The organism is Paenibacillus beijingensis, from assembly GCF_000961095.1.
Classification (GTDB): domain Bacteria; phylum Bacillota; class Bacilli; order Paenibacillales; family Paenibacillaceae; genus Paenibacillus_O; species Paenibacillus_O beijingensis.
Window position 1 is genome coordinate 880,515 of the sequence record NZ_CP011058.1, and the last position, 115,343, is coordinate 995,857.

96 protein-coding genes, 4 pseudogenes and 2 riboswitches (2 of these 102 cut by a window edge) are annotated in these 115,343 nt (G+C 51.4%); of the genes and pseudogenes, 25 read left to right on the plus strand and 75 right to left on the minus strand.

What is annotated here, in order from left to right; all coding sequences use genetic code 11:
• The 32 genes from cls to VN24_RS04315 form a co-directional block, all read right to left on the minus strand.
• A protein-coding gene (gene cls, locus VN24_RS04160; RefSeq protein ID WP_045669389.1) for a cardiolipin synthase crosses the window boundary here: on the minus strand, positions 1 to 1,288 show its 5' portion. Its footprint begins 140 nt before the window's first position; the window shows 1,288 of its 1,428 coding nt (coding positions 1-1,288); it begins with the start codon at positions 1,286 to 1,288; its stop codon lies off the left edge, out of view.
• 660 nt (positions 1,289 to 1,948) lie between these two features.
• Positions 1,949 to 2,341 (minus strand): monovalent cation/H(+) antiporter subunit G, encoded by a 393-nt coding sequence (gene mnhG, locus VN24_RS04165; RefSeq protein ID WP_082083609.1) that lies wholly within the window; start codon positions 2,339 to 2,341, stop codon positions 1,949 to 1,951.
• The gene (locus VN24_RS04170) at positions 2,328 to 2,621 is read right to left on the minus strand and encodes a Na(+)/H(+) antiporter subunit F1 (RefSeq protein ID WP_045669391.1); all 294 of its coding nucleotides are present in this window, start codon (positions 2,619 to 2,621) and stop codon (positions 2,328 to 2,330) included. The genes mnhG and VN24_RS04170 overlap by 14 nt, the downstream gene beginning before the upstream one ends.
• A complete protein-coding gene (locus VN24_RS04175) occupies positions 2,621 to 3,097 on the minus strand; it encodes a Na+/H+ antiporter subunit E (protein WP_045669392.1) in 477 nt (158 codons plus the stop codon). Before VN24_RS04175 ends, VN24_RS04170 begins: the two co-directional genes overlap by 1 nt.
• 4 nt (positions 3,098 to 3,101) lie before the next feature.
• Positions 3,102 to 4,580 (minus strand): Na+/H+ antiporter subunit D, encoded by a 1,479-nt coding sequence (locus VN24_RS04180; RefSeq protein WP_045669393.1) that lies wholly within the window; start codon positions 4,578 to 4,580, stop codon positions 3,102 to 3,104.
• Complete coding sequence (locus tag VN24_RS04185; RefSeq protein ID WP_045669394.1) at positions 4,573 to 4,911, minus strand: Na(+)/H(+) antiporter subunit C; 339 nt, start codon at positions 4,909 to 4,911, stop codon at positions 4,573 to 4,575. The genes VN24_RS04180 and VN24_RS04185 overlap by 8 nt, the downstream gene beginning before the upstream one ends.
• A 2-nt stretch (positions 4,912 to 4,913) precedes the next feature.
• Positions 4,914 to 7,817: a Na+/H+ antiporter subunit A gene (locus VN24_RS04190; RefSeq protein WP_045669395.1), complete on the minus strand. Its 2,904-nt coding sequence runs from the start codon at positions 7,815 to 7,817 to the stop codon at positions 4,914 to 4,916.
• Positions 7,818 to 8,095: 278 nt separating this feature from the next.
• A complete protein-coding gene (locus VN24_RS04195; protein WP_045669396.1) occupies positions 8,096 to 8,899 on the minus strand; it encodes an ABC transporter permease in 804 nt (267 codons plus the stop codon).
• Positions 8,892 to 9,809, minus strand: a complete 918-nt coding sequence (locus VN24_RS04200; protein WP_045669397.1) for an ABC transporter ATP-binding protein — start codon at positions 9,807 to 9,809, stop codon at positions 8,892 to 8,894. The genes VN24_RS04195 and VN24_RS04200 overlap by 8 nt, the downstream gene beginning before the upstream one ends.
• Before the next feature lie 1,209 nt (positions 9,810 to 11,018).
• The gene (locus tag VN24_RS04205) at positions 11,019 to 12,281 is read right to left on the minus strand and encodes a PQQ-dependent sugar dehydrogenase (RefSeq protein WP_045669398.1); all 1,263 of its coding nucleotides are present in this window, start codon (positions 12,279 to 12,281) and stop codon (positions 11,019 to 11,021) included.
• A gap of 831 nt (positions 12,282 to 13,112) precedes the next feature.
• Positions 13,113 to 14,729: an ArnT family glycosyltransferase gene (locus VN24_RS04210; protein ID WP_045669399.1), complete on the minus strand. Its 1,617-nt coding sequence runs from the start codon at positions 14,727 to 14,729 to the stop codon at positions 13,113 to 13,115.
• A 1-nt stretch (position 14,730) separates the two neighbouring features.
• Positions 14,731 to 15,876 carry a glycosyltransferase gene (locus tag VN24_RS04215; RefSeq protein ID WP_045669400.1) on the minus strand — a complete coding sequence of 382 codons (1,146 nt, stop codon included), beginning with the start codon at positions 15,874 to 15,876 and terminating at the stop codon, positions 14,731 to 14,733.
• 65 nt (positions 15,877 to 15,941) lie between these two features.
• Positions 15,942 to 16,025, minus strand: a riboswitch (cyclic di-GMP riboswitch).
• Between the two features lie 87 nt (positions 16,026 to 16,112).
• Positions 16,113 to 18,341, minus strand: coding sequence for a cyclic di-GMP-binding domain-containing protein, MshE-related (locus tag VN24_RS04220; protein ID WP_238590822.1), 2,229 nt, complete (start codon positions 18,339 to 18,341; stop codon positions 16,113 to 16,115).
• Between the two features lie 93 nt (positions 18,342 to 18,434).
• Complete coding sequence (locus VN24_RS04225) at positions 18,435 to 18,665, minus strand: hypothetical protein (RefSeq protein ID WP_045669401.1); 231 nt, start codon at positions 18,663 to 18,665, stop codon at positions 18,435 to 18,437.
• A gap of 29 nt (positions 18,666 to 18,694) precedes the next feature.
• Entirely contained in the window at positions 18,695 to 19,159 is a 465-nt protein-coding gene (locus tag VN24_RS04230; protein WP_052702775.1) for a hypothetical protein, read from the minus strand.
• A gap of 54 nt (positions 19,160 to 19,213) precedes the next feature.
• Positions 19,214 to 19,777 carry a VanZ family protein gene (locus tag VN24_RS04235; protein ID WP_045669402.1) on the minus strand — a complete coding sequence of 188 codons (564 nt, stop codon included), beginning with the start codon at positions 19,775 to 19,777 and terminating at the stop codon, positions 19,214 to 19,216.
• A gap of 48 nt (positions 19,778 to 19,825) precedes the next feature.
• Entirely contained in the window at positions 19,826 to 20,875 is a 1,050-nt protein-coding gene (locus tag VN24_RS04240) for a copper amine oxidase N-terminal domain-containing protein (protein WP_045669403.1), read from the minus strand.
• Positions 20,876 to 20,922: 47 nt separating this feature from the next.
• The gene (locus tag VN24_RS26155; protein ID WP_052702776.1) at positions 20,923 to 21,582 is read right to left on the minus strand and encodes a hypothetical protein; all 660 of its coding nucleotides are present in this window, start codon (positions 21,580 to 21,582) and stop codon (positions 20,923 to 20,925) included.
• Positions 21,583 to 21,759: 177 nt separating this feature from the next.
• Complete coding sequence (locus tag VN24_RS04250) at positions 21,760 to 24,264, minus strand: S-layer homology domain-containing protein (protein WP_045669404.1); 2,505 nt, start codon at positions 24,262 to 24,264, stop codon at positions 21,760 to 21,762.
• Positions 24,265 to 24,308: 44 nt separating this feature from the next.
• The gene (locus tag VN24_RS04255; protein ID WP_045669405.1) at positions 24,309 to 25,646 is read right to left on the minus strand and encodes a UDP-glucose dehydrogenase family protein; all 1,338 of its coding nucleotides are present in this window, start codon (positions 25,644 to 25,646) and stop codon (positions 24,309 to 24,311) included.
• Between the two features lie 22 nt (positions 25,647 to 25,668).
• Positions 25,669 to 27,045 carry a sugar phosphate nucleotidyltransferase gene (locus VN24_RS04260; protein WP_045669406.1) on the minus strand — a complete coding sequence of 459 codons (1,377 nt, stop codon included), beginning with the start codon at positions 27,043 to 27,045 and terminating at the stop codon, positions 25,669 to 25,671.
• Positions 27,045 to 28,391, minus strand: coding sequence for an oligosaccharide flippase family protein (locus tag VN24_RS04265; protein WP_045669407.1), 1,347 nt, complete (start codon positions 28,389 to 28,391; stop codon positions 27,045 to 27,047). The genes VN24_RS04260 and VN24_RS04265 overlap by 1 nt, the downstream gene beginning before the upstream one ends.
• A 33-nt stretch (positions 28,392 to 28,424) precedes the next feature.
• Complete coding sequence (locus VN24_RS04270; RefSeq protein ID WP_045669408.1) at positions 28,425 to 29,684, minus strand: polysaccharide pyruvyl transferase family protein; 1,260 nt, start codon at positions 29,682 to 29,684, stop codon at positions 28,425 to 28,427.
• A 30-nt stretch (positions 29,685 to 29,714) separates the two neighbouring features.
• The gene (locus VN24_RS04275) at positions 29,715 to 30,926 is read right to left on the minus strand and encodes a glycosyltransferase (RefSeq protein WP_045669409.1); all 1,212 of its coding nucleotides are present in this window, start codon (positions 30,924 to 30,926) and stop codon (positions 29,715 to 29,717) included.
• A 54-nt stretch (positions 30,927 to 30,980) separates the two neighbouring features.
• Positions 30,981 to 32,144 carry a glycosyltransferase family 4 protein gene (locus VN24_RS04280; protein WP_045669410.1) on the minus strand — a complete coding sequence of 388 codons (1,164 nt, stop codon included), beginning with the start codon at positions 32,142 to 32,144 and terminating at the stop codon, positions 30,981 to 30,983.
• On the minus strand, positions 32,141 to 33,229 hold the full coding sequence (locus VN24_RS04285) for a glycosyltransferase family 4 protein (RefSeq protein WP_045669411.1): 1,089 nt from the start codon (positions 33,227 to 33,229) through the stop codon (positions 32,141 to 32,143). Before VN24_RS04285 ends, VN24_RS04280 begins: the two co-directional genes overlap by 4 nt.
• Before the next feature lie 157 nt (positions 33,230 to 33,386).
• A complete protein-coding gene (locus VN24_RS04290) occupies positions 33,387 to 34,613 on the minus strand; it encodes a glycosyltransferase family 4 protein (protein WP_045669412.1) in 1,227 nt (408 codons plus the stop codon).
• 33 nt (positions 34,614 to 34,646) lie between these two features.
• A complete protein-coding gene (locus VN24_RS04295) occupies positions 34,647 to 35,342 on the minus strand; it encodes a sugar transferase (RefSeq protein ID WP_082083610.1) in 696 nt (231 codons plus the stop codon).
• A 3-nt stretch (positions 35,343 to 35,345) separates the two neighbouring features.
• A complete protein-coding gene (gene galU / locus VN24_RS04300; protein ID WP_045669413.1) occupies positions 35,346 to 36,248 on the minus strand; it encodes a UTP--glucose-1-phosphate uridylyltransferase GalU in 903 nt (300 codons plus the stop codon).
• Between the two features lie 249 nt (positions 36,249 to 36,497).
• Positions 36,498 to 37,187 carry a CpsD/CapB family tyrosine-protein kinase gene (locus VN24_RS04305; protein WP_045669414.1) on the minus strand — a complete coding sequence of 230 codons (690 nt, stop codon included), beginning with the start codon at positions 37,185 to 37,187 and terminating at the stop codon, positions 36,498 to 36,500.
• Positions 37,168 to 37,923, minus strand: a complete 756-nt coding sequence (locus VN24_RS04310; protein WP_045669415.1) for a YveK family protein — start codon at positions 37,921 to 37,923, stop codon at positions 37,168 to 37,170. The genes VN24_RS04305 and VN24_RS04310 overlap by 20 nt, the downstream gene beginning before the upstream one ends.
• A gap of 21 nt (positions 37,924 to 37,944) precedes the next feature.
• Positions 37,945 to 38,427, minus strand: coding sequence for a PilZ domain-containing protein (locus VN24_RS04315; protein WP_045669416.1), 483 nt, complete (start codon positions 38,425 to 38,427; stop codon positions 37,945 to 37,947).
• A gap of 239 nt (positions 38,428 to 38,666) precedes the next feature.
• Between VN24_RS04315 and VN24_RS04320 the strand changes: the two genes are divergently transcribed.
• The gene (locus VN24_RS04320; protein ID WP_045669417.1) at positions 38,667 to 39,035 is read left to right on the plus strand and encodes a helix-turn-helix domain-containing protein; all 369 of its coding nucleotides are present in this window, start codon (positions 38,667 to 38,669) and stop codon (positions 39,033 to 39,035) included.
• 166 nt (positions 39,036 to 39,201) lie between these two features.
• On the opposite strand, the gene tnpC is transcribed toward VN24_RS04320, so the two are convergent.
• Positions 39,202 to 40,668 carry an IS66 family transposase gene (gene tnpC, locus VN24_RS04325; protein ID WP_158453641.1) on the minus strand — a complete coding sequence of 489 codons (1,467 nt, stop codon included), beginning with the start codon at positions 40,666 to 40,668 and terminating at the stop codon, positions 39,202 to 39,204.
• Positions 40,669 to 42,016: 1,348 nt separating this feature from the next.
• Here tnpC and VN24_RS04330 point away from each other — a divergent pair.
• The 5 genes from VN24_RS04330 to VN24_RS04345 all read left to right on the plus strand — a co-directional run bounded on the left by VN24_RS04330 (position 42,017) and on the right by VN24_RS04345 (position 47,194).
• Entirely contained in the window at positions 42,017 to 43,225 is a 1,209-nt protein-coding gene (locus VN24_RS04330; RefSeq protein WP_045669418.1) for an acyltransferase family protein, read from the plus strand.
• Positions 43,226 to 43,817: 592 nt separating this feature from the next.
• Entirely contained in the window at positions 43,818 to 44,948 is a 1,131-nt protein-coding gene (locus tag VN24_RS04335; protein ID WP_158453642.1) for an IS701 family transposase, read from the plus strand.
• 167 nt (positions 44,949 to 45,115) lie between these two features.
• Positions 45,116 to 45,286, plus strand: coding sequence for a hypothetical protein (locus tag VN24_RS27595; RefSeq protein WP_158453643.1), 171 nt, complete (start codon positions 45,116 to 45,118; stop codon positions 45,284 to 45,286).
• The gene (locus VN24_RS04340; RefSeq protein ID WP_045669420.1) at positions 45,283 to 46,791 is read left to right on the plus strand and encodes an O-antigen ligase family protein; all 1,509 of its coding nucleotides are present in this window, start codon (positions 45,283 to 45,285) and stop codon (positions 46,789 to 46,791) included. The genes VN24_RS27595 and VN24_RS04340 overlap by 4 nt, the downstream gene beginning before the upstream one ends.
• A gap of 127 nt (positions 46,792 to 46,918) precedes the next feature.
• Positions 46,919 to 47,194 (plus strand): DapH/DapD/GlmU-related protein, encoded by a 276-nt coding sequence (locus VN24_RS04345; protein WP_045669421.1) that lies wholly within the window; start codon positions 46,919 to 46,921, stop codon positions 47,192 to 47,194.
• 402 nt (positions 47,195 to 47,596) lie between these two features.
• Here VN24_RS04345 and gltB read toward each other — a convergent pair whose 3' ends face one another.
• Entirely contained in the window at positions 47,597 to 52,204 is a 4,608-nt protein-coding gene (gene gltB / locus VN24_RS04350) for a glutamate synthase large subunit (RefSeq protein WP_045669422.1), read from the minus strand.
• A 389-nt stretch (positions 52,205 to 52,593) separates the two neighbouring features.
• On the minus strand, positions 52,594 to 52,986 hold the full coding sequence (kapB, locus tag VN24_RS04355) for a sporulation phosphorelay system protein KapB (RefSeq protein ID WP_045669423.1): 393 nt from the start codon (positions 52,984 to 52,986) through the stop codon (positions 52,594 to 52,596).
• 141 nt (positions 52,987 to 53,127) lie between these two features.
• On the opposite strand from kapB, the gene VN24_RS04360 reads away from it, so the two are divergent.
• From VN24_RS04360 to VN24_RS04370, 3 genes are all read left to right on the plus strand, one after another.
• On the plus strand, positions 53,128 to 54,243 hold the full coding sequence (locus VN24_RS04360; RefSeq protein ID WP_045669424.1) for a UDP-N-acetylglucosamine--LPS N-acetylglucosamine transferase: 1,116 nt from the start codon (positions 53,128 to 53,130) through the stop codon (positions 54,241 to 54,243).
• A gap of 382 nt (positions 54,244 to 54,625) precedes the next feature.
• Positions 54,626 to 56,038, plus strand: a complete 1,413-nt coding sequence (locus VN24_RS04365; RefSeq protein ID WP_045672955.1) for an NAD-dependent malic enzyme — start codon at positions 54,626 to 54,628, stop codon at positions 56,036 to 56,038.
• Between the two features lie 62 nt (positions 56,039 to 56,100).
• Positions 56,101 to 57,246, plus strand: coding sequence for an ROK family protein (locus VN24_RS04370; RefSeq protein ID WP_238590823.1), 1,146 nt, complete (start codon positions 56,101 to 56,103; stop codon positions 57,244 to 57,246).
• Positions 57,247 to 57,371: 125 nt separating this feature from the next.
• On the opposite strand, the gene VN24_RS04375 is transcribed toward VN24_RS04370, so the two are convergent.
• The 4 genes and pseudogenes from VN24_RS04375 to VN24_RS26160 form a co-directional block, all read right to left on the minus strand.
• Complete coding sequence (locus VN24_RS04375; protein WP_045669425.1) at positions 57,372 to 57,752, minus strand: ACT domain-containing protein; 381 nt, start codon at positions 57,750 to 57,752, stop codon at positions 57,372 to 57,374.
• 367 nt (positions 57,753 to 58,119) lie between these two features.
• Positions 58,120 to 58,584, minus strand: a complete 465-nt coding sequence (locus VN24_RS04380; RefSeq protein ID WP_045669426.1) for a GNAT family N-acetyltransferase — start codon at positions 58,582 to 58,584, stop codon at positions 58,120 to 58,122.
• A 45-nt stretch (positions 58,585 to 58,629) separates the two neighbouring features.
• Positions 58,630 to 58,839 (minus strand): annotated as a pseudogene (locus tag VN24_RS27280) (IS1595 family transposase); the annotation flags it as partial.
• Positions 58,840 to 58,843: 4 nt separating this feature from the next.
• A complete protein-coding gene (locus VN24_RS26160; protein ID WP_052702778.1) occupies positions 58,844 to 61,150 on the minus strand; it encodes an SH3 domain-containing protein in 2,307 nt (768 codons plus the stop codon).
• A 364-nt stretch (positions 61,151 to 61,514) separates the two neighbouring features.
• Positions 61,515 to 61,598, plus strand: a riboswitch (cyclic di-GMP riboswitch).
• A 66-nt stretch (positions 61,599 to 61,664) separates the two neighbouring features.
• Here VN24_RS26160 and VN24_RS27600 point away from each other — a divergent pair.
• Positions 61,665 to 61,832: a hypothetical protein gene (locus VN24_RS27600; protein ID WP_158453644.1), complete on the plus strand. Its 168-nt coding sequence runs from the start codon at positions 61,665 to 61,667 to the stop codon at positions 61,830 to 61,832.
• Between the two features lie 205 nt (positions 61,833 to 62,037).
• On the opposite strand, the gene VN24_RS04390 is transcribed toward VN24_RS27600, so the two are convergent.
• The 12 genes and pseudogenes from VN24_RS04390 to VN24_RS27935 form a co-directional block, all read right to left on the minus strand.
• On the minus strand, positions 62,038 to 62,955 hold the full coding sequence (locus tag VN24_RS04390; RefSeq protein WP_082083612.1) for a cation diffusion facilitator family transporter: 918 nt from the start codon (positions 62,953 to 62,955) through the stop codon (positions 62,038 to 62,040).
• 716 nt (positions 62,956 to 63,671) lie between these two features.
• Positions 63,672 to 65,294 carry an ABC-F family ATP-binding cassette domain-containing protein gene (locus VN24_RS04395; RefSeq protein WP_045672959.1) on the minus strand — a complete coding sequence of 541 codons (1,623 nt, stop codon included), beginning with the start codon at positions 65,292 to 65,294 and terminating at the stop codon, positions 63,672 to 63,674.
• A gap of 519 nt (positions 65,295 to 65,813) precedes the next feature.
• Positions 65,814 to 66,494, minus strand: a complete 681-nt coding sequence (locus VN24_RS04400; protein WP_052702779.1) for a DUF2238 domain-containing protein — start codon at positions 66,492 to 66,494, stop codon at positions 65,814 to 65,816.
• 79 nt (positions 66,495 to 66,573) lie between these two features.
• Positions 66,574 to 67,383, minus strand: a complete 810-nt coding sequence (locus VN24_RS04405) for an arylamine N-acetyltransferase (protein ID WP_045669427.1) — start codon at positions 67,381 to 67,383, stop codon at positions 66,574 to 66,576.
• 17 nt (positions 67,384 to 67,400) lie between these two features.
• Positions 67,401 to 67,856: a DUF2269 family protein gene (locus VN24_RS04410; RefSeq protein WP_158453645.1), complete on the minus strand. Its 456-nt coding sequence runs from the start codon at positions 67,854 to 67,856 to the stop codon at positions 67,401 to 67,403.
• 102 nt (positions 67,857 to 67,958) lie between these two features.
• Positions 67,959 to 69,128 (minus strand): LuxR C-terminal-related transcriptional regulator, encoded by a 1,170-nt coding sequence (locus tag VN24_RS27605; RefSeq protein ID WP_052702781.1) that lies wholly within the window; start codon positions 69,126 to 69,128, stop codon positions 67,959 to 67,961.
• A 3-nt stretch (positions 69,129 to 69,131) separates the two neighbouring features.
• The gene (locus VN24_RS04420; protein WP_045669428.1) at positions 69,132 to 69,599 is read right to left on the minus strand and encodes a hypothetical protein; all 468 of its coding nucleotides are present in this window, start codon (positions 69,597 to 69,599) and stop codon (positions 69,132 to 69,134) included.
• Positions 69,600 to 69,737: 138 nt separating this feature from the next.
• Positions 69,738 to 70,484, minus strand: a complete 747-nt coding sequence (locus VN24_RS04425; RefSeq protein WP_045669429.1) for a YdcF family protein — start codon at positions 70,482 to 70,484, stop codon at positions 69,738 to 69,740.
• Positions 70,485 to 71,128: 644 nt separating this feature from the next.
• Positions 71,129 to 71,893 (minus strand): acyltransferase family protein, encoded by a 765-nt coding sequence (locus VN24_RS04435; protein ID WP_045669431.1) that lies wholly within the window; start codon positions 71,891 to 71,893, stop codon positions 71,129 to 71,131.
• Positions 71,894 to 72,065: 172 nt separating this feature from the next.
• On the minus strand, positions 72,066 to 73,133 hold the full coding sequence (locus VN24_RS04440; RefSeq protein WP_045669432.1) for a Gfo/Idh/MocA family protein: 1,068 nt from the start codon (positions 73,131 to 73,133) through the stop codon (positions 72,066 to 72,068).
• 138 nt (positions 73,134 to 73,271) lie between these two features.
• Positions 73,272 to 73,610: pseudogene (locus VN24_RS27930) on the minus strand (MBL fold metallo-hydrolase); the annotation flags it as partial.
• A gap of 561 nt (positions 73,611 to 74,171) precedes the next feature.
• A pseudogene (locus VN24_RS27935) lies at positions 74,172 to 74,681 on the minus strand (MBL fold metallo-hydrolase); the annotation flags it as partial.
• A gap of 226 nt (positions 74,682 to 74,907) precedes the next feature.
• On the opposite strand from VN24_RS27935, the gene VN24_RS04455 reads away from it, so the two are divergent.
• Positions 74,908 to 76,074 carry a virulence factor gene (locus tag VN24_RS04455; protein WP_045669433.1) on the plus strand — a complete coding sequence of 389 codons (1,167 nt, stop codon included), beginning with the start codon at positions 74,908 to 74,910 and terminating at the stop codon, positions 76,072 to 76,074.
• 531 nt (positions 76,075 to 76,605) lie between these two features.
• On the opposite strand, the gene VN24_RS04460 is transcribed toward VN24_RS04455, so the two are convergent.
• From VN24_RS04460 to VN24_RS04470, 3 genes are all read right to left on the minus strand, one after another.
• On the minus strand, positions 76,606 to 77,484 hold the full coding sequence (locus VN24_RS04460; RefSeq protein WP_052702782.1) for a transglutaminase domain-containing protein: 879 nt from the start codon (positions 77,482 to 77,484) through the stop codon (positions 76,606 to 76,608).
• 152 nt (positions 77,485 to 77,636) lie between these two features.
• Positions 77,637 to 78,746, minus strand: a complete 1,110-nt coding sequence (locus tag VN24_RS04465; protein WP_045669434.1) for a Gfo/Idh/MocA family protein — start codon at positions 78,744 to 78,746, stop codon at positions 77,637 to 77,639.
• Between the two features lie 257 nt (positions 78,747 to 79,003).
• Entirely contained in the window at positions 79,004 to 80,455 is a 1,452-nt protein-coding gene (locus VN24_RS04470; RefSeq protein WP_052702783.1) for a glycoside hydrolase family 32 protein, read from the minus strand.
• Between the two features lie 246 nt (positions 80,456 to 80,701).
• Here VN24_RS04470 and VN24_RS04475 point away from each other — a divergent pair, with 246 nt between their 5' ends.
• Entirely contained in the window at positions 80,702 to 80,917 is a 216-nt protein-coding gene (locus VN24_RS04475; RefSeq protein ID WP_045669436.1) for a substrate-binding domain-containing protein, read from the plus strand.
• A 238-nt stretch (positions 80,918 to 81,155) separates the two neighbouring features.
• Positions 81,156 to 81,356, plus strand: coding sequence for a DUF6199 family natural product biosynthesis protein (locus VN24_RS28560; RefSeq protein ID WP_045669437.1), 201 nt, complete (start codon positions 81,156 to 81,158; stop codon positions 81,354 to 81,356).
• Position 81,357: 1 nt separating this feature from the next.
• Here the strand turns inward: VN24_RS28560 and VN24_RS04485 are convergent, their stop codons facing one another.
• Positions 81,358 to 82,242: a LysR family transcriptional regulator gene (locus tag VN24_RS04485; RefSeq protein ID WP_045669438.1), complete on the minus strand. Its 885-nt coding sequence runs from the start codon at positions 82,240 to 82,242 to the stop codon at positions 81,358 to 81,360.
• A gap of 130 nt (positions 82,243 to 82,372) precedes the next feature.
• Between VN24_RS04485 and VN24_RS04490 the strand changes: the two genes are divergently transcribed.
• Positions 82,373 to 83,284 (plus strand): PhzF family phenazine biosynthesis protein, encoded by a 912-nt coding sequence (locus VN24_RS04490; protein ID WP_045669439.1) that lies wholly within the window; start codon positions 82,373 to 82,375, stop codon positions 83,282 to 83,284.
• 497 nt (positions 83,285 to 83,781) lie between these two features.
• On the opposite strand, the gene VN24_RS26170 is transcribed toward VN24_RS04490, so the two are convergent.
• From VN24_RS26170 to mutY, 3 genes are all read right to left on the minus strand, one after another.
• Positions 83,782 to 84,501, minus strand: coding sequence for an IS200/IS605 family accessory protein TnpB-related protein (locus VN24_RS26170; protein WP_052702784.1), 720 nt, complete (start codon positions 84,499 to 84,501; stop codon positions 83,782 to 83,784).
• Positions 84,502 to 84,817: 316 nt separating this feature from the next.
• Positions 84,818 to 85,492 carry a bifunctional 4-hydroxy-2-oxoglutarate aldolase/2-dehydro-3-deoxy-phosphogluconate aldolase gene (locus VN24_RS04500; protein ID WP_045669440.1) on the minus strand — a complete coding sequence of 225 codons (675 nt, stop codon included), beginning with the start codon at positions 85,490 to 85,492 and terminating at the stop codon, positions 84,818 to 84,820.
• Positions 85,479 to 87,002, minus strand: coding sequence for an A/G-specific adenine glycosylase (gene mutY, locus VN24_RS04505; protein WP_045669441.1), 1,524 nt, complete (start codon positions 87,000 to 87,002; stop codon positions 85,479 to 85,481). The genes VN24_RS04500 and mutY overlap by 14 nt, the downstream gene beginning before the upstream one ends.
• Positions 87,003 to 87,435: 433 nt before the next feature.
• On the opposite strand from mutY, the gene VN24_RS04510 reads away from it, so the two are divergent.
• The gene (locus VN24_RS04510) at positions 87,436 to 87,774 is read left to right on the plus strand and encodes a c-type cytochrome (protein ID WP_045669442.1); all 339 of its coding nucleotides are present in this window, start codon (positions 87,436 to 87,438) and stop codon (positions 87,772 to 87,774) included.
• Between the two features lie 129 nt (positions 87,775 to 87,903).
• On the opposite strand, the gene acpS is transcribed toward VN24_RS04510, so the two are convergent.
• The 6 genes from acpS to VN24_RS04535 all read right to left on the minus strand — a co-directional run bounded on the left by acpS (position 87,904) and on the right by VN24_RS04535 (position 92,716).
• Positions 87,904 to 88,314, minus strand: coding sequence for a holo-ACP synthase (acpS, locus tag VN24_RS04515; RefSeq protein WP_045669443.1), 411 nt, complete (start codon positions 88,312 to 88,314; stop codon positions 87,904 to 87,906).
• Positions 88,315 to 88,320: 6 nt separating this feature from the next.
• A complete protein-coding gene (gene nadE / locus VN24_RS04520) occupies positions 88,321 to 89,130 on the minus strand; it encodes an ammonia-dependent NAD(+) synthetase (protein WP_045669444.1) in 810 nt (269 codons plus the stop codon).
• Between the two features lie 18 nt (positions 89,131 to 89,148).
• Positions 89,149 to 89,583, minus strand: a complete 435-nt coding sequence (locus VN24_RS04525; protein WP_045669445.1) for a BrxA/BrxB family bacilliredoxin — start codon at positions 89,581 to 89,583, stop codon at positions 89,149 to 89,151.
• 211 nt (positions 89,584 to 89,794) lie between these two features.
• Positions 89,795 to 89,935 carry a hypothetical protein gene (locus VN24_RS27610; protein WP_158453646.1) on the minus strand — a complete coding sequence of 47 codons (141 nt, stop codon included), beginning with the start codon at positions 89,933 to 89,935 and terminating at the stop codon, positions 89,795 to 89,797.
• A gap of 110 nt (positions 89,936 to 90,045) precedes the next feature.
• Positions 90,046 to 91,731 carry an ATP-binding protein gene (locus tag VN24_RS04530; protein WP_045669446.1) on the minus strand — a complete coding sequence of 562 codons (1,686 nt, stop codon included), beginning with the start codon at positions 91,729 to 91,731 and terminating at the stop codon, positions 90,046 to 90,048.
• A 124-nt stretch (positions 91,732 to 91,855) separates the two neighbouring features.
• Positions 91,856 to 92,716, minus strand: coding sequence for an alpha/beta hydrolase (locus tag VN24_RS04535; protein WP_045669447.1), 861 nt, complete (start codon positions 92,714 to 92,716; stop codon positions 91,856 to 91,858).
• A 380-nt stretch (positions 92,717 to 93,096) separates the two neighbouring features.
• Here VN24_RS04535 and VN24_RS04540 point away from each other — a divergent pair, with 380 nt between their 5' ends.
• Positions 93,097 to 94,377 (plus strand): BaiN/RdsA family NAD(P)/FAD-dependent oxidoreductase, encoded by a 1,281-nt coding sequence (locus VN24_RS04540; RefSeq protein ID WP_045669448.1) that lies wholly within the window; start codon positions 93,097 to 93,099, stop codon positions 94,375 to 94,377.
• A 220-nt stretch (positions 94,378 to 94,597) separates the two neighbouring features.
• Here the strand turns inward: VN24_RS04540 and VN24_RS04545 are convergent, their stop codons facing one another.
• From VN24_RS04545 to VN24_RS26785, 4 genes are all read right to left on the minus strand, one after another.
• A complete protein-coding gene (locus tag VN24_RS04545; RefSeq protein WP_052702785.1) occupies positions 94,598 to 94,936 on the minus strand; it encodes a hypothetical protein in 339 nt (112 codons plus the stop codon).
• Positions 94,937 to 95,044: 108 nt separating this feature from the next.
• On the minus strand, positions 95,045 to 95,479 hold the full coding sequence (locus tag VN24_RS04550) for a GIY-YIG nuclease family protein (RefSeq protein ID WP_052702786.1): 435 nt from the start codon (positions 95,477 to 95,479) through the stop codon (positions 95,045 to 95,047).
• Between the two features lie 111 nt (positions 95,480 to 95,590).
• Entirely contained in the window at positions 95,591 to 96,349 is a 759-nt protein-coding gene (locus VN24_RS04555) for a DUF2087 domain-containing protein (RefSeq protein ID WP_045669449.1), read from the minus strand.
• A 644-nt stretch (positions 96,350 to 96,993) separates the two neighbouring features.
• Positions 96,994 to 97,395, minus strand: a complete 402-nt coding sequence (locus VN24_RS26785) for a hypothetical protein (RefSeq protein WP_082083617.1) — start codon at positions 97,393 to 97,395, stop codon at positions 96,994 to 96,996.
• 359 nt (positions 97,396 to 97,754) lie between these two features.
• Between VN24_RS26785 and VN24_RS28680 the strand changes: the two are divergent.
• A pseudogene (locus VN24_RS28680) lies at positions 97,755 to 97,997 on the plus strand (transcriptional regulator); the annotation flags it as partial.
• 165 nt (positions 97,998 to 98,162) lie between these two features.
• Here the strand turns inward: VN24_RS28680 and VN24_RS04565 are convergent.
• The gene (locus VN24_RS04565) at positions 98,163 to 99,749 is read right to left on the minus strand and encodes a sensor domain-containing diguanylate cyclase (protein ID WP_045669450.1); all 1,587 of its coding nucleotides are present in this window, start codon (positions 99,747 to 99,749) and stop codon (positions 98,163 to 98,165) included.
• 452 nt (positions 99,750 to 100,201) lie between these two features.
• On the opposite strand from VN24_RS04565, the gene VN24_RS04570 reads away from it, so the two are divergent.
• Genes VN24_RS04570 through VN24_RS04590 form a run of 5 tightly spaced genes read left to right on the plus strand, consistent with a single transcriptional unit; the run spans position 100,202 to position 105,498 of the window.
• Positions 100,202 to 101,524 (plus strand): ABC transporter substrate-binding protein, encoded by a 1,323-nt coding sequence (locus tag VN24_RS04570; protein ID WP_052702788.1) that lies wholly within the window; start codon positions 100,202 to 100,204, stop codon positions 101,522 to 101,524.
• 23 nt (positions 101,525 to 101,547) lie between these two features.
• On the plus strand, positions 101,548 to 102,504 hold the full coding sequence (locus VN24_RS04575) for a carbohydrate ABC transporter permease (RefSeq protein WP_238590826.1): 957 nt from the start codon (positions 101,548 to 101,550) through the stop codon (positions 102,502 to 102,504).
• A 14-nt stretch (positions 102,505 to 102,518) separates the two neighbouring features.
• The gene (locus tag VN24_RS04580) at positions 102,519 to 103,355 is read left to right on the plus strand and encodes a carbohydrate ABC transporter permease (protein ID WP_045669451.1); all 837 of its coding nucleotides are present in this window, start codon (positions 102,519 to 102,521) and stop codon (positions 103,353 to 103,355) included.
• 49 nt (positions 103,356 to 103,404) lie between these two features.
• Positions 103,405 to 104,613 (plus strand): GntR family transcriptional regulator, encoded by a 1,209-nt coding sequence (locus VN24_RS04585; protein WP_045669452.1) that lies wholly within the window; start codon positions 103,405 to 103,407, stop codon positions 104,611 to 104,613.
• 60 nt (positions 104,614 to 104,673) lie between these two features.
• Entirely contained in the window at positions 104,674 to 105,498 is an 825-nt protein-coding gene (locus tag VN24_RS04590) for an MBL fold metallo-hydrolase (RefSeq protein ID WP_045669453.1), read from the plus strand.
• A gap of 564 nt (positions 105,499 to 106,062) precedes the next feature.
• Here VN24_RS04590 and VN24_RS04595 read toward each other — a convergent pair.
• The 5 genes from VN24_RS04595 to VN24_RS04615 all read right to left on the minus strand — a co-directional run bounded on the left by VN24_RS04595 (position 106,063) and on the right by VN24_RS04615 (position 112,261).
• The gene (locus VN24_RS04595; RefSeq protein ID WP_045669454.1) at positions 106,063 to 107,460 is read right to left on the minus strand and encodes an ABC transporter substrate-binding protein; all 1,398 of its coding nucleotides are present in this window, start codon (positions 107,458 to 107,460) and stop codon (positions 106,063 to 106,065) included.
• 7 nt (positions 107,461 to 107,467) lie between these two features.
• Positions 107,468 to 108,898 carry an ABC transporter substrate-binding protein gene (locus VN24_RS04600; protein ID WP_420798624.1) on the minus strand — a complete coding sequence of 477 codons (1,431 nt, stop codon included), beginning with the start codon at positions 108,896 to 108,898 and terminating at the stop codon, positions 107,468 to 107,470.
• A 122-nt stretch (positions 108,899 to 109,020) separates the two neighbouring features.
• A complete protein-coding gene (locus VN24_RS04605; RefSeq protein WP_082083618.1) occupies positions 109,021 to 109,575 on the minus strand; it encodes an RNA polymerase sigma factor in 555 nt (184 codons plus the stop codon).
• A gap of 243 nt (positions 109,576 to 109,818) precedes the next feature.
• Positions 109,819 to 111,045, minus strand: a complete 1,227-nt coding sequence (locus tag VN24_RS04610) for an MFS transporter (RefSeq protein WP_045669456.1) — start codon at positions 111,043 to 111,045, stop codon at positions 109,819 to 109,821.
• A 91-nt stretch (positions 111,046 to 111,136) separates the two neighbouring features.
• Complete coding sequence (locus tag VN24_RS04615; protein WP_052702789.1) at positions 111,137 to 112,261, minus strand: lactonase family protein; 1,125 nt, start codon at positions 112,259 to 112,261, stop codon at positions 111,137 to 111,139.
• Positions 112,262 to 112,558: 297 nt separating this feature from the next.
• On the opposite strand from VN24_RS04615, the gene VN24_RS26175 reads away from it, so the two are divergent.
• Positions 112,559 to 113,065 (plus strand): Atg14 domain-containing protein, encoded by a 507-nt coding sequence (locus VN24_RS26175; RefSeq protein WP_052702790.1) that lies wholly within the window; start codon positions 112,559 to 112,561, stop codon positions 113,063 to 113,065.
• Positions 113,062 to 113,751 (plus strand): AIM24 family protein, encoded by a 690-nt coding sequence (locus VN24_RS04625; RefSeq protein ID WP_045669457.1) that lies wholly within the window; start codon positions 113,062 to 113,064, stop codon positions 113,749 to 113,751. Before VN24_RS26175 ends, VN24_RS04625 begins: the two co-directional genes overlap by 4 nt.
• Before the next feature lie 68 nt (positions 113,752 to 113,819).
• Here the strand turns inward: VN24_RS04625 and VN24_RS04630 are convergent, their stop codons facing one another.
• Positions 113,820 to 114,731, minus strand: a complete 912-nt coding sequence (locus tag VN24_RS04630; protein WP_274520418.1) for an MsnO8 family LLM class oxidoreductase — start codon at positions 114,729 to 114,731, stop codon at positions 113,820 to 113,822.
• A 295-nt stretch (positions 114,732 to 115,026) separates the two neighbouring features.
• Between VN24_RS04630 and VN24_RS04635 the strand changes: the two genes are divergently transcribed.
• On the plus strand, positions 115,027 to 115,343 hold the 5' portion of the coding sequence (locus tag VN24_RS04635) for a hypothetical protein (RefSeq protein ID WP_045672975.1). 25 nt of this gene lie beyond the right edge of the window; the window shows 317 of its 342 coding nt (coding positions 1-317); the start codon lies at positions 115,027 to 115,029; the stop codon falls past the right edge of the window.

Consider the following 115,343-nt stretch of genomic DNA (forward strand, 5'->3'; position numbering starts at 1 on the left):
CCTTATCGTACAGCATTGCGTTAATTTCGAAGTTGCTGAAGAAGCTGCGCAGGTCCATATTCGCCGTGCCGACCGCCGCGACCAGTTCATCGACGATAAGCACTTTGGCGTGCAAGAACCCTTTCCGGTAACGGAAGATGCGTACGCCGGCCTCGAGCAGTTCCTGTACGTAGGACAGGGAAGCATACATGACGAGCTTGGAATCGGACACATGCGGCAGGATAAGCCGCACATCGACGCCGCTCAGCGCCGCCGTCCGCAGCCCCATCAGCACGCTGTGATCGGGAATGAAATAAGGCGTCGCTATATAGATACGTTTAGTCGCTGCGGCAATCGCCGAGAACATGCTTTCCAGAACGGAATCGGCATTGCTGTCCGGTCCGCTGGCGACAATCTGCACCTGTTCCGTGCCGCGGCAGCGGTGCTCCGGCATGTAGACGGCATCGTCCAGCTTCTCGCGGGCGGTAAACCACCAGTCGCGCATAAAGATCAGCTGCAAATAATAGACCGCATCCCCTTCAAGCCGCAGGTGGGTATCCCGCCAGAACCCGAGCTTTTTGTCCATTCCCAAATATTCGTCCCCGATATTGATGCCGCCCACAAAACCGGCCGTGCCGTCGATGACGGTGATTTTGCGGTGATCGCGGTAATTGATCCGTTTATCGAAGAATGCGATGCGCGGCGCGAGAAAACATTGGACCTGGACGCCGGCATCCCGGAGCTCATTGACAAAGGATGAGCGGATATCGATGCTGCCGACCCCATCGTAAATAAGGCGCACCTCCACCCCTTCGCTCGCCTTGCGGACGAGCACCTCCTTGAACCGTTCGCCCGTTGCGTCGCTGCGGAACGTGTAGAAATCGAGATGTATATGATGACGCGCGCCTTCCATCGCCGACAGCATCGAGCTGTACGTTTTGTCCCCGTTCGTCAGCACCTCGCTCACGTTGCAGCCCGTAATCGGAAGCATCGAGAAACTGCTCAGCAGGTTGAACAGCCGCTCCTGGTGATGAAAGGCGGGATTGTCCATATCGGTCGGCCGGTTAACGAGCACGCTGCGGCGCAGCGCCTGCAGCTGCACTTCGCGGGCAATGACGCCCTGCTTCCGCACCCGGCGGCGATGCCGGTATTCCTGCGCAAGAAAGTAATACATGACAAAGCCGATTATCGGAAGCACAAACAGAATGAGCAGCCACGCCACCGTTTTTGCCGGTTTGCGGTATTCGAGAATTAGTATGGTTGCGATTTGAAAAATAAACACGAGCAGCGCGGCGACCAGCCAGACCATAAGTGCACCTCTTTCGAACGTATTGGTTGTACCTATTAGAACGATCCTGAAAAACCGTTACCATTACAGGTTGTTCTTGGATGCTAACGGAAGCAGTGAGCTTGTCGATTAACTGTTCATAACTTCGGAAATCTGCGGAAGACCACAAAATGTATGCGAAAAATCATACATAATGAGCGGCACACACACCGAATCAGTCGATTCTAATCGAAAATTCATATACAAAACGTGATTTGAGCCCTGATTCTGTATATGTATTCGAAAAATCATATACATTCTCTGCATGTGTCCGTTCAACATTAAAACTTTCCACAATGAATCGACAGCCTCGCAGTGGACGTTATTCAGCTCATGTTGTTCGATTTGAAAATCTAACGGAAGTATCGGACCTTATTTCTGTTTTTCTGTCTGAAAATAGACCATTTTGAATCGAATAAGAGCTGTCAGTTCCGTTAAATATCCAAATGGGCTCATAAATGCAAAATAAGAGCACGGAGTTCCGTTAGATCATCTTGACTGCTGCCACACCGCCCTCCGGATCCTACCGTGTTTCGCACTCTGACAGCTCCGACCGTTCCTCACTCACGCTCCCGCTCCTACCGCTCCTACCATTCCTACCACTCCGACCGTTCCCTCACGCTCCTACCACTCCGACCGCTCCTACCATTCCTCCCGCTCCTCGCGTACTTCCCGCTTCTCCCGTTCCTCCCGCGCGCGCTTCAACTCGCCCTTCAGATCGTCCCGCACGCTGTGCCGCCACAAGGAAACGCCCGTCCGGTAAGCCGCCCGCCCGTTCAAGTGGCCCGCCACCGGCCCGGTCATAAAGACAAACACGATGCCTAGTAACAGCTTTGCACTCACATGGCCGAGGTAAAACATAAAATAAAGAAATGCGCCGGTTAATACGGCAAGCACGCCGAGCGTCGCGCTTTTGGTCGCGGCATGCGACCTCAAGTAGACGTCCGGAAGCCGGATCAGTCCAAACGCGCTGAGCGCGCTGACCAAAGCGCCGAACAGCACCAGCAGGCCGATCAGCAGCTCACCGGCTCCCATTATCGTCTCCGCGTTCAATGACATCACCTCTTTCAATATATCTGGCAAATGCCGTTGTGCCGATAAACGTCAAAATCCCGATGACCAAAATAATATCGAAGTAGGCCCGCGTTTGAAACAGCATGCATATGACCGCGATCATCGACAGCAGAATGACGCCGATCGTGTCGAGCGCCGCAATCCGGTCCGCCATCGACGGCCCTTTGATGAGCCGATACAAACAGCCGAGCACAGCCAGCGACAGCAGGATAAGCGATGCAAGCAGCAGATTCGACAGCATTAGCGGGTCACCTCCATTATCGCTTTTTCAAATGTTCCTTTAATCTGCTTCGACAGCAGCTCCGTGTCTTCAATGTCCATCGCGTGAATGTATAAGGTGCGTCCGTCCCGCGACACGTCCAGCGTCAGCGTCCCCGGCGTCAGGCAGATGAGACAGGAGAGCAACGTGACTTCCCAATCCGATTTCAGCTCGGTAGCATACGCGAATATTCCGGGGCGGATATTCAGCTTCGGCCGGACGATCTGGCCCATGACAGTGAAGCTGGAGACGACCAGCTCTTTCAGAAACAGCAGCAGCAGCTTGACGACGGCCCACACCCGTTTCATATAAAACCCCTCCGGCCAGAAACGATGCAGCAGACCGATCAGCGCCATGCCGAGCAAATAGCCGACCGCAAACCGCGGATAGGACCATTCACCCGATAGAAACATCCAAACGACAGCAACGACGAGATTCAACAAAATTTGCAGCGCCATCCCACTACTCCTTTAGTACCGCATCAATATACACAGACGGGTGGACAAGCGCGTCCGACGCCTGGGAAACGAACGAATAGACCCACTCGGAGCCGATACCGAGCAGCACGATAAGCACGCACAGCCCCACCGCCGAGTAAACCGTCCCTTTGCCGGGCGGCAACTGAGGCTGAGGGTCCGATTTTTCTTCACCAAAAAAAGCCTGGATAAAAATCCGCATCATGGAATACAGCACGAGGAAGCTCGAAGCCAAGCCGATGGCGGTCAATGCGTATTCATGATCGGCCAGGCCGCCCCGGACCATCAGCAGTTTGCCGGGAAAGCCGCTGAGCGGCGGGATGCCGACGAGTGCCAGCGCGACAATGAAAAACATCCATCCCAGTAGCGGGTACCGCTTGATCATGCCGCCCATCTCCTGCAGCCGGCTCGTCCCGGCCGCCTGGATGATCATGCCGCCCAGCATGAACATAAGCGCTTTGGCGACCATATCGTGCAGCAAATAAAACACCGCGCCATCCAGCGCATCCCGGGAAGCGACCGCGATGCCAAAGGCGATGAAGCCGACGCTGATCACCACGTTATAATTCAAGATCCGGTAAATATCCGAGAAAGCAATCGCCCCGATCCCTCCCAGTATCATCGTGGACGCCGCCATCCAGCCGATCAAATCATGTGCGACTCCCGCATCGTGGTAGAAAATAAGCGTAAAAACGCGAATGATGGCGTACAGCCCCACCTTGGTGAGCAATGCGCCGAACAGCGCCGACACCGCAGCCGGCGGCGCGCTGTAGGAACCGGGCAGCCAGAAGAAGAGGAACAGCCCCGCCTTCAGGGCGAACACAATGAGAAACAGCACGGCGATAACGTTCAGCATTCCGCCCTGCCCCGCTTCCGCCACGCGGACGGACAAGTGCGCCATGTTGAGCGTGCCGACCACTCCGTACAAATAAGCGACCGCCGCGACGAACAAGGTCGAGGATACGATATTGATCAATATATATTTCAGCGTCTCGCGCAGCTGCCGCTTTGTGCCGCCGAGCACGATCAGCGCGTAAGAGGCGATGAGCAGCACCTCGAAGCAGACGAACAGGTTGAACAAATCGCCGGTCAAGAACGAACCGGATACGCCCGCCAGCAAAAAGTGGAAAAAAGGATAAAAATAATGCCGCTCCCGCTGCTCCCCGATCGTGCGGAACGCATACAGCAGACAGGCAGCCGCGACAACCGACGTCGTCAGCACGAGCAGAGCCGCCAGCATGTCGGCCACGAACACGATGCCGTACGGCGCCATCCATCCGCCCATTTGCAGCGTCTGGATTCCTCGATGCCCCACCTGGTACACCATCACCGCGGCAGAAGCGGCGCACAGCAGCACGCCGAACATGCTGATCCACCGCTGCAGCGCGAGCCGGCCGTTCAGGAAGATCAGCAGCACCGCCGTGCACAGCGGAATGAGGAGCGGGAAGACGATCAGGTTATTCATCTTGGTCTCCCTTCAGCTGCTCCATATCGTCGGTGCCGAGCTTTTGATACGCTTTATAGGCCAGCACGAAGAAGAACGAGGTGACCCCGAAGCTGATCACAATCGACGTCAAAATAAGAGCCTGCGGAAGCGGATCGACATATGACTTCGCATGCTCGCCGAGCAGCGGCGGCGCTCCTTTTTTGGGCCGGGACATCGTCAGCAGCAGCAAGTGGACGCCGTGGGTAAGCAGCGAGGTGCCGAGAATGATGCGCAGCAAGCTTTTGGACAAAATGAGATAGACGCCGACCGCAAACAGCACGCCGATCGCCAAAGACATGTACAGCTCCATGACTATATGTCCCTCCCTATCGTAAAAATGATGGTCATCGTGACGCCTACGACGGACAAATAGACGCCCAGATCAAACAGCACGGCCGTCGCCAGCTCCGTCCTGCCGAGCAGCGGCAAATCGAAATAACCGAACGCATGGCTGAGGAACGGCGCGTCGAACAGGAACGAGCCGATCCCCGTCAGCAGGGCGATCATCAGTCCGGCTGCCGTCAAGCTGCGGAAGTCGACCGGGATGACCTGCTCCATCGTGTTCATGCCGAAGGCCATGGATAGCAGCACGAGCGCCGATGAGGTCAACAGCGCCGCGATAAAACCTCCGCCCGGCTCATGGTGACCGGAGAAAAACAGGTACAAGGCGAACGTCAGGATGAGAAAAATGACCGCTTTCGATACCGTCCTCAGGATGACATCGTTGCTTGCGGGCAGATGAATGTCCGGCCGCCTCTTGCCCTTCATGCGCACCGCGTGCGGCTCCCGGCGGCCGGTGCGCAACCGCGAGCCGCCGGCGGCATCGTCCGGATCCAGGCTGAGCTTGATGAGCGCGTAGATGCCGAGCGACGCAATGCCGAGCACCGTAATTTCCAGCAGCGTATCGAATCCTCTGAAATCGACGAGAATGACGTTCACCACATTTTTCCCGCCCGCCGAATGATAGCTTTCCTGCAGAAAGAACTCGGAGATCGAGCCGAACGTCGGGCTGCCGCTTGCTCCCAGCGCGATTAACGTGACGACAGCGCCAACGCCGGTCGCGATCAAGAAATTGGTCAGCTTGAACCTCAGCGCGGACACTTCCCTTTTTAATTTGGGCAGGTGGTAAAAGCAGAGCAGGAACAACGTGACGGATACCGTTTCGACGATCATTTGCGTCAGCGCCAAGTCCGGCGCCCGGAACAGCACGAAGAACAGCGTCACCATATAACCCGCCGCACCGGTCCAAATTATGGCCATCAGCCGCGAGCGGGCAAACGGCACGGCCGCGGCCGAGACAATCAGCACGGCGATAATGACCGCTTCATATAGGGAAAGCGGCGCATACTGCGACATGTCGATCCGGAGCGAGCCCGACAGGAACATCGTAATCCCGAGCGCCGCGATGAAGAAGACGAAGATGTAGCTCAAGTAATCGCGTACCGAGCCGGTCATATAGGCGCCCGTCAGGCGGGCTGCCCCCCGCTCGGCTGTACTTAGGCTCCAGTCGTAAGCGCGGTTCAGCGAGATGCGGGTGAACAGCGGCTCGCGCAGCGGCTTAAACCACCTGTGCAGCTTATAAAGAACGATGCCGGCCGCAATAATGCCCGCCGTCATGAACACTTCCGGAGTCCAGCCGTGCCAGAAGGCGATATGAACGGCGAGGTGCTCATCCGCCGGCAGCGTGCGCGGTACAATCGCGGCTATCGCCGGCTCGATAAGCGAGTGAGAGAGCAGGTTCGGGAACAGCCCGAACACGAGCGCCAGCAGCCCGAGCACAGCGGGCGGAATAAGCATGCCGAGCGGCGCTTCATGGGGCTTGCGCTCCAGCTTGTCCGGCTGCAGCGGACCGGTAAACGTCCGAAACAGCAGAATCATGCTGTAGACGAAGGTGAACACGCTCGCCATCCAGGCGACGGCCGGAATGAGCACGCTCCACGTCTGCGCGTTCCAGACGTCCATATGAAGCGTGTCCAGCACCGCCATCAGGAACATCTCTTTGCTCAAATATCCGCCAAACGGCGGCAGGCCCGCCATCGAAAACGTGCCGAACAGCGCAATCGTGAACGTGACAGGCATAAGCGGCAGCAGGCCGCCCAGCTTGCGGATGTCGCGCGTCCCCGTTTCATGGTCGACGATGTCGGCCACCATGAACAGCGCGCCTTTGAAGGCGGCGTGATTCACAATGTGGAAGACGGCGGCCGTAACCGCCCCGGTATAAAGCAGCGCTTCCGCCCCCGCAGCGGAAGCGGCGGCGGAGCCTAATCCGAGCAGGCTCATGATGAGGCCCAATTGACTGACGGTTGAAAATGCGAGCATCGCCTTCAAATCCGTCTGCTTTAGCGCCCGGAACGAGCCGTAAATGAGCGTCATCAGCCCGAATCCCGAGACGAGCCAGAACCACTCCGCCGCTCCCGCAAAGAACGGATTGAACCGGGCAACGAGATAGAGCCCCGCCTTCACCATCGTCGCCGAATGCAAATACGCGCTGACCGGCGTCGGGGCCTCCATCGCATCCGGCAGCCAGATGTGAAACGGAAATTGCGCGGACTTCGTAAACGCACCAAGCAGGATCAGCAGCATGGCCGGAATAAATAATTCGTGAGCGGCCAGCGTGCCCGCCTGATCGATGATGCCGCGAATGCTGAACGTGCCGCTCATCACATACAGGAGAATGAATCCCGCCAGCATCGCGAGTCCGCCGAATACGGTGATCAGCATCGATTTGAGCGCGCCGTAGCGGGACCGTTCCCGATGATGCCAGAAGGCGATCAGCAGAAATGACGAGATGCTCGTCAGCTCCCAGAAACCGTACAGGACCATCATGTTATCCGAGAGCACGACGCCGAGCATCGCACCCATGAACAGCAGCAGATAGACGTAGAAGGTTCGAACCTGCTCCTTGTTTTTATCCAAATAAAAGATGGAATAAAGAACGACAAGCGAGCCGATGCCGGAAATCAACAGGGCGAACAATAAGCTGAGCCCATCCAGCTGAACGGTAAAATCGATGCCGAGCGACGGCATCCAAGGCAGTGACGCGAATTCCCCTCCTTGCCGGACGAACGGAATGCGGCTTACAAAATAACCGAACAATACGGCCGGTCCCGGAAGGACGAGCCATCCGGCATGAACGCGGCGCAGCAGCCTGCCGAGCAGCGGCACAGCGGATGCAAGCAAAAAAGGTACGATGATCGCAACGTGCAGCAAAGACAACTTTTTCTCTCCCCTCATCTTCATCTCTTCGTTAGTTTTTCCAACTGCAGGAAATCTAGAAGTGTGGTGAAAAACATGCAGCCTACGGTCGGTATGGGTTTCCACTCGCTACACAGCACCCGATTTTGCACGGCACCCGGAAAAAAGCAAAAAGAGCCCGCTTTTGGCAGGCTCCTCCAGTTTCATGCATATGCGGTTTTGTAACTTAGCTACGGTTAAGTATACTGTGATTGCCGTGTGCTGTCAAAACGAAATAACGAACATCATTACGTTAGTAATTACGCCGCCACATCGCGTTTGCGGAACAGCGTCCACGTAACCGCGAGGAACAGAACGTAATAGACGGCAAGCACGCCGAGCGAAAATCCGAACGTCATTCCGTTGTCGCCCGGGGCGCCGCTCAAATAGCCGGTCAGATTCAAATGGACGAGGAAAATGTATTCGATCCATTCATATCTTTCCATCATCGCCCGCAGCAGTGTCGCAATCGTCGAGCCCATCAGCACGATGAACAGCGACAGGCCGATCGCAAGTCCGTTGCTGCGGAAGACGGTGGACAGCATAAATGCAAGCGTAATGACAACGACCATGGAAATCCACTGCAGCGCGTAATAAGAAAGCATATAATTCCAGACGCCGACGTTTAGATTCGTGCCCAGATCCGCAATCGCGGACGCTTGCCCTCCGCTGTAGCCGAATACGATCATGTTGATCACAACTGCGGCCGCAAACAGAATGACCGTACTAAGCAGCGAAAAGAGCAGCAGCGAAACATATTTGGACAATAAAATTTTGGAACGGGACCACGGCCGAATGAGCAGCAGCTTGATCGTTCCCGCCGAAAATTCCCCGGCGACGCTGTCCGCCGCCACGACAACGGTGAAGATCGTCACGAGTTGGAGCATAACAAGCGACTCGTACAGCATCATCGTCCACATGGAAGGCTGCCCGCTGCTGACGGAGTTGGCAATGAGGGAGACGGCAAGCACGCCGATCACCGGAAACGCGAGCATGATCCACGTGCGGATGCGCCGGTACAGCTTCATATTTTCGTTTCGAACCAGCTGCCAAAAATCAAACAATTTGTTCACCCCCCGTAATTTCCAGGAATTGATCTTCAAGCGACTTGCTGACGGTGCGGATGCCGTAGACGCGCAGACCCGCCTCGACCAGCTGTTTGTTAATATCGGCAACACTTTCGCGGTCCGCTTCAACGGCAAGCTGTCCATCCTCCACGCGCGCGTTGAACGCGCCGAGCAGCCGGGCCGCTTCTTCGGGGCGGTCCACTTCAAGGCGTACAACCGCAACCGCAACGGCTGCGGCGTTTACTTCGCGGATCGGACGGACATCGATCAGCTTGCCCGTCTGGATAATGGCGACGCGGTCGCACATCAGCTCCATCTCGGACAGCAAATGGCTGGAGACGAATACTGCCGTATTCTCTGCCTGCGCCAGCCGGCGCAAATAATCCCGCAGCTCGCGGATGCCGGCCGGGTCGAGACCGTTCGTCGGCTCGTCCAGAATGAGCAGCGAAGGCTTGTGCAGAATCGCCTGCGCCACGCCCAGACGCTGCCGCATGCCGAGCGAATAGCCGCGCACCTTCTCGTTGATTCTCTCTTTCAGGCCGACAAGCTCCGCAACCTCATCAATTCTCTCTTTCGTAATGCCGGGAATCATCCGGGCGTAATGCAGCAAATTTTGATAACCGGTCAAATATTTGTACATCTCCGGATTTTCGACAATCGCGCCGACATGGCGGATCGCCTTCTCGAATTCGGTGCGGATGCTGGAGCCGCCGATGACGATCTCCCCATCCGTGAGGGACATAAGTCCTACCATCATGCGAATCGTCGTCGTTTTGCCCGATCCGTTCGGTCCCAGAAATCCGAACACTTCCCCCCGCGGCACATCAAGCGTCAGTTTGTCAATAATGGTGCGGTTTCCAATCCGCTTTGTCACATCGCGCAGTTGAACAATCGGTTCAGCCGACATTTCCATCCTCCTTCAGGTTTTGCCTTCGGCAAAACCGCTTCGTAAGCATCATCTTTTGTTTTGCCTGCGGCAAAACCGCATCGTAAGCATTCCCTTTGTTTTTGCAACGGCACATGCTCATCGTATGTATTCCCCACATTTTATACCGGCAAATCGCACTCCAAATGCCTCTTCTTAGGTGTGGCCTGCGGCAAAACCACGTCGTAAGTATGAGTCCTTTTCTCCCAGCCGGATACAAACAGCCCCTATTATACCAAATTCTGAGTGACAATCAAGAAGATAGAGCCGGAATATTCAGGAAGAAATATTAATGTATAGACGAGCGGCTGCGATATAAAGTTTCCGGGGAAATCTGCTAGAAGCTGTAAGCGTTCCGGTAAGAAACAAATAAATAATGGCTCAAACCAGGAATTAGTGTTCTTAAAAGTGCCCCGTTGCATGGAATAGACGCGAGCGGACACAGAATCCGCTATGTCCCTCTAATCGGTCGTTTTTTGCATGTAAGCGGACAGACGATCCGCTTATGGACTTGAATCTTCACCAATTGGCTGGTCAACGAACGAATAACGGATTTTCTGTCCGCGAATGTTACAAGAAAGCGGTCACAGAAGGAAATAACGGACTTAGGGTCCATCCAAGAGCCTCACACCACTGTCTGGCACGACTGTTCTTCGTCTCTAATTTCACCACTATCTCGCACGACTGTTCTTCGTCTCTAAGTTCACTCGCATGTTCTCGTCAAGTACTGTTTCAGTATTGAGCTAAAAAATAATAGCGGCAAAAAGCCCGCCAGGGACGGTCTAACCGTCGACAGCGGGCGAGCAAAAAGCAGCGAAAACGAACGTCATGCCGCCACGTGCTAGAAGCCGCGGCTGATGTGATGGAAGATGGACCATACCCGACAAAATTCCAAGGTTTATAACGATTGCATCGTCGGTCTAATCACAATCTCGTTAACTCCGGCATCGTCGGGTTCATTAATTGTAAATGCAATAGCTCTGGCGACACTGTAGGGAGAAATGCTTGGATAATCCTCGTATTCAGAAAGAACACCTGTCGCTGTCATTCCCGGGGAGATGATGATAGACCGGATATGAGAGGTCGGTGATTCTTCCTGGCGCAGCCCTTCCGATATCGCGCTGACGCCGTTAGGAACTTCTATCAAGCGGGCGAACCAAAGAATGGCTTATATCGATTTGAATACACGCCCTAAAACAACGGCCTCAGCCGGATGATGCGGTCATCGTCCTTTCCGGGATCTCCCCGGCCGTCTCGGTTGCTGGTCAAAATGTAAATCGAGCCGTCCGCCGTTTCCGTCACGTTGCGGATGCGGCCCAGCTCGTCTTGGAACAGCTTGTCGACGGAACGTACCGAAGAGCCGTCCTCCGACAGATCAAGCCGGAGAATTTGCGTGCCGCGAAGATTCGCGACGAGCAAATTTCCCGCCCAAGGCCCTTTCGTTACGAACGTGATGCCGGAAGGGGCCCACGTATCCTCGGCGCTATGCAGGATCGGGGTTTTCAACGGGCCGACGCCTCTGCCGCTTTCATCCTCCGGTTTTACCCGCGTTTCGTCGCCTTGAATAAGCGGCCATCCATAGTTGGCGCCAGCGGCGATCAGGTTCACTTCATCGTGAGCCGACTGTCCATGCTCGGAGCTGTACAGCTGTCCCGTTTCCGGATGCCAAGCCAATCCTTGCGGATTGCGGTGGCCGAGGCTGTATACCGGGGATCCCGGGAAAGGGTTGTCGCCCGGAATCGAGCCGTCGGGAGAAATGCGGAGTATTTTTCCTCCTAGATGGTTCAAATCCTGCGCGTTCATAGGTTCTCCCGCATCGCCGCTCGTGATATAAAGCATACGGTCGGGTCCGAACTTGATCCGTCCGCCGTCATGGTAAGGGTAACCGGGCAATCCGTCCAGAATCACCTTGTCGATTCGCGCTTTGTTGCCGGACTCGACGAGACGGATGACGCGGTTTTTCGGCGGCCCGCCATCGATATAACTCTGGTATACATAGATATAATGATTCTCGGCAAAATCCGGATCCAGCTCCAGCCCCAATAATCCCGCTTCCGATTGACGATAAAGCCCTTCATCCAATTGCAGAACGGGCTCGTCCACGAGCTTGCCGTTCTCGATCACGCGCAAATTACCGGTTCTTTCGGTAAAAAACAGACGTCCATCCGGCGCAGCTTTAAGCTCCCACGGCACCTCGAAGCCGCTTGCCGCAACTTCCGGGGCATACGGCAATTCCGCTGTCGAAGCGTTGTCTTCGCTGCCGGAGGAAGGGGGCGCCGCTTCTTTATCCGGCGGTGTTTGATTCGGGGGATCCATCGTTTCTTGCGGTGGAGCTTGTTCCGTTCCAGTTTGTCCCGTTCGAGATTGTTCAGAAGAACCATCGCCAATCCGGCAACCGCTCAAGACAAGGCAGCAGAGCAAAGCGGCAGCCGTCCAACGTCGCACGTCTTTCATCCCATCTCCTCGCTTCTCATGAGGCCGCAGCAAACGCCTCCGCTGCGACTGTCATTTTACTGACTAATGTATATGGAAATTCAACTCTTGTAAATGGAGCGTTGGACGATGGCGTTAGGCCGTTGGACCCAATTTTCTTTGGAGCTTCTTCCCAAATGTCGAACGTTACGATACGATCATTAGCAATAGGAAAAAACGCCCGCTGCGGACGATCGAATCGTCGACAGCGGGCGAATAATGACAAGGATTATGGGAGTCCGGGCAGACTTGCCGAAAGGAAAAGACAGGCGTCATTAAGCAGAGCGGTATGTGTCACAACTGCGGACATATCCTTCGATCGTCCACTCCTGAGCGGGTTCGGATTGAGGCTCCATCTGCTTCGAAGCGGACGCCTGCTGCTCGACTTTGCTGCAGCTCACACATGCTCCGAGCGGATGAATAATCCGAAAGAAGCCCGTTCGAAACAGGGAATCAGCCTGACCGTGTTCCAACAATCGACCACAACATACACAATAAAATTGCTCGCTCATTGCCACTTGCCATCGCTCCTCGCGTACTGGTCTGATTTCAAAGAAATCTCTATCAAGTCTATGCAGCGAATGCGAAAGTTATGTTACGTTTCGTATCAATTAATTTTAATTTATGACAATAATCGATGGAAGTCAAGGAAAAGAAGTGCATTATTCTGTCGAAAGAGAATGGTTGTTTGGGAAGAAAGAAGAACTTGTATCCGCTTTCATTATTATACAATAAAATGACAAAAATAAAAAGCAGAAATCCAAAAAATCGGACTTTCTGCTTATATGGGGAATAACTCGAGGAGAGTCCATTTTACTGTTGAACCGGTTGATTGCCTTTGTCTTTTTGAATGACCCGGAACAATCTCCACTTGTCACCATATTCTGTATCTAGAACTGCAAAATCTGTCCCTTTAAAATAAAAGTCGCCGTATTTCTGATTTACTGCTTCCAGCGCTGCAATTGCCTCCGGTTTGGGCACCAAAATATAATCAATATCGCTGCCAACAGGGTCGAGTAATGACTCTGCAAAATCCCTGTCGCTTGTTATGACAAGATGATCAGGATGTTTAGAATATAGAATCGTCCAGAATGAAACGAAAGAATCCATCAACACTGTTACTTTTTTTTCCTCAATTCTTTGGTCCAAATCGCTGGCAATTTGTTTAGCCATTAGGATTTGTTGATGTGTCGAACTTTCAGAGAAATGGATTGCTTCATATTCTTCTTGTGCCAGAGTGGCATTTTGCATGATCCGTCCTGTCCAAATTGAGCTGGATACCAGTAACATGAAGGTTAGCAGACAACTGAGAATATAGATCAGCTTTCTTTGAGATTTTTGCTTCTGTAACTCATAGGGCAGCCATGCCGCTATCATAGGAAGCGGATAAACAAAGAAGCGAAACCATCCGTATGAGGAGCCTTTGTAAAGCATATATACCTGCATGATTGGAATAGCCGTTATCATTAACAGGAGCAGGAAGAATTCAACTCGAAACAACTCTTTTCTAGTTAATCTCATTCCGATGATTGCAATTAATGGAAGCAAAAAACAAACACTTTTTTCCCATGAAAATCGCAATGCAGCCGTTAAATTCCCAATTACCGGTCCAATCGTTAGATTGCTGGACAATCCCGCCGACTGTCCTATATTCGAATAATTCGAACGCAGAAAATATAGTGGATCGCCCATAATCGTGTAATTCAGCAAAATCCACAAAAGGCCGGTATATATTACGGGAAGCATGAAAATCAGTTCGGTCGCTTCGAATCTATGATAGGTTACCCGGAAAGACTGCTTTTCATCTGCAACAATCCTCCGCCTCAAAATAATGAGAGCGACGCCCAGCGCCATAAAGGCTCCGAAAGCGACCGTTTCATAACGGGTTAAAAACGCAAAGGCAAGCGCAAATCCGGAAAAAATGACAGAAACGACTTTTTGGCTGTCCATCCAATCCAACAAAGAAGTAACTGCCCAAACCAGAAAAAAGATAAAGAGGATTTCGCTCATTCCATTTGAGCCATACAAAAAAATAAACGGATTAAAGGAGAACAACGCGACAAAAGTCAAGGCGATCCATATCGAATGCCCTCTAGCTCTGTAATGGCGGAATAACAAAACTGCAGTGGCAGCCGCAAAACTGCTCGTCAGCAGTACACCTACAAGCCCTTCCGTAGCAAGCTCCGGCAACAATGGTTTGAATAATAAAATAGGGATTTCCAGCAAGCTTGGCAGCGGATTCCAAATAAAGCCGATCGCCCCCAGATGCGGATCACGGCTGTACAATACATAATATGCGTTTGCAACACGACTGAGCGCATCACCCGGGAGAAATAAATTTACATGCGCCATCCATATTCCTACAACAAGCTCAAGGGTGAAGACGACCAGCCCAACCAGGATGGCCGGCCATTTGCTCGTTTTGATCATGCTACAACTCCATACGTCTTGGTTCCGCTTTCGCAGATTCGACCAGGGCAGGTCTGGCGGCGCGTTTCCGGGAAAACGTCCACTTATCGTTCAGCACAAAGTTCCATACGATACCAAAGGCAATGCCGATCCAGCCGGAAAAAAGCGAATGAGCGTGGAAGAAGTGAACAAGAGCAGACACCAGGCCGCTTGAAAGCAGGATGCTTCCGGATGTGACGACCGAATATTTGAGCAGCCGGCCGGCCCAATTCAAGATCGAAGATCCGGAGCCGTGACGGCTCTGCCAAGTATACCGGTTATTCAGCACAAAATTAAATAACATGCTGATAAATGAAGCCGCCAGGAAAGCCCAAAATACAGCTAATCCGGATTTCAGCAGCGTCCAATAAAGGGTCGTGTTCACCACAACGCCGCATAATCCGATCAGACCGAATTTCACAAACCGCGAATCTTCATCGCTTGCGGCAACGAGCTTACCGACATGAACCAAATAGCGCAAATGCTCGCCCATGTTCATTTTGGAGCTGCCCAAATCGCGGGCTTGAAACCGGTACGGGATTTCAGCGATCGAACGAATGTCGGCCCTGACAATGAACTCCAGCATAATTTTCCAGCCGAGCGGTTCAAATCGTATCCCTTCAATCGCCGCTTTGCGAACCGCAAAAAATCCGCTGGTCGGGTCGCTAATTTGCCGGATTCGGCGCAGCGCCGCGCGCGCAATCATCCGGGCTCCCCAGGAAACGACTTTGCGGTAAGGATTGAGCCCCCCGTCATTTCCGCCGGGGATGAAGCGGGATGGAATGACCATCTGGCAGCCTTGTTCAATCGTGCGGATCATGTCGGGAATCACTTCCGGAGGATGCTGAAGATCCGCATCCATGACGACGACAATCTCGCCGACGGCCGCATCGACCCCATCCAGTACGGCAGTCGCAAGACCTCTCCGCTCCGTCCGGTGGATATAACGGACAGACGGGTTTCCTGCAGTCAGCTTTTGCAAATAATTCGGTGTGTCATCCATGCTGTCGTCGACAAAAATAATCTCAAACATCCGCCCAAGCGGCGATAATACAGACGTCAGCCTCTCAGCCAGAATGTTCACATTCCGGCCTTCGTTAAATGTCGGGATGACAACACTAATTTCCATCCGCAGTCCACCGAATAGTTAAGTTTTTCACTTGTCGGAACAAGAGTAAAAACCCCTTTCAAAAAGTTGAAAGTGGTCGGTTGCACTAGTCGCTCCGCCGGATCCAAGTGCCCATATACAGATCCGGTTTCTCCGCGCCCAAATTATAGCTTCATTATACCTTGAAACTGGTAATTAACAACATAAATTTTCCAACGGTTACTTGCACCGATAGAGTGCAAATTTCCTCTCGCACGTTAAGCATTTAGCGACCGGTTTTGCTGCTCCGGAGTCGTTAATCCGTGCGTCGTTTTTTCCCAATAAAAAGGTTTCGTGATGAGCTGCCACAGTGCTTTTACAGCGGCAATGCTCATCATCACCCAGTATACCGGAGTCAGAAGCGCATATTTGATGAGACCGAACGACAGCCATCTTTCCCGGTTCATATGTAAATCGTGCACGATCCAATACGCGCCGGCCATGTTCATATAAACGAACAGGAAGTTGCCCAGCAATAGCTGCGCCGCGGCCAGATAGTAGATGTACCCGGGGAAAAACGACGGAATCCAGCCCGCGTGTGTGACATACCAGAGGATAATGAGCGACCAGAAAATCGGGTTGAGCATCGGCAGCATCGGCGACGACAGCAGCATCAGCTGTACGCCCCAGAAGCCGCGCGCTCCGACTTCGCGGTACAGCTTCAGCGGATTGCGCATATGGACAAGCCATGTCTGCATGTAGCCTTTAATCCACCGCGAGCGCTGGCGAATCCAGTTGCCGTAACGGCTGTTCGCCTCCTCAAGCGTGCGCGAATTGACGATACCGGTCGTATATCCTTTTTTGTACAACCGAATGCCCAGATCGGCATCCTCGGTTACATTGTACGGATCCCAAGCATCCATCTCCTGCAGGATCGACGTTTTGAAGTGGTTGGATGTCCCGCCGAGCGGTACCGGGATTTTAAGCTGCATGACGCCGGGGAGAAGCAGTTCAAACCAGTTGCTGTATTCCTGGGTAAAAAAACGGGTTAACAAATTTTGGTTGCTGTTAAAGTAATTGAGTTTTGCCTGAATGCAAACACAGTTGTCGGGGTTTTTCTTGAACGCGGCAACGACTTTCTTCAATTGATCGGGGTCGGGACGGTCTTCGGCGTCGTAAATGACGACATATTCGCCTCTTGCCCGGGCAAGACCGTAATTACACGCTTTCGGCTTCGTCTTGGGCAGACTGTGGGGAACGATAATTGTTTTGAAGTAGAGCGGTAACGACAACGATCGGATGACTTCAAGCGACTCCACGTCATCTTCCTCGATTAACAGCCTCACGTCCAGCTTGTGCTTCGGATAGTCGAGACGGTTCAAATTTTGGGCCAGATGCGGAATGACTTCGCTCTCTTTATACATCGGAACGAGAATGGTATAGACCGGCAGTTCCCGCTCATTAAGCTGACGCAGCTCCTCCTCCGAGATCCGGATTTGAGCCTCGTGCCGGGTTCCGTAAATAATAATCATGAACTTCATGACGGTCATCGTAAAATAAAACAGCTGAATGATGACATTCAATATAAGCAGCATGGCGAACCAGTTCGCGATCAGCCCCCCAATGACAACCGCAGCTAATACGGCTGCAATGACAATTTGGAGGACCGTAAAGGTGACGCTGGCCGAGTTTTCCGGCTGCTGCTGCTTCAGCTTCTCCGTACTCTCGTGAAGCAGCTCACGGTGATAGATGTCGTTCCACAGCTTCTCCATTTCCCAAGGGGACGCGAGCACCTGCAAAATCGGCAGACCGATGTGCGCTTCCAGCCGCAGCCTCTGTTCCTCATCCAACAGCTTTTCCACCGCCAGGACGCAGCGAGTCGACTGACGGTTCACGACGATGGCGTTGTATTTGCGGGCCATCGCTTCCGGCAGCTTGTAGTCGTCGGTGCCGTCAATGCTTTCGCTCAGACGTCCGATCCGGTGCTGGCTCGCCAGCTCGCGATAGAACTGCCGGGGTGTGATCAGCTTAAGCGAGATTAATATTTCGCCAAGGCTTCCGCCGCTCTGCTGCTGCAGCTCCAGCGCGCGGTCGACATCGCTTTGCAGCAAGTATCCGTGAGCTACGAGCAGTTGGCCCAGCCGTTTCGAACTGTCCGTGCGGGCCAGCAGAAACTCCAGCTGCTCCGGCCGCACAAAGCCAAGCTCGATCAAAATTTCGCCCAATAAGCCGCCGTTTGTCCGCTGGTACTTGAGCGCTCTGTCGAGATGCCGGGCATTGATCCACCCGAGCAGCAGCATCCGTTCGCCGATTCGGGTTGATTCCAGCGGATGCGGCATTTGACCGTTCTCGCTGATCGCCTGATGCAGACGTTCCGATACCTCGGGATGCTGCGCACAGATCTTCTCGATCTGATCAAGCTGGGCCGTAATTTCATCCTCCAGCCGCTTTATCTTAAAGGCATAATCTTCCCTCAGCGCATGCAGCTGCTGTTCCAGTTGCTCCACCTGCCTGTGCCCCACTTGCAAGGCGAGTTCCATTTCCGTCAACGATCGGATCAACGTTTCATCGGATTTTTTGAACAACCGGTATTTCAAGTCTTAAGCCTTAAAGGGCGCAACATACTCTTCCAGATTCGTTTTCAACGACACCATTTGATTGAGCTCTCTCGACAGATCGGTAAGATAACTTTCCCGTTCGTCGCTGATATCGCGAATCCGATTTCGAAGCTGAAGCAGCTTCAGATCAAGCAGCTCCTGCTGCTTCTTGAAGTCCGCAAGATCCTGTCTGAATTGATTTGAATCGTAACCAGCATATTTCTCATTCTCCATCACGAGCATCCCCTATAATATTTATATTTTTATTTGGACGATTCTTCCTTACCGTATGACCAGAGCAGCTTCCACTCTTCCGCTTCCCGCGTCACATAACAGTTCTGAACGATCTCAAAGTTGCCAAAGCTGCCCGAATAGTTCATCGTTACCGGAACCAAATATACGCGCTCAAGCAGTTCGCTTTCGTTTGTCATGCGCCAATCTCCGACTTCATGGCTGTTGCCGACCTCAAACTCGAACGAATGAACGCCGAAGTCCTGCATAAATACATGCGCCCGTTTCTGAATGTAGCTATCCTTGGAAAAATGATCTTTCATCTGGGAGTGAAACAGCTCCCAGGAGCTGCCGAAATCGCCTGACTGCTCCAGCGTATAAAACTGACGCACAACCGCTTCGGCCCCGTCACCCGTGCCAGCCGTCAATCCCGTCGCTCCCCGCCATAGAATCCATCCGATCAGCACCGCCAGCATCAACAGCGCCAGCTTGGGCATCAACCGTCTTCTTCTTCTGCGAAGCAATACCCTCACCCCTGTCCCTAAACTGGTTCAGTCTATGTGACGGGATGAGGATTTATAACGGCGGCTCATGAGCCTGACGAAGAAATAAAGAAGCAAGCCCAAGCTTGCTCCGGTGAGATCAACAAATACGTCCTGGTAGGCTGGTGTTCGGCTCGGTGAATGACCTTGATTCATCTCATCCAGAACCGCAACAACACCCGCCGTCAGCAAAGGAAACGCCGCAAGGGAAGCTCCCCGGATGCGGAACCGAGCCATTAGCATCGCCGTCAGGATCGCCAACATGCCGTATACAAACAAATGAGCCCCTTTGCGGAACAGGAATTCGATCATCCCGAACGGATTCGAATCGCTCGAATACTTCCTATGGTCATAAGAAAAATCAACCTTGGGCAGCACCTTGTCCGCCCCTTGAGCCGTCAACGTCCGATGCAGCAGCGGCTGAATCGATTGCTTCTGATACGACTGGGAAGAGAAGATGAAGATGACCGCGATCCATGCAAGCCATAATATCGGGATCACAATGCGGAGCCAGCCAAGCGAGAAAAGAGCGGATCGGCTGCGGCTGCTTCGTCTCTTCCTTCGCTGCCTCATCCGCCCTCACTCCTCCTTGCTTATGGATCTGTGACTTTCAAAGTGTAACTACATCTTTTTCAAAAGTTCCATTCCTTGGTTAAGCTCCGAATTAAAGCGATCGCGGTATCGGTTGATAATATCGGTGCTGTATCCGTTCGCGCTCAGTTTCTGACTGGCTTCCGTAACGATTTGCTCGAATTGCGCCTTGCAATTATCCAGAGCCTGCTGACCGCTTGCGATTAACTGCTTTCTCTTGTTCTCATCTTTTTCACTCAGGTATTGCCCAGCAAGGCTGTACAAGCCCTCCTGGCAGCTGTTGCGAAGCGCGTACAGCTTATCCTCCGCTTCGCCCGTGATCGATTCGTAGGAAGGCTTTACAGGAGCTCCGCCTCCGCCGCCACCTGGGTTGCCCCCACCTCCGTTGGATCCACTACCGTTCTGACTGCCACTGCCCGTTTGACCGCTTCCTTGGGTTGCGGTCCCGGTAGAGCCGGTAGATCCGCCTGCATTGCCCGGTTCCGAACCTTGTCCGGAGTTGCCGCCCGGGGCAGGAGGTTCACTTGTACCGGAACTTGGCTTAACGGTGAGCGTATACGTTTTGCTGTCCCACAGAATAGCCGCCCCGACGGATTCGGACATGAAACGAACCGGCACATAAATCGAGTTGTTATAGATAAAAGGAATCTGATCTTTCGGCAGCTGCTTGACCGTTCCGTTAAAGACAAAGCTTGCCTGTATCGAAGAAGCTTTGAGCCATGCGATTGCCGCTGTAGATAGCCCGGTACTGGACAAGCTATTCAATGCCGTTTGAAGAAGGAGCAGTTCCTGTTCCGTCGGATCCGATACGGTTACCGTCTTCTTGACCGAATCCCATTTGACATTTTTCTTGAGCGTATACGAAATGAATCGCAGCGGAACGTAAGTGCGGTTTTGATACATAAATACATATTGGCCCTTCGGCAAAACGTACGTCTTGTTATCAAAGCTCAGTTTTGCTGGAATGGACTGCACTTTAACAATCGGTGTCGATGCTGATGCAGCCGAGGCAGGCACAACGCCAATAATAAAACTAACTAGCATGCACATCATCGCAATCCATGTTGGCTTCTTCTTCATGATTTTCCCCTTTCTTGTTGCCCTTTCGATTTACTGCCAGATAACCGTTACTTTCCTTTGTCCATTTCTTCCTTTGCTTCCGCATACGTTCTTCCCTTGCTGACGCCATATTTTTTGGCAAGTCCAGAGAGCTTATCATAATCACTCTCAGAAAGTTTGTTCAGCAGAATGGATTTGGCGGTACGCTTTTCCTCAACCGTCAATCCGCCTTTAGCCAGTTCCCGCAGCTCGTCGATATCGGAAGCGCTCAAACTTTTCATCAAAATCGTAGCGGCGTTTGCCTTGTCGCTAACGGTTAAGCTTTCTTTCACTTCTTTTGCTTTATCAGTCGTCACATCCCCTGCAGGATCCGGCTTAGCCGAGCCGCCATTGGAGGAAGATGGTTTGGCAGCTGCTTCACTGGAGCCCGGATTATCGGAGGATGCGGCGGGTTTTCCAGAGTTGGTTGATGCATCGGATGGAGCGGATTTGTCGGGTTTGCTTGAAGAATCAGCTGTATCAGCTGGTTTTATTGCTCCTGATTCGGGTGAAGCGGTATTACCAGAAAGAGAGCTGTCGCTGGATTCCGAATCTAATTCAAGATCGGAAACAAATGAATCCATCACACGATTAACGGCGTAATTGGCGGCGATCACTCCGCCGATTCCAATTGCAATAACGATACCGAAACACCAGAGGGCGATTCGCTTCCATTTTTTTTTGCGCATCTCACAGACCTGTCCTTTCCGATTAGGTTCTTAATCCATCTCCCCCCGCTACCGAAATCAATAACCATACAGCCAGACACCAAGAAGGATCACAAATTTTCTCTCCTAAAAAAATAAAGTCATCCTCCTTTCCGCAAACGGAAAGGAGGATGAGACAAAGGGTATGATCGTCAGTTTTTATTTCTTTAACAAATCCAGTCCTCTGTAGATCAGGACCGCTGCTTCGGCGCGTGTTGCGTTTGCATTCGGGTAGAATTTACCGCCGCTTCCCATCACGAGACCATGAGAGGATGCAAACGCGACTCCGCCTTGCAGGGCGGAACTGATCGATTTCGCGTCTTTGAAGCCTTTCAATGCGCCCGCAATATCGGTTGCGTTCTCGTATCCGCCGGCCAGCTTCAATGCACGGGTCATCATCGTCACCATTTCAGCACGGGTGATGGTCGCTTTCGGTTCAAAATGCGTGAAATCGCGTCCGTACGTAATGCCATGTTTGACAGCAGCTGCAACATAAGGCGCGAACCAATCCGTCGAATTCACATCCACAAATTTCTCTGTTGCGCCGGCAACTTCCAAGTTGAATGCGCGAACGAGCATTTTGGTGAACTCAGCACGGGTGACTATGCCTTTCGGAACGAATTTGTCCGCCGTTCTGCCCGACGCGATGCCTTTGGAAGCAATTACCGTGATCGGATTGCCGGCCCATGCTTGAACTGGCGCAAGATCGGTGAAGGTGACTTTATGCTCAACAACTGCATAAGAAGAGAGCGTGTCACGCGACTCAATCACGAATTCGCCTTTGACGAAGCCGATTTGATAATCGATGGTCGTTCCGTCAATTTTAATGACCGTGAGCAGTTCCTTGTTCAGTTTAGATGCATTGACCAAAGGAAGATTCAAAATAACCGGATCGGTGAACGTCGTTACCTTGTTGCCGCCAACCGTAATTTCAAAATCGTACACATCAGATGCCAGAGCATCGTAGGTCAGGCTCGTTACCGTCTTGTTATCCAGCTTGGTCAGCTGCAGCTTGACCGGACCGCTGAATCGGCTCAGCGGCAGCAAGAGCGACGTTCCGCTTGATTTCGCGCCAACAAAAGTGAGTCCGTTTGCCTTCGCCGTTTGAACAATCGCGGCCGGCAGCTCGACAGCCGATTTAGCGGTCGTGGCCGTTCCCACATCGAATACGATCGGCACCTTCAAATATGTACCGGTCATGAATTTGGAAGCCTTGATCTCTTCGGTAAGAACGCCCTTAATAATTTTGGACGCATTCCCGATTTTCCCTAACCGGCTTGTCAGATAGACCGTGTCCAGAACCGGCGCATATACGCTGTCCGTCACTTTGGCAAGCTTGGAAACATCATACGGAGCAATTGTGTCATAAGCCTTTTGTCCGGCTTTCACCGCATCGCGAATGAGCAGTTCTTTTTGGTCCCCCGTCGCTGTCGCAAGCTTCGGCTTGATGACGGCAATCGTTGCTCTGAATTCAGCCAGTGCAGCCGCTACCACTTTGTCAAACGGATCTTCTTCCTGGGTACCAAGACCGCTTTCACTGCTGCTGCCTCCTCCGTTATTTCCGCCGCCGTTATTTCCACCGCCAGTATTATCTGATTTAAATGTCAGCGTTACAGGACCCTGGAATACGGTTTTAACGGCATCTGTACGAGGATCCGTGAACGTTGCCTTAATTTCAGCCGTCCCGGTCGTATCCGTTGACGGAATCGTTACAATTCCATCATCCTTAACGGTTACGTTGCTGCCGCCTGAAACTTTGCTCCATTTCAAAATAACGGGAGGAACTTCCTTGCCGAAAAACTCCAGCTTTAATGTTTTCGTGCGACCGCTATCCGATTCTACAGCCTTCAACACCGATTCCGCCCGGAACAGCGCAATTGCGAGCGCGCTTCCCGCCGGCACGTCATATTTCAGTTTGATCTGGGTGTTAATAATCGAATCGTTAATATCTTTCGGTGTTACCCCTAACGTCGTGAGTACTTTGCTCAGTTCATATTGATTATCATCCAGTACCTTTTTAATACTTTCGAATATGACATCGTTAAGCTTTGAACGGTCCAGCAGCAGTCCCACAAGCTCTTCAATGGACTTCTGACTTAAAGTATCGATAATCGTGCCCTGCACACCCTTAAGCGATCCGCCGTCGCCAATCAGGAAGAAAATCACATCATCGACACTCAACGATTCGCTTCGCGCCGACTCTCTCAACACCTTGACTACGTACTTGTAGTCATCATGTGTCCTCACTTCTTCGAGATTAGCTCCCGTCGTATCGTAAGGGAGTGCCATGATCGTCCGGAACAATGATGCGGCATTTTCTCTGAACTTCAATCTGTCGGCCGTTTCCGGGACGTCATCCGTTATTTTGTCCCATACCGGGCGGAACAGTTCCAAAATCTCGGTTCCGCGCAAAGCAGCAATTTCACTTTTCAGATTTCGAACATCCTGCACGTCTACAGGATCTCCTGCCAGTAAAGCGGCACGAATTTTGTTCAATCGTTCCAGCGTCTGCGATTTCAGCGCCGGAATATCAGCCGCATTGGCCACTCCAGCATCCAATGAAGGGATTCCCAGCACGCTCAGCGGCACCCCGCCGAATGAAGATGCCGCCACGGTCAACGAAAGAGCCGATACTGCAACTTTTTTCTTTAACTTTCCTTTCACCAACAACACCACCTAATCTTAGAATAGAATGAATAGAATTACGACTAAAATTGCAGAACCGGCATTTGTTCTCTGACCCCTTGATTCATGCCCGGCCTTCCGACCGAATAATAAATCATTGGAGTACCTGCCAACTGTTCCTCACTGAACACATTTCGTCCATCAATTAATATTGGACGCTTTAACAGCTTTTGAAGCGCTTCAATCGAAAATTGTGTAAATTCCTTCCACTCTGTCAACAAACATAGCGCATCGGCTTGTTCTGCCGCTTCCACTGCGCTGCCGCAATACTTTACTTCCGGATGAACGAGCAGCTTCTTAAAGTTATCAGTGGCTATCGGGTCGTAGGCTTTGACATGCGCACCCTTGTCAATAAGCGTTTGAATAATCTCGAATGCGGGCGCATCACGTACATCGTCCGTCTCCGGCTTAAAAGCCAGCCCCCAGACAGCAATCGTCTTACCGCTCAAATCGCCGAGTATCGTTTCCAGCTTGTTGATCACATTAAAGCGTTGATCTCGATTGACCTCGACGACCGATTTGAGCAGTTTAAATTCGTAATCCACATGACCGGCGATTTGGATAAGCGCTTGTGTATCTTTAGGGAAACACGAACCACCATACCCAATACCTGCCTTGAGAAAGGAAGAGCCGATGCGCTTGTCGAATCCCATACCTTCGGATACTTTAGTCACATCGGCTCCTACTTTCTCACATATGTTAGCAATTTCATTGATGAACGAGATTTTCGTCGCCAGGAAGGCATTCGATGCATATTTGATCATTTCCGCGCTGCGAATATCCGTCAACAGGATTTGATCCGTCAGCGGACGGTGCAGCGCCGAAATACGCTCTGCCGCAGCCTGACTATCCGTTCCGATGACAATCCGGTCCGGGTTAAGCGTATCCTTGATTGCCGACCCTTCCCTTAAAAATTCAGGTACGGATACGGTATCGAAGTGATGAACCGAGTATTCGGAAATAATGGCCGCAATCTTCTCGTTTGTTCCAACCGGTACCGTGCTCTTCGTCATGACGATCTTGTAGCCGTTCATCGCCTGCGCAATCTCTTTCGCAGCATCCTTGATATAGGAAAGGTTGGCTTCTCCGTTCGGAAGCGGCGGAGTTCCTACAGCGAGAATGACGATATCCGACCGGCGAACCGCATCGGCAAGATCCGTCGTGAACGACAATCGGCCCGCATTTCGGTTGCTCTCTATCAGCTCCTTCAGCCCCGGTTCATAGATCGGAACTTCGCCTCTCTCAAGCATCTCGATTTTCTCTTGAATCTTATCGACGCAGATGACTTCATTGCCCAACTCCGAGAAACAAACGCCCGATACCAACCCGACATATCCGGTGCCGACGACTGCCAGTTTCATGCTGCTCACTCCCCTGTATGACTTAATTTTTCACGCCGATGAACGTCTGGATTTCCTTCCAATCGAGCGCCAGCCGGACGATATCCTCTTCGATCAGCTCCGTCCCGGTCTGGACTTCGATGATCTCGATTTCCGTCTGCGCATGCAGGCTGTGCAGGCTTCCCTTCGGAATCCGAAACACATTGCCCGCAGCAAGCGGGAGCAGCTTGCCATCCAGTAGCAGCTCCCCTTCGCCGGAGATGACTGTCCACACCTCGTCGCGGCGCATGTGGTACTGATAGCTCAAGTTTTTGCCCGCCTCGACGCAAATCCGCTTCGTCAGCACTTCGTTACCGTCTGGATATTTGACGAAATCAAGCACCCGGTAACGCCCCCATCGCCGTTCCTCATACATCGGACGCTGCTCGGAATGCTTCATCACCTCTTTAATTAACGGGCTTGACGCTTTGTCCGCGACGAGAATGCCGTCCGGACTGGCGGCGACGATGACGTTGGATACATTAAGCAGCGTTAGCGGAATATCCAGCTCATTGATGACGTGCGTATTAACCGAGTCGTCAGTGATAATGCCCTTGCCGATCAGCGGCGTTTCAATTTCTTCCGTCAGCGTATTCCAGGTGCCAAGGTCTTTCCAACTGCCCTCATAAGGAAGCGCGACAATATGGTTCGCTTTCTCAACAACTTCATAATCGAAACTATTTTTTGGAAGCTTGGCGTACTGCCGGGCCATCTCTTCATACTGAATCGGAAACCCTTCTGCGATCAACATATTGATAATCAAGTCCAGTCTGAAAGCAAAAACCCCGCAGTTCCAAAGCGCATGATGACGAATCATCTCTGCCGCTTCTTCTTCGCGGGGTTTTTCGCGGAAGCTCTCCACATGAAGATAAGCGGAAGAATCATCTGCAGATGCGTCAGGCACTATATATCCATACTTTTCGGAAGGATACGTCGGTTTGACGCCCATCAAGGCCAGATCGGCGCCGGAATTTTCCAATACATTGTCTAGCTCTTTCACCTTGTGAAAGAACGAATCGTCCACGTAAGGATCGACCGGCATCACGACAACGGTTTCGTCCAGGCTTGCTCCGGCAATCGAATACAGATAGACGGATGCAAGCGCAATAGCCGGGAACGTATCTCTTCGTTCCGGCTCGACGATTACTTCCAGTTCGCTTCCGAGTTGACTGTAAATCATTTCAACCTGTGCTTTGCTTGTTGCAATATAAGCATGATCTCCCATACCAGCTTTGGCAATTTGCCCCCATACCCGCTGTACCATCGATTCCAATGAACCCTCATCACTTTTCAACACCTTTAAGAATTGCTTAGACCGTGATTCATTCGACAATGGCCATAGACGTTTGCCCGAGCCTCCAGATAGTAATATCAGCCTCATTAATTCACGCTCCTTGTTTTGCGATTTAAAATAAACTGTTTCATAACATTTAAATCACTTTTATCAAATATTATTTTTTGAAACGGAACTTTAAACAAAACAATAATGCTTGATATACTAAAAATCATTCTAACAAATGAACCGATAAGTAAAGCAATTGCCACCCCAATTAACCCTAAATGAGGAACAAGCATGTAAAAAGATCCAATCGTAATACTTAAAGCTAACAGTTGTCTAATCAGTACTAAACCTGGACGTCCTATTGCATTAAATGAGGCAGATAATATCCAGGATGAACCACCAATTATACATTCAATACATAAAATGTATAATGTTGTACTCGCTTCAAGAAATGCTTCACCAAAAAAAAGACCTATCAGAAACCGTCCGATGATCATTCCCGGTATTGCTATAATAAGCATAAAAAAGAGTGATATGCGAAAAGCTGTTCCAACTTTTTGAATAATTTCTTCCTTCTTCATTCCCGTTACCTTTGGAAACACGACACTAGTAATCGCGCTCTGTACAACATTAAAAAGTCTGGAACACGTATACATTACAGTATACAGGCCCATCTCTTTGGCTGAGAGAAAAGATATTATGATTAGCTTGTCGAACTGATTATACATGGTTCCTATAAACTCGGTACCATAAACCCGAATACCATATCCAAATAATGACGTATAAGCAAACCTTTTAATCTTAACAAGCCATTTGATATTCAGATATTCTCTTAGTCTGTATAATGAACCGAAAATGACCAAAACAGTTGTCGTTAAATATACTACGGCAGCAGAGGGGATACTTAAATTCCCGAATCCCCAGAGCACTATGAGTCCAATCAAATTGAAGAGTGGGACATTGAGCCTCAAACTATTGTAAACATTGAATTTATTCAAACTTTGCGCTAATGATTGAAGCACGTTGACTACAAGCAACAAGGGCATATTAAGCACAGTGAACCACTGTGCCGTTTTGATTACATCCCCTGGATAGTTCCCCAACCAGACTGGAAGATATAACCATGTTAATACACCAACTATTATACTAATCGGTAATTGATACATGAAACACAATCTTAAATAATCAGTGACATTCTCTCCATGTTTTTTTGTATTGTAGATTAACGATGTTGGCAATCCAAAGCCTGTCAATCCAGCCAGAAAAGAAGGCCAAAACAAAACGGTTGAAAGCTCACCCTTGCCTTCAACCCCGAACATTCTTGCTGTAATTAAAGCAGTAATCGTAGCGGTTGCCATAACTAAAAAATTAGTAGCACTGGTCTTAAATATTGTCTGGACAAATCCGCTTCCGGTAAATACTCTTCTTATAGCCGTCAAACTCATATGTCACCTCATCAAATCCTCAATAAATCACTGCTATGATGAAGAAAGTGTCTTTGTATGATGCAGTGACGGTTTAGATGGTGTTTTTTTATTCAACTTTCCGATGAATTGAGCCGGCAGTGTTGCCGATGAAACTACCTCCGGAATTCGGGCATTCAAATATTGTCTCACTGTTTCTCGATTCAACCAGCAACGATCTACCATCTCGGTCAGTTTCTCTGAAGTAATTTCATTAATATCGATGATATAATCATTCAATTCCAAGAGCTCCATGATCCCTTTTGTTTTATGCTCATAATTAATGGCAACAGTTGGGACAGAGTTAGCTAATGAGAAGATATTAGAGTGCATTCTTGTTCCGATAAACATATCCATATGTGAATATAAATATTTCAGATGACGTGGATTAAAGTCCTGATCAATAAGTTCTGCACCACTAGCTTTACATTCATTTAGAATTTCTCGACTTATAATCCGATCATCATTGAATGCGTTTGGCCCCAATACTTGTGGCATTACAAGTACTTTGGCTTGATATGTTTTCTCCAAATGCTCGACAGTATACCTGAGACTCTCTACATATCTAGCACGGTGACCTTGGGGATCACTTACCTCCGGGAAATGCCAATCACGTGCGGTTAAACCTACTAAGGACCCAGAGTGCTTTCTTCTGATTGATGCAATTAGCTCATCAACTTCATCCGATTGCTGCATATGCATGCTAAAAGCTGAATCTGGAACGACTTCAACACTCTCCGTAATCCCCATTGATTTCAGCCATTTCACAGATATGTATTCCCTGACGAAAATCTTGTCTACTTTTTTTAGCACCATGGAAGCAATGAATTTGATCGTTTTGTTGTAAAATGGCCCAATTGATTGAGAATAAATTACAACTGGCTTCTTATAATCTAAAGCAACCTTTATCTGTAGGAGATGTTGTAAAGTCATAACGCTCAACCCGTGAGTTAATAGAAATCCACCTCCGCAACTGACTACTACATCCGCCCACTCATAGTCACCACTCTTATCGTCATACTTTGTACCAAGCTGGCGAAATAGCTTAGAAATTATTTTAATTTTTCCAATTTTGCCACTCTTCTTATCTTTAATATTTTCAATACACTCTGCTACGCTGACATCGTAAACAGGCGCGTCGACTTCGGGAAATCGTGTTTTGATTTTTATGTTGCATGAATCGATCGATGAGCGCAAACTATCAATCATGGAGAGCATAATACCGGCATCTCCTTTGTTCATCGAAGAGTGTGCATTAATAATGAGAACGTTCATCTTATTCTTCCTTTCTAATTTCATGCAGGATCAAGAAACGATTCTTTGAAAAAGTCCTATCAAATTATCATTTAAGGTACGAATATTGTAGTTTTCCTCAACATATTGTCTTCCCTTAATCCCCATAGTTGACCACTCTTGATGATGATTCGTTAAAAGATTGATTTTTTCAACTAATGACTCTACTTCTTTCTCGGGTACAAGATAACCCGAAACTGTATCCTGAATTAACTCAGGAATACCACTATGTAAAGTTGAGATCACAGGAATTCCCATAGACAATGATTCCATCAATACAACAGGTATCCCTTCTTGATCTCCATTTGAAGCCGTGATGCTTGGTGCTAAAAAGATGTGGGCTCCTTCAAGAATAGCGATTACTTCCTGCTGCTCTCGCCACCCAAGAAGTTTGATATGCTGTTCCATCCCTGTTTGACTAATTACTTCCTCCAGCCTTGACCTTAGAGGACCATTCCCAACAATTAGATATTCGAGTTTTAAATTTGGGTGCTTCTGAAGAACCTTAGCAACTGCACGAATACCGTATTCTACACCTTTTTTTTCAACTAATCTGGCAATTGTTACGAGGCGTACGGTTTCTCCATTAGAAAGAGATCTCAATTTCAGTGCGAATTTATCAGTATCGATCCCCATTCTATGAACGCTAATTTTCTGTTCACTGCACCCAAGTTTAACCAGCTCGCTTTTCCAATTATTGCTAATTGGCAAAAATAAGTCTCCTTTTTCAAATAGGAGTTGGAATACATCTCTACCTTTTTCCTTGACCAGAGCCGAAATATCATAACCATGAAAAGTCGTCACAAGTTTACCTGGCATAAAGCCAGCATCTTTAATAATGGCTCCAATATTCCCAATGTTACCAAAGTGGCAATAAACAATATCGTAATTTCCTCTTCTATTAAACTGATCAGCAGTGTAAAGAGTACGAAGTGAAAGTATCCCTTTACCATACTTGAATATATTAACGGTTTTAATCAACTTCCAATTGCGTAGTAACAAAGCGATGCCTTTCATTGCTCTACCAAGCTTGTTTTCCGGCAAATAATAGCATCTAGAGAGAAGATTAAAATTGGCTACATCGGGATGAACCTTAGCTTCCTTTCGGTTATGATCCGCATAGATATCAACTTCATGTCCTTGTTCAAGGAAACCTACAATTTGATTCAATATAAATGTTTCCGATAAAGCTGGAAAATTTCCGACCAAGAATGCTATCTTCATGTGATCTCCCCAATTTCCAAAAATCCTGTTTGGCTGTCATTTATAGTTAACTTTTTAGACCAACATTTTTTCATAGCTGCTCTTAAACTCAATTTCTCCGTCATCTTGATTGGCGTTATTTTCGATAAATTTGGTAATCTGCGAACGAAATCGCTCTACCGAGAAATTCAAAGAATTCTTTCTGCAATTTTCGGGAAGAATCCTGCTTCCAGCCTGTTCAAACTCTGTTACTGCTTTCTGAATAGAATCGGGCGTTTGATCATAAAAGAAAACCCCAGTAGGATTGCTTTTTTCCAATCCGACAACCGTTTCCAAAGCTCCCCCTTTTCCGAAGGCTATAACCGGTGTCCCGCAAGCCTGAGCTTCTACTGGAACGATGCCGAAATCCTCTTCCGCAGCGAACACGAATGCCTTTGCTTTTTTCATATGCTCATGAAGCACATCAAATGGTTGATAACCAAGCAGGGAAATATTACTATTAGCAATATCTTTGATCTTTTTAAAATCTGGCCCAGTACCGATAATAACCAGCTTTTTATCTGGCATGCGATTGAAAGCTTCAACGATCACATCGATTTTTTTATAGGGCACAAACCTCGAAGCTGTAAGATAGTAATCTTCTTTATCAGCACTGTATGTGAAGGAAGTTGTATCAACTGGTGGATAGATTACTGATGCTTTCCTTCGATATACTTTCCAGACTCGTCTTGCAATAAACTGTGAGTTCGCAATAAAATGATCGACTCCATTTTGCGTTCTTAAATCCCATTGCCTCATACGGTGAAGCATTTCGGTAACGATTAGACTTTTGAATCCTTTATTTAAATTTGATTCTTTTAAATATTGATGCTGCAAATCCCAAGCATAACGAATTGGAGAATGGATATAACATATATGTGTCTGATCCGGCCCAGTGATAATACCTTTCGCCACAGCATGCGAACTGGAAATTACCAGATCGTATGAAGACATATCCAATCGCTCAATAGCCAGAGGCATTAATGGAAGAAAATGTCGATAGTATTTTTTTGCCAACGGTATTTTCTGAATAAAGGTCGTATGAACGGGTTTATCCTGAATAAATGCTCGCTGTTCCGGTGGCAAAAAATCAACTATACTGTAAAGATCTGCTTCAGGAAAAAGCAATAGAAGCTGTTCTAGTACTTTTTCAGCACCAGTATAAGTAACTAACCAATCATGTATAATTGCCACCTTCATTTGAGAGCCTCCTTAAATACCAGAAGGGACTGCGATGCGCTTTGATCCCATTGAAATTTTTTTACATGGTGCATGCCTTTTTGTCTCAGTTGATTTTGTAAATCGGTATCCTGCATTACTAACGCAATTTTTTCAGCCACATCTGTCACACTGTCAGGATTACAGTACAAAGCAGCCTCTTCAAAAATTTCTGGTAGTGAACCGGCATTAGATACAATGACTGGACAACCGCATGTCATTGCCTCTAGCGGGGGAAGTCCAAAACCTTCATAGAATGAAGGATACACAAAGCAGCCTGCATTCTGATATAGTGCTTTTAACTCCTGATCGCTTACATATCCTACAAGTTTGACACGGTCAGAGACAGGAATCTTATTTTGAGCGTAAATTTTGCTACTTGATCCACCAGCAATAACAATGTCATAATCCATCGGTTCAAGCAGTGAGATAGCCTTTACAATTGCATGAAAATTTTTGTTGGGACTATTGCTGCTTACTGCCAACACATAACGGTTTTTTTTCAAGCCATACTTTTGAAGAATACTGTCTTCTTCTGAAATGTTTAGAATATGCTCTTTTCCTTCGTAGATGACTTTAAGATTTTCTGCCCTTATTTTTGAATATTTCTGCAATTCATTCTTTGAAAAATTTGAAACCGTAATGATTTTGCCATTCTTAATACCTAGCACTCTGTACAAAAACCGATACCATAACCGGAATGTCAGTGTATACTGAGATGGATTTGCGAATACCGCAGCATCATGAATTGTTACGGTTTGTATTTTTTTCAAGATTGGAGCTGTATTACATAAATTGACCAACAAACCCATCCTCGCAAAAAAAGGAAGCTCAAGTTGCTCCCAAAGGTGACCCTTTAATTTTCCAACTTTTCTAATTTTAATATGTTTTAGTTCTGGTTCATAACGAATTTCGCTAGGAACGAGAAGCTCAAAAGAAAAGCTCTTTTGTAATTGTTTATCTACATCTATTACTAGGTCAATAGCTTTGATAAGTTCCAGAGCATAGCGCTGCACACCCGTAATAGATTGAGATAAAAACCTGCCGTTAATATAGATGCTTTTCAAAAGCTCCACTCCTTGACCCAAACATGCTAGATGATGTTTCCAAATGAACAAAATTTCAAAAAATATTCTCTTTCTTGGATCGTTATTTGATCCATAAAGAATTCAAGGAGTATAATTATTAATTAATTATGAAAAAATTAATTGTAAATGGTAGATTTTAACTGTTTATTTGATATAATCTCTCGCTTAGCAATTGAGTGTACACATCTAAATATTGTACCCCTAAAATATTCATATCAAAATTTTCTACGTATTCACTTATTTGATCACTTAACTTCAATCGATCTGTATTTTTAATAAATCGATTAATGGCATCTTTTAGACTTAAAGTATCATTTGGCTCAAAAAGGTACCCTGTTTTTTCATCCTGAATAATTTCGGATATTCCTCCTCTTTTTGCTCCAATGATGGGTTTACCGTATAAATACCCTTCAATTACTACTCGACCAAAAGGCTCATGCCATAAAGAGGGAACAATAACTGCATCATATTTATGGACTTCTTCTTCAGGTTTAATATGTCCTAGAAAACGAATATTCTTGGCGTATCCATTGTTATCAATTTGCTGTTTTACACTTTTGTCGTGAATTTTACCCCCTAAATGCAGCTCTGCTTCCGGAAAATGATTAAAGAAATCAAGAATGACTTTAACTCCTTTAGTTTCTTCAATTCTACCCATAAATAAAAACTTCACTGTTTTTTCTTTATTATTTTTTTCTTTATTATTTTTTTCTCTATTTTCCATTACTCGATCATTCAATTTAATTCCATTAAAAATTCGAACCGAATCAACATCTTTGAAATATCCAAACTGCTTATGTTTATTAAGGATGAAATCGGATATTCCAATAAGCTTATTCACATACCCTTGATTAGAAAATGACTTCTTTGCTCCAGTCAAGAGCGCACATTCACCACACCTCTGGCTACAGTTCTTATTGTCTTTAAACATAGTGCTTTTTACACAAAGTAAATTATAATCTCTTAAAGTATGAGCAACAGGAATATTTCGTCTTTTTGCAGCAATCCATGGAGCAACTGAAAAACCAGAAATATTATTAGTATGTATTATCTCTGGCTTTTCTGCTTCTATAATAGCCGAAATTTTTTTTAGTATCATAGGGTTAAGAATATCAATCACATGCCATAATGCTTTTGCAGGAGCCCGCTGCGAGCTTGAATCTTTTAACCAGTAAATATTCGAGTGTTTGATATAATAAACTTTCACACCATTTACATAGTCAATATTATCCTCTGTAGACAAAGTCACAATAACAGGTTCTATTTGCTTTTGGATTAAATATTCAACTAGTAACTGCAGCGATTTTTCTGCTCCACCAACAGAATTCGGTGTATATAAAGTATTGAAATACAAAATTTTCACAAAAACTTCTCACCTTTCACAGCCTATTTGAAATCAGAATGCTGAGTTAGGCAGCAAAATAATTTTAATTGTCTTTAATATAATTTTAATATCTTGCAACAAACTCCGATTACGAATGTATTTAATATCAAGGTCAACCATTTCCTTGAAGCTTAAGTCATTTCTTCCGCTTACTTGCCAAAGACCAGTACAACCAGGTTTCACTGTCAATCGGAGCTTGTCATATTCTGTATATACCGCCACTTCTCTTGGAAGTGGTGGACGAGGACCAACTAAAGACATATCTCCTTTTAACACATTCACAAGCTGAGGCAGTTCATCAAGGCTGGTTTTTCGTATGAATTTACCAACCTTCGTAATGCGTGGATCATCCTTCATTTTGAACATTGCACCCTGAATTTCATTTTTATCAAGCAAATCTTTTAATCTCTCTTCGGCGTTGCTAACCATTGAACGAAATTTGTACATCCTGAACGGTTTTTCAGCTTTCCCTACTCTAGTCTGATAAAAAAACACTGATCCGCGAGGGTCTTCAATTTTAATTAAAATTGCAATCAAAATAAAAAGAGGTGTCAGGACAATTATTCCACACAGGGCACTAACAAAGTCGAGTGATCGTTTCAGAAATGAATAAAGAGCCAGATTTTGGCTCTTTTCACTTAATAATTGATTTGAATAATAATCTGACACATTCATTAATGCTTCATCTTGTTGACTCGAAGGCGTCATCTCTTACTCCCCCTTTGCCGTCAGCAATTGTTTACCAAATTCTCTCTCAAACAATCCTTCTAATTCCGTTATTAGTGCGTGTCGTAATTCAGGATTGCGCAGCGCAAACTCAACTGTCGTCATAATAAAACCAAGTTTCTCGCCCACATCGTAACGTACACCCTCAAAATCATATGCAAATACGCCCTGATCAATATTCAGCTTCTGTATCGCATCAGTAAGTTGAATTTCTCCACCGGCACCCCGTTCTTGCTGTCCCAAATAATCAAAAATCTCTGGTGTAAGTACATACCGCCCCATAATAGCCAGATTGGAAGGTGCCTGTCCTTTTGGTGGCTTCTCTACGAAACGATTTACTTGATATAATCTTCCCATCGTTTCCAGTGGATCTACTATTCCATATCGATCTGTTTGATCAACACCTACGGTTTGTACACCGATAACCGAACGGCCAGTACGATCATATTGCTCTATCAGTTGCTTTGTGCATGGAACTTTTCCATCAACAATGTCGTCACCTAGAAGTACTGCAAACGGTTCGTCTCCAATAAAATTACGTGCGCACCAAACGGCGTGACCTAGCCCTTTAGCCTCTTTCTGCCTGATATAATGAATTTCAACATTGGAAGAGCGTCTTACTTTCTCAAGTATGTCTAGCTTGCCTTTTTCTTGAAGCGTCTGTTCAAGTTCGAAGGCAATATCGAAATGGTCCTCAATTGCTCTTTTCCCTTTCCCCGTTACAACAATTATGTCCTCAATTCCTGATTCAATTGCTTCCTCAACTATGTACTGTATGGTAGGTTTGTCAACGATCGGAAGCATTTCTTTCGGCATTGCCTTAGTTGCCGGTAAAAAACGGGTTCCAAGTCCAGCAGCAGGAATAATGGCTTTTCTCACTTTTTTCATCGTCTCACCCTACCCTTTGATTTATCTTTTTTGACTAAACTAAAAGTGTCAGCTATACTCTCCAATAATCAAGAGAGTATAGCTCACACTTCCAGCACTTGTTTTTTGTGAGTGGGCATCCAACCCATCCTCACGCCACACCCTTGACGATAAACGTCTAAGGTCTTCAAGATGCAAGACCCACAGCGTGACCGAGTGCCTACGATGATAAAGGTACAGTAGGCATCACCTTAAGTTCTGACCCATCATTTACTCGGCTGTCTCATGGTAATAATAGTAGTAACCATTTTTCTTGCTTTTCTTCACATTGTTTAACACTACACCGATCAGCTTCGCATTAACCCGTTCCAAACTTTCCTTCGCTCTCTTGACTAGTTCGCGTTTTACTTTTCCTTCCTGTATGACAATGACAACTCCATCACACACTGATGAAACTATAAGTGAGTCCGCTACAGCTAGAACTGGTGGTGTATCAAAAATAATAATGTCGTATGTGTCTTTCATCTCATTGATAAATGCTTTCATCTTCTGCGAGGCAAGAAGTTCAGCTGGATTAGGCGGAACCGCTCCAGATGGCAATATCGATAAGTTTTCAACTTCGGTGCTTTGAATTGCTTCCGATGAATGAAACTGACCGGTAATAACGCTTGTCAGACCAGTTCTATTCGATAACCCAAATATTCGATGTATCGTCGGTTTTCGTAAGTCGGCATCAATAAGCAAAACTTTTTTTCCTTCTTGGGCATATGTCACAGCTAGGTTAGAAACTGTCGTGCTCTTACCTTCACCGGATTGAGCCGATGCAACCATCAAAACCCTAATTTTCTTATCAATGGAAGAGAATTGGATATTTGTGCGCAACGTTCGATAAGCCTCAGAAATTGGAGATTTCGGTACATAAAAGGTTATAAGATTGGAGTTATTGATTTGCCGCGGCATATTTACCCTCCTTTACCGATTGCTGCTGTGAAATAGAAGGCTTTCGAGAATTTGCTCCATTCGGCTCAAACTTCGTTATCATTGCTAACATTGGTAGATCTAACACATTTGCGATATCTTGCTCGCCCTTAATTGTGTCATCCAAATAATCGAGTAGAAATGAAAGACCAATTGCTATCATTAATGAAACAATGAATGCTATCATCATATTTAAAGAAGGACTAGAATTTATTGGGCCAGGAACATTGTCAATTTTTGCAGTATTCAAAATGGCTACATTATCAACCTTCATTATTAATGGAATTTGATCTTTGAAAACTTTTGCAATGGCGTTCACCGCTTTAGCCGCCTGAGTGTATGAGGTACTTCTAAACGACAAGTTCATAACCTGTGAATCGCTAGCGGAGCTTACCGATACTCTCGACGACAGCTCATCAGAGGAGAGCTTTAAATCGGGATAAATCTGTGCAACCTTATCCATTATGGCAGCTGACTTGATAATTTCTTTATAGGAATTAATGAGTTTAATATTCGTCTGAATATCATTATAATTGATTGCTTCGGCCCCATTAGCAACCGTTGATTGTTGATTGACTATTAACTTGGTATCTGCCTTATAAACCGGTGTTGTAAAGTAATAGGTTTTCACTGCGGTCGCAACGCAAGCTATTACAACTATTGCAACAATAAGCCATATACGCTTAGCTATAATGCGACCATACTCTTTCAGTTCCACTCGCAGTTCCTCCAATTGTCGCTAATATAGTTGACTTTTCTCTTGAAATCCTTTTATATTAAATAGATTTTTCATATTCATTTGCGGGCGTAAGTTCCGATATTTATAGTGTGCCTTCATATTAGTCGGAGACTGAAGAATAAGCATGTCATTCAGCAGACTGATCATCTGCTGTCTAGAAATAGAGATTCCTGTAAGTTGCAGCCCATAGTAATACATGTTATCTTGTTTCTGACTCCATACGACATAACCTTGAAGATTGAGCGTTTGGCCGTTCAGCATGATCTGAAATTGTAACATACAGTCTTTCGAGACCGGAAAACGAAGAACCGTGCTGAAGCTAAGCCCTTCAGGACTTATGTTATGTACAAGAACTTTACGGGACTTCGTATAAACCAGCTTTCCCTTAACTTCTCGAATCGTGATGTCGGCAAGCACGGTATTTGTCAGTTTCAAGCGAATGCTCTTGCGTTTGAAAACCGTCAAATTACGACGTTCAACCATAATTCACCTCCGTGAAATGTGTTCCGGCTGAAAGTAATAAATTTCACTCAGTTGGAAAGGCTAAATAATGTAAGTGATACATTTTGTATCTGCGATATACCCAACTTTACGATACAATTCGTAACATGTCAACACTTTTTCAATCTTAACTTTCAAGAAATGCGACAATTCGTTGCAAAACATGCATTTGGCTCCAGTTCATATTAATATAGCTTACATAGAAAAATAGGAGGAAACGAATGGATATCGGCACTAGAATTGCTAAATTAAGGGAAGATCGCGGGTGGACACAAGAACAAACGGCAGTGACTCTAGGCATCTCCCGTGCTGCATTGTCCCATTATGAGAAAAACCGGAGAGAGCCCGATACCGATACGTTAACGAAATTCGCTGATTTATACAGCGTCACGATCGATTATTTAGTCGGAAGAACGGACAACCCAAGAGCAGTAGTCGATCCGAACGTACGAGATTTTGTCGACCAGCTCGAGCTGTCCGATAACGAGCTGCTGAATAAATTTGCGCTTACCATTGATGGCCACAAGTTAACGTCAGAAGAAGCAAAGCGCTTTATCGCTTTTATCCGTGCAGAACGGATGATGCGGTAAAATTCCGAACCTGCCAAGAGAGCAGGTCTTTTTTTTTGCTTCAGAATTTACTCTTTCAGCAGGTTTATTTTTCTCGCAAGGTCAACCTTCAACAAAACCGTATATTATTTATATAGAAGAGACAGTGAAATTATGAATTTAGTTTATTCGTTACTACTTAGGTCACTTAGAAGCTGAACTGGCCTCTTAAAGCGCAGAGGAGCGAGGATAGTACGGGGCGATGCTGTTTAATCAGCGTGGAAATAACACCTCGCATTCTGGCGAATATCTTCGCACCGGACGCGGTGCGGAATGAACCTGAAACTTTTTGTTTAACTTTAACCATGCGAAGGTCACGTTCCGCTTGGTTGTTGTCAAACGGGATATGGGCATCCCAAAGAAACCGGAGAATGACCTCTTTATGAAGGGTCATGCGTGCTCCCAGGTTTGCGGCTTTGCTTTTTCTTTTTCGCCCTCGTGCACCGGACTTCGCCCGGACGACATCCGTCTCCCACTCGTTTTCCCCTTCTGCAAGAATGTCATCATAGTAGTCTCGGATGGCGCGGATGACTTCTTCGGATAAAGGGGACTGGTCCTTTCGAGACGTTTGGGCAAGCTGCCAGCTTTCTTGCAGTAGTTCGGCCATCCGGCTCGACCAATCCTGACCGTCATGTTCTGTGATTCCCCGACACTCACGCAACAGGCGAGCATTGCAGAGGGCGTGCCCGAAGTGGTAATGATCTTTGAAGTAAGGAGCCGGCAAACAGTCATGAACTACGCCACCACAGTAGAACGGAAAGAAGCCAAGTTCATCCATCGCTTGACTTCCGCGCTTGGAATAAACGCCTAGTAGCGTCCAGTCCGCATCGGACACCGTGTGCATCCATTGTGTTTGTTCACCGACTCGAAATCCGGTTTCGTCGGCATGAACCACCGGTTTGCGGAATAATTCGGTTCGAATGGTTTGTTCCGGCTGCTCCAGCGCCTGGTGCATGGTTTGAAGGGACGACAGGAGCGTAGCCTGGCTTGGACGATAGCCCGTGAGATCTTCAAAGAGTTGTGCGATTCTCTCGAGCGGCAGCATCTGATACGCATGCAGATAGGTCGTCCAGGCGACGAAGCCGCGGCCATATTGAGTCGGGGCACTCACCTCTTCGTGGAACGAAGCCCGCTGCAGAAGACCGCAAGCGGCACAGCATTTCTTCTCCGCGCGATGTTCGGTTACCTTGACGCTTGGGGGCGGCAGATCGAAGACTTGACGCTTTTCATACGCAACACTCTCCAAATGGATGAGCGAAGCGGAACATTGGGCGCAAGAGGTAAGCCGATGGACGACAATCTCATCCGGCTGCTCGGCGAAGCGGAGGGTGTGTCCGTCATGTCCCTTCAGCGCGCCCTTTTTACCGCCGGATTGACGCAGGTTCACTGGCTTTCGTAAACCGTCACTGGAGGGCGGCTTGCTGCTATTTTTACTATTTTGTCCGAGCTGCCGCTCCAATTCATGGACCCGCTTTTCCAATTGTTCAATCCGTTTGGCCTGCTTCTCAACCAACTGCGTCAATTGCCGATTATGAGCGAGCAGGGCATGGAAATAACCCGCAATTTCCTTGTCGCCTTTGCAGATGGTAGTTACCTGTTCCGGTGTAAGTTCCACGTAGCTGCCTCCCTCAGTTAGATTGGTAAATATTAGTTCGACGTGCATACCTGAAATTCCTTATTCGCAGACAAAAAAATCTCCCCAATTTGTGAGGGAGACCTAAGTAGTAACGTTTATTCGACAAATTACAATAGAAAAAGTGAATTTTTCCCTCTTCTTCCGACATCTTTTTTACTTTCGGTACGATATAATGACTTCTATGGTGTTTACGTTGATATGATTAAGTGGGGAGAGCGATTCGTAATGAATGAGGATCGGTATTTAGGAATTGAACGAAAAGTCCGAGCGATTGAGCTGGACATTCGCTTGATTATCGAACAACTGGGACTGACAGTGGATTTACAGTCATATTTAAAGCGAGATGTACAGGAGGTGAATTCTACAATACTGAAATCAGATCAGAGCAATCCTTATTAAGAATATTGTCCTACTTTGTACGACTCAACTCCAAACTGTATATATTAACTTTATGCAGCTCTGGGACTTCAACTGTGACAACTTGTTTTAATGTTAAGATGATTTAAAAATATAGTACCATTAGATCTAAATCAGAATTAATCAAAAGTAATGGAATATTAATGCTTATCGGTTAAGTCAACTTTAGGTTATTTCATGTATGCACAGATTTTACAGTAGTTTTCCTTCTTAGAAAGGTTTTAAATACAACTTTCCCCTTATCAGCCGAAGCCAGTGGGGGATGTGTTTTTGGTATATATCATAAAGCATTTTTATTAAGAATGTGGTTATGAATTTTCTCATAGGCTAAACCTGCATAGCAATTGTTACGATCGAAATTTATACGAATTATTAAAAAACAGATGGTGTATGGATGAAAAAAAAGTGAACGTTTTGTTTTAAAGACCATCCTTTAAGTGGAATCGGTACGGGATTGTACGGATTAGTCTAAGACCTTTACAATGATAATAAAATCGAACGTGGTGAGTATTCGAGTCGCTAGTTTAAATACCAATCTTTTTCGTTCAGAACTTATAAAATCCCCTGAGTTTAATACTACCCTTCTCCCCTAATTTAACCCAGCCTCCGAAGACACCTTTGACGAAAGACGGTACTCCTTTTCGGCCCATTGCGAAATGGTAAGCATTTTGCAGCGCGAGGACCTTTGCTATTCTCTTAAAGATAATATAAATACCTGTATCTGAGCATCTCTTTGAACATAATTCTGAAAATAGAATTTATCTCCAAATTGAATAGTTACAACCACTTCTTTCCTGTGCTATTATTGATACAATCCGTATCAAAGAAGAGGATGATGTATTGTGGATTCTTATTTCAGATCACAATTAAACCAGACTTATCTACTTTTTGAAGAAAGGAAGTGTCGGGCATGCCTCAAATTAATACGAAATTCTTAGATGGAACAAGGTTCCTTTTGGCGTTATGGGTAGCGGTCGGTCATTTTTACATTCTAACTGGAGCTCAAAAATTTTTTGTAATTCCAATCGTAGGCGAAACCCTTAGGAGTCCTGGTTCAGCAGTTGACGGATTCATGGTGATCACCGGTTTCTTAATGATGTATCATTTCTACATAAGACAAGACAAGAATCCTAATGAATCAAATAAAACGGTATTCACAAAATTTTGGCTCAGAAGGTTTTTCAGGCTATATCCCATCTATATAATCTCAGTTGTTTTAAGCTTTTTTGTTTTTACGATTATGGCTAAAAACGCAGTTGCAATGCTTGAGTATTTTACAGGTAGCGGATTAACTCCTCAAGGAACAGTTCGCCCCACTGAACAACCTAGTATCATGGACCTGATTAGCCATGTGTTCATGATACACGGTCTTTTTCCGGATTACTCATCAAGTATTCTCGGCGTTACATGGAGTTTGTCTTTGGAAGCCCAATTCTACCTAGTTTTCCCGTTTTTGTTCGTCCTATTGTTTAAGGACAAATTAAGAGTTAAAAGAACATTCATTTTTTTCATTGTAATTGCGTTATTTCTTGCTTTTTTAACTCCCAAATTCTTGGAAGTTGGAAGTCGCGGAGTATTTGACCAGCCTTCAGTATTGATCTATAAATTGCCATTATTTATTTTGGGCATGATCATGGCAGGCGTGGGGTTAAGAAAAATCCACTTTTCTTATTTACTTTTTTGCTTGTTAGCAGTGATTCCTTTCCAAAGCTCGACATCATCCTTATTGATCCTTTTTTTGAGCCTTTTTATGTACTTAGATCACATGAAGCAATTTATTGGCACTCCCGTGTATAAATTTCTGAATTTCTTTAGAAATTTATTATCTAACAAAGTAAGCCAATTTGGAGCTGATATATCCTACTCCTTGTACCTTATCCATACCATAATAATTCGTTTTGTTGTGTATTGGTTTGTAGAACATTCAGCTTCACTTTCTTTCACGAAGTATGAAACGGCGGCCGTTTCATTTATCGTATTCTTTGTTCTCAATTTACTTATTTCCTATTTATTATTAGTGACAATTGAGAAACCTTTCATTTCATTAGGTAAAAAAGTCACTAATAATATAGGCAAACAACAAGACAGAACAAGTCCAAATGTCAAAGTAGCTGGATAACACTCTTACAATCAGTATAAAGGGACGGGGTTCATTCCGTCCCTATTAGCCAATTTTCTTCTATGATCCCGTCGTCAGAAGCATTAATCATCCGACTCGTGGTTGTCCCATAGTGACAAATGTATTGTAGCATTAGCCAACTTGGTTGTGCAGATGGTCCTGTGCACTGCTGTTACGGCATCCTGAAGAGTTACAGGAATAAGTTACGTTTACAGGCTCGCCAGAAGGTAATGAATACTTCAGTGTCGTCTATACCGTCCAAGCAATAATATGCTTCGTATCAGGTGTTTCAGGCACCTGTTTTCGAATTATTAATAGCTGACGGAATGAAGACGATAAGCCAAATAAGTTTTAGTGCTTATCTTTCATCGTGTCTTCGCTTGGAATCCCCGCATTTTAAACCCCTATTAACCCCTCAATTGTTGCTCCTAAGTAAATGTAAGTTGACATATTACTACTCGCTCCTTTTAATTAGTTTCTATTTCTTCCAATCTTCTTATTAACTTGACTCTTGCAAAAAACTTATCGTGTAGAATATTGCCTGATACTGGTGTAACCAATCCTATTATGAAAACCTTAGTCGTATGAAATTGTGCATGGTATTATTCTTTGCGAGGGTCGGAAGAACGTCACCCAGATTCGAAACGCCGCCGGGAACGAGCGTCATTTAAGTTCCGTTACGCGCTTTTTGAACGAATCACCCTGGTCTCTGAATCGTATGCAACGCAGACGGTTGGAACGAATTCGCCAACAGATTTGCAATCGTCAACCCAAAGGGAACAACCGCCGTGTGACGTTCCTATTGGTGGATGACACGGCTTGTAAGAAGAACGCCACCACGCGTCAGATGGATCAACTCGACTTTCACTTTTCGCACGATGAAGGCAAGGGTGTCTGGTCACACTGTATCGTAACCACTCATGTCGTAGCCGAAAACCGTTCGTATGCTTGGGATTTTCGGCCGTATGTCCGGGAGAGCTACTGTGAGCAGCATCAACTGCCATTTAAGAGCAAGAACGAGCTAGCCGTGGAGATGATTACCGTTTTTCCTGCAGCCGAAGATGAATCGGTTTACGTCTTGATGGATAGCTGGTATACCAGCCAGAAGATGCTCGATGCGTGCAATGCCCGCGGCTTTCATGTCATTGCCGCCGTGAAAGCCAACCGTAAAGTCTGCATTGCCGGCGTTCGGATTTCCATTTCCGAATTTTCTGCACAGTACGTGCGTAACGAGGATCTCCGCTCTGTTACCGTGGAGAGCAAACGTTACCGGGTCTATGCTTACGAAGGGCCGCTAGCAGAAACGGAGAATGTCTGCGTACTGCTTTCTTGGGAAGAAAAGTTCGATCATGCTCGAACGCCGTTTTGTGTGCTGAGCACGCACTCTGGTCTGGATCTCGTGACCATCCTGGCCTACTACCGGTTACGCTGGCATATTGAAACGGGCTACCGCTACTTCAAAGAGTTACTCGGCTTTGATCAATACCAACTGCTTTCGTTTCAGGGCATTTCTCGCTTTTGGGCCATTCAGTTTCTTGTACAGAACCTGTTGGAATCTCAACGGCACGAATGGTCGTCCGGGCAAAGCATGATGACGCTTGGCGATGTCGTTAGACGCTTTCGACATGAGCATATGGGTCAAATGATCCTTTATGTGTACGAACAAGCTCTACAGAACAAACCGTTATTCGACATTTTGCGTGATTTGAAACGGTCTGCTTAAATGCTTTTTCGATTCACGCTACCCGTCTGCCCTTTTGAGATCGTTGATGGATCGTTTTGCAATAGTCAAGTTATTAATTTAAATTTCAGTCCCCTATTAAAATAATTGACAATTGGTTGATACAAATTGTATCATTGAATAAATCACGTACATAAGGCGGTGTGTAGATGGAAAAGAAGAGAGAAAGAATTGACATTCGCGTCCCAATCCCTTTGCTACGAGCCATTGAAAAGTATCAAAAGGAGACAGGAATTAAAACTCGAACCGGCGCGATGATGGATCTGGTTCGTATAGGCCTTAAATACAAAGCACCCCAAAAGAGTGGTGAAACATTTTGAGTTATCAAATCCGTAGAGTTATTTTCTCAACTCTTCTTGCTGTTCTTGTCGGTATTTCTTCAGCTTTACTTGGGTTTGCGGTGACATACCACCCCGTAATGGTGTTTCTTCTGACCGCAGTGTTCATCGGAAGTCTAGTTGTCATTTACTTTGTCAAAAACACGGAGAAGTTATATTTTTTATGGATGATCGCTCTACCTCTAACCAAAGTGTTATCCGTTGGAATCGGTGAGAAAAAACTAACGATGATTGATACCCTTACTTACCTATTAGGTTTTGCCATCTTCCTAAAAGCTTTAAGTGATAAAAGATTTATTGAAGAAAAAAAGATTCTTCCTGTCATTTTACCGCTCTGCTTACTTTTTATTTTTTCGGTTTCGAATTCTATTTTTAATTTTTTCCTATTCAAGAATTCCATTATCGATGATGATGTAAATTCAGAACTAATAAAATCGTTAATCATAAACGCAAGAACGCTCATTCCTATTTTCACAATTGTCATCGTAGTCACCATGATTAAAACTTATGAGCAATACATCAAAACCCTTAAACTTTTCTATGGCACAATTTGGTTCGTTGCTATTTATGGAATTTACGAATTACTAATTAAAAAATTGGGGTTAGGGTTTAAATTCCTTCTCCCTGGCCATGCAACGAAAATAATTTCTTTTAATGGCGGATACTTAAGGTTATCCGGTACATTTAGTGAACCATCCTATTTTGCCGGTTTTCTAGTAATAGCAATACTATTCTGCTTTATGTTGAAAAATTTAAGCATCGTTTCGGCCAAAAGGATATATATACTAATCGGATTGCTGTTGTTCCTTATCCTGAATACCTACTCTACCGTTGGGTGGTTTAGCTTGGTAACGGGATTAACGATATTCTTGTTGGCAAAAAAAAACGCGAAATATATCCTTTTACTGTTCATGGCATTTTGCGCTCTCGCCTCTTTGGTTGTGGTTAATCCAGCTTTCCAAGCAATGGCGATGAAACCTTTCGATTCTCAATCAGCTTCATCCCAAGATCGAAACGAAACTGCTCAAACGGCTATAAACATGTTTAAGGACCATCCTTTAAACGGAATCGGAACCGGGATGTATGGATTGGTCTATAATTTATACAACGATACTAAAGTCGAACGCGGCGTATTGAAATCAAGCAATAGGATCGCGAATAATGTTTACGCTGAAGTATTAAGCTCAAACGGATTAATTGGAGCCGTAATCTTTTTTATTACTTTCATGCGGATATTTAAGTCCATTCGATCCCTCCGATATGTTGATAGCAATCGTTCAATATATCCCTTTTTCTTGGGTGGTTTTGCTTCAATACTCGTAATATTTATGGCCTATCCAACGATTAATTTTACGTTTCAGTGGCTATTTTACGGTTTGGCGATCATAACCCCGTCCTTTATCGATAAACTGCAAACTCAGGGAACTCAATCCGATTCTTTTCGGCATCGCAGAATCTCTATTCGCACACATAAAAACTATAGGTAAATAGATGAACAAGTCAAAGCTTGTACTGAACGTTTACTGGTTTGGAAATTACGTTATTTATCGGTGAAAGATTCCAGGCGTAAAACAATTCCTCTATGTTATTCATAAAATATTTGAAACAATCGTGATGAAGATCATTTGTCAGTGTGAAATTCCGGCAGCAACCAAGATCGGTAAAGGCGGTTATTTCGAACATGGTGCAAATGGTACTATCATGAACAGGGGCGTCGTCATTGGCACTAATGCCCACACTTACCACCAAGTTACGATAGGAAAAGTGGGCAAGAAAGACGGTTGCCCGGTTATTGGAGATAATGTCTTCATAGGCGCTGGTGCAAAAATAATTGGTAAAATAAAAATCGGCAATAACGTCCGCATCGGTGCAAATTGTGTAGTACATTAAGACATGCCGGATAACTGCACTATTGTTCTTAATCCTCCTCGCGTAATCGTTAGAGAAGAAAAGGATCGAGAGTTGGTATTAATGAAATAATCAGATCACTAAAGTGCAAAGGATTTCCCCTTCCTCTTAGATGCAGAACATTTTTTCTTTACCTGTAGCAGGGAAAGTAAAAAAGGAACTGTCCCGAGTCATCGAAGATTACGGGGACAGTTCTTTTTCTTAAGTCAATCTATAATATATTTTTTGTCTCTTTGGTTTTCCTATAAACAAAATGCACCCCTTATAGTTTTCATTGGTCACAAAAAAGTGTTTCCCAATGTTCTATAAGGGGTGCTATTTAATCCACATTATAATGGTTCTTTGAGAACTACGTCAGTATTTAGCTCTCCAAAAATAGCCCCATTAATTCCCGCCTACGCGCGCCAGTTCACGCATGTTGGCTTCAAATGCAGCCAGCAGCGCTTCTTCGCCGCGGAGGCCGTCTTCTTCTTCTACCTTGCGGATTTGTTCCAGCATCCGTTTGTAATCTTTCGGGATGACTTTCACGAAGCGGCTGAGCATGCTGTCCCAGTTGTTCAGCACGTTCTTGCCGACGACGCTGTCCGTGTATTCCACGTGGCGCTCCACCATCGAGCGGAGCTCTGCAATGTCGGCTTCGTCTTCCAGACGATCCACCAGAACCATCTCCAGATTGACCTGGTTGTGGAAGTCGCCATTCACATCCAGCACATACGCCACGCCGCCGGACATACCGGCCGCGAAGTTGCGTCCCGTAGCGCCGAGGACGGCGACGCGTCCGCCGGTCATATATTCGCAGCCGTGGTCGCCCACGCCTTCGACGACGACATACACGCCGCTGTTGCGGACCGCGAAGCGTTCGCCGGCGATGCCGCGGACATACGCCTCGCCGCTCGTCGCGCCGTAGAATGCCGTGTTGCCGATAATGACATTCTCTTCCGCAACAAAGGTTGCTTTCGGGGACGGAGCGACAATGATTTTGCCGCCGGATAAGCCTTTGCCGACATAGTCATTGGAGTCGCCTTCCAGCGACAGCGTAATGCCATTCGGTACGAATGCGCCGAAGCTTTGGCCTGCCGTTCCGGTGAAATGGAACGAGATCGTATCTTCCGGCAGTCCCGCCGCTCCGTAACGACGCGTCACTTCGCTGCCCAGAATCGTGCCCACAACGCGGTTCGTGTTGCAGATCGGGAACGATCCGCTTACTTTCTCCCCGCTCTCCAGCGCAGCTTCTGCGGCCGGAATCAGCTTCTGCATATCGAGCGACAGCTCAAGGCCGTGGTTCTGCTCCTGGATACAGTAACGGAAAGCGTCCTGAGGCACTTCCGGCTGATGCAGCAGAGCCGTCAGATCGACGCCTTTCGCTTTGTAATGGCTGATCAGTTCCTTCGTCTCCAGAACGTCGGAGCGGCCGACCATTTCGTTGATCGTGCGGAAGCCGAGTTCCGCCATAATTTCACGCATTTCCATTGCCACAAAGCGCATATAGTTTACAACGTGGCTCGGATCGCCCATGAACTTCTTGCGCAGATCCGGATTTTGCGTCGCGACGCCGACCGGACAGGTGTCCAGCTGACAAACGCGCATCATCACGCAGCCAAGCACGACAAGCGGAGCGGTCGAAAATCCGAACTCCTCGGCGCCGAGCAGCGTTGCAATCGCCAGGTCGCGGCCGTTCATCATCTTGCCGTCGCACTCCACGACGACGCGGTCGCGCAGGTTGTTCAGCATGAGCGTCTGGTGCGTCTCGGCAAGGCCGAGCTCCCAAGGCATTCCCGCATGGCGCATCGATGCCATCGGGGACGCGCCCGTGCCGCCGTCGTAGCCGCTGACGAGAATGACGTCGGCGCGGCCTTTGGCAACGCCTGCGGCGATCGTGCCGACACCGACTTCGGATACGAGCTTCACGTTGATGCGGGCGCGCGGGTTGGCGTTCTTCAGATCGTGGATCAACTCCGCGAGGTCCTCGATCGAATAGATGTCATGGTGCGGCGGCGGCGAGATCAGGCCTACGCCCGGCGTTGATCCGCGCACTTCCGCAACCCACGGATACACTTTGCGGCCCGGAAGCTGTCCGCCTTCGCCCGGCTTCGCGCCTTGTGCCATCTTGATCTGGATCTCGTCGGCATTCACGAGATAGTTGCTCGTAACGCCGAAACGGCCCGAAGCGACCTGCTTGATCGCGCTGCGGCGGGAATCGCCGTTGGCATCCGGAGTGAAACGCGCCGGATCCTCCCCGCCTTCGCCCGTATTGGACTTGCCGCCGATGCGGTTCATCGCAATGGCCAGGCTCTCGTGCGCTTCCTTGCTGATGGAGCCGAACGACATCGCTCCGGTCTTGAAGCGCTTGAAGATTTCTTCAACCGATTCCACTTCCTCGATCGGAACCGGCGTGCGGCCCTTGCTGAAGCTAAGCAGCGAACGCAGCGTCAAATGCTTGCGGTCTTCGCCCTGCACAAGCGACGAAAACTTCTTGTACAGCTTGTAGTCGTTCGCGCGCGACGCCATCTGCAGCGTATGAATCGTCTGCGGGCTGAACAGATGGTCTTCTCCGTCCTTGCGCCATTGATAGTCGCCGCCGGAATCGAGCTCTTTCTCCGTGCCTTCCTGCTCGGAAAATGCGCGGTTGTGATGTTTCAACGTCTCTTGGGCAATAATATCCAGACCGATGCCGCCGATGCGGGAAGGCGTCCAGGTGAAGTACTCGTCGACGAGCTCCTCCTGCAAGCCGACCGCTTCGAAAATTTGCGCGCCGCGGTAAGACTGGATCGTGGAAATGCCCATTTTGGACAAAATTTTCGTAACGCCTTTGGTGGCGGCTTTAATAAAGTTCTTCACGGCTTTCTCGTGCGTCACGCCGCGCAGCATGCCTTGGCCGATCATATCGTCGAGCGTCTCGAACGCCAGATACGGATTGACCGCGCTTACGCCGTAGCCGAGCAGCAGCGCAAAGTGATGCACCTCGCGCGGCTCGCCGGATTCGAGCAAAATGCTCACTTTCGTCCGCGTGCCTTGACGGATCAAGTGGTGATGCAGCGACGAAACGGCGAGCAGCGACGGAATGGCCGCATTCTCGCGGTCGACGCCGAAGTCGGACAGAACAAGCACGTTATGCCCTTTAGCGATCACACGGTCGGCCGATTCACACAGTTCCTTGATCGCCGCGCGCAGACCCGCTTCTCCCTGGTCGGCCGGGAAGAAGATCGGAAGCGTAATGGACTTGAAGCCCGGACGGCGCACGTGACGCAGCTTCGCGAAATCTTCGTTCGACAGAATCGGCGTCTCCAGACGGATGTGACGTGCACTCTCCGGCACCGGATTAAGCAGGTTGCGCTCTGCTCCGAGCGTCGTGCCGGTCGCGGTAATAATTTCCTCGCGGATGGCATCGATCGGCGGGTTCGTTACTTGCGCGAACAGCTGCTTGAAGTAGTTGAACAGCCGCTGCGGACGATCCGACAATACGGCGAGCGGGGCGTCGTAGCCCATAGAACCGATCGGCTCCACGCCGCTGCCTGCCATCGGCTCGAGCACTTTGCGCAAATCCTCGAACGTGTAGCCGAATGCCTGCTGGCGCTGCTGCACCGTCTCGTGATTCGGTTCCGGCAGGTGCGGTTCTTCCGGCAGATCGTCCAGTCCGATCAGGTTGTCGTCCAGCCACTGGCGGTAAGGCTTCTCGGTTACGATCGCCTGCTTCACTTCTTCGTCGGAGACGATGCGGCCGGCTTTCGTATCGACGAGCAGCATCCGTCCCGGACGGAGACGGTCCTTGTACAAAATGTTCTCCGGCGCAACCGGTACCGTTCCGGCTTCGGATCCGAGAATGATGACGTCGTCCTTCGTGACGTAATAACGTGCCGGACGAAGACCGTTGCGGTCAAGAGTAGCGCCGATCTGCGTGCCGTCGGTAAACGCCATCGCAGCAGGCCCGTCCCACGGCTCCATCAGCGTGCTGTGGTATTCGTAGAACGCCTTCTTCTCGTCGCTCATGGTCTCGTGGTTGGACCACGGTTCCGGCACCATCATCATCATGACGTGCGGCAGCGAACGGCCGGACAAGTACAAGAACTCGAGCGTATTGTCGAACATCGCCGTATCCGAGCCGTCCGGATTGATGATCGGTTTGATTTTGTCCAAATCTTCGCCGAACAGTTCCGATGCGAACAGCGCCTGGCGGGCGTGCATCCAGTTCACGTTGCCGCGCAGCGTGTTGATCTCGCCGTTATGAATCAGGTAACGGTACGGATGAGCGCGCTCCCAGCTTGGGAACGTGTTCGTGCTGAAGCGCGAGTGAACGAGCGCAAGCGCCGTCACCATCGTCTCATCGTTCAGCTCCATGTAGAACGAACGCACCTGCTCCGTCGTCAGCATGCCTTTGTATACAATCTTCTTGCTCGAGAAAGAAGGGAAATAAAACATGTCTCCGCCCTCGGAACCCGAGTAGCGAATTGCCAGTTCCGCACGCTTGCGGATCACGTACAGCTTGCGTTCGAAAGCCAACTCCTCCGAGAGTGTCGCACTGCGCGCCACAAACACCTGACGAACATAAGGCATCGCTTTCTTCGCGGATTCGCCCAGCTTCTCATCGTTCGTCGGTACGGTACGCCAGCCGAGCAGCGTCTGGCCTTCTTCACGGATGATGTCTTCCAGGATGCGTTCCTGATTACGGCGAACCGTCTCGTCATGAGGCAGAAACAGCATGCCGACCGCGTAAGCGCCCTCTTCCGGAAGCTCGATTTCCTGCTTCTTCAGCTCGCGCGCAAAGAACGCGTGCGGAATCTGCAGCATGATGCCCGCTCCGTCGCCTGTATTCGGTTCGGCTCCCTGTCCGCCGCGGTGCTCCATGTTCTCCAGCACGGTCAGCGCTTGACGGATGATGGAGTGCGATTTGATCCCTTTGATGTTCGCCACAAATCCCATCCCGCAAGCGTCTTTCTCGAACTGCGGGTCGTAGAGGCCTTGTTTCGGCGGCAATCCCAAAATGTTCTTATTCATTGGTTGCAACCTTTCTGTCGGAGATTGTAAGTCAATCCAAGCGTCCAAACAAATGAATATTTATACGCCTGTATTCATTTCCGGCTGTGTGATCGTTTCATTGAACCGAGTGGGAACCGTTGCTGCTAAAAAGAGAACGGTTTCTGAATGAACCCTGCCGTGTTTTATGGTTATTCTATGATTTTAACATTACCCCACTATGTTAGCAATTTAATATTTTTATGATCGTGATAAGCAATCTAATTCAGTTTTATGCAAAACGGCGTATAATCGGCGTCCCGGCACCGGCTGAAATCGATGCTTATCCTGCAGGGACAGCCATCTCTTCCATTATATCAAACGATAGGCAGATTCTTGTATAGCAAGTTCAGGAAAGTGCATCGGTGATGTTACAGATTATAGTCCCGCTTCAGCCCTTCCAGCTGGGAGGACGCTCGCTCCGTCCAGCGGCGCAGCCTGTCCAGCGCTTCAAGCTCCGATTCCAGTGCGCGGAGCAGCGACGCGCGGTAATCCGGCACTTCGCCGCCGCGGTACGGCTCGATATCGCGCAGAGGCACAAGTGCCTTCTCCGTATGGCTGAGCGCCCGGCGCTCATGGAACATCGGCACATCCGGATTGTACGGATTGTGCAGGTCGCCCTGGTCGGGGTGCTTCAGCACCGCCAGCACCTTCACGACGGCGCGCGGACTGCCCGTTTCCGCCACCTCGCCGACATACGTCCCGGACTTATACGAAAACTTAACAATATCGCCGACTTGCGGCATTTCTTGGGCGAAACCCATCTTTTTCACGCTCCCAATCGTCTGTTATACGTTTGAAATATAATAATTCAACGCTTAGGTGGCGCGCAATGCCAATTTACACACCCTTGTGTTTTGCCGCCTCTGCGTCGTAATATATAGATGAGAAAAGTAGGTGAGTACATGCGTAAAAAAAGAGTGCTTTTGCTCTCCGAAGGGTTCGGATCGGGACATACTCAGGCCGCCTATGCTCTTGCTGTCGGGCTCAAGCAGTTGTCGCCGAGTATTCAAACCCGTGTCATAGAACTGGGTAAATTTTTAAACCCGGTCCTGGGACCTTGGATCGTTTCCGCCTACCGCAAAACCGTCACGAAACAGCCCAAGCTGGTCGGCATGATGTATCGTACGAATTACAATAAATCTCTTAACCGGTTTACGCAGCTTGCGCTCCACCGTATATTTTATACCCAAACGTCTCAAGTTATTTCGCAGCTTAAGCCGGATTTGATCGTGTGCACCCATCCCGGTCCCAATGCGGTCGTCGCCCGCCTGAAGCGGCTCGGGCTGGATGTCCCACTTTATACCCTGATTACGGATTATGACGCACACGGAACATGGACGAATCCGGAGGTGAACAAATATCTCGTCTCGACGCCGATCGTCAAGCGCAAGCTGATGGAGCGCGGCATCGCCGCCGGACGGATCGAGGTGACGGGCATTCCCGTTCATCCGAACTTCTGGCACACCTTCGACAAAGAAGACGTTCAGCGCCAGTTCAACCTGAAGCCGATGCCTACCGTGATGGTGATGGGCGGCGGCTGGGGGCTGATGGAGGAAGACGAACTGGTCGATCATATGACGACGTGGCGGGATAAAGTGCAGCTGATCTTCTGCGTTGGCTCGAACGAGAAAGCGCGGGAGCAGCTGCTCGCCAATCCGATGTACCAGCACCCGAACATCCGGGTTCTCGGCTTCACGCGCGAAGTGAACAAGCTGATGGACGCTTCCGATCTGCTCGTCACCAAGCCGGGCGGCATGACCTGCACCGAAGGGATGAGCAAAGGCATTCCGATGCTGTTCTACAAGCCGATCCCGGGTCAGGAGGAAGAAAACTGCGAGTATTTCGTCCGCAGCGGCTTCGGGGAATTGCTGCAGTCGAAGGAGACGATCGACAAATGGTTCAGCCTGATCGGCGAGCCGTACGCCTCCGGGCAGTTCCGCCGCACCCTGCTTACGAAACGCAATCAACAATACAATCCCACCAAGTGTCCGAGCGCCGTCCTGCAGCTGATGCAGTGACGGTTTTTTTCGGGAAAAAGGTTGTCGCTGCGCGGACTAATTATTCTTCCGATCGCTGTTGTCCCCGGATTTCATTGAATTTACCGCATTGCGGTAGAAATCCGGGGACAAAGGCGAACGCTCACGCTTCTCCAGAACAATTAGTCCGCTCCGCTCCCCTTTTTCGAAGTAGAGACAGGACGCGGCTGCGCGGGAGGCGCGCTTGCTGACTGAACCTTGGAAAGACAAAATCCAATACCAATACCACCGCCATTCAGCGCCGCCACACGCAACGAGATGAACGCGTTGGGACAATACTTTTTTGCCGAATGCCGACTGCTTTAAGTAAACACTGGTTTAGTGATTCGATGACAACCTTAATGGAGACAAGGGAGCGATGTCGATGAAAGATCAGGCACTGGACGGCAAAACGGTCATTATCCGGCTCGAGCTGGAAGCAAGCAAGGCGCACTTCAGCAAGGTCGTCTCCGCGATCGAGGAAGCGGGCGGCGATACGATCGCCATCGACGTCATTCAGACGAATCGGGAAAGCACCATCCGCGATCTGACGGTAAAAGTGACCGAAGCGGTCAATATCGGCCGCATATCCAAAGCATTGGAAGCGCTACCGGGCGTCCGCATCGTGAATACATCCGACCGCACCTTCCTGCTCCACTTGGGCGGCAAAATAACGGTGCAGCCGAAAACGCCGATCCAGAACCGGGACGACCTCTCCCGCGTGTACACGCCGGAAGTGGCGCGCGTCTGCACGGCCATTCACGAAGACCCTTCCAAAGCGTTCTCGCTGACAATCAAGCGCAACACGGTGGCGGTCGTCTCCGACGGCAGCGCCGTGCTTGGCCTCGGCAACATCGGTCCCCAGGCCGCAATGCCGGTCATGGAGGGCAAGGCGATGCTGTTCAAGCAGTTCGCCGACGTCGACGCCTTCCCGATCTGCCTGGACACCCAGGATACGGAAGCGATTATATCCATCTGCAAGGCGATCGCTCCCGCGTTCGGCGGCATCAATCTGGAGGACATCTCCTCCCCGCGCTGCTTCGAAATTGAACAACGGCTCCGCGAGGAACTGGATATTCCGGTATTTCACGACGACCAGCACGGAACAGCCGTCGTGCTGTATGCAGGGCTGCTCAATGCGCTGCGGCTAACCGGCAAACGGCTTACTGACGCGCGCATCGTCGTCTGCGGCATCGGAGCGGCCGGAACGGCCTGCACGAAGATGCTGCTCGCCGGAGGCGCGCGGCACGTGCTCGGCGTGGACCGTGAGGGCATTCTGACCGCGGACAAGGAGTACGAGCATCCGATGTGGAACTGGTATGCCCGCAGCACGAACCCGGAGCGCTTAGGCGGCGGCTTGGCCGAGGCGCTGAAAGGTGCGGACGTATTCATCGGCCTGTCGGCCGGCGGCATTTTGAAGCGCGGGCATATCCAGTCGATGAACGCCGATCCCATCGTGTTTGCGATGGCTAATCCGGAACCGGAAATCCGGCCGGAGGAAGCCGAGGACCTTGTCGCCGTCTTCGCCACGGGGCGTTCGGATTATCCGAACCAGATCAACAATGTGCTGTGCTTCCCCGGCATTTTTCGGGGGGCGCTGGACTGCCGCGCGACGACAATCAACGAAGCGATGAAGCTGGCGGCGGCCGAGGCGATCGCCTCCACCGTCGGCGAAGACGAGCTGAGCCGGATGTACATCATTCCGAGCGTATTCAACCAGCGCGTCGTCGAGGAAGTGCGGCGCCGCGTTGTGCAGGCGGCACGGGAGAGCGGCGTCGCGCGGCGGAACACTCGGTGAACATGAACGGATAGGTGAAAATAGCCGCTGCGCTGCCATGTTCACCAAGAGGGAAGGAACAGATGATTCGCGAAATTGGGGCGTTTCACGCCTATTTCGTGGAATTTAACGCGGGCTATAACGCGGGGTGCGGGGTATTACAGGATCGGCCCGAAATTGTTGATTTCGGGCTGATCTTTTTCGGAGATAAAAACTCTAATAGAAGAGAGTGTCCATTTATGAGCAAGTTTCTCATTGGTATAGACCTCGGCGGAACAAACATCAAAACGGCCATTTTTGACACAGAGTTTAAAACCATTCTTGAAAGAAGCGATCCTACAGAAGCGGAAGCCGGTCCGGCTCATGTCTTGACCAAAATCAAAAATATTATAAAAGAAATGTTATTCCAGTTAGAGATCAATCAAACCGATATGATCGGTATGGGAATGGGAATACCCGGCCTGCTCGATCCTGATCAAGGACTCTCTATTTTTTCTCCAAACTTTCCCGGGTGGGAAAACATACATGTCGTTCATGAAATGAAAAGTGAATTTACTTTTCCCGTATTTATAGATAATGATGTCCGAGCGAATCTATACGGTGAATGGTTGTTTGGTGCCGGTGCAGGTCATCGAAACATTGTTTTAATCACGCTGGGTACCGGATTAGGATCGGGGATCGTGATGGATGGCAAGGTTCTTTACGGCCAAACCGCGAGTGCCGGTGAAATTGGTCATATGAACATGTACCGGGAAGGGCGTCCTTGCCGTTGCGGTAGCTCGGGTTGTCTTGGAAGATACGTCTCCGCGGTAGGCATGGTAAGAACATTTGTCGAACAACTTGAATTAGGCAAAGCAAGCATCGTTCAACAGTGGGTTGGCGGCGAGAGTGCTAAAATAACGGCCCAAATGATTTCGGAAGCATATGACCTTGGAGATGAATTATCCATTGCAGTCATGCATGAAACCGGAAAAACACTTGGATTTGGTCTGTCCAATGTAATCAACCTGTTTAATCCGGAACTTATTATCATAGGCGGCGGAATGTCGGCTGCAGGAGATCGCTTGCTAAACACCGTCCGTGACACGATTAAAGCTCATAGCTTGAAGCTGTCCTCTCAAGTTTGCAAGGTTGTGCAAGCGTCAATGGGCGCCCGGGCGGGAATGGTCGGTGCCGCCGCATACGCAAAACAGAAGTTGGAAAGAAGCCGGAAACCATACATGCTCTAAATCTTGAAGGATTGAAAAACCGGAAATTACGTTCTAGAGTGCATGGGAACAAGATGAATTAGTTGGCTGCGGGGACTGACCCCGAAGAAAAGAAACAGCAGTAGTCATGAAAAAGAATTGTATACTTAGTTGATAAATAAATGACCGGCATTTTCCAGTACTGATTTTGCTTTTTCGATGGAATGCCGTTTAACCAATAAATAATCGGTATTAAAAGTTGAAATAGCAAAAATGCTTATTTTATTATCGGTGAGTGGACTGGCTAAAGACGATAATATGCCTGTTAGTTGGAAATCCAACATTCCATCTACTTTAATACACTTCCAATCATGCTCGACGTCTTTTTGAATATTATCGGGAACATTGGACGAAGGACAAACAATTGAAAGTTCTTCATTTGTATGTGTGATAGAGAAAAATTCTCCTTTGATTGCCCAAGAAGGTACTCCTTCTGTTTGAGGCAATTTTATAACAGAAAATGAAGTGTCCAGTATGGATAAATTCATGGTACTCCCCCCTTTAGAGTTGCAAATGAAACAATACCATTTCTTCATTCATTACACAATTCTGCCCGTTCGCTTAACGCCGATGCCGCCAGTCTAACACTTTATTTTCACAGTCTAACACTTTATTTTTCAGTCTACTACTTTATTTTCTCGAAACAGAAACGGGCTCCATGGATGCTTTCGAACCGGCTAGAAGACTATATGCAAGTATTGAATTTCAATATTGTGGGCCGTTTTCGGATTATATTTGGACCCGAATACTAATGTTGATTTTCGACTAAAAGAAAACCGTCCAAACGAAAGGACGGTTGACTAAGTTATCTTCTCCGTTTAACCTGTTTTGAGAAGTCTCGTAAAAAGCGTAATGCTACTCAATTTCATTATTGGTATTCAACTCTACTACCATAGACATGTAAATGTCTATGAGATCCTCACTATCCACTTTAAAACCAAACCGTTCATAAAGACGTTGAGCAGGGCTTCCTTGCAGAACATTTAATGTTACCCGTTTTCCTATTACATAATCTTGTTTAAGAAGATACTCTAATACCTGACTACCAATGCCTTTACCTTGGTAATCGGGATGAATATAAAAATGCTCCAACAGGTACCCATCTAGTATCGGTTTAAAAGCTATGCATCCAATAAAGGAAGAATCCGCTTTAATGATCCATGTATGAACTGGGGTAAATGCATCACGAAAGCGTTGGCGAACCTTAACTTCATTAAATCTTCCTAATCTAGTCAAATCATCACGTAGTACAATTGCCCGTAAATCAGCAATTGTCTCAACATCGGAATTTTGGGATTGGTGAAGAGTAATCTGTTCCATCTAATATTACGCCCCTTTTGCTTGATCTGCATCGTTTGGCGTTCAGGTGCAAAGCACATTTGTATCTGATAAATGATTACCAACCACTTCATCCAACTTCGTTGTTCGAATACGTCCACGCCCAAGAACGCCAGAATAAATCATCTTCTGACGGTCGCGGGCAACCAACACACAAACTTGGACGTTACTGATACCACGATTTTTGGCTTTGCCGCCGCGTTTACGAGACTTGTGTTCGGAAATGTTCCTTTTGCCAAAGTTACAAGGCGCTTCCGCCGTAGAGGAAACGGTAGTCCCAGTGCGTATCTTCGATGTTTTCCGTCACTTTGACGCCTCCGGAAGCCTTTGAATACGTATGCAGCAGAATGCCGTCTCCCAAATAGATGGCTACATGGGTGATGATCGCCTTGTCCGCGTCTATGCCGCTGTAGTCGTCCGGTTTGTTGCCGATGTAATCTCCGAAAAACATAAGATCCCCGCGCTTCAGCTGATGCCAATCGTAGTTAATATTGCCTTTGTCCCGCACATATTGCCCCTGACCGCGGGAGTCCGCCGGGAGCGAAATGCCGAGTCCGTCCAAAAATGCTTGCCGCACAAAATCCGAGCAGTCGAACGTGCGGGTGTCCTGGCGGCTCGAGCCGTATTCGTACGGGGTGCCGAGATATTTCAAGCCCGCAGCGATCATCGATTCCACATCGTAGGAAACCGTATCGGCACTGCCCGTGTTTGTGGACGGCGCCGGTTCAACCGCTCCTCCCCCGGAATTATCGGTTTGAACTACCCCGGTTACTCCGGAGCTGCTGCCCGTGCTGCTGGCGTTGTCGTTTGTGCCGGTAACGCCGGTCGGAATGGGATTCGCGCCATTTCCAGTGCCGCTCGTATTACCGCTGTTTGCTCCATCAAAGCTGCCTGCAGCAGGCAGCGTTCCTGTCACGGTAATATACTTGGTGTCGGAGCTGACGTAACCGGCTTTCCCGGTGGAGTCTTTGACCTGATACCAAGATTTAGAAGACAGGGCGATGATTTCGACCTGCTCGCCTTTCTTCAAATAACGCATCCGGTTGCTGGATGTGGTCGGACCTTCACGGAACGAGACGGAGGAAGCGATGACTGCGTTCGCGGAGCCTCCGGCTGCTGCACCGCTTCCTGCTGCGGGTGCCGGCGCAGATGTACCCGTTGCAGCGCTGCTGCCTGTGCCGGTCTTGGACGGCTCCAGGTTATTTGCGCCGCCGCTTCCGCTGCTGCCTTTAGACGGAGTTGATGCCGTATTCGCACTGCCGCCAGCCGCTTCCGGCAGCTTTCCGGTTACCGTAATATATTTACTTTCCGAGCTGACGTAACCGACCTTGCCTGCGGCATCTTTCACCTGATACCAGTAGCTCGTCGGCACGGCAATAACTTCGACCTGCTCGTCCTTCTGCAAAAAACGGATCCGGTTGCTGGATGTGGTCGGACCCTCGCGAAGCGAAACGGTAGATACGATGACCGCATTCGAGGCGATGGCCGAATCCGCTCCGCCGTCTTTGGAAGGAGCCGGGTTCTTCACATCAGTGGTGCCGGACTTGGATTGGCCGGTTTGTTGTGTGCCGGCGCTGCTCGTCTTGGTCGGAGACGCTTGTTGGGTGCCGGTGCTGCTCGCCTTGGCCTGGGCCGCTTGCTGCGTGCTGCTGCTTCCGGACTTGGAAGGAGCGGCTTGCTGTGTGCCGGAGCTGCCGTTTGTGCCCGGTGCGGATGGGACGGTTCCGGTCACTTTAATAAATTGGCTGCCCGAGTTGACATATCCGGTTTTGCCAGCCGCATCTTTCACCTCGTACCAGTAAGCGGTAGGTGCGGCAATAATCTCAACCTTCTCGTTCTTCTTTAAATAACGCATCCGATTTCCGGAAGTGGATGGCGCGTCACGGAACGATACAGTGGATGTAATAACCGCATACGAATGAATAGCGGTAACCGCTTTCTTGTCCGCAGTATCGCTGCTTGCTGCCGGCGACTTGCCCGTCGAGCTGCTTGCCGCGGACGCCTTATCAGTTGAGCTGCTTGCTGCCGGCGCCTTGCTTGTCGAGCTGCTGACAGCGGACGACTTATCAGTTAAACCGCTTGCTGTCGGCGTCTTGCCCGTCGAGCTGCTTGCCGCGGACGCCTTATCAGTTGAGCTGCTTGCTGCCGGCGCCTTGCTTGTCGAGCTGCTGACAGCGGACGACTTATCAGTTGAACCGCTTGCTGTCGGCGTCTTGCCGGTTGTGCTGCTTTCTTTCGGAGTCTTGCCCGTATTGGAATCTGCGGTTGATGCGGTCAAGCTTATGTATTTGGGTGACGCGGACAGATATCCTACCTCTCCGCCGGAGGTTTTAACTTTGAGCCACGAGGCGTCCACCTGCTGCAAAACGTTGACGGTCTCCCCTTTGGCGAGCACATCCAGAATGGTGGACGATGTAGTCGGTTGTTCGCGCAGATTGACGGTACCGAGCATCTGCGCTGTCTGCGGCGCGGCCAACACCGCCGGAACCGATAATGCACCGAAGGTGAAGGCTGCGGCTGCCATTGCGGCGGCGAGTTTCTTTTTCATGGGTTGCACGACCTCCAGTGTTAGATTTGCTGCTGCGGGCCAATGCTTCTCTATTCAGATGGTCCATTCATTCAAATCGGCTACTACTATTATATCGGATGCTGTAACGTGTTCGTATAGAGCTTACCATAAGAAGCGAGCCCTTACGACAAGCGTCGACCCTATTTCTATCTTCTAATCTACCAAAAGGGCAAAAGTATAGGGAAGTAAAAGTTTAACAATATCACAAAAAAGTTATGTGCGACGTCAATCGCCTTTATAGCTGTCAGACAGTATGGCTATGTTTACCCCTAAAATTCGACAAATTAATTCAATTTCCCCCTCTACCCATTAGTCAAAAATCAATTTATAATAACAATAACAACAAAATATTGGGAGCGATGAATCCTAATCTGCAACTGGGCACTTGGGTTAGGATGAGCTAGTAGTGCAACCGACCATTTTCCAATCGGAGGATGACTTTGCCGTATGACGGAGTCCGCCGCCGAAACTTGACAAAGTGGAGGATGCAGCTATGGAAAAGATGTTAAGTCTGGAGGATATCGTCTCTCAATTGGGAATTAAAGCGGAGCACTTCGAGAAGTGGCAGGAAAGAAATTTGGACCCGGCGAGAACGGAACGTATCGCACCGAGTCATAATTACTTATCATCATACAACATTTCAGTGGAGCCTCACTGCTGACCGGAACAATTTTATACATACAGCCAATAAGTACCCCTTTATGCCGTATCGGCAGGGGTACTTTCTTATTTCCCGGCCTCTTCCCATGATGCAGGGCGAGACCGCTGTATGAAGGCGCTCTTCTGTTGAGAACGCCTTGTCTCTGCTCGCCGTTCACCTGCAGGACGGAGAGCTGCTTGCCGCGCGCTACAGGTGAACCGTAATGTTATGATAACGTCCCGTCCTTGCCGGCCTCTTCTTCCGCCCCGGGCATATACGGCTCCACATGGACGTGGACGCTCATAATGTTATGCTTGTGCTCCATCAGCCGTTCGATTTCATCGCTGATCCGGTGGCTTTCCACGACGGATAGCCGGGAATCGACCTGCACGATCACGTCGATCAGCACGTTGCTTCCGTGCACGCGCGCTTTGATGTCTTTGATGCTCTTGACGCCTTTCGTCCGTTCGATCGAGTAACGCAGCGTCTTCAGCTTTTTGTCATCGAAACCGTCCGTCAAGGCGTGCGTAGAGCTGTAAAAAATTTCCCAAGCCGTCTTGCAAATGAGCAGCCCCACTGCCAGTGCAGCTACCGGATCGAGCCAAGGCAGCCCGAGCTGCGAACCGATAATGCCGATTGCCGCACCGGTACTGACAAGCGCATCGGACAAATTGTCCTTGGCCGCCGCCATCAGCGCCTGATTGTTGATCCGCGTCGCCAGCCGCTTATTATATAGATAGACCCCCACCATGACAACGGCCGATCCGATCGCCACAACGGCCGATAATACCCCCGGAACCTCCCTTTCCCCTGCGAAAAACGACCGGGCGACGGTAATCAGCACCTGAACCCCGACCATGGCCATAATAAACGAGGCGACAAGCGCCGCTATCGTTTCCGCTCGGAAATGCCCGTACGCATGGTCGTTGTCAGGAGGCTTCTGCGAAATGCGCAGCCCGATCAGCACCGCTGCCGAGGCAATGATGTCCGTCAAATTGTTGAAGCCGTCGGCGACAAGCGCCTCCGAATTGAAACCGTACCCCGCACCCAGCTTGGCCGCCGAGAGCACCAGATAAGCGCCGATGCTGACCCAGGCTCCTTTTTCCCCTTGCCGGATTTCGGAATATTGATCTTGAATCAAGATCCGCTCGACTCCTCTCGCGCAAAAATAGTTCCCTCATAAAATCATATCCGACCGATCCGCAGTGGGTCTAGAGAAACAGTGTTGATCCGTGCGCACTTTCATGGCCCCCGACAACTAGTTTGCTCCTCTGCAACAAAAGTCCGCGAACGCTTAACCCCGTTATTGTTGCCCAAACGCTGATCAAACTTTCCTCATTTGACCGAAAAGGAACATTTTTGGAAAAGTTCGACTCAGCCCGATTCGATTCGTTCCGGATGAGGGAGTCGATGGATGCCGGGTTACTCTTTCCTAACGGCTGCCACAGCCTCTAATTTGATGAAAATGATCCATTTGAAAATTTTAACGGAGCTGAGCGCCTTTATTGTATGAAAAAATGGCCCTGTTTGGGTGGAAAGCATTAGATAAGGTCTCTGACAACCGTTACATTTTGCAAAAGGGCATTTTGAGCAAAATAACGACTTTGCCAGCCGTTAGCTCTCGAAGGTCGCGGGGCGCAGTCCCCGCCCGAGGTCGCGGGGCGCTGTTCCCCGCGCGAGGTGCGACGGCTGCACCTGCGACCCCATCGCTGCCAGCGGTGCGATCGATCCACAATTGACCGAAAGGGAGCCGATTTGGGAGAAGGGAAGAAACATCATTCGTGCTGTGGCGGAAAAAAAAGCGGACCGCCCTTTGTCATGGACGATCCGCTCTGCGGTATTTATATGAGTGACGATGCCTTATTCGGCCGGGTACATCCGCGCGCGCAGCGCCTTGACTTCGTCGCTTTCGAGGTATTCGTCGTACGACATCATCCGGTCGATGAGGCCGTTTGGCGTAATTTCCATGATGCGGTTCGCAATGGTTTGCACGAACTGATGGTCATGGGACGTGAACAGCAGCGTGCCGTCGAAGTCGATCAGCCCGTTGTTGAGCGCGGTGATCGATTCCAGATCCAAGTGGTTGGTCGGTTCGTCCATGATCAGGACGTTGGAGCCGGACAGCATCATCTTCGACAGCATGCAGCGGACTTTCTCGCCCCCGGACAGGACGCTCGCTTTCTTCAGCGCTTCGTCGCCGGAGAACAGCATGCGGCCGAGGAAGCCGCGGATGAACGATTCGTCCTGGTCTTTGGAATACTGACGCAGCCAGTCAACGAGCGTTTCGTCGACGCCGTCGAAATATTCGGAGTTGTCCTTCGGGAAATACGCCTGCGACGTCGTGATCCCCCATTGGAACGTACCGGAATCGGCTTCCGTTTCGCCGGTCAGAAGCTCGAACAGCACCGACTTTGGCAGGCTGTTCGGGCCGACAAACGCGATTTTGTCGCCTTTGTTGATCGTAAACGTCAGGTTGTCGATCAGTTTCTCGCCGTCAACCGACTTCGTAAGGCCTTCGGCCAGCAGCAGCTGCTTGCCCGCTTCGCGCTCCGGCTTGAAGTTGATGAACGGATACTTGCGGTTCGACGGACGAATGTCGTCGAGCGTAATTTTCTCCAGCAGCTTCTTCCGGGACGTCGCCTGCTTCGCCTTCGATTTGTTGGCGCTGAACCGCTGAACGAACGCCTGCAGCTCCTTGATCTTGTCTTCCTTCTTCTTGTTCTGGTCGCGCATCAGTGCGAGCGCAAGCTGACTCGATTCGTACCAGAAGTCGTAGTTGCCGACGTATAGCTGGATCTTGCCGAAGTCGATGTCGGCGATATGCGTACAGACCGTGTTCAGGAAGTGACGGTCATGGGATACGACGATAACGGTGCCCTCGTAGCCGGCCAGGAAGTTCTCCAGCCACTCGATGGACTGCATATCCAAATGGTTGGTAGGCTCGTCAAGCAGCAGGATGTTCGGTTGTCCGAACAGCGCTTGCGCCAGCAGGACGCGGATTTTCTCGTTGCCGCCGAGCTCTTCCATCTTCTTGTCGTGCAGATCAGGCGTAATGCCGAGGCCGTTCAGCATCTCAGCCGCTTCCGATTCGGCTTCCCAGCCGTTCATGTCGGCGAATTCCGCTTCCAGCTCGCCGGCGCGCATGCCGTCCTCGTCGGTGAAATCGGCTTTGGCGTAGAGCGCGTCTTTTTCCTTCATGACGTCATACAGCTTCTTATGGCCCATAATGACCGTCTCGAGCACGGTAAACTGGTCGTATTCGAAATGGTTCTGCTTCAGAACGGCCAGCCGCTCGCCCGGCGTAATGTGTACTTCGCCCGTATGAGGCTCGATTTCGCCGGACAAAATTTTCAGAAACGTCGATTTGCCCGCGCCGTTGGCGCCGATCAGACCGTAGCAGTTGCCCGGGTTGAACTTAATATTAACATCTTCAAACAGTGGCCGCTTCCCGTAACGGAGCGAAACGCCGCTTGTGCTTATCATTGTGACAGATCCCGTCCTTCGCATAAAAATTTCAGCAAATATCAGCTCATTATACCATATGAGCCGCCAAATGTCCGGGGGGACCAAGCAAAAAGGGACGAACAGCGCCAATCTTTTTTCTTCCATTATCCCATCATCGGGAATTGGGGAGCCGCTATAAAGATACGGGCAGCAAGCCTGCCCGCTGAACATCTGCGGATCACAAGATCAGCATGCCACCGCTCGTATGGCTTACGAACCGAGTCATCGTTATTTGTACACATTGCACCTGTTCCAAGCTCTAACGAATCGTAGAGTCACTATTCTATTCCTATCGACTTCATTGGGTTGTTTTTTGATGAAATAATGATTGCAGGGTTCGTTATCGCTCAAGAAGTCTAATTATTGCTGAAATAACGATTATACGATTCTTTAGGTTAGTTTCATAAGTCATAAAAACAAAAACGAGGCGGAAGACTACTCTCACCCCGTAAAATTATTATGTTGAAAAAAGCGCCGACCTCCCGGTCAGCGCCAACTTTATTCGGTATCCCGTCCCTTGTGCCGAATATACCCAATCAAAGCGATCAGCCCGCAGGCGATCAGCACGCCGAACAGCGTCATGCTCATGTCCTTCGCCGTATCGAGCGGGTCTCCCTTCAATCCCAAGTACTGCGCCGCCAGCTTCGGATCGGCAAGCAGCGCCACCCACATCTCCGATATTTCATAGATCCCGCTCATCGACAGTACCGCTGCGAAAGGAACGGCATATGCCCAGACGCCGCCGAGCCGCAAAACCCGCAGCGCCAGTTCGCGCATCGGCAGCAGAATGAGCAGGCCGAATGCTAGGTGAACGAGCCGGTCATAGACGCCCCGCTTCGTTTGGAAGATACTCCTGAACCAGTCGTCCACCAGCGGAACCTGGTAAGCGTAATGCGCGCCGACCGTATGCAGAATGAAGAAGATCGTGATGAACAGGTAGGAGAGGTTGCTGAACGCGACTTTGCGGTACATAAAGGCGAGCAGCACGATAAATGCCGCCAGCGGGATATTCTCGAGCAGCCAGTCTCTGCGGACAACGGGCCAGAAAGCAAGCCATCCCCAGATGAGCAAAAATACGGCGATCATGATGTGCAGCGGCCAATTCCGCAAAAAAGGAATGTCGTGGCGGGTCATCAGGTTTTGCCGGGGCCGCAAGCGGGATGCGGAAGAGTAGAGCATAGTGTCACCTTTTTTCAGTCGGATTCGCTTCGCCTTGTCAACTGCCGTTAGTTTGTCCGAATGGGTGGCACAATATTCCTTAGAACAACCGGAGGCCCCGGTCCGACAGAAATTCAAGCGCTTCGTCAAGAACTCCGCCATGGAAACCGAACGTCGCGCGCATCATCGACATCCAATCCGGCTTGCGGGTGTATTCGTGCACTTCCGTTCCTTTGTCGCTTTTGACAAACAGTTTATTATTGATGACCGAATAGGCTCCGCCGGGTTTAAATATCGTCGCCATCACTCTGCGCATGAACAGATTATCATCTTCGTCCCTTAAAGAATGCGTAATGACGTCGTCAAAGCTTTGCAGACTGACGGGCGTCCATTCGATATATTTGGTGACCAGGCTGTTCCCGTTCACCCGCCGGTCAATCCGATATTGACGGTCGGCCACCCGCTTGATCTGCACTTCCTCCCCGTATCGGGTGAAATGCGGCTGTTGCTCCGGCACAATCGGCTCGAACAAAGGGGCGCCGTAGCCGACATCCACATAATACGTTTGGCGGTCGACCGTTACCATTAGCGCCAAATGCGTGTTTCCCCCGGTCGCACGCACGATATCGACTTGATAGCCTAGCGACTCAAGCAATTTCCCGAAATGGACGTTTAAAATATAGCAGTTTCCGCCGAGCCCCTGTTCCATGAAGTTGCTTAAGAACGTTTCCATCGCAGGCAGCCATCGCAGCCCTGTCGTTGCTTGGTGCCGGTAGTAATGCAGCTTGCTAATATTTTCGAAAGGAATGCGGTGCAGGTGAAGCTGGATCAGGCGCTGCAAATGGTCGAAACCGGGGGGGCCCGCCTCCGCCTGAATGGCGTTCAAATACATCTGTTGCCATCTGTTCATCGCGGTCTCTCCTCCCGTTAACCCGGTTTCAGGATCATAAAGATGAAAATAATAAGGCTGAGCACCGACGCCCATAGATGGAGATTGCGGACTTTGGCATACATTTGTTTAACGTGAGCGGGAAGCTCACTGTTGCCCGTCATATCCAGAGCTTGAAGGGAAGCCTGCAGCTTGCTTACGGTCGGATTCAGGAAGCCGACGATCAGCACTTCAATAATCACATACAGGATCAGAGTGCCCAGTATCCACAGTTGCGTAAACGATCCGTACGATCCGATCCAGAACAGCACGAGGCCGGAAACGACGGCAAGGGTACCGAAAATTTTGGGGAACATCTCCAGCCGCGCAACTAAGCCGAGCGTTTTTTCCATTTCCGGCGCGAAACTCGCATCCCGCAAAATAAACGGGAAAGCATAAGCGGGCCCTAGCCCCAGCACCGCCGTCATCACATGAAGCAAAACGAGCCATTCCAAAATATCCACCAACCCCCGAGAGAAATGTAGAATTACATTTCCAATCATATCGGGGAAAGACGGTGCCTTTGTATCGGTAGGAATACGTATTTTGTATTTTGGTTAGCGGCCTGCATCCTCATCCTCGGCAAGCAGCCCTTTTTCCATTACGTACCTTGTTAGAGCGGCGCGGGAGGTGACCTGCAATTTCTGAAAAATGCGTTCCAAATGCGTGGTGACCGTCCGCTTGCTGACAAATAATATGTCCGCGATTTCCGCATTCGTGTGGCCTTTGGCAACATAAGCCGACACCTGCCGTTCCCGGGCGCTGAGCACCGTATGAAAGGGATCGGTCATTTTGTCCCATTTCATTTTCATACGCTCGACAACTTGACTGAACAACAACTCGCGGTCATCGTCGGCAGCGGGAGGAAGCGGCGCTAACGTCTCCCCGAGTTCATCCGCCAGATGCATCAGAAACCGGTCGTCCAACCGATCGAACGCTTGCGCAGTCACCCCCGTCTCTTCGCAGCAGACGATGCCGATCACCGTACCGAAAGCGATGATTGGAAAACCCAAAAAGCTGTTTGGCAACGGGAATGAAGAGACTTGCTCCGCTTCCGGTCGGATCGTATGGATGTATTTGATTTGCGAGCGAATGTTCCGAAGCCGCACGACGCGCTTATTCTCCCAAACGAGCGCGGCCAGCCGCCGCATCGGCTCAAACGCCCGCTCATTCGTTCCGGCCCCCGGGACGCCTCTCGATGCAAGGAGCTGCAAATCGCCTTCTAGGGATCCTTGCATGGGCAGCCAGTACGAGGACCTGTTCAACTGGAGCTGCTGTCCAAGCACCTTCAGCAAGTCTCCGTATGTTTCCGACGGAGGCGTCAAAGGGCGCGATTCCTCCACGCATTGACGTACGGACAGCACTTGAAACAGGATGGCCGACCGAAGCGGAACCGGATTCGCAACCGCCGCCATCCAATGGATAGCGTTCAGATCTTCGCGCAGCTTGTCAAAGAGTGGACCTTCCTGCTCAGAGCGAACATATTTCACGCCGAGCTCCCAGACTTGAAGGTCGTGCGGAGTCACCGTTTTGATCAACGCATGCGGATTCTCCGCGAGATTGGCGCCCGTCTTATGGAACAACTGATCCGCCACCGCAACGTGCTCGGCATCCACATGCCAAACTCTCGATAGGTTGGTTACATTTGCGATCCCTTCCGATGAACCGGTAACAAGCACAGACGGATAAACTCCGTTGAATGATGACATGATCTGTGAAGGCAGCATCCTTTATCTCCTTTCCATCAATAAGGATCCTGCATGGGGACCGGGGGTTTGCAAATAGACGGCTTTCACCTTCATGCCGATTGCAAGACAATCCGAGGCATTCATAACCTGCAAGGCAGCGAGATGGGGAAAAAATTGTGAGGCGGCATTTCGTGACCGTTCGAGAAAAGTGCAGTCATCTTCCGCGAGCGCCCTGCATCCGGCAAACGTCCCCTTGAGCTGAAACGATTCATTGTCCACTCCGGATGTCAGAAGCACGGCCAGCCATGGCTGATGCTCCAGGTAAGGTTGGATACGCAGCCATTGGCTTGTTAAGATGTAGATCCAAACCAGCTCATGCTCCAGGTGTTCCCTGACGCCGTAACCGCGGCAGCTAAGCGGCAGCCCGTTCCGATTCGCAACAGCCGCGTGAATATAGATGGGCTCGAGCCGTTCCAGGAATTGAAAAAGTTCGGCCGGGTATGTATCCATGGCGATTCTCCCTGATTTTTGATTGCTTAGCCAAATCTGCAGCACATTTGTCGCGACTATTCATCCGATGGATAAAAGTATGGCGAATCCTAAACTATAATGTACCATCTGTTGGGAATACACGCCATTCAGGAAATCTTACTGGAGCTTTCCTAAATACTCTCTCAATGTACCATTGACCTGCAGCAGTCCATTGACCGAAGGAAGAAAATCAAACAGATTGTATTTCCGCTTTTCAACCTGAATCGCTTGTACCGGCAGCGGGGTAACCTCGATCCCCTCCTTCTTGAACAGCTCAACCGATCTGGCCATGTGCGACGCCGATGTAACGAGTATGGGATGCGCGAGGTTTTTTTGTTTCAAAATTTGCGCAGCGTACCTTGCATTTTCTTGCGTCGTTCTGCTGCGGTCTTCAACAATAATCTGATCTTCGGGGACCTGCATCGCGAGCAATTCGCGTTTGGACAACCTGGCCTCGTTTCCGGCATTTGCATTGCCAAGCCCGTTGCCTCCGGATAAAATGATCGGCACATGCAGCTTGTTGTACAATTTCACCACTTCGATTACATTTAATGCCGTTTGTCCGGATAGCGACCCTTTGCCGTCAACCGTCATGACATTGGCGTTTGCCCCCTCGCCCAGCACGAGAATGCTGTCGCCCGATATTTCACTCGGAAACGGATATTGGCTTTGGTTCTGTTTATGAATGATTGACCCTACATATGTGAGACAGGACAAATAAAACAAGATCGTACAAATCAGCAGAGCGTACGAAGACTTCCGGTAATTTTTCATAAACAAAAAAATAGAAGATGCGAACAGCAGCACGATAATAATACCCGGCGGCAGCAGAAAGCTGTAGATGATTCTGATGATGTAAGGCAAACCAATTCCCCTTTCGCATATCGAAACATCGTTCCAAATTTAGCAGCGCAGGAAGTAAAGTTTTTCTTATAAGTTTATCAAAAGATGGGGAGTTGAACATGCGGATTACGTAAAAAATTGCTAAAAAAAACCTTTCGCCCCCGTCCGTATTCCGGCGCTGCTGCTGCCGTTAACGGACGGACGCGAAAGGGCGTCTGTTACTCTGATTTGCTGCCGATGTGCGAATAACGATTATACAGCCGTTTTACTTGCCGCACGCGCTTTTTCTGCCGGGGACCTCGATCCGATCCTATTAACGGCATTCTTCCCTAGACGAATAAAAGGCTGCTCCACATAAAGGTGCAACAGATACGACAAAGCGAAATTGACGATAATGAAGGTTGCGAATGTTAAGCCTGCTGTCACAAACTTCGATAGTTGAAACGAAATATAGAACTTTAAAATAAACGGGAGAATAATTAAATGCATTAAGTATAAGGAATAGGAGATATCCGCACCAAACTTTGAAACTTTATTCGATAACAAAGCGGAAAAAAAGTTCAGTACTTTATAAAGCACGGAAGGCAAAAAGGATTTGAATTGCTCCAGCAAAAGGAAAAGAACTAACGTTATCACCAATGCTGCCGAATATTTATCCTCGAACGCTAAATGACTGCGCCGTTCAACAACACATATCTCCATTTCAGTTTTCCCAAACCTGCGGCGGCGAGCATCATTCCCAATAAAAAAATCGGCATTCTGAAAATCAGGGCGGCGGGCATATCAAAATATTGTTTATAGAATGAAAGGGTCAATACGGAGATAAGCGTGGAGAGGATGGTCAGCACGATAAATTTCAAATGGGTCTTTTTCGTAAACAGGAAAGCAAATATGACGGGGAACAGAACATAAAACTGCATTTCCAATGATAAACTCCATGCGACGGATAGAATTGAGCTGTCCTGATGAGGGATAAGTCCATGAACGAACAATAAATGCGAAAACAGTCCCAATAGAGTCGGCGTTTCCATTTTGCTTTCGGCGCCAAATGCGGTGAGGGTGCTTCCGGTAAAGAATTCAAGGGTCTCCGCTCTAAACCGATACATGTATTCCACGAGGAAAAACGCAGCCATGATCGCTAAAAAATAGACCGGATATAACCGGAACAACCGTCTGAGGACAAACTTGATGCCGGTCGAAACTTCACGGAAAGGCTCTTTGCTTTCCCTTAATATGTAATGATAAGTCATTAAGAAGCCCGTGATGACCATAAATCCATTAACTGCGATGATCGGATGGCCCAATAAATACGAAATGATCGGAATGTTGAAAAACTTCGTGCCGCCGATAAGGATATAAAAATGTCCGGCAGCAACCCATAACGCCAACAAAAACCTGAAACCATCCAAGATCTTCGTATTCAGCTTCAAATATAATCATCCTCCATTTCTTTTCCTTTTAATTTTCAGAAATGGTACTAACCAAGTCGGCTGCCGCATCACCTCCCATAATTGATAAACTTGTCATTGCAACCCTGCGGCGCCCGTCCGGGCACGGACGATGCCGCTGCCGTTAACGGACGGACGCGAAAGAGCGTAATGCTTAGTTCCAGATCAGCTTCACTTCGCCGCCGATGCGCGACGATTCGTAGATGGCGTCGAGAATGCGGTTGTTCGTGTAGCCGGACATTCCCGAAGTGATCGGTTCCCTTCCAGTGCGCACACACTCCAAAAAGTGGCGGCTGAGCAAAACCCGGTCGCTCTCGCCTTCGAGCGGCTGAATGTCGGTCTCCGCCACGCCTTCTTCATCGTGAGTGACGAATTTTCCGGTGCTGCCGAGCATCGACACGCCGCCTTCGGTTCCCATCAGGTGGAGGAACGGATCCTCTCCGATTCCGGTCGAATGGGCCGCCCAGCTTACATCGAGCGTAAGCGTCGCGCCGTTGTCCATCTTGATCATCGCCGTCGCCAGATCCTCGACGTCATAATAGCCGTCCCAGTTCGGCGTTCCCCAGCTGCCGATTCCTTGGCGCTGCGGACCGAATTCCGCATACGTCGTGCCGTATACGGAGACCGGACGCGGACTTCCCATCAGATAGAGGGAAACATCCAGCATGTGCACGCCGAGGTCGATCAGCGGGCCGCCGCCTGCCTGGTCCTTGCGCGTGAACCAGGAGCCCCAGCCGGGAATCCCTTTCTTGCGGCACCAGCCAGCCTTGGCGTTGTAGATCCGGCCGACGCTGCCGTTGTCGATATATTCCTTAATGCCGCGGATGATAGGGTTCCAGCGCATCTGGTGTGCCATCATCAGCGTTTTGCCGGACGCCATCTTTGCATCCAGTATCGCGCGGGCATTGGCCGAATCGATCGCCATCGGCTTCTCCAGCAGCACGTGCTTGCCGCTCTTCAGCGCCTCTACAGCCAGCGGCGCATGAAACTGGTTCGGCACCCCGATGACAACGGCATCGATCTCCGAATCTGCGAGCATAGCCTCCGGGCTGTTATGGACAACCGGAATTTCGTGCTCCTCGGCTCTTTTTTCCGCCAGCGGCAAATAGGCATCGGTCACGGCGCGGACTTCCGCTTCCGGGATTTGCTTGAATGTCTCGATGTGAACGTTGCCGATCCCTCCGGCGCCAATCACTCCGATACGAATTGGTGCTTGAGTCATTGTGAAATTTACCCTCCTGAAACCGGCTGCTTCCCTTTCCGGCGCTAGTTGAATGTCAAATTCAGTATATCACTCTTTGCCGCTGTGAACGATGCGCGTATTTGGCAAGCCGTTCTCCGCATTTGCCATTCGGGGTTCTCATTGTCCGGACAACCGCCACGTCTCCCCGTGCGGAAGCACGACGATCCGGTCGGCTTCGATTCCCTGCTCCGCCCGTCCGGCCTCCAGGCGCTCCAGCGCTTCCCGGGGGGTGTCGTCCGCCAGCTTGAACGCCCCGTAATGCATCGGTACGAACCAGTCGGCGCCGATATCGCGGAACGCCTGCAGCGCCTCTTCGGGCGTTACATGCTGCACGCCCATGAACGACTCCGGATCGTAGGCGCCGATCGGCATGAGCGCGACATCGATGTTAAAGCGCGCGCCGATATCGCGGAAACCGCGGAAGTAGCCGCTGTCTCCCGCAAAGTAGACGGTCGGAAATTTCGGAACGACCGGCCGCCGCTGCCCCGGCGCGAACAGCTCGGTCAAGCCGCGCGGCTTCAAAGCGGAAGCGGCCGCTTGGGCAGCCGCTGCGCCCGTGCCGAAGGCCGCGCTTGCGGCGCCGGCAGAAGCGGCGGGTGTACCGCCCGCTTCTGCGGGGCCTCCGGCCGCTGCCGGCGATGCGGCGCGGTTCCCGGCCGCCGCACCCGGATCGGCCGGGGCGTCAGCTGCAGTCGCCGATGCGGCGTGGTTGCCGGCAGCTGCACCCGGATCGGCCGGGGCGTCGCCTACAGTCGCCGATGCGGCGCGGTTGCCGGCCGCCGCACCCGGATCGGCTGGGGCGTCAGCTGCCGCGTTGCCGCCCGTAGACGGCGTGCCCGCCGGGCCGTTTGCCGCTGCGCCCCGTTCGCCGGCTTCGGCTTTCGCTGTGCCGGCAATTCCGGTCGGTGCGGCCGACGGCTCGCCCAATGCCAGCTTCTTCGGATCATAGGCGGCGAGCCCGTGCTCGGGCTCGATTACCCAGCCGCCCCAATGCGAGCTGTTCATATCCCAGGGGTTGCGGCGCGCCCAGTGCTGGGACGGGACGAACGATATTTTCAGCCCTTTGAAATAAATCGATTCCCACCAGTGCAGCTCGCTCACTCTGCCGAACCCTTTCATCTTCAGCTTCCGGCCAAGGCCCGCCGGCACGAGAATCGTCTTCGGTCCGCCGAGACGGTGCAGCGAAGCGATATGCAGATGATCGTAATGGGAATGGGAAATGAGCACGAGATCGATCGGCGGCATCTGTTCGATCGGAATTCCCGGCGGCACGAGCCGGCGGTGAAACCCCATCTGACCCGCCCAAACGGGATCGGTTACGATATTAATGCCGGCAAGCTGGATCAAAAATGTGGAATGCCCGATCCAGGTCACCGACGGCTTCGTATGATTATGGTATAAAAAGGCCGTGTCCGGGCTAACGTTCGGTACGGTGAACGAGTAATCTCTGGCCCTGAGACGCAGTATGCGTTCCTGGCCCCACCGCTTGAAATGCTTGGACGTCTTCTCCGTTTGAACACGGTCCATATTGTCAAATTTCGACTTGCGCAAAACGTCATCCCCGCTTTCTGAAGCCTGACGTGCTTTCTAATTAAGATACCAAGCGCAGGCAGCGAAATCAATTAATTATTGAATTTTTCGAAAATAATGTCGAACCGCGCGCTTAAACGTTCGTGTTTGAGGTCAGCGCCTTGCTTGGGGTACACTAAAAGGTACATTACTTCTTTTATACCCAATGGACGGAGGAATAAAAATGAAATTGCTTTCGATAGAGCCGACGCCAAGTCCGAATTCCATGAAGCTGAATGTGGACGAGACGCTGGCGCGGGGACGAAGGATCAGCTACACGCCCGCCGATGCGGATTCCGCCCCTGAACCGCTGCGCGGGCTGCTGGAAATCGCAGGGGTGCGGGGACTGTTCCGGACGGCGGATTTCATCGCGCTGGACCGCAAGCCCGGGGCCGACTGGGCGGGCATTCTGGCCAAGGCGCGCGAGCTGCTGCAGGCCGCGGACGGCCAGGGAGCCTCCGCCGGCAGCGGCGGACCGGATGCGGAAAGCGGCTTCGGAGAGGCGCACGTGCTGGTGCAGATGTTCCGCGGCATCCCGATGCAGGTGCGCGTGCGTACCGAGAGCGGCGAGACGCGCGCCGCGCTGCCGAAGCCGTTCGCGGACGCGGTCGGCAAAGCCGCCGGGGCGTCGATGATTCGCGAGCGGATGCTGGAGGAGTTCGGCGTACGGTACGGCGAGCCCGAGGACATCGCGGCGGAGATCGTCCGCGAGCTGGAGGCGGCCTATCCGGCGGAGCGGCTCGACGCGCTCGCCGAAGCGTCGCTGGCGCTCGGCGGGACGGATGCGCCGGAGGGCGCGCCGGCCCCGCGCCCGGAGCCGCTTGACGCGGCGCGCGTGCTCGAGCGGTTCGCGGCGCCGGACTGGCAGAGCCGCTACGCGGCGCTGGAGCGGCTGGAGAAGGCGGACGCGGCGGCGCTGCCGCTGCTCGAGCGGGCGCTCGCCGACGAGAACGCCTCTATCCGGCGGCTAGCCGTCGTCTACCTGGGCGACATGCGCGGCCCCGAAGCGCTGCCGCTGCTGTTCCGCGCGCTGCGCGACGCCTCGGCGTCGGTGCGCCGGACGGCCGGCGATACGCTGTCGGACATCGGCGATCCGGCCGCCGTCGCGCCGATGATCGAAGCGCTGGCCGACCGCAACAAGCTCGTCCGCTGGCGGGCGGCGCGCTTCCTGTACGAAGCCGGGGACGAGAGCGCGGTTCCGGCGCTGGAAACGGCGGCCGAGGATGCCGAATTCGAAATCCGGCTGCAGGCGCAGATGGCGCTGGAGCGCATCCGCAGCGGCGAGGAAGCGGCCGGATCGGTATGGCAGCAGATGACGGCGATGCGCAAAGGCTCTGCGCCCGCTGAGTAAGTAGCGGGCTGACGACGGGGAAGACTCAGCGGGCGCAGCAAGCTCCAAAGGGGCAAACCCCGAGGTCGTTCGCGAGGACGAGCCGCCCTAAACCTGCATATGTGCAGGTATTATCGATCAAAATCGCTTATCGAGAGGGAAAACCTGCTATTGTGCAGGTATTTCAAGCTTTTATTGCCTGAACAAACGCTTGAACGAGAAAAAACTGCATTTTGGCAGGAATTTTACGAGGTGGATAAATAGAGAAGAAAAAAGATGTACGAACGCATGTTTTTTAATAAAACTACTTCTCGTACTGCACGACATGGTTGCCTTTCGCTCCGGCTGCAGCAGAAAGCCCGAGCGTATGCGCTCGGTGTGCTGCGAGTTGCACCTCCATCCGCTCCGGCAGTGTACACGAACTGCCTCTCGTGAGGCGTAAATCCCGCTCCAGCCCCGAAAATTTATAAATTCTATAGATTGCGAAAAAGACACGAAGCCGATCCCGTTGTTACGGGACGGACTCGTGTCTCTTTTTTTCAGGCAAAACGGTCAGTGCCGGCCGTCATATTCGGTCACCGCTTCGGGATAGGGCCGGGTCCAGCTGTGGTCCTCCCGCATCTGTTCATCGGTCTTCAAATAATAGTCATAGCGCACTCTGCCCGGCCGGTCCGGAAGTGGATCGTCCCAGGTGGTGTCCATATGGTACCAGCGGCCGCCGAGCAGCACCAGATTCCATGCGTGGTCGCCGGAGGCGACCTTTCCTTCGACGATCCGGACCGGTATGCCGGCGGCGCTTAGCATTTTGTATGTAAGCAGCGCGTATCCTTGGCAGACCGCTTTGCCGTAACGGAGCGCCTCGTACGCCGTATAACGCTGCAGCGACTCATCGTAGGCTAGACGCCTGACGACCCAATCGTGAACAAACTTCACTTTTTCGTCTGCGTTCATGTCCGGCTGTAGAATTTGCCCGAGCGCCTTCTTCACTTCACGGTCGACCTCTGCGGTTTGGTCCTGCGTTTCCCGGTAACGGACCTGAAGCTGAATGCTGGAGAGGCTGCCGCGGCTGCGGACGGTATAAGTGTAAGAGTCGATAATATAGGCGGTGTAGTCATCCAGGTGCAGCGCCCTGCCGATCACGGAAGCGATCGACTTGTTTAACCGGGAGGGATCTCCTTCGAAAATAGAGGTAAACGACGCGGACCTGCCGGCAAACTGCCGCGCGAACTCCCGCTCAAGCCGGGCAATCCCGGCCGGCACGACTTGCTCCGCCTTATCGGCCGACTCCACCTTCGCATTGGCGTTTGTCGTAAGCCCCGCATTGGCGCTCGTTTCCAAATCCGCCTTGACCGTCGTTTCCAGCCGGATATTGAGCGCAACGCCGGTAACAAGAAACAGCGCTGTCAGCATTAGCTTGGCGATCGCCCGCATCCCGTCCCCTCCCTCCCGGCTTTTACTTGCGTGCACGAATGGACGCGATACTTATCCTATGCTGCGCGGATAACCTATCAGCCGTTTTTTTCAAACATTTATTTCAACCATTTATTTTCAAACATTTCGCTCTCCCGAAAATCCAACTCCCGTTACATGGACATTTCCGCGATGACCGTGTCTTCATATGCATGCCTGCTCCCGTCCACAATCTCGCTCACCTTCACAGGCTGGCCGGTATGTGCCGATTCCAGCGCGGCAAAGACGACGCTGAGCGCCTCCAGACATTTGGCGGAGCTGGAAAGAGGAGGCGTTCCGTCCGCGATAGCGTCCCACAGTTCCTGGAACGAATGGGCAAACGGGTCCTGCACGACATTCCCGGCATACTGCTCGATCAGCTCTTGATGGGAAATGCGGCTGCCGGAGTCGAGCAATGCGTGCTGGCCGGGCCGGAGGCTGCCTTTGCTGCCGTAAAGGTGCAGGCCCCCGGTCCCTTCGCCGTGGATTGCCGTCGCGCACATCCAATGCCCGAGCGCGCCGCCTGCAAAGCGCAGCACCGTTACGGCCACATCCTCTCCCGTCGGCTCGATCGTGACGCTTCCGTCGGTGCGCACTTTTTCAAAAATTTTCGTATACGCAAACACTTCATCAACGGCGCCGACGACTTCGAGAAACGAATGCGTGCGGTGAACGCCGTGGTCATTGATCCATCCCGCTCCCGCGCGCCCTTTCATATGACGCCATGGCGTTCCGGCAAAAAATCCGTTCCGAACCGGACTTGTCGCATAGTCCATCACGAGGTACACACTGCCGATCAGACCGTCCTGCACCGCTTTGGCCGTCGCCACATTGCCCGCGCCGAGTATGCTCGGCTCGCACAGGGTAAGCACTTTGCCGTATTTGGCGGCATCATCGATCATTTTGCGGCCGAACGACGGGGAGATGGCGAGCGGCTTCTGCATTTGGACATGAACGCCCGCCGCGAAGCAATCTTCGGCAACGGTATGGTGGACGTCATGCGTAACAAGTATCGAAACCGCAGCCAGATTTTCCCGCTCGAGCATCTTCCGGTAATCGGTGTAAACGTTCGGTCTAACTCCCGTTTCCTCGCTTACCTTCGCCGCGAACCGCCCCGCTTTGTCGGGGTCTAGGTCGCAAACGGCGGCAATATCGAAAGCGGGCTTCCCTTCGTTCTTTAACGAAATGAGCCCTTGCAAATGGGCGTCCGATATAATGCCGCAGCCAATAAATCCGAGTTTCATCGCAATCCCTCCCAAAGGTTTTGACGGAGTCAAATCATGAGCATCGAAAGCATAGGCTTAGGTTTTGAAATCAGACCGCATGGAGGAATCGACGCAAGCGGACACATGAGCCGCTATATACCTCCAATCGCTCGTTTTTTTGCATGTAGGCGGACCGAGGAGCCGTTAATCGCTGTAAATCAACACGAATTGACTGATCCATGAACGAATAACAGATCCTCGGTCCGCGAATGTTGCAGATGAGCGATCGGCCTCAATCACCAAATGGAACGAAGCGGGTAAATGTTCAAATTGGAAAAAAGCGCGCTTCCGCCGCTCGCATAAAGCTCCAGGGAGCCGCTTGCGGCGTCCGGATAAATGAGCGACGTAATTACGCGCTCCCCGTCATCGACAAACACTTCAACGATGGAAACGTCTACGAATACGTGCAGCTTTACCCGGCGTTCCGCAGTGCTGTAAGGCGCCTCGAACCGCTTGGCGAATCCGGCCGGCCCGCCGCTTCGGCTCTGAATGTCCGAGAATCCCGACCGCGTACGGTCCAGAAACAGGCACGCGTTATTAGGGCTGTATCCGACGGCGGTCGCTTCCCGGTCCGAAACGCAAAGACGGATCCCGAATTCCTCCGCGTCTTCCCACTCAATTTCGGTTACGAGCTCATAGGAGGATCCGCTAAAATCGAGGGAAAGCGCCCCGTCGCCTACGACTGCCGGCTGAAATTCCCGGCGGCCCTCGCGCAGCCGCTGCAGCTCTTGGGCCGGCTGCTGTACGAGGCCGATCGTGCCGTCCTGCAGCGTTTTAAGCGAGAGTGAACGCGGGATCGACATGCCGCCTTTCCACGGCTCGGTCGGTCCTTCGAACGGATACTTCCAATTCGACGTCCACCCGAGCCATATGCGCCGGCCGTCTTCATCCGGGACATCCGAGTATGATACGGCGGCATAAAAGTCTTGGCCGTAATCGGTCCAGCGGACTTCCGCAGCCGGCAGATCGTTCACAAACGTCCGGCCGTCGAATTCGCCGATAAAATATTGCGCGGTCGAGCCGTCGGTTTCCGCATTGTCTCCCAGGCTCACATGCAGCACCCATTTCAGCCGGTCCGGGTTCCCGTCAATCGGCAGCGCGAACAGGTCGGGACATTCCCATACTGCAACATGAGACCCTTGACCTTCCCCGAATTCGCTTTCAAACGTCCAGTCGATCAAATTGTCCGAGCTGTAGAAGTGCACGCACTGGTCGGCGGAAACGACCATCACCCACTTGCCGCTCTCCTTATGCCGCAGCACCTTCGGATCGCGGAAATCTTTCAAACCCGGATTCGGAATGACGGGATTGCCGGCATATTTAATCCATGTGCGCCCGCGGTCGGCGCTGTAGGCCAGACTCAGCGACTGGAGCCCGTCCTTGAAGTGGGTGAACAGCGCAACGAGCCCGGCGCTCCCTCCGAACAGTCCGCTGGAGTCGTCCCAATCGACGACGGCACTGCCGGACCAGCAGTCGCCCAGCTCGTCGCGCACAAGCGCCAAAGGAAGATGCTCCCAGTGCACAAGATCGGTGCTGACCGCATGCCCCCACTGGCCTGAATACTGATAAAACTGATGATATTCGCCTTCAAAAAAGACCATCCCGTTCGGGTCGCTCATCGGTCCTGCAGGCGGTGTAAGATGAAATTGCGGCCGGTAAAGCTCCTTGTAATCCGTTTGTGCGATCATTCCTTGTCTCCTTTCTATGTTGCCGTTGTCTTTTTCATTGCGCCAGTTAATTTGTGCATTTGTAAACTAAAATTATATCAAAATAACCATAAAGACAACTGAATTATACCGCTTACATAATTAAAACGTCAACGAACAGGATGTTTACATTTGCACAAATTTGAGATGCGATGTCATTGATTCTTTTTGGCATGTTGAATGGTACAAAGGAGAACGAAATGGGATCAAAAGTAACGATCCAGCAAATTGCCAACGCCCTTGGATTGTCAGGTTGTCGGATTCGACGATATCCCCGGTGCCGGGATGATTGATTCGCCGTTGACCACCGTCCGCACCTATAAATACGAAATCGGCGAGCGTGCGGCCGAGTCGGTTTTGGCCCGCATTGCCCAGCCCGGCCGGCACCAGGAAACGATTTATTTGAAAACGGATGTTGTGTTCCGGGGTTCTGCGAGAGGATGAAAAAAATTTTAAGGAAATTATAAGGTTTCGTTCAGGTTGCGTTAAGATAGCAATTTTATAATAACGCTATGACCCCCCTTTATTATAGATTCTCTCTAATTGGCCTGCGGATTTCTCCGCAGGCACTTTTTTTTAGCCGAAGCTTTTCCCTGCGGATGGGAATGCATCGAAACGCATATCCCGTCGATTCGTAATAAGGTATGAATCTCCTAAGTCATAATCTAGTGAGGGCAGTATAATGACTTTTATAGCCATTTTTCTTCTTCTTGCAGGATTTTTAATGGTTTTCAAAACTTCCCTATTCTGGAGCATCACTGAACGATGGACATCTAAGGACGGCACAGAGCCTTCGGACCTTTATGTTTGGAATACACGCTTTGGCGGGATCATGTGCATGATCGTCGGAATTGCAGGTATCGTTATCGACATCGTGACTTGATTCATTTCGTCTTATCGTTATTGCTGAATAAATCCAGCGCGAGTCGGACAAATAAATTCACTGCCGGCGATGCTTCTTTGAAAGACGGACAAGCCAGACCCAGATGCCTCCATACAGCTGGCTCCAAATCTCGAATCTGCACTTCCGGCAGATCACCATCGGGTAGCGCTAATTCGCCTAAAATCGAAAGGCCCAGCCCCTGCTCGATCATTTTTATTATCGTGACCGTGTTCAAGACTTGGAACTCCATTCGCAGCTTCGTCTTCGCTTGCTTAAACAAGTTGACAATGGGCGCCTCGTATCCTCGTGGCATAATGAACGGTTCATTGTTCAATTCCTCAATGCGGATGAACGGCTTATTTCGAAGGGGATGGCCGCTCGGCAGCACGGCAACCATTTTGTCTTTGGTGAAAGGGATAATGTCCATATCCTTATTGGGAAGGAGAACGATTCCGATGTCGATGACACGGGTATTCAGCCATTCCTCCACTTCATGATAAGTCCCTTCCAGCAGGATAATTTCCACATTCGGGTATTCGCTGCGAAATTCACCGATTATTTGGGGAAGGAACCGGGCCGAGGCGCTCGGGAAACTTCCGATTCGCAAGGTTCCCGCTTCCAATCCTTTCTCGGCTGTTACTTCCTGTTCGATAATTTCAAGCAGATTTAATATCCCCCGAACGTGAATGAGAATCCGTTTGCCAACGTCGGATAACATCAATCCTCTTCGGCGGTCGCGAATCAAAAGGGTGACTCCCAAATCGGCTTCGAGACTGGATATGGCATGACTTACGGCCGGTTGAGTCATATTTAACGCTTCCGCGGCTTTGGAGAAGCTTCCCAAATCGATGACTTTAATCAATACGATGAACTGAGTAATGGTCATAAGTAAATCCTTATCTTTAATATAATTATTATTCATTTTACTTATATTAATAGAAAGTCTATCATACGGATTAAGACATCACAAGGACTCTCAATAAGCGCAGCAAGGATGTAAAAATGGAGGGATAATAATGGACAGTACCGGAGAAAGACAGTTGTATATTGTCGATGCATTCACAGACACCCCTTTCAGCGGAAATGCGGCCGGAGTCGTTCCCGAAGCGGACGGACTCGGAGAAAAGAGAATGCTGCAAATCGCCGCTGAACTGAAACAATCCGAGACGGCTTTCCTGGCGCTATCGAATCATCCGGACGCCGATTTTCGCGTGCGTTACTTCACGCCGCAGGAGGAGATTGATTTCTGTGGGCACGCTACGGTAGCCGCGGCATGGGTTTTGGGGAGTGAGTACGGCTGGGCCGAAAAAGCGGAACGGGTCGTTTTCGAAACCAATATCGGGCTCGTTCCGGTCGATCTTCTAAAGGAAGACGACCGATTGAAGCTTGTAACCATGACTCAGGTTGCTCCCAAGCTGCAGGAAATCGATGTGACGACGGAGGAGATTGCGCGGCTGGCCGGTATTTCGCCGTCGGATGTAGACCCGCGCAGTCCAATCAAGCTCGGCTATACCGGAAACTGGCATTTGCTGTTGCCTGTCAAAACCCGCGAGGCCATTGACGTCGCACGCCCTTTATTGCCGGAATTGGCTGCAATGAACCGGCGGTTCCGGATCAGCACGACTCATCTGTTCACGTTCGACACGCAGGACGATAACTACGATCTTTATACGCGCGATTTTGCCCCTGCTGTCGGAATTCCAGAGGACCCTGTTACAGGCGCGGCGAACGGCGCCTTGGCCGGCTACCTATTGTTGGAAGGCATTATCTCGGCGGACTCCCGCCGACTGCGAATTGCGCAAGGCCACGCGATCGGCCGTCCGGGGACTTTGTTTGTCACCGTTACCCCCGGAGAACGGGCTCCCGTTATACAAGTCGCGGGCAGTGCGCATATTTCGATCAAAGGAACGCTAAATAACGCTAAATAACGCTAAATAACGCTAAATGACTAGAGTTATCGCTCTAACGGTGTAATTTTCTGGCGCGGCGAGCTGTGGACGTTTTTTTGTATCCGCCCGCCGGTCCCGATTTCTCAGTCCACCACCATATGGTGCTGGTGTTTGAACACCTTTTGAGTATTATCCCATTAACTCAGAATTTCTCAGTCCATGAACGTATGGTGGTGTTTGAACACCTTTTTGGGTATTATCCCATTAACTCAGAATGACTCGAAAACTTCGCAGAAGTCAAAACCGCAATTCCTAAAAAGTTGATAACTCGGCTTGACCTGCTTTCCAAGAATTTGATAACTGATCTCAAGACTGCGGCATTCCGAAGAAGTTGATAGCTGAACTCGAGTCTGCGGCATTCCGAAGAAGTTGATAGCTGAACTCGAGTCTGCGGCATTCCGAAGAAGTATTGCGTTGAAGTCTCCCGCCACCTACGGGTTGTAGCCTTAGAGGTGGGGGATTCAACGTTCCAAGTCTTAGCCGACTAGGATACGCTTCGGATGCTTCAAGCACCCATTATCCCTTGCTGAACGAATCAGATCAGGACTACCTTTTTGCTTCATGTATTTCCGCAATATATTCAGACTTCCATTTACATCCGCATTGATCGCAAGTCCCATATTCGATACGAATAGCCCGCGATGAATCCGGCGCCCCGGCGCATACGATTTCTGCGAAATGTTCTCTTCGTCCAAAGCCGAACAGCCGCTCGTGTAGGCTTCATTCTGCCTGGTTACTTTAATCCCAGCGAGCTTTGCCTTATAGGTGATGAGATCAACGAAACGGGCATGAGGGATTTGGACAAACATTTTGCACGGATGTTCGTGCTTAATGCCTTTCATCTTGCCGATGACGATCGTGCGGCATTGATGCTCCACAGCCAGATCTACGATCTGCCGGCTGGCTTGATGCAGAAAATTGTGAACATACCGGTTTGATAAAGTTTGATATTGCAAGCTGAGCTTTACAATCGAGAAGAACCTGAAGATGCTGGTACTTAGAACATGCTGGTACTTAGAAGATGACTGTGCCTGCTGTATGCCACTCTTCCCACTTTCGTATCTATCGATATATTCTAGCGTTTCCGTATTTCCTAGCAGTTCAACTGGCCTGTTTCTGAGTGAAGGGGATAATGCTCCAAAGATTATAAATGCACGATAGACTGCGCGTACATCGCGTACAAATTCCGCTTTCAAAAATTCATTATCCATTCCTGATTAGAAGTAAATGGCAGATCTGGTGGCGATCTGACGGTCCCGTAGCAGTATGAAGAACTCGGAAGGCGCTCAAAGCGCCTGTTTCTGAGCGAAGGGGATAATGCTCCAAAGAAGCTGAAAATAGGAATGGAAGCGGCCAAATTTTATCAGCAATGCGGCCCGTCGATTCAAGCCCACGCAGCCGATGACTGATCCATAGCACTGTCCTATCCGCAAAAAAGGCAGCAGCAGTCCGTGACTTTATTTCAATCCCGTCCCGGACTCCGCGATGTGTTTAAGGGTGTTCAGTATTATTTTAGTTAGCGTGAACGTACGCCTTAACAACCGACACAAATGCGCGCGCGCGTTCCTCCACCAGATCGAATCTGCCTTCCCGTACCCAGTCCAGGTTGACGAGCTTGCTGCCCATGCCGACCGCAGCCGCGCCAGACTTGAAGTAATCGGCGATGTTGTCCAGCGTGACGCCGCCCGTCGCCATCATCGGGATATGGTTCAGCGGCGCTTTCAGCTCCGACAGATAGGCGAGGCCCAGCGATGTCATCGGAAAAATTTTGACCGCTTCCGCTCCCGCTTTCCACGCCCGCACGATTTCCGTCGGCGTCATGACGCCGGGCCAAACCGACAGCCCGCGGCTCGCCCCGTAGGCGACCACTTCCTCATCAAGATTGGGCGAAATGAGAAACTGCGCACCTGCCGCTTCCGCTTCCTTCGCCTGCTTCAAATCGAGCACCGTGCCGGCGCCGATATAAGCTTCGCTGCCGAACAAGGAGCGCCAGCGCGCAATAATACCGAGCGCTCCGTCCGTATTCATCGTCACTTCCATCAGCCGGATTCCGCCGTCCGCAAGCGCTCTTGCCGCGCGGTCCGCATGGCGGTCTTCGATCCCTCTGAATATGGCGACGATCTTCTCTTCAAGCAGTACATTCAATAAACTCACAGGCCACTCTCCTCTGCCGTTAGTCCGCTTCATCCCAGTAATCGTTTAATATTTTGGCAAAAAGATTCGGGAACGCCAGCTCCCGCATCTGCTCCGGCCCGATCCAGCGGTAGCCCGGCGGCAGCTTATCCGCTGCGCCGGCCGTCGGCGCGAGTCCCTCCGACGCACCGCCGGATTCGCCGACGGCGGACGCCCCCCGGGTTTCGCCAACAGCGAACTCACCGCCGATGCTGCCGAGCCGCGGCTTGCCGCCGCCCGCTTCATTGCCGGCGCTTATGCTCAGCTCGCTGATGCTTATGTCGCTGCCGCTATCTCCACCTCTGTCGATGCTCCCCGGCTTGCCTCCGTTTTCTCCGCCGCCCCGGCCTGGCGCCGCGCTGTACGCCGCCGCCGATTCGGCGGCCGCGAGCGGAACGCTCCAGATCCGTCCGGACTCTCCGAGCTCGGCCAGGTATACCTTCACCGTCCAGTGCAGGTGGCTGAACGTATGCTCATGGACCGCCAGCCAGCTGCGGGCGCTCACGATAAGCCCCGTCTCGGCGCTCATCAGCCTCCGCAGCTCGCGGGCGTCAGCCGCGCGCTCCTCGAGATCCGGCTCCGCCTGAGACCCCGCCCGCCTTCCGTGCGACGCCCTGACTCCCGGCGCGGCCGGCGTTTTCGCCCGCCGGCCGCGCGGTTTGTCTGCCGCCGCGCCGTCTTCTTCGAGCAGCACATGCGGCAGCTCCCACATCCGGGCAAGCAGCCCGCTGTCCGGCCGCTGACGCACCAGCACCTTGCCCGCGTGCTCGCCGGTGCCGGCAATCAAGGCGCCGAGCCGGATTTGCGGCTTGGGCGGCTTCGCTTTCGTCTTCACCGGCAGCTCGTTCTCCTTGCCGGCGATCCGTCCGGCGCAGTGGCTCATGACCGGACAAGTGAGACAGCCCGGCGATTTGGGGGTGCATACGAGCGCTCCCAGCTCCATCAGCGCTTGGTTGAAATCGCCGGCCGCCCCTTCCGGAATAAGCGAAACGGCAAGCTTCTCGATTCCGGTCCTTGTGGAAGGCTTCGCAATATCGTCCTCAAGGCAGAAATAACGCGACAGCACCCGCATTACATTGCCGTCCACCGCAGGCTCCGGTCGGTTAAAGGCGATGCTCATGATCGCCCCCTTCGTATAGGGGCCGACCCCTTTCAAGCCGGCCACCGCTTCCGTATCGTCCGGCACGACGCCGCCGTACAGCTCCATCACCTGACGCGCCCCCGCCTGCAGATTGCGGGCCCGCGAATAGTAGCCGAGCCCTTCCCAGCGCTTCAGCACGTCCTCTTCCGGCGCTTCCGCCAGCGCCTTGACCGTCGGAAAACGATCCATAAACTTCAAGTAATAAGGGATAACGGTATCGACCCGCGTCTGCTGCAGCATAATTTCCGACACCCACACCCGGTACGGATCGCGGCTTTTTCGCCACGGCAAATTGCGGTTGCCCGCCTGGTACCAGGCAAGCAGCTCGCGGCTGAACACCGCTTTTGCTTCGTCCGGCTGCGGGTATTGTTCATTGTGTATCATGAAAGTGGAATATCCTCCTTAAGCTCTTGCACCGGCCGAAGCGGCTGCCGGTCTACTTGTATACGCACTATTGGCCATTCTCACCGGGCTCTGTTTCGGTTCGATATCTCAGGTCGATGAACCGAACCGGACCTTGGTTCCGCTATTGGATTCAAAATAGGGCATGAAACGAGTTGAACGGATCTTTTGTCCATTCACTCGTGATGATGCTGCGAATCGATTTGAATAGCGGATTTCTTGTCCGCTCCATATCCAATCAGCACCTAATCTCATCAAGCACCTAATCTCATCAGGCATTAATGATAGTTTTGAGCCATTGTTTGAACGAATTATTGTTGCCAATATCCTTACTTTGTTCCCGAACCAATATATATTATAGTTATCAGACAGCCAAATTGATAGAAAATCGGGCAAAATATTGGAGGACCACACGATGAAATCTCTTCCCGGAGTTATTGCGGCATGCTCGGCCACCTTGCTGATTACCAGCTGCGGCGGCACGAGCAGCCCTTCCGGCACGTCAAGCGGCATGCCGGATGGCCCCAAAGAAACAGTCGGCTTATATATGGCCAACTGCATTTCGTGCCATGGCACGGACTTGCAGGGCCGGATGGGGCCGGAAACCGACATTCACGCGATCGGCGGCAAATGGTCGAAGGAGCAGATTGCCGCGCAAATTGCGAACGGCGGCGGTCTGATGCCCGCATTCAAGGAGCGGCTGACGGAGGAGCAGATTGGAGCACTGGCCGACTGGCTCGCCGCTCATAAATAAGCGCAAAAAAACATCCCGGACCGCTGATCTGCCAGCGGACGGGATGTTTGAGCGGAAGGGATGTTCGGGCGAACGGGATGTTCGAGCGAACGGGATGTTCGAGCGATGGGGTGTTCGTTAATTAGCGAGTTATGAAGGTGATCCCCCGGGAAGCTCCGCGACGGCGAAAGCCGAAGCGAGCCCCTTTTCGTGCGTGATCGTGATGTGCATAAGCGGGCGGACGGAGCCGTCATAACCGAGCCGCTCCCATGCCTTGTCCGACAGCCGGCATTGCGGCTTGCCGCGTTCGTCGCGACCGATTTCAATGTCCGTGAAGCCGACGGAAGCGCCGATGCCGCAGCCGAGCGCCTTGGCAACGGCTTCCTTGGCTGCGAAGCGGCCCGCGACGAATTCCGCCCGGCGCGCATCGCCGAGCGAATGGGCAAGAACGGGCTCCCCGCCGCTCAGAACCCGCGCCATAAACTTGTCCCCGGATGACCCTGCCAGCAGCTTGGCCACCCGGGAAACATCACACAAATCGTGTCCGATTCCGATAATCACCGGCGGTTAAATGCCCGGAATGGCGGCACGCTTATGTTCGGTTTTCAAATATTGCTTCTCCAGCAGCTCGCGAACTTCAGGGGCCACTTCCTTGCCTTCCAAATAAGAGCTGTTGTCCTCGTACGTAATGCCGAGTTCCGTCTCGTCGGTCTGCCCTTCCCAAAGTCCGGCCGTCGGCGCTTTGTCAAGCACGCTCTGCGGTACGCCCAGACGCGCGGCAATCTGGCGCACTTGACGCTTGTTAAGCGAAGTGAGCGGCGTAATATCGACGGCTCCGTCGCCCCACTTCGTAAAAAATCCGGTAATCGCTTCGGAAGCATGATCCGTGCCCACCACGAGCAGGTTCAATTCGAACGCAAGCGCGTACTGCTTCACCATCCGCGTGCGAGCCTTAATGTTGCCCTTGGCTCCCCGGCTGATATGGCGCGATACGCCGATGGCTTTCATCGCATGCTCCACTTCCAGCGCGATCTCGTCAACCGCCTCCTGGATGTTCGTTTCCACCTTATGCTCCAGCTTGAACGCTTCCGCCACTTCGTAGCTGTGGGAGATGTCAACCTGTTCACCGTAAGGCTGGAAAACGCCGAGCGTCATATAGTCACGGCCCGTTTCCTTCGTCAGCTCGTCGGTCGCCAGCTTGCACAGTCCGGTCGCAACCGCGCTGTCGATGCCACCGCTGATGGCGATCAAAAGGCCGGTTGTGCCGGCCTCCAGAACATATTTTTTCAAAAAGTCGACCCGTTTGCGGATCTCCTCATCCACGTCAATGACCGGTTTAACGCCCAAACGTGCGATAATCTCCTGCTGCAGCGTCACTGCAATCCCCCCTAACAATTATCGGCAGAAGCGGTCGAAAGCGGATGTCAGTTCCGCCGCAATCTCCTGTGCCGAACGGTTCTCGATCGAATGACGTTCAATAAAATGAACCAGCTCTCCGTCTTTCATCAACGCGATGGAAGGGGACGAAGGCGGGTACGGTGCGAAATATTCGCGCGCTTTGGCGGTTGCTTCTTTATCCTGTCCGGCAAACACCGTGAACAGGTGGTCCGGTGTCACGTCGTGCTGCAGCGCGGCGGCAACGCCCGGACGGCATTGGCCTGCGGCGCATCCGCAAACGGAGTTGACGACGACAAGCGCCGTTCCTTTGGCTGCCGGCAGCTTTTCTTCGACTTCCTCGGGGGTACGCAGCTCCTGAATGCCGAGAGTGGTCAGCTCATCGCGCATCGGCTGCACCATATCTAACATATAACGCTCAAAAGACATGGACATGTTTATACACTCCTTATTGAATCAGAATTTTGTAAATCAGCATTTTGTTTATTATACCGCATAATACCTTATTGGGAAAATGTATGAATGAAGTGCCGCTCCGAAAAAAAAAAAAGCAGCCGGCCATTAAGGCGCGGCTGCCCGGTCCTGCCCGCCCGCTTCCGGGCGGTCATCACGTTTAAGTCGGGAGACGAGGTAACAGCTAAGTCGATTACGTAGCCGGCCGGTTCGGGCCGTCAAGCTTTTTGTCGAAGCCGACCGATTCCGGCGACTTTCCTTTGCCGGGAATATCCGAGTTGTCCTTATTGCGCGGAGCGGTACCCTTTTGCTGCTTATTGGTCATATCGTTCATGCTCGTCATACCTCCCATAATTCCGGCTGCGCCAAGCTGCTGGGCAGCAGCGGTTTTGCGCCCGCAAAAAAATGAGGCGCTTTGTGGTAGTATGCCTCGCCCCGGAACGGTTATGCTCTGCGCACGGCCGCGGCCAACGGAACGGCCCCGCCGTTCTTCATAAACGTGACAATGAACGCCGTCCCCTTGCCCTCTTCCGACTGCACCTCGATGCGGCCATTGTGACGTTCCGCAATGCTTAGACAGAGCGGCAGACCAAGCCCCGTCCCCCTTGTCTTCGTCGTAAAAAAAGGCTCGAACAGCCGGTCCATCTTTTCCTTAGATATGCCGATCCCTTCGTCTTCGACCCGCAGCTGAAGCCCGTTCCCGAGGTTAACGGTCCGCAAATGCAGAACTCCTTTGTCCCCCATCGCTTCCATCCCGTTGCGCGCCAAATTGAGAATAAGCTGCTTGATTTCTTTGTCGTTCATTTCCAGCATCGGTATATCGTCGGCCAAATCCAGCTCGATCGATTGTCCCCTCAGATTTGCATCGGCCCAAAGAAGAGGCATCAGCTCGTTCATGATGACGTGCAGGGAGCAGCTTTCTTTTGCGATGATACGATTTTGTGCGAGTGAGAGGAAGTCGTTAATGATGGCATTTGCACGATCCAATTCATCCATTACGATCCGGAAGTATTCCTGCTGGCTTTCAGGGCTCCGCTCGCGCATCAGCTGCACGAACCCGCGGATGACGGCCATCGGATTGCGTATTTCGTGCGTGATGCTCGCCGCCATTTGGCCGACCAGGCTGAGTCTTTCCATTTTGCCGATCTCATCCCTCAGCCAGCTTATTTCCGTAATATCGTAGATCAAAACGGCGGCCCCGAGAATGTAGCTCGATTGCGCATCGCGGATGGCGAACACGTTCTGCAGCAGCTTTTTCTCCCCGATTTCCACCAGCTCCGATGTTGAGCTTCCGACCATCGCATGCTCAAGCCGGCGGGAGAAGCATAACGTTTCCTTTGTGTTGAACAAATCGCGGAAAGGCCTGCCCATATATTCCAGCTTGCTCTTCCCGTACGGAGAACGGCCCGCCAATTTGAGCACCATCTCGTTCAGATGGGTAATGAAGCCGTCACTATCGACAATCACGACCCCGAGCGCCGTCTCGTCGATAAACTGCTGCAGCTTGTACACTTCATTGCGGTAATTCGCGGACATCCGCTTCAGTTGAGTCTGGAGCTGATAGTTTTCTTTCACGCTCTCGATCGTATGCAGCGAAAACAAGATCATCGCCGCCACAAGAGCCATGACGCCCGCGGATAATAGCAGCATCGGAAGCAGTTGCTGATCGAAATGAATCAGATAGAAAATCAACGAGATGAATAAAAAAACAATGATGCAGCCGTAGAGCGCAAATGCGATTTTGGTCTTGTCTTTGCGGCGCGCCAGCTGGAAGGGCCGGATCGACAGCATAATAAGCGGCACAAATATAGCGAGATACGCGATGAAATCCAATGTTTCCCACACATCGTCAAGCATCGGAATGCGCATGACGATAAATATCGCGCTTAAGATGAACAATACCGGATATCCGCCGTATAGCGAACCGACGATGTAGGGAAAATAATGCATATTAAAATCCAAGCCGTTCGGAAGCCGGACCGCCAGCACAAAGCATAACACCAACGACAGACCGAACGATAATCCGAAAAATAAAGGTCCTTTCCGCAGTCCGAACCTGTTTGCCCACAATTGAAAAGCAAATACAGGCATGATTGAAATAAATGCCTGGAGAAGTATTTCTTTCCACATGGAAATGAATCACTCCTGACCGAACCGTCTTTGTACACCGATTAAATCACAGGTCCTATCTTTTGACAATGGCGGCGTGTCTTTTTCCGGCGTTATCGAAAGCGGCTGCTTGTTGCCGCCAAAACTAACGACGGGAAGCAGCGACACGCGCCTTGATCCAGTCTGTGAGAACGTTCATTACTTCTTCCCGCCGCAGGTCGTTGTGCAGCTCGTGGTAACAGCCATCGAAGGCGCGGAATTCCGCTGCGGCGCCCAAACCGGAAGCAAGCTCCTCGCTTGCCCGGTACGATGTAATGCGGTCAGCCGTTCCGTGCATCAGCAGCAGCGGCGCGCGCAGAAGCCCGCTATTGGCGAGCGCCCATTCGCCGGCGGACTCCAGTGCCGTGAACATGCCCGCCGTTATCCGCTTGTGCGACAACGGATCCGGCGAATGTTCCGGCGTATAGCGTTCCGGCGAATGTTCCGGCCGGAACAGGTCGGCGGCCTGGATTCCCGTCGCCTGCGCGAACTGCGGCCATATCCGCGCGACGGCGCGGCCGAGCCACAGCTTGACGGCTGGCGGATTCATCGCCAGCCGCAGCCACGGGCTCGAAAGCACGAGCCCGCTCATGGCCGGCTGCAGCCGCAATGCGGTATTGAGGGCGACGCTTCCGCCCATGCTGTGCCCGTACAAAATGCGCGGCAGACCCGGGTGCCTTTCCCCGGCCGCTTCAATGAAAGCGGCTGCGTCGGCAGCGAGCGCGTCAATGGACGGCGCATGGCCGCGGGCACCCGGCGACCGTCCGTGCCCTCTCTGATCGTACGCGAGTACGGCGAAGCCCGCATCCGTCAGCCTCTGCGCGACGCGCTCGTAACGGCCGGTGTGCTCTCCCATCCCGTGTACAAGGCATACCGCAGCTTCCGGCGACACGCTGTCCGGCTGCCATGTTCTCGCATACAAAAGCATCCCGCCGGCGGCAGGAAGCTCCCATTCGTAATGCCGCATTTTTCGAATCCCCTCTATTCTGTCGGTCCTTAACCGGAATCATAAATTTTTGCGGGTCCGTACGGTGAGCGCACCGATACCATCTTGGGCGCGCTGCAATATGAATTCAGCTTGATTTTGACATGCCGCCCGCTGCTTTGCAAGCGCTATTATAGGGAAAATGGAAAAGCTGTAATAATTTGAAGCGCCGCGCGGCTTTTGGGGATAATACGCCAAACGGCTATACGGTTACGGTTATGACGATTATGATGTAACGGTTATGATGTAACGGTTATGCTATAATCGGAAGCAAACGGTTGCGGGCTAAGCCGGTTTGGTAAGCCGGCTCATTCCGAATGACTAATGAACGGGCGGAGCAGCCGCCAAAGGAGAATGGCATTTTGAGTTATGATGTAATTATCGTCGGCGGCGGATCGGCCGGCCTGATGGCAGCGATTGCCGCAAGCGAATCGGGAGCGAAGACGCTGCTGCTGGACAAAGGCGACCGGCTTGGACGCAAGCTGGGCATTTCCGGCGGGGGCCGCTGCAACGTAACGAATAACAAGGAGCGGGATGAACTGATCCGCCATATTCCCGGCAACGGCCGGTTTTTATACAGCGCATTGTCCGTTTTCGGCAATAAAGATATTATTGCGTTCTTCGAACGGCTCGGCATTCGTCTCAAGGAAGAAGACAACGGCCGCATGTTTCCCGTCTCGGACAAGGCAAAGACGGTCGTCGACGCGCTCGTGGGCCAAGTTCGGAGGCAGGGGGTGGCCGTCCGCGTCAACAGCCCCGTCGCCGAGGTGCTGTATGAAGGCGGAAGAACGGTCGGAGTGAAGCTTCGTTCCGGCGAAACGATCCGGGGCGAGAGCGTCGTGATCGCTTCCGGCGGCAAATCCGTGCCGCATACCGGTTCGACGGGCGACGGATACGAGTGGGCAGAGAAAGCGGGGCACACGATTACAGAGCTGTACCCAACCGAGGTGCCGATTACATCCAATGAACCTTTTATCGTCAGCAAGGAACTGCAGGGATTGTCTCTGCGCAATATCGGACTGTCGGTCTGGAATGCAAAGGGCAAGCGGGTCGTTACGCATGAGGGAGACATGTTGTTCACCCACTTCGGCATTTCCGGTCCTGCCGCGCTCCGATGCAGCCAGTTCGTCGTCAAAGGGCTGAAGCAGTCCGGCGGCGGCAATGTGCTGCTTACGATCGATCTGCTTCCCGGCAAGAGCGCCGAAGAAGTGTACCGGGAGACGATGTCGCTCGCCATGAGCGAAGCCCGCAAGTCGATCCGCAACGTGCTCAAAAGTTATTTGCCGGACAAGCTCATTCCGGTTTTGCTGAGCAAAGCGGGGCTGGCGGAATCCCTTACCGCGGACAACATTCCGAAGCAGCCGTGGCTCGAACTGGCGAAGCTGATCAAAGCTTTTCCGATCCGGGCGTATGGTACGCTTTCGCTGAGCGAAGCTTTCGTGACTGGCGGCGGAGTCAATCTGAAGGAGATCGATCCGGGCACAATGGCCTCCAAGCTTAAGGAAGGGCTGTACTTTTGCGGCGAAATTCTCGATATTCACGGTTATACCGGCGGCTATAACATAACGGCCGCATTTTCGACCGGATATGCCGCGGGCAGCAGTGCGGCGGCATTTGCCGTGAACGCTGCGGACCTCCGGTAAGTCAGCCGGGAACGGATGGCGAAGCGATCGCCCTGAGCGAGTCAGTCGCTATCCCAGCGGACCACATAACCGTTATTTGCAGAAAAATGTCCACATATCTAAAGTAAACGGACACCCTTGCCCGCAATCGCTCAACAACAAACGAACCGGTCAAGGGCAGCCCCTCGACCGGTTCGTTTACATTTTCAAGTTACTCCTTCGTTTCCTGCAAGGCCTCTCTTCAACTCCGCAATTCCTCACCGGCAATCCAGTCCTCGTTGATGATATGGGCGGGGATGGGGATCGTATCGATATCTTCCGGCGACACAACCATAGTGCTCATTCCGTAAGACGCTGCCGTCAGCTGCTCTTCCCGCTCTCCGGAGTCCGTATGGAGCTGCCCGCCGTGCGCAAACGCGATTTCCAGCGCGCTTGTCAGATCGCTGCGGTGAATCGAAAGCGACACGTTGTGGCCGTCGGCCCTAACCGCTTCGTAGCCGAGCTCGCAAAGCGTATCCGACGCAAGGGCGGCCGAGCTGTCGTCGGCAAATTCAAACAATAAAGAATGTTGATGATCCATCCGGAACCATTCCTTTCAGGCAGAGCGCAATGATGACCATACTATATTAGAATGCCCCGATTCCCCCGTCTTCATGCCGTGACGCATTCATTCGTACTACAAGTTCCGTCACAATTTTCCGTCCGCTTCCTGCCGCGGCGGATGATAGCCGTCCGGCGCAAACGGCTGCAGCTTGTTCAGCCAAGCCTCCTCCAGCTCCTCGATTCCTTTCTTGTACTTGCGCTGTGTCCCGGTCCTGGGCGCCTCGTCTTTCGGAAGCACGTCCCGGTAATCGAACGTTACCTTTTCACCGGGATCGTAAATCTCAAGCAGCTCAAATTCAAAGCCTTCTCCACCTGTTGCCTTCCATTCTTGCTGCAGCTCTTTATTCGGGTGTCCGCCCATATCCAGCATAAAGCGGTCCCTCTGCCAGGCACCCTTCATATTAAGCGTCGAATCAATAAACGAGCGCCCGTTCTTCCGGTTAACGATCCGGTAAACGCCCATCTCGCGCTCCTGCTCCTGATACTGCGCCACTAACATTTTTCTCCGTTCCGCGTTCATTTCGATCCTCCTTGAATGCTAAGAGCAGCTGTCGGTTTGGTAGTTGCTCTTCTTTATTTGTACCTTGAAAACTGATGATGTTGTCCCGGTGGGGGCGCAGCCCAAGCGAAGCTACAGCTTCACCCAATACGCGCTGCCGTCGTCCTTGCGGTCCAAATATCCGTATTCGATCAAGTACCTGCGCAGCGTCACGTAATCGTCCGCCAAAAAGCGCTTCAGCACCTCGTTAACCTCTTTCTCCTTATACGTGCGACCCTGCTCGAAAAAAGTCGAAATATGACGCAGCAGCGCCACCTTCCGCTTTTCCTTGCGGGGGAAGCCGGTGAGCGGTCCCTCCGGGCCGTCCGGCATATATTTGGCCAGCAACGCTGCATACTCGTCCTCGGTAATCGCGTAACGCTCGTCAACCTGCGTCGCCGTCCGGTGAACCGGGACGAACTTCGGTCCTGCGGACGCACCCTCGTCCATCAGCTCCATAATGGCCAAAAAGAGCTTCGCCTGCTTCGCTTTTTCCTTGAGCGCAAAGCGGTGATTGCGGATCGTCGAGGCGCTGCCCGATCCGGCGCGCCGGACAATTTCCGCATCGGTTTCCCCGGCGGCGAACGAACGCAGCAGGTCGCGCTGCAGGTCCGTCAGGCCGGTCGCTTTTTTATCGAGACCGAGCAAATAATGAAGCATCGACCCGTGCCGGTCGGCCTGATGCAATTGTACCGCTTTGCGAGCCTCATACAGCCGTTCCCCGTGCGGGTAAACGGCACCGTCCTCGAAAGCTTCGCCGCATACGAGACATACGTATTGTCCGCCGCTGAGCTCCCACCCTTGCTTCAGCGTGTCCAGATGCGCGTTCCAAAACAGTTCAGATAAGTCCATTTCATAGACGCTCATTTCTTTTGTTTATTATTTTATAGACATATTACAATATCGTTTGATTTATTACAAGACCATTCTTCTGTTAAGCCAAATAAACACCGAAGAACGACATCATCTGACGGTGACTTAACATGCAGCCCGGCAGTTACTCTTTCTGCTGCCCTTTCTTTCTCACAGCTGCTTGCTTCCTCTTGCCGTAATTCATTTTCATAATTTTGCCGAAATGATAATTACACCCTACACTGGATAAATATTTGGTCGTGAAGAACACGCCGCTTCGATACGTGGTATCGGAGCGGCTTTATTTTTGATGAGATAAAGGAGTAAATACGGTTTTCTTCTCATACCGATGTGACTTACGTCCATTCTTTTCAATCATCCGAAAGAATTGGAGAAGCACTCGCTGGACATCATCCGCTTGCTTTTTTATGGCATCATGTAGAGAAAGAAAATATTCTTTTAAGATACAGATTACTTTGAATTCTGCGCTCATCGAAAGATGATTGGAGGCATCAAGTTGGCTACATAATCGTGCGAGGGGAGTCATCGATACATGATCATTTAAAAAGACACATAAGGAAACCAGATCCTGCGCGGTATATTTGCGTTTTCGTTGGACGAAGCCAGCTTTTCTAGCGAGCTCCTCAAGTTGGGTAGGAGAAAAATGACGTTGAAGCTGTTAGGCTAGTAAATGCATTTCTTCGCTGATAGAAAGTGGAATAGAATTCATGGAAAACCATCCTTTCTATGGAATTATGCTTGATATAGAAAGCTGTCATACAGGCAGCAATCCAACCTCCAATGATAAAAATCCAGCGAGGAACTTTTTTGCCAGCAAAAAACGGGACCCAACGGGGGAATATGCGCCCCCATCTTTGGACAAGAGCAAGGGAAAGCAATGCACTAGCACCAAAAACCAGAATTTTCCCAAACGCAGAATGATGGCCGAAATTTTGACCGCCCCATAAGGTCCCGCCAAGTGACCAGTAGATTTTCAGCAAAGGGTATGGAAATGAAAGGATGAAAGCGGCATAGCCAAGCCACACATTAGAGCGACTCTTTCCCTTGATCAAGGGCCCTTGGCCACACGCAACACATGCACCGCGGGATACGCGCTGAAAAGAGACGGTAACCATTGCCAGTAACGTTGCTTAGCCATTGTTTCTCCAATGTGGTTTTGGTTATTTGAAGTCATTATTGAGACCAGCTCCTTAACGCTTTAATTTCGATCTCAGTTTTCAATATAATTTTAATTTTACAAAAACATTTCTTTGGCGAAAATAAACTAAGGTCTATTTTCCAGCTAGACCTTAGCCGGGCACAGCCGACATGCGGGTAGGAATAGAAGCTGTCATGAAGTGCCAACTTGGAATTTCCCCTAATCGCCATTAGCGGAAATGAAATAGACTGGCTGCTTCTTCACGTTGCTTACCTGTCCATTACGGAAGAGCCCAAACGTTGCCAACAGCTGGTTCTCGCTTTCATTGGCAAATTCATATCCTCTGATGTCCCTGCCGGCTTGTCCTGGCTTGAGTCTGAAACGGTTCGCTATGCCAGGCGAATTCTGAGAAAAATGGTTGAACAGGAGCTCTTATTCGTAGCAAGCGGAAAACAAAGGTACCGCACGTATGGCTTACGAACCGAGTAATCGTTATTTGTGCATTTTGAACCTATACCATGCTCTAACGAATCGTAAAGTCACAATTCTATCGATATCTATTCGGCTAGGTTTCTATATTTTTTCAGGTCCTTTAACCGCAGCTTCCGAAAGTTGGATAAGGAACTTGGAGGGGCTAGGGGCTGTACCTTTACGTTACTTGTCCCCGTACACGACGGTTCGGTTGCGGCCCTGCTGTTTCGCCGCATACAGCGCTTTGTCCGCCGTTTCGAATAGGGCCTCTAAACTATCCGCCATATGCGGATAGGAGGATACGCCCAGCGATAAGGTGATCGGCCGGCCGGTCGGGCTTATATCCGCTTCGATCCGGACCCTAATCCGTTCTGCCGCCAAATACGCCGCCTCCTCCGCCATGTTCGGGAGCAGGAGCATGAATTCCTCGCCTCCGTATCTGCATGCGACGTCACTGGAGCGCTTTTCGCTTTGCAGCACACGTGCCAAATATTGCAGCACCTGATCTCCCACTTGATGGCCGCACGTATCGTTGACCGCTTTGAAATAGTCGATATCGAGCATTATGATGGAAAAAGGGATGTCGCGTTCGATCCACATACGGGTGATCGAATCCATCGTTCTCCGGTTAACAAGTCCGGTAAGAGGATCGGTCCGGGATTCCTGCAGCAGCTGCTCGGTCTTCTTTTTCATATCGTTGAAAGCTGCGGCAATCGTTTTGTTGAGCCGGTTCACTTCATAGTTCCAGTGCCGGTGCCGCCGTATCCCCTTGAGCGCTTCGTCGTTGACGTGCAGGCTCGACGCGGCGTTGGCCAGACGATGCAATGGAGCCGACAGCTTGCTCGCCACCCATAATGACAGCACGATCAGCACAATCAGGAAGGGAGCCGCATAGAGAGACATTTTTTCAGTTAATTTCATCGTTGCGGATGTGACATTTTGCTGCGGGGTTTGGTACACGATTCCCCAGCCGGTTTCCGGTATCGGCACATAGCCGGCGAGGTACCGTTTTCCTTGGCTGTTTACGACGGACAGCGATCCGCTTTCTCCGTTCATCAAGTTCCGGACGACGGCATTCGCACTCACATCTTCCGCGATCCGGGTTCGGTCCGCATGGAACATTAAACGGCCGGATGCATCGACGACGAAAAAGTAGGAGCCGTCATTACCGTCCCTCCCCTGCTCCCCCAAAATTTTTTGAAAGATATTGGCCTGCTGCAAATAAACGGCTCCCCCGATATAGCCTTTATATTTTCCGTTCGCGTCCGTTAAAGGATGACTGACAAGCACGGTATACTGTTTCGTGATTGAGACAAAAGGTTCCGATATAAGCGGTTTTTGCAGCTCCAGCGCTTGTCTCGAAGCCGTAGAATACAGCTCGCATCCTTTCATCCCCAATCCGCCCGGCGATGCCGAGACAACGGTCCCGCGGCTGTCGACGACAGCCGCCGAATTGAACAAATACGTGGTCCCTCTAAAAAAGTCCAGCTGCCTCTGGAGTTCTTCTTCCGAATATTGGTTATATGAAAAAAATTGAGCCGCGATATTCATATTTTCTTTCATGGACAACAGCAGCGATTGAACGGTTCTGCCCATTTCCTTCGCCTGCATCTTGTTCGAAAACAGAATCTGGGCGGTAAGCGAATTTTTAATCGCATGATATCCTGTAATGGTCGTCACGATCAACATAATAAACATCGAAAACAATACAATAAACGTAAGAATATGTGAAAGTTTATAGCCGTGTTTTTTCCGAATGAGCCTGATCATTAACTATACCCCGTTGTTATATCTGTCCATTTTTTTATGTAAAAATATATAAGTACAATAATATAACAGGATGAAACTATTATCCATTCCTCGATACATCCGATTTCGTTAGCTCCCTTTTATTATCCTGTGTCTCTACCGGTTCTTGTCCGTTCGGACATCGTATGTCACTGCCATACAAAAGATCCGCAGCTCCGCAGGGTCAATCCGCGCGTATCCGCACTGCAGCGCTTTTATTTACAGTATCTTAACGCTGCCATACGTTGAATATGTCAGTGACATCTATTATGCTTTTTTTGGCCAGTTACCCGGGGAAATGGAATCATCAAAGGGATGTTAAGAGGTCATCCCAGGAGGTGGAGCGCAAAGCGATCGCGGCTGTGAGATTAAATGTCAGAATAATCTGATTACTATAATGGGCTGTAAAAAACTTATAAAAGGATTGGTGAACAATGATTCGTTCCTTCCAAACCGTTCGTCCGGCAGCTTTATTGTCGATTGCTCTCAGCGCAGGCTTGTTGTTCGGGTGTTCTCAAGCATCGGAAACGGCCGGCACATCAAACGGCTCTTCCGCTAATACCGCCGCTTCGGGCAGTGCGAGTGCGGGCAAAACGGTCACCTTCTGGCACGATAAAACCGGCGTTGCCGGCGAAGCGATCACAGCGGCTGCGAATGCCTTTCAGGCCGACCATCCGGAAATAAAGCTGAATGTTGTTTATGTAGCGGATTTGACCGTCGGCGGCGGACAAAAGCTGCTCTCCGCTGTCGCGGGCGGTACGGCGCCGGACGCCGTGTTCTTCGACCGTTTCCAGATTGCATCCTGGGCCGACCAGGGCGCTCTGGTGGACGTGACGGACCGGGTCAGCGCGGACAAACTGGACAAGAACCGCTTCTATCCGGCTGCCTGGAACGAGGTTGTGTATAAGGATCGCGTTTACGGACTGCCGGTGTCGACCGATGGAAGAGTGCTCTATTACAACAAGGACCACTTCAAGGAAGCCGGTCTCGATCCGGAGAAACCGCCGGCAACGATCAAGGAGCTGGAAGAGGATGCAGCCAAGCTGACCGTCAAGGACGGCGGCACCTACAAGCGTTTCGGCTTGATCCCTTGGTCGACTCAGGGCAACTTCTATACGTGGGGCTGGGTGTTCGGCGGCGATTTCTACAACACGGAGACCGGCGAGGTGACCGCGAATAATCCGAAAAATGTGGAGGCTCTGCAATGGCTGCAACAGTTTGCCAACAAATACGATATCAGCGCGATGCAGTCGCTTTCGGATGCTTCGAAGGTAAATCCGTTTGCGGCGGGCGTCACGAGCATGGTCATCGGGAACAACCTGACTTCCGCCCAGATTAGAGACGCCAATCCGAAGTTGGATTTCGGCGTGACTGCGATCCCGACGCCATCGGGCCAAAACAACGTCACCTGGTCCGGAGGCTATAGCGTCGTCATTCCGAAAGGCGCCAAAAATCCGGACGGAGCATGGGAGCTGCTCAAATATTTCACCGGGGACAAAGCGCAGGAGGAGCTGGCCAAGGCCTATCTTTCCGTCGTGCATTCCGTGAACGAGAAAGTATTCAAGGATGATCCGATCAATACCCGCATCCTATCGGTACTTAATGACGCTCGCTGGCGTCCGGTTATTCCGCAGGGGCAGCTGCTGTGGAACGAGCTGCAAAGCGCGATGGATCTGGCTGTCAACAACAAAGGCAACCCACAGGAGCTGCTCGACGGCGTCACCGATAAAGTGAACGCCGCTCTGAAAGGATCCTAAACGCCAGGGAGGTGTAATTTCCGATGAGCAACATCTATTCGGGTACGGACATGGGAATGGCAGGCCGTACCCGAACGGGGACGGGAAAGAGATCCATCCGGCAAGCGCTGCGGAAAAACAGGACCGGGTGGCTGTTTGTCACGCCGTGGCTGCTCGGTCTGCTGCTCTTCTATGTCTATCCGCTTGTCAGCTCCATCATTCTCAGCTTTACGTCCTACAGCATTCTAAAGGCCGGCAGCTTCGTCGGTCTTCAAAATTACCGCAATCTGATGGGAGACGGCGTGTTCTGGGCTTCGATCTATAATACGCTCTATTTTGCGCTGCTGTATGTTCCGCTCAGCTTGATCTGCAGCCTCGCTCTTGCTCTGCTGTTAAACACGGGGCGCAGAGGCATCGGCTTTTACCGGACGCTCTTTTTCCTGCCGACGCTCGTTCCTTTGGTCGCGAAAGCGGCGATCTGGATATGGCTGCTCAATCCCCAGTTCGGTCTGGTTAATCAGGCGCTTGCCGCGATCGGGATTAACGGGCCGCCGTGGCTGGGCAGCGACAGCTGGTCCAAGCCTACGCTTGTCCTGATGTCCTTATGGGCCATCGGGCAGACGGTGATGATCTTTGTCGCCGGCCTTCAGGACATTTCCCGGGACTATTACGATGCCGCAGCCGTGGATGGTGCGCGCCGGCATCAGACGCTTTGGCGCATTACGCTGCCGCTGCTGACACCGGTTCTGTTTTACAATCTGATCATGGGCATCATCGGGTCGTTTCAGGTGTTCGCGCTGCCGTACTCGCTAACGGGCGGAAGCGGCGCGCCGGCCGGTTCGCTCATGTTCTATGTCATGTATGTCTACCAGAATGCGTTCCTGTATTTGAAAATGGGCTACGCTTCCGCAATGGCCTGGATTTTGTTTGCCCTCATCGCCTTGCTGACGGCCGTCATCTTCGCTTCATCGAAAAAATGGGTTCACTATCAAGGGAACTAAACGGAGGTACCCGCATGACCATCCAAAAAACGGCGCAGCTTCGTACATTTCTCGTCCATCTGATCCTGCTGCTCACGGCGGCCGGTTTTGCCGCTCCGCTGGTCTGGATGCTGCTCACGTCGCTGAAGGATAATTCGCAGTTGTTCGCGAGTCCGCCCCAGTGGCTTCCGAGCCCCGTGCACTTGCAGAACTATGCGGAGGCATTTTCCCGTATTTCACTGCCCCGGCTGCTGTCCAATACGCTGATTGTCAGCTTGTTCAGTGCGCTCGGCATGCTGCTCACCGCCCCGCTGGCCGCTTACAGCCTGGCCAAGCTGGAGTGGAAAGGACGCAGCCTGATCTTCGCCGTTACAATCGGCGTCATGATGGTTCCCGGGCAGGTCACGATGATTCCGGAATTCATTCTGTTCTACAAGCTGGGACTGGTCGGCACGCTGATTCCGCTCATCGTCAAGCCGGCGCTGGGAGTACCCGTTTATATTTTCATGCTGAGGCAGTTCTTCCTGGGGCTCCCTTCGGAGCTTCAGCAGGCGGCCCGGATCGATGGAGCAAGCGAGGGATACATTTACTGGAGTATTATGCTCCGGCTTGCGATGCCGGCTGTTCTGGCAACGGGACTCTTTCAAATCATGGCCAGTTGGAACGATTTCCTCGGTCCGCTGCTGTACTTGAACGATCCCGCTCAATATACGCTGTCTCTGGGACTGCAGCAGTTCCAGAATGAAATCAGTACGGAGTGGAACCTGCTGATGGCGGCGGCTTTCCTGATGATACTGCCCATTCTGATCCTGTTCTTTTTTCTGCAAAGAACGTTTATACAAGGGATTACGTTTACCGGAATCAAAGGCTAGGGCTGCTGTCAGCCTGGCTGCCTGAATTTATTGAAGAGGGATGCTTGGCATGAAAAATGCTCCACGAGGTAAAAAAAGCAACCAGCAGCTGTATATGCAAATGGCGGACAAAGTGAAAACGATGATCCGGACGAGAAATCTTAAGGCGCACGATCCGGTTCCGTCGGAGGGCGAGCTTGCCAAGCTGTTCGGCGTCAGCCGGATGACGAGCAAGCTGGCGCTGGATCAGCTGGCACAGCAGGGAATCGTCTACCGTTTGTCGCGAAGGGGCACGTTTCTTTCCCCGGGTCAGGCTCAGCCGGAGGTGGCGGACGGTCGGACGGAGAATGGAGTCCCGCTTACGACCCGGGAGAAGGGTCCGCATGAAGAGATTGCGGCCGCCGGTCAGCAGCCTGAGGACCGGAAGAAGCATCTTCAAATCGCGATTATTTTCCCTCATCTGATGGATTATACGTCCCGGATCATCCGGTCGCTGGAGAAAGAAGCGCGGGAGCACGACTGCGATCTGATTCTAAAAATTACAAAAGACAATGAAGATGAGGACGAATGTCTGAGCCGGCTGGTGGCGGAAGGCGCGGCCGGCATTATTTTGTTCCCGCGCAGACGGGCCACGTGCAGTGACCAGGTGCTGAGACTGAAGCTTGCGCGGTATCCGATCGTCATCATCGACCGCTTCTTCCGCGAAATTCAGATTGACTGCGTGTATCATGATCATTTTATGGGCTCCTACGCGATGGCGGAGTATTTGATCGGGAGAGGACACCGGGAGATCGGTTATATTACCAATCCGATGGCGGGAGTTACCAGTACCGAGGACCGGTATCACGGCTATGTTCAGGCGCTGCTCGACCATGGCATTCCGGTGAATAATCAGCATATTCTTATTCGCAGCGAAGACTGCGATCCGGAGCGGGTGAACGAAAGCAACCATGAGCAGGAGGCTTTTCTTCGTGCCAATCCCCACTTGACGGCAGTCATGTGCGGAGACGATTATGTTGCGCTCCAAACGTTGTATACCGCCCTGCATCTTAATGTGGCTGTTCCCAGGCAGCTGTCAGTTGTCGGGTTCTCCGACATCCAAATCTCCAGAATGGCAGCGGTCCCGCTCACGACCGTGAGGCAGCCGACCGGACAGCTGGCCCAGTCTGCGCTGAATCTGCTGCTGGACCGAATCGGAAACTCGGGGGGTCAGCAGCTTACGATCAAAATCCAGACCGCGATCGTCGAGCGGGCCTCGACGACCTCTCGGCTTGAATAAATAGGCTTCAACAATACTCGGACGATTTGTACACCTGTGAACCAGACGGAGGATTCAATGATGAAGATTCATTTTCTCGGCACCGCGGCGGCGGAAGGCTTTCCGAATGCTTTCTGCCGGTGCGGTGCGTGCAGCCGGGCAAGGCAGCTTGGCGGTAAAAACATCCGCAGCCGGACCTCGGTCATTATCGACGATACGATCAAATTCGATTACTCGCCCGACTCGTTTATGCAGGCTCTCCGCGACCGGGTCGATTACGGCGCCCTCCGGCATCTGCTTGTAACGCATACGCATACCGATCACTACAACGCCTTTGATCTGGACTCCAGAAAAATAGGGATTGCCCACGGCATTGATCACCCGCTTCATATTTACGGCAATGACGCCGTCATGCAGCGCACCCGCGCTGCCGTAGGCAGTCATGAAGGGGAGCGGTTCGCGTTTCATCTGATGCGTCCGTTCATTACGGCCGCACTCGGGGAGGACGAAATCCGGGTAACGCCGCTGCCGGCTGACCATGACCGGCTCGAAACGTGCCTGCTCTACGTGGTGGAGAAAGAAGGCAAAAGCCTTCTCTACGGTCACGATACCGGCTGGCTGCCGGATGACACATGGGCATGGCTGAAGGGAAAGAGGCTTGACGGCGCGATTCTCGACTGCACGGTAGGATTTACGGGCAATAAACGGGAACGGAATCATATGAGCATCGAGACCATTATGGAGGTGCAGCGGGTATTCCGCGAGGAGAATATTCTAAGTGATCAGGGTCGGATCGTTGTCACTCATATCAGTCATAATTCCAAGCTGCTGCACGAAGATCTGACGACGATTTTTGAGCCGGCCGGTATTACGGTCGCTTACGACGGGATGGTGCTTTATCTCTGACCATGATGATATCCCGGTTCCGGAAATCCCCTCAAGTCCGCACCCAATAGGACACAAGAGGACCTCCAGTTTCGCTGGCAAAGCGGTATCGTCACTGAGAGGTCTTTTCTCAATGTCCATTCTAAGGGGTGCACTCATCGCTGACAAAGCGGAGTCGGAGGTCCTTCCTCGCTAAACCTGCGAATGCGCAGGTATTATCGATCGAAATCGCATGTCTGGACGGAAAACCTGCAATGGTGCAGGAATTTCCCAGCTTTTATCGCCTGAACGGGACATGGGGTCGACAAAAAAAGCATATTCGCAGGAATTTTTACGTAGTCGAAAAATAAACAGAAAATAGATGTACGAACGCATCTTTTTCAAAACTCCCCCTTCGTACAGAGCGATGAGATAAACCTTTATTGAGGTCTTTCGAAGAGGGTGCGACCGCGTTTAAAGGTAGGTTTATTCGCCAATAGGAAAGTTCATTTCGACTTCATGCTTTATCGAAATTAAACTTTCCTATGTGGTAAAAACGAACGAACCGGCCAAGGATAGCCCCTTGATCGGTTCGTTTACGCTCGCTTAAGTATTCCCCCCGGAGGACCAAAACTTATCGACAATCTGCTGCCCTTCGGTTTGCATCGAGGCAAGAGCTTCATCCAGCGTCTTGTTTCCTGCGACCAGCTCCTTCTGCTCGCGGGTAATCATCTCATCCAATGCGGTATGGACGGAACGGGGGATGGATTCCCGAATCAGCGGCGTCTTCACCGGCATCAGCTGAAACAGCTTCTTCATCTGCGGATCGGTATTCATCGTTAGATAGGACATCCTGGCGGATATTCCGTCTGTACCCGAAAGCAGCTTGGCCATATAATCGCCTGTCATGAACTTGACGACTTCCCAAGCGTCGGCCTTATTCTCGGCAGCTGCCGGGATGGCCAATATGTCCACAACGACGAAGCCGGCTATCCGACCGGGATCGGCGGAATTGACCGGTGCAAATACTCCCCCCGTCTCAAACGAATCTTTCTTGCACTGTTTGATGCCATCGATCGTCATTGCCGCTTTTCCTTTGCCGAACAAGTCCGCCTCCTTCATCGCATCCTCGTCAAAATAGGCCTCATTCCCTTCAATCCTTTCCTTCATCTCCTTCACTCCGAAGGCTCCCTGCCTATACCCTTCCAGGACGGATGAATAGATGGATTTCCAGGCCGGGGTATTCAACGTAACGGTGCGGCTGTCGCTTCCGAGCTGCTGAATCCCTTCAGTCCATGCCACTCTGGCAACGTAGCTGCCCAAGCCGTTTGCGCCCATCGAGTGGAAACCGACAATGCCTTCCTCGACCGCGCCGGCAGACACAAAGCGCGAGGCCAGACGGATGATATCGCTCCAGGCCATACCGTCTGCGGGCTCTTCCACCCCGTATTTGCGGAACAAATCCTTGTTGTAGCACAAGACTCTCGAATACAGCTGCGGAGCTAGTCCGTAGAGCCGGTTGTCGGGATTATCTTTCAACTCCTCGATCGCGCCTTGCTGAAAGTCGCTTTCCCGTATTCCGTCCTTGCGCATATCGTCCGTCAAATCCGTCAAATAACCTTCGGAGGCTAAATAACGGTAATCATCGCCGTACGTATAGATGAGGTCCGGATGCTTTTCGTCCATCAACTTTGCAAGAAATTTTCTGTAATCCGTAATGTTGTAGTCCGCGGTACTGTATTCCGTCGGAATAATTTCCACCTGAAGATCCGGAAAAGCCGCTTCCAAGTAATCGCGAAGGCTGTGATTGTAACTGGCCTCATTGTAAATGGCAATCCGCAGAGGCTCCTTGACTTCGGCAGGCTGTCCGCCTCCGCTGCATCCGGCCGCCAGCACAAGCATGGCGAGGCAGATGACCGCAAGCCGTGCGATCTTCGGGCCGCTCCTGAAACGGAATCGCAGCATCCACGCCTTAACCTTTTTTCTATTCGAATTTGTCGACATTTTACACTCACCCCCCGCCGGACTCCTTCTGCGCTGCGCTGTTCAATGCTTTCTGCACACTGTCCTGCACCTGCTCAAGCGCCTTCTCCACCGGCAGCTTCCCTGCTGCGACCTCCGCCATCAGCCTTGTACCATCGTTGTAAAAGCTGCTTCTGCCGCTCATGGACACCGGATCCGTACTCCATTTCTTCGCATAAAAATCAGGATCGGCTTTCAGCTTATAGAACGCTTCTTTCTGCTCAGGCTCCAGCCATTTCAGTTCCGACTCCCTTGCCAGCACATTTGAATACATGTTGTTAATGCGGCGCGCCAATTCTTTTCCTGCTACAAATTTGACGAATTCCCATGCCGCCTTGGAATTGGCCGATTCGGCGTTCACCGCATAAACGGTATCCAAGCGAAAACTTGCCGACACGTCCCCTCTGGCCTTGCCGACCGGCTCGGTAACGGAGATCCAGTTCAGTTTTTTCCCCGATTGCTCCTGCGAAAGCATATAAGCGTAAAAAGAACTCCCGATCCGCATTGCAGCTTTTCCGTTCTGGAACGGGTCCGTTTCCGCGGCCTGCTTGATCGTATAGTTTTTCCCCTTAAGCGGATTGGGAGCATTGTAAATCCAGCCCTGCTGCACGCCGTCGGCAACTTTGGCCCACAGCCCCGCCCATGCCGGCGTATCCGCCGTCGCCTGCAGCTTGTCCGAATTGAAAGGCTGCAGCCCTTCCGTCGTTCCCGCCATTTGCACGAGGCTGAACGGATTGTCCAAATCCGGACCGATCAGCCCGGCGGTGCCCGTCCCTGCAAAACGCTGCGCCAGCGCCAGCACCTCGTCCCAGGTCATGCCGTCCTCAGGCAGCGCAATGCCGTTCCGCTCAAATAAATCTTTGTTCACAAAAATCGCAGCCGTGTCAAACGAATTCGCAAGTCCGTACAGTTGACCGCCGCCGCCGAGTTCCCGCAGCGTATCCGTCACCGGCTTAAACATGCCGTCCAGATCGAATTTGTCGTTATTGATCCATGCGTCGAGCGCCTGCAGCCGCCCTTGCTGCGCCAGCTTGCCGAATGTACCGGAATCGGTCACGATGACATCGGGTTTTTGCCCGGCAATCCACTTCTCCAGCTCGTCCTCGCTGCTCACGCTTCCATCGCGGGGAGGCTGCACAACGGTAAAGTGCACGCCGGGATGGCGGATCACGAACGGATTGCCGATAAAGCTCATAAAACTTACAGTATCCTGATTCTGCGAATACACCTTTAGCTCGATATCGCCCTCTGCGGCCAGCGGATCGCTGCGCAGCGCGGACGGGGCATCCGCAGCGTATGCGGGGACATTTTCGGACGACTTCCAGTTGTCCCTCAGCATAATCCCGCCCAGCAGCAGGGCGCATACGATGACAAACGCTGCGGCAGGACGCATATATGTTCTTCGATGTCCGCCTCCCATTCTGACCCTCTCCCTCACCTTCTGTTCAAGCTCTGAGGTGAACCCGCTCTTGATAAACGGACGGCCGGACAATTTGCGTTCCCAGTCCTGATGAGCCTCGGGGCCGTTCCTGTTCCGATCTTTCATGTCCGCTCCTCCTCCCCTGTTTCGTTGCCCAGCTTGCGGCTGACGGCGGCGCGGGCCCGGTGCAGCCGCGACTTGACCGTCCCGGCCGAAATCCCGAGCAGCTCCGCAATCTCCTCCTGCTTGAGCCCATAATGGGCGTGAAGCAGCAGCACCTCGCGCAGCTTGTCCGACAGCGACATGACGACCGACCAGATCTCGCCGGTCATTTGCTGCGAGAGCGCCTCCCGTTCCGCCGACGGTCCCGCGTCCTTCTCCCGCCAATAGGCGACCAGCTTCACGCGGCGCAGCCAGGCGGACCGGAGCGCATCGCGCGCGGTGTTGCGGGTGATGGAGAGCAGCCACGTCTTGACGCTGGACTGTCCGCGGAACGTATACAACCGGTTATATACTTTCACGAACACGTCCTGGGAAATATCGTCCGCAAGCTCGCGGCGGCGGGTGAGAAAGAACGCATAGTTCCATACGTCCGTTCCATAAGCTGTCATCAGCTCATTGAGGACGGCTCCGCGGTCCAAACCGTCCGTCATGTCCTGCAAATAATCGAATTGCACTCCGTTCACCTCGGCAAGTAGACGATTGATATCTGAAAAGGTTCCCTTTTGCTTCTTACTTCTTTTTTCATTGGCGCGTTCGGCACATCCGGCCCATCCAGTGCATCCAGCGCATCCGGCCTCCTCTTTTACAGTTGCGGGGTCCGAACCTTCGCACAAGCAAAAGGGCCGTCCCAGGCGGTCGTCGACCATCGGGGACGGCCCTTTGCCGCACCGTTTCTTGTTCCTTATTCCTTTTAATCCTTATTCCCTGCGGTCTTTCGGCAGCAGAATGGCGAGCACGCCAACGAGCGGCAGGAAGCTGCACCAGGTCATCACCGAAGCCAGACCGTACCGGTCGGCAAGCGTGCCGAGCACGACCGCTCCGAGCGCGCCCATGCCGAAGGCGAAGCCGGTAATGAGTCCCGACGCCATGCCGACCTTGCCGGGCATCAGCTCCTGCGCGTACACGACGCTGACGGAGAAGCCGGACATCAGCACGAACCCGAGCACGGCCGCTGTCGGGTATACCCAGTAAAGCGGCAGGTGCGGGAGCAGCAGGGCGAACGGCGCCGAGCCGGCAACGGACCAGAACATCATGTTTTTGCGTCCGAACCGGTCGGCAAGCATGCCACCGAAGAACGTTCCCGCCACGCCGGCCACCATGAACAAATAGAGCGGCACCTGCGCCAGCTTCGTCGACAGCCCGTAGTGATCCATCATATAAAACTGGTGAAAGCTGCCGATGGCCGCTCCGTACCAGGATCGGACGAAGACGAGCAGAATGAGCAGCCCGAGCGCAAAAGCGACCGTATTGCGACCGCTCTGCAATTGTCCGGATGCCGCAGCCGCTCCGGCGGCCGGCTTCTTCTTGGCCGGCTTGCCGTTCTCCTTCAGCTGCTCGGAGTACCACGGTACGACCTTAAGCAGCACGACGATGGCGGCCGCAGCCAGCAGCGTGCCGAATACGGCTCCGTGCTGTCCGAGCGGTATGAAGATGAACATCGTCATTAGCGGACCGAGCGACTGGCCGAAGTTGCCTCCGACCTGGTAGATCGATTGTGCGAGTCCGCGGCGCGCCCCCGCCGCAAAGTATACGACGCGGGAGCCTTCGGGGTGAAAGACGGCGGAGCCGAGACCGACGAAGACGACCGATGCGATAACCGCGGGAAAATTCGGCGCGAAAGCAAGGCCGGCCATGCCGATCAGGCTGCACCCCATGCCGGCGGGCAGCATCCACGGAGCCGGCCGTTTGTCGGAAATAATCCCGATGGCCGGCTGCATCACCGAGGAGGTCATATTTAACGTAAATGCGATCCATCCGACCTGCGTAAAGTTAAGGTCGAGCGCTTTTTCCAAAACGGGAAACAATGCCGTCACGACCGACTGCATCGAGTCGTTGAGCATATGTACGGCGCTGATGGCGATCAGAATAAAGTAGACGGCCCCGGTACGGACCGCGCCGATCCGGGCCGATTGCAGCGATGACATGTGTAGCAAAACTTCCTTTCTCGTATGAATGCCGTAACAACGTTCAAAATTTGTAAATAATGCGCAAATAGACCGTTTTTGCCTGCCTGCTTCAACGTATCATGACGCTCTCGTCCGTCTGCGGATCAAGCTCCGAAAAACCGGACGCATACCGGCTTGCCGACGCCGAGGAAGCCGTCCGTTTGCCGTAGCCGGCCCGTTCCGGATCGCGCTGGAACACAATGACCGCATCGCTGCCCTGATTCGCCGCCAGCAGCCATCTGCCGTCCGGCGAAAGCGCGAAATGGCGCGGATTCTGTCCGCCGGAGGGAACGTGTTCCACCGGCGTCAGCTCGCCGGTTCCTTCAGCGATCGAGAAGACGGCAATGCTGTCGTGTCCGCGGTTGGACACATACAAAAACCGGCCGCAAGGCGACAGCGCAACTTCCGCGGAGAAGCTGACGCCCTCGAAGTCCTCCGGCAGCGAAGACACCGTCTGCACCGGCGTCAGCGTCCCGGATTCGCGGTCCACGTGCAGCACGGCCACGGACGAATCCAGTTCGCCGAGCACGTAAGCGTACGGCAGATCCCTATGAAACGCCGCGTGGCGCGGGCCCGAACCGGGCGCAAGCTTGAAGACGCGGTGCGCATGCAGGCTGAGGCCGTCTTCGGAAGGCTTGTAGATATGCAGCGAATCGGTTCCCAAATCCGCAATATAAACAAACGGCGCACCTTCGAATGCCCGAATGCTGTGCGGATGCGATTTTTCCTGCCGGTCCGGATTCGGCCCTGCATGCCCCTCGCACCCGATCACCTGCGAAGCGGGCAGCAGCCCGCCGTCCTCGTCAATCGGCAGCACCGCGGCGGTAGAGCCGCTGTAATTGCAAACATAAACGCTGTTCCCCGATGCGGAAACGCTCACAAAACAAGGATGCTCCCCGTGGGTCAGCTGGTCGCCGATCAGCTCCAGCTCTCCCGAACCTGGAGCAATGGACAACGCGTAGACCGAGCCTCCCGGCTCTCCGTGCGACTCCGCGGTTTCGCTGACCGCGTACAAGGTCCGTCCGTCAGGATGCACGGCCAGAAAGGAAGCTTCCTCAATGCCGGCAAGCCGCTGCTTAATGGAAATTGTCCCGCCGGTTTCATCAAAGCCGCACACATAAAGGTTCGGCTCCGCAGATCCCCCGTAACAACCGATATAAACGATACCCGAATAGAGTTTCTGTTCCGTTGCCACAAGATTTCCGCCTTTCTTGCGCCAAAGCTATTATTGGGGCTAGCATTTTGAAGTGACAATACCATACCTTGGCAAAACTGACAACTTCCGCGATGGGGCGGATTCTCCGATTTTAAACCGTTATTCTCAATTATCCGCCGCTGTCTGTGCGCGCTCGGATAAATATAGACGCCTGGAACGGGCGCACTTTTTTCGGCTGACAGAAGACGACAAACTTGTAGTTGGAGGTCGAAAAAAAAGGTAATATAGAGATAGAACATCGTCATAATCGAAGATTTGGTGCGAGGAGTTTGGTTGATGCGAAACATGTTTAAAGCGGCGCTGACATTTGTCGCGCTATTCATCCTTTGGGCCGGACTTCCGTCTCATTCGGCGGAAGCTTCGCTGTATGACCGGATTAAAGATATCTATAATACGCCCGACAAAGTGGACGAGCTGACCCGCCAGTATAACGATTCGATTCGTCAGATGGAGGAGCAGCAGAAGCAGATGGAAGAGCGCCAGCAGGAGATGCGTGCGGAGTTTGAAGCAAAGCAGCAGGCGCTGCAGCAGGAAAACGAGCAGTACCGCCAGCAAAATGCAAAGCTTGCGGAGCAGAACAGCGCCCTTGCACAGCAGAACGGAGCCCTCGCCGACCGGCTCGCCCAAATCGAAGAGAGACGCGCCGCCTTCGTGCGCAAAATCGTCACGTCCGTTCTCGTTGTAGCGGTCATGCTGCTCATTTACATCGCGGCGATCCGCATCTGGCGGTACCGCGTTTGGCGCCGGCAAATGCGCGAAAGCGGCAGGACGGCGGGCCTATGAACATTACCTCCCCTCCCCCGCAAGGGCATGTGCGGCTGACGCTGAGCAGCGAGGAAGCGGTCCATGTGCTGCACACGAAAGCGATCATCGCCTACCGGGGCGCGCCCGGAAACCGAGAAGACCGGTTTATGGACTTGGCCGGCGCCTACCGCAAGCGCAAATGGACGCGCGCCCGGCTTCAAGGGCCGTGCGAATTTTTGCTCGGCCTGCCGCAGGGCTGCACGCTGGAGACAGTCGATATCGAAGCGGGGAGCGACCTTTTGTTCGATTTCCGCCATGTTATTTTTTTCAGTGACGGGATGACAACGAAGAGCCGGGTGCAAAAACTGAGAACGGCCTGGATTACGAAGGAGCTTGTACGGATGCAGTTTGGCGGTCCCGGAACGCTCGGCATCCTATCGCTGGGTGGCATCGCCGCCGTCCAGCTCCATCCCGAGCGGCCGCTCTATGTCGATGCGGGATCGCTCGTCGCGTTCCCCCACCACGCGGCCGTGAGGCTGTCGGTGTACGGAAACCCGCTTGCCAGCCAGCAGATGAACGTGCAGTGGGAACTGACGGGCAGCGGCCCCGCGCTCGTCCAGACGGGGCTGCAGGACCCCGACTTGATGGAGCAGCTGCGCGGCGATGGCGTATTCAAGCGGCTGCTGCGCGAGCTGCTGCCGTTCGGCAGCGTGTATATCAAGTAAGACAGGAATAGACGGTCCGCAGCTCAAGCGGACCGTCTATTTAGTGCGGCTGCAGCCCGCTTTGGCACTCACCGCAGAAGTTCGGCGGACAGCAGCTCCAGCGAGCGCTGACGGCGCGCGTAGTCGGCAATGGCGGTGACGAGCATCAGCTCGTCCGCGCTGCATTCGTCCGCGAGCCCCTTCAGCTCCGCCGCCAGCCGTGCCGGCGCTCCCGCGTACGACCGCCTGGCGCTGCCGGGGACGGGCGCGGGGCCGATGACTGGCATAGACGCCGCCAGCTCCGCCGCTTCGGCTTCCGATGGGGCGCATACCGCCCCGACGGCAACGATCGCCGTAGGCTCCTTGAGCCGGGCGGACGGCTGGAACGACTCGCGGTAGCGCCGTACAATCTCTCTTCCGTCATGGTCGCTCATAAACTGGCCGAACGCATAGCCGATTCCAAGCTGCGCGGCCAGCTGCGCGCTCTTCGGGCTCGTGCCGAGCATCCACAGCTCCGGCGCATGCCGGGGGACCGGACGGGCGGTTACCGTCTCGCCTTCCACCTTGAACGATCCGTCCAGCAGCTCCGACAGCTCCCGCAGCGCATCCGGCAGCTTGAACACGCCCTCCAAATAGTTGGCGCTCAGCGCCATCGACACTTGGGCCGAGCCTCCCGGGGCGCGTCCGACCCCCAAATCGATTCTGCCGGGATACAATGTCGCCAACAGATGGAACGCTTCGGCGATTTTGTACGGCTTGTAATAAGGCAGCAGCACCGCGCCGGATCCGATCCGCAGCGAGCTCGTATGCACGCCCAGATAAGCGAGCAGCACTTCCGGGCATGACGATGCAAGCGACGGCATATCGTGGTGCTCCGAAACCCAGAAGCGGGTAAAGCCGCACCGTTCGGCCATTTGGGCCAGCTTAACCGATTGGCGGATCGCTTCGGCCGCATCCGCCCCTTCGAGCAGCGGCACCATATCGAGCAAACTTACACGCAACAATATCGCCTCCTTGTTTCCTGCGCGCACCCTTTCGTTCACGATAACCTATCGGCTTCATGAATGACAACTCATCTTCAGATCGCGACATTTTTTTGCCCGGGATATCTTTTCAATCTGAACTGAATATGATAATATTGTAAGCGCTAACAATCAGTTTCCTTGTTGGCTCCGCAGGATCGATTACGGTTTCGGTATCGGACTCCATTCCGGCTCGCCGCCTGGAATTGAACCGGACCTGCGGACGGTCGCCGTTTGAATTTTTTTTACGGAGGGGGAAGCCAGAGTGACGAGTATGACGTTGAAGGACCGCAATGTATATGAGGACTTTGATGTGGAGACGGACATTCTGTTTTTCAAGGTGGGCTCGCTCGGTCTCGTCATTTTTCACGGCAGCAATTATAATATTAAAAAGAGAATGTCTGCCGAAGAAATCAATCGCCTGATCGGGAGCGGCACGTTCCAGCCGGCCGGGTCGGACTGCTACGTGAACATCGGCAAGATCAGCGCGATCGAAGAAGGAACCGTTTATTTCGGCGGCCGCGGACCGGATCACAAGCGGCTCCCGGTATCGCGGTGGAGAGTTCATTCGCTGCGGACGCGGCTGACGAC

Coding starts and splice junctions, on each gene's coding strand:
- mnhG (WP_082083609.1), bottom strand. CDS start 2,341: ATGGGAGCCGGTGAGCTGCTGATCGGCCTGCTGGTGCTGTTCGGCGCT.
- VN24_RS04170 (WP_045669391.1), bottom strand. CDS start 2,621: ATGCTGTCGAATCTGCTGCTTGCATCGCTTATCCTGCTGTCGCTGGCT.
- VN24_RS04175 (WP_045669392.1), bottom strand. CDS start 3,097: ATGGCGCTGCAAATTTTGTTGAATCTCGTCGTTGCTGTCGTTTGGATG.
- VN24_RS04180 (WP_045669393.1), bottom strand. CDS start 4,580: ATGAATAACCTGATCGTCTTCCCGCTCCTCATTCCGCTGTGCACGGCG.
- VN24_RS04185 (WP_045669394.1), bottom strand. CDS start 4,911: ATGGAGCTGTACATGTCTTTGGCGATCGGCGTGCTGTTTGCGGTCGGC.
- VN24_RS04200 (WP_045669397.1), bottom strand. CDS start 9,809: ATGTCGGCTGAACCGATTGTTCAACTGCGCGATGTGACAAAGCGGATT.
- VN24_RS04205 (WP_045669398.1), bottom strand. CDS start 12,281: ATGAAAGACGTGCGACGTTGGACGGCTGCCGCTTTGCTCTGCTGCCTT.
- VN24_RS04210 (WP_045669399.1), bottom strand. CDS start 14,729: ATGATCAAAACGAGCAAATGGCCGGCCATCCTGGTTGGGCTGGTCGTC.
- VN24_RS04215 (WP_045669400.1), bottom strand. CDS start 15,876: ATGGAAATTAGTGTTGTCATCCCGACATTTAACGAAGGCCGGAATGTG.
- VN24_RS04225 (WP_045669401.1), bottom strand. CDS start 18,665: ATGGAGAATGAGAAATATGCTGGTTACGATTCAAATCAATTCAGACAG.
- VN24_RS04230 (WP_052702775.1), bottom strand. CDS start 19,159: ATGCCCAAGCTGGCGCTGTTGATGCTGGCGGTGCTGATCGGATGGATT.
- VN24_RS04235 (WP_045669402.1), bottom strand. CDS start 19,777: ATGAGGCAGCGAAGGAAGAGACGAAGCAGCCGCAGCCGATCCGCTCTT.
- VN24_RS04240 (WP_045669403.1), bottom strand. CDS start 20,875: ATGAAGAAGAAGCCAACATGGATTGCGATGATGTGCATGCTAGTTAGT.
- VN24_RS26155 (WP_052702776.1), bottom strand. CDS start 21,582: ATGCGCAAAAAAAAATGGAAGCGAATCGCCCTCTGGTGTTTCGGTATC.
- VN24_RS04255 (WP_045669405.1), bottom strand. CDS start 25,646: ATGAAACTGGCAGTCGTCGGCACCGGATATGTCGGGTTGGTATCGGGC.
- VN24_RS04260 (WP_045669406.1), bottom strand. CDS start 27,045: ATGAGGCTGATATTACTATCTGGAGGCTCGGGCAAACGTCTATGGCCA.
- VN24_RS04265 (WP_045669407.1), bottom strand. CDS start 28,391: ATGAGTTTGACGGCTATAAGAAGAGTATTTACCGGAAGCGGATTTGTC.
- VN24_RS04270 (WP_045669408.1), bottom strand. CDS start 29,684: ATGAACGTTCTCATTATTAATGCACACTCTTCGATGAACAAAGGAGAT.
- VN24_RS04275 (WP_045669409.1), bottom strand. CDS start 30,926: ATGAAGATAGCATTCTTGGTCGGAAATTTTCCAGCTTTATCGGAAACA.
- VN24_RS04280 (WP_045669410.1), bottom strand. CDS start 32,144: ATGAAGGTGGCAATTATACATGATTGGTTAGTTACTTATACTGGTGCT.
- VN24_RS04295 (WP_082083610.1), bottom strand. CDS start 35,342: ATGACGCCTTCGAGTCAACAAGATGAAGCATTAATGAATGTGTCAGAT.
- galU (WP_045669413.1), bottom strand. CDS start 36,248: ATGAAAAAAGTGAGAAAAGCCATTATTCCTGCTGCTGGACTTGGAACC.
- VN24_RS04305 (WP_045669414.1), bottom strand. CDS start 37,187: ATGCCGCGGCAAATCAATAACTCCAATCTTATAACCTTTTATGTACCG.
- VN24_RS04315 (WP_045669416.1), bottom strand. CDS start 38,427: ATGGTTGAACGTCGTAATTTGACGGTTTTCAAACGCAAGAGCATTCGC.
- VN24_RS04320 (WP_045669417.1), top strand. CDS start 38,667: ATGGATATCGGCACTAGAATTGCTAAATTAAGGGAAGATCGCGGGTGG.
- VN24_RS04330 (WP_045669418.1), top strand. CDS start 42,017: ATGCCTCAAATTAATACGAAATTCTTAGATGGAACAAGGTTCCTTTTG.
- VN24_RS27595 (WP_158453643.1), top strand. CDS start 45,116: ATGGAAAAGAAGAGAGAAAGAATTGACATTCGCGTCCCAATCCCTTTG.
- VN24_RS04345 (WP_045669421.1), top strand. CDS start 46,919: ATGAAGATCATTTGTCAGTGTGAAATTCCGGCAGCAACCAAGATCGGT.
- gltB (WP_045669422.1), bottom strand. CDS start 52,204: ATGAATAAGAACATTTTGGGATTGCCGCCGAAACAAGGCCTCTACGAC.
- kapB (WP_045669423.1), bottom strand. CDS start 52,986: ATGGGTTTCGCCCAAGAAATGCCGCAAGTCGGCGATATTGTTAAGTTT.
- VN24_RS04360 (WP_045669424.1), top strand. CDS start 53,128: ATGCGTAAAAAAAGAGTGCTTTTGCTCTCCGAAGGGTTCGGATCGGGA.
- VN24_RS04365 (WP_045672955.1), top strand. CDS start 54,626: ATGAAAGATCAGGCACTGGACGGCAAAACGGTCATTATCCGGCTCGAG.
- VN24_RS04370 (WP_238590823.1), top strand. CDS start 56,101: ATGATTCGCGAAATTGGGGCGTTTCACGCCTATTTCGTGGAATTTAAC.
- VN24_RS04375 (WP_045669425.1), bottom strand. CDS start 57,752: ATGAATTTATCCATACTGGACACTTCATTTTCTGTTATAAAATTGCCT.
- VN24_RS04380 (WP_045669426.1), bottom strand. CDS start 58,584: ATGGAACAGATTACTCTTCACCAATCCCAAAATTCCGATGTTGAGACA.
- VN24_RS26160 (WP_052702778.1), bottom strand. CDS start 61,150: ATGAAAAAGAAACTCGCCGCCGCAATGGCAGCCGCAGCCTTCACCTTC.
- VN24_RS27600 (WP_158453644.1), top strand. CDS start 61,665: ATGGAAAAGATGTTAAGTCTGGAGGATATCGTCTCTCAATTGGGAATT.
- VN24_RS04395 (WP_045672959.1), bottom strand. CDS start 65,294: ATGATAAGCACAAGCGGCGTTTCGCTCCGTTACGGGAAGCGGCCACTG.
- VN24_RS04400 (WP_052702779.1), bottom strand. CDS start 66,494: ATGCTCTACTCTTCCGCATCCCGCTTGCGGCCCCGGCAAAACCTGATG.
- VN24_RS04405 (WP_045669427.1), bottom strand. CDS start 67,383: ATGAACAGATGGCAACAGATGTATTTGAACGCCATTCAGGCGGAGGCG.
- VN24_RS27605 (WP_052702781.1), bottom strand. CDS start 69,128: ATGCTGCCTTCACAGATCATGTCATCATTCAACGGAGTTTATCCGTCT.
- VN24_RS04420 (WP_045669428.1), bottom strand. CDS start 69,599: ATGGATACATACCCGGCCGAACTTTTTCAATTCCTGGAACGGCTCGAG.
- VN24_RS04440 (WP_045669432.1), bottom strand. CDS start 73,133: ATGACTCAAGCACCAATTCGTATCGGAGTGATTGGCGCCGGAGGGATC.
- VN24_RS04455 (WP_045669433.1), top strand. CDS start 74,908: ATGAAATTGCTTTCGATAGAGCCGACGCCAAGTCCGAATTCCATGAAG.
- VN24_RS04460 (WP_052702782.1), bottom strand. CDS start 77,484: ATGCGGGCGATCGCCAAGCTAATGCTGACAGCGCTGTTTCTTGTTACC.
- VN24_RS04465 (WP_045669434.1), bottom strand. CDS start 78,746: ATGAAACTCGGATTTATTGGCTGCGGCATTATATCGGACGCCCATTTG.
- VN24_RS04470 (WP_052702783.1), bottom strand. CDS start 80,455: ATGATCGCACAAACGGATTACAAGGAGCTTTACCGGCCGCAATTTCAT.
- VN24_RS28560 (WP_045669437.1), top strand. CDS start 81,156: ATGACTTTTATAGCCATTTTTCTTCTTCTTGCAGGATTTTTAATGGTT.
- VN24_RS04485 (WP_045669438.1), bottom strand. CDS start 82,242: ATGACCATTACTCAGTTCATCGTATTGATTAAAGTCATCGATTTGGGA.
- VN24_RS04490 (WP_045669439.1), top strand. CDS start 82,373: ATGGACAGTACCGGAGAAAGACAGTTGTATATTGTCGATGCATTCACA.
- VN24_RS04500 (WP_045669440.1), bottom strand. CDS start 85,492: ATGAAGCGGACTAACGGCAGAGGAGAGTGGCCTGTGAGTTTATTGAAT.
- mutY (WP_045669441.1), bottom strand. CDS start 87,002: ATGATACACAATGAACAATACCCGCAGCCGGACGAAGCAAAAGCGGTG.
- VN24_RS04510 (WP_045669442.1), top strand. CDS start 87,436: ATGAAATCTCTTCCCGGAGTTATTGCGGCATGCTCGGCCACCTTGCTG.
- VN24_RS04525 (WP_045669445.1), bottom strand. CDS start 89,583: ATGTCCATGTCTTTTGAGCGTTATATGTTAGATATGGTGCAGCCGATG.
- VN24_RS27610 (WP_158453646.1), bottom strand. CDS start 89,935: ATGAACGATATGACCAATAAGCAGCAAAAGGGTACCGCTCCGCGCAAT.
- VN24_RS04530 (WP_045669446.1), bottom strand. CDS start 91,731: ATGTGGAAAGAAATACTTCTCCAGGCATTTATTTCAATCATGCCTGTA.
- VN24_RS04535 (WP_045669447.1), bottom strand. CDS start 92,716: ATGCGGCATTACGAATGGGAGCTTCCTGCCGCCGGCGGGATGCTTTTG.
- VN24_RS04545 (WP_052702785.1), bottom strand. CDS start 94,936: ATGGATCATCAACATTCTTTATTGTTTGAATTTGCCGACGACAGCTCG.
- VN24_RS04550 (WP_052702786.1), bottom strand. CDS start 95,479: ATGAACGCGGAACGGAGAAAAATGTTAGTGGCGCAGTATCAGGAGCAG.
- VN24_RS04555 (WP_045669449.1), bottom strand. CDS start 96,349: ATGGACTTATCTGAACTGTTTTGGAACGCGCATCTGGACACGCTGAAG.
- VN24_RS04565 (WP_045669450.1), bottom strand. CDS start 99,749: ATGATCAGGCTCATTCGGAAAAAACACGGCTATAAACTTTCACATATT.
- VN24_RS04570 (WP_052702788.1), top strand. CDS start 100,202: ATGATTCGTTCCTTCCAAACCGTTCGTCCGGCAGCTTTATTGTCGATT.
- VN24_RS04575 (WP_238590826.1), top strand. CDS start 101,548: ATGAGCAACATCTATTCGGGTACGGACATGGGAATGGCAGGCCGTACC.
- VN24_RS04580 (WP_045669451.1), top strand. CDS start 102,519: ATGACCATCCAAAAAACGGCGCAGCTTCGTACATTTCTCGTCCATCTG.
- VN24_RS04585 (WP_045669452.1), top strand. CDS start 103,405: ATGAAAAATGCTCCACGAGGTAAAAAAAGCAACCAGCAGCTGTATATG.
- VN24_RS04590 (WP_045669453.1), top strand. CDS start 104,674: ATGAAGATTCATTTTCTCGGCACCGCGGCGGCGGAAGGCTTTCCGAAT.
- VN24_RS04595 (WP_045669454.1), bottom strand. CDS start 107,460: ATGTCGACAAATTCGAATAGAAAAAAGGTTAAGGCGTGGATGCTGCGA.
- VN24_RS04600 (WP_420798624.1), bottom strand. CDS start 108,898: ATGGGAGGCGGACATCGAAGAACATATATGCGTCCTGCCGCAGCGTTT.
- VN24_RS04610 (WP_045669456.1), bottom strand. CDS start 111,045: ATGTCATCGCTGCAATCGGCCCGGATCGGCGCGGTCCGTACCGGGGCC.
- VN24_RS26175 (WP_052702790.1), top strand. CDS start 112,559: ATGCGAAACATGTTTAAAGCGGCGCTGACATTTGTCGCGCTATTCATC.
- VN24_RS04625 (WP_045669457.1), top strand. CDS start 113,062: ATGAACATTACCTCCCCTCCCCCGCAAGGGCATGTGCGGCTGACGCTG.